Here is a 112,453-nt window from a genome sequence, read left to right on the forward strand (position 1 = left end):
GTCCACGTCCGGGAATCGTTCCTTGACGGCGGGGAGGAACCGTTCCCAGAAGGCACGCGACCGACCGACGTGGTTCTCCCAGATGCGGGACTGCGATTCGTGAACCGTCAGGTCGCGGTGGGTACCGAGCGGCGTCCCGTAATGTTCGTCAGGCAGTCCCTGCGTGTACGTCGCGTGCCCGAACTCGTGGATGGTGCTCATCTGCGCGCCGAGGAGGTCTTCCTCGTCGAAGCGCGTCGTGACACGGGCGTCGAACGTCGTCCCGCTAGAGAACGGATGCGGGGCGGTGTCGAGGCGGCCTCGGTCCCAGTCGTAACCGAGCGTGTCGAGCACGTCACGCGATAGTTCTTCTTGCGTTTCGGTGTCGTAGGTGCCGTCGAACGGCGTGGCGAGTTCGACGTCGCTCTCACGAATCGCCTCGATGAGCGGAACGAGTTCGTCGCGGAGTCGGGCCAGCATCTCCGCTGCGGTTTCGATACCGAGGTAGGGTTCGTATTCCTCGAACAGCACCTCGTAGGGGTCTTTGTCGGGGTCGATATGTTCGGCATACTCGCGTTTCTGCTCGACGAGTTTCTCCAGCGTCGGTGCGAAGATGGAGAAGTCGTCTTCGGCCTTCGCCTCTTTCCACTTCGGTAGTGCTTCGGACGTGGTTCGGGAGATGTCCTCGACCAGTTCGCCGGGGACGCGCGTCGCACGCACGTACTCGCGGCGAACCTCACGGACGGAGGCTGCCTGTTCGTTGGTCAATTCCTGTGATTCGAGCTCGTCCAGGAGTTCACCCATCTCGTCGTCGGTGAGCAGTTCGTGTGCGATCGCCGACAGGGCGGAACGTTGCTGTGACCGGGCTGGCGTCCCACCTTCGGGCATCATCACTTCCTGATCCCAGCCGAGGAGCATCGCAGAACTCCGCACGTTCGAGATTCGCTTCACTTTCTGGAGGAACTCCTCGTACGTGGCGTTCTCTGTGGCGGCTTCGGTTGCCATCGCTTGGTGTTTGGTGTCACCGACCATCAATGAATGGGTTTCGGAACGAAACGTTCACAATCGCTCTGCTGCGTTCCGGTAGGTTCGATAACAACGCTCCAACACCTCGATATCGACGCTCTCGTCTTTCGTGTGTGCTTCGCCGGGTTCGGATGCACCACAGACGACGCAGGTCGCCCCGGCCTGCGAGAGCCACCCGGCGTCGGTCGCGTGGGGTTTCGTGACGTGTTCCGGGTCGCCATCCTGTGATTCGCGGGCGGCGATGAGCACCACCTCGGCGAACGTCTCGTCGTCGCACTCCATCGGTGGCAAGTCCTGTTCGACCGACCACTCGACGCCCTCGATCTCCTCGACGGCCCCCAGGTCGGCGCGTTCGTCGGGGACGGTTCGTTCGTCCACCGTCACCTCGCATGTGTCCGGGATGACGTTCCACCCGCTTCCGCCGTCGATCTCGGTGACGACGACGCTCCCGGAAACGTCGTGGCCGAGCACGGAGACCGTGGCAACCTCGCAGTCGCGTACGACATCGACCGCGTCGCACGCCCGATAGATGGCGTTCTTTCCGGCTTCCGGTTCGCTGGCGTGGGCCGCCGTCCCGTGGGCCGTGACGGTGCTCGCGCGCCTGCCCCGGTGTGCGACGACGACGTCGGTGACGCCCTGCTTCGAGTAGTTCGTCGAGCCTTCGCCGACGATGGCGTACTCCGGTGAGAAACCGTGACCGATGGCGTGGCGGACGCCAGTGCCACCGATTTCCTCGCCCACGAAACTGGCGAAGACGAGTTCGCAGGTCGGGTCTGCATCCCGAAACGCGAGCATCGACGCGACGACGGAGCCTTTCATGTCCGCAGTTCCCCTGCCGTAGAGTCGTCCATCGCGCTCTTCGACGACGTACCCGCCACTTTCGACCTGCGAGTCGTCCGGCGACACCACGTCGTGGTGCCCCACCAGCGCGAGCGAGGTTCCCTCGCCTCGACGAGCGATGACGTTCCCTACCCCGTCACGAGTCACCTCGGCATCGGTTTCCGCCCGAAGCCACTCCTCGATGTATTCGCCTGCCGCCGTCTCGTCCTCGTGGCTCGGGATCGACACGAGGTCGCGGGTCGTCTCCACCAGTTCGTCCATGCAACTTCCCTGTCCGCCCAGCGGCTTAATCTTCCGCCCTCGGCGACGATGCGATGCTGGACTAGGCGTACTGTTCGCGGAGGGAGTCCACGATATCGTCGCTCTCGCTCTTCGACCCGAATCTCCGTCAGCGTTGTTGCTCGTCGCTCCGCATCGATGCCGCGAGCGACCACGCAACCCGCATCGGTCGTGCGCGACTCCACGCGACGACGACGACACCCCCGAGTAGGTTGAACGTCAGGTCGTAGATGATGTCCTGCATTCCGAATTGGATGAGCACCTCCGAACGGCCCGCGGCCTTCGCCAAGATACCGGACGTGAATTCGAGGACTTCCCAAAGCACGCCGAACGCCATGACGAATACGAGCACGAACAGAAACCGGAGTTGTTGGGGGAGTTCCACTCGCTCCGAGTGCAGTTCGACCGCTCGGAAGAAGGCGTAACTGACGCCAGCCACGACGCTGGCCGAAAGCGCGTGAGCGACCGAATCGTACCAGGGGTACCGTTGGTACGGCCCGAGAATGCCGACGGCGTGGACGAAGACGGCCGCCGTGACCCAGAGCACGAACCCGGCGCTCATCACCACGCCTCGGTCACGCTGGAGGAGGGCGGGAACGAACGTCACGAGCAGGGCGCCGCCGCCGTTGACGGCGATTCCGGCGTTGCCTCGATAGACACCGTATGCCGTGAGAACGAGGAGACCGCCCTGAAGGAGACGAACGAGATGACGCTTGTACCGCTCCGGAACGTCCATCAGTCGCCACCTCCGAGCAGGTCGATGTTCGTGTCCACAGCCGAGAGGTCGAAGTACAGTTGCGAGAGGATACCGGCACCGACGCCGACGCCTGTTGCGGCTACGAAATCCCAGTTGAGGGCGTTCTTCGACCCGAGAAGCTGCGTCCCGAAGTAGCGGTCGACGTAGAACTGAACGACGGCCCACCCGCCGACGATGGCCATCGTCGTGAGCGCGACCAGCATCACCGCGAACCACGGCACGAGTTTCGCCGACGTGAACGACACCAGTTCCAGAACGAGCATGAGCGCGATAGCCGAGACGGCGAGGGAGAGTGCGACACCGTCCACGGTCGGTGGCCCGAGTGTCCGGACGAGTATCGGACAGAGAGCGAATGCTACCGTCTCCCAGGGAAGCATCACGGACGGGTCGCGGGTGGCAATCGGTGGAACGATGGCAACGGCGACGAGGATGGCGGCGAACCCGGCCCAAAACGGGGTTTCGGTGACGACTACTACCGGAATCGATAGCGCCGCCACCGCGACGAGCATCCACGTGATGCTCGCGTCCCGCTTCGCCACGAGCGTATCGAGCGAGCGCATGTGGGCGCGTACGCTCGGCATCGAATTCAAAATGACGTTCGGTTCATCGAGTCCGAACTGTTTGCTCTTCGAGACAGCGATTCAGCAAGCCGTCTACTATCTCGTTCCCCCGATAGCGAACGGCTCCGGTTCGTGCATCGTAATCGATGATCGCCGCCGCGTCGAGCTGTGGAAGGTAGATGTGCCGGAGGCGAGTTTCAGCAGCCGGGTCGTTGAGCACGACCGCGAGTTCTTCGACTGTCCTGGGGGTGTCCGGCGAGTTCACCAGATGAGAAAGAAGTTGACGACGATGTGAGTCTGACAGAACCGCGAATGCTGTGTCGAGTGTCGTTGACTCTGCGGAGAGCATTGGTCTCGATAGACTGGACATCGACCTAACAGCTCCGCTTGCAAGTGCAGGGGTGGTCGCTATATCGCACAGTCGTCGACGAACTCGTACCCTTCGTATCGGTCGAGTTTTCGATCGATGGCGTCGACGACCCACTCGTCTATCGTCTCGTCCGCGCAGTCGGCTTCGATCCGTTCGCGGGTTTCGGCGTCGATGGTGAGTACCAGATGGGCGTGTCGCATCGACCGAGGTACGTGATGGAGTCCCAAAAGCGTGACTCCCACGCTGAAACCCTTATCAGGCTACCGTCCGAATCAGAACCCATGAACGTAGTGCCGGATACGAGCGCCGTCGTCGACGGGCGAATCTCGCAGAAAGTCGATGATGGCGACTTTGCCGGGGCGACGGTACTCATTCCCGAGGCCGTCGTCAGTGAACTCGAATCGCAAGCGAACCGAGGCGAAGAGAGCGGTTGGAACGGGCTGTCGGAACTGCAGCGACTCGCGGATCTCGCCGATGCGGGCGACATCGACCTCGAATACGTGGGGATGCGACCCAAACCCGAAGAACAGGGGTACGCCCACCGAGGCGAGATCGACGCCCTCATCCGCGAACTCGCGGACGAACACGACGCCACCTTCGTCACCAGCGACCTCGTCCAGAGCGAGGTGGCGCAAGCCAAGGGCCTCGACGTGGAGTACATCGCGCCGAAGACCCACGACGTAGGACGACTGAGCATCGAAGATTACTTCGACGAACAGACGATGAGTGTCCACCTCCGGGCGGATATGCCCGCGATGGCGAAACGCGGGGAGGTCGGCGACATGCACTATCAGGAGATTCGCGACGAAGCCTCCACTCAGAACCAGTTGAAAGAGTACGCCCAGGAGATCATCCAGAGTGCGAAACAGAGCAACGAGGGATTCATCGAGATCGACGAACCGGGGATGACCATCGTGCAGTTCCGCGACTACCGTATCGCCATCGCGGAACCACCGTTCGCCGACGCATGGGAGATCACGGCCGTTCGCCCCATCGTCAAGACGAACATGGAAGATTACGAGTTCGCCGATGAGCTCAAAGGTCGGCTGCTCAAACGCCAGCGTGGCGTCCTCATCTCTGGGGCACCGGGTGCCGGGAAATCCACCTTCGCGCAGGCGGTCGCGGAGTTCCTGGCGAACAACGACTTCGCGGTGAAGACGATGGAGAAACCCCGCGACTTGCAGGTCGGGCCGGAGGTCACGCAGTACACCGCGCTGGCCGGGGAGATGGAGAAGACCGCCGACTCCCTGCTGATGGTGCGCCCCGACTACACCATCTACGACGAGGTGCGGAAGACGGACGACTTCGAGGTGTTCGCGGACATGCGCCTCGCGGGCGTCGGCATGGTCGGCGTCGTCCACGCCACTCGCCCCATCGACGCGCTCCAGCGCCTCATCGGACGGGTCGAACTCGGGATGATTCCACAGATCGTCGACACCGTCGTCTACATCGAGGCCGGGCAGATCGAGAAGGTGTACGACGTGCGAACCGAGGTCAAGGTGCCAGCGGGGATGACCGAAGAAGACCTCGCTCGTCCGGTCATCCTCGTCGAGGAGTTCGAAACGGGCACGCCGGAGTACGAGATCTACACGTTCAACCGGCAGGTCGTCACCGTCCCGCTGGAGGACGCCGAACGTGACGAGACGGGTGTCTCGCGCCTCGCCCGCCAGGAGATCGAACGCGAGATCCAGTCGGTCTCGCGCGGGCACGTCGACGTGGAACTGCAGGGTCAGAACAAGGCCGTCGTCTACGTAGACGAGAGCGACATCTCCTACGTCATCGGGAAAGGCGGTGGTCGGATCGACGACATCGAGAACCGCCTCGGTATCGACATCGACGTTCGTACACACGAAGAGAAGCCGTCCTCGGTCGGCAACGGCGGCGGAGCACCCACCCCGGCTGGTGAGGTCGTCGTCCCCGAGATCACCTCGCGGCACGTCGTCATCCCGCTGGACGGTCACGCCGGAGAGACGGTCGAGGTGCAAGCAGACGGCGAGTATCTCTTCACCGCGACGGTCGGACGCGGCGGTGACATTCAAGTCTCGCGGGGGAGCGCCATCGCAGAAGAACTGGAGCGCGCCATCGACCGCGAACGACAGATCACGGTCGTGACGGCGTAGTCACGATTCGACGGGTAGAATTTCCCATCGGAAGCCGCGAGAAATGACGAATTGTAGAAGAGAAGAGAATCGAGAAAGAGTGTCGACTATTCAGCGCACTGAGCGTCTGCACACTGCTCGGCATCGACTTCGGTCGGAACGTTGATCTCGTAGAGATTCTGGCGAGCGTCCGCGAAGTAGATGTCTTCGTCGACAACACCGATGTCCTCCAGTCGTTCGAGTGCGTACCGAACCGTCCGCGCCGATAACATCGACTCGTCGACGATCTGTTTCTGCGTCAGCGACCCCTTGTATTCGAGAACTTTGAAAACGAGTTTCGCGCTCGGGGGGAGGTCGTCTATCTGTTCCCGTTCTGATTGGGACATCATCATTACGAATCGAAACACCCCAGCGGCATAAAACTATTGAGAATGGATGACACGGTAACCGCTGGCTCAGGTCGAAGAAACTCAGTACATTTCAGTAGAAAGCAGTACAAATCAGTACGTCCGCTCGAATCCGGATTTCAGTCGTCGTCGTGGTCGTGGTGGGCGGAGTTGTCCTGCGGGTCGTAACCCAGCACCTCGCACGCCCGGTCGATGGAGTAGTACTTCCGGTCGTTGTCGGAGATGCCGTAGACGATCTCGTAGCCGTAGTCGGCCTGGAGACAGCGGTCGAACAAGTGGGCGCAGTCCCGATAGGAGAGCCACATCGCCTGGCCTCGCTCGTAGTTCTTCGGCGGATGGCCTTCGGTGAGGTTACCGATCCGAACACAGGCCACGCTGAGGTCGAACTCGTCGTGGTAGTAGCGCCCGAGTATCTCGCCCGACGCCTTGCTCACGCCGTACAGGTTGCTCGGGCGGGGGAGTTCGGTGCCGTCGAGGCGGAACTCGTCGTGTTCTCGGTAGAGGTCGGGCGTTCGATCTTCGGTCTCGTAGGAACCGACCGCGTGGTTCGACGAGGCGAAGACGAACTTCTCGACGCTGCCGGAATCGACTGCGGCCTGGAGAATCGTGTGTGTTCCGTCGATGTTGTTCGAGAGAACGCTGTTCCACGGCGCTTCCGGTCGTGGGTCACCCGCGAGGTGGATGATCGCACCTGCTCCATCGACGGCTTCGTACACCGCGTCGTAGTCAGTGATGTCCGCGACGAAGAACTCGTGGTTCGGTTCTTTTGCCGGCGGTTCACGGTCGAGCAATCGCCAGTCGTATTTCGATTCGAGGTCGCCGAGAATCGCCGACCCGACGCGGCCCTCGGAACCCGTGAGCAGAACGGGGTCGTCCATTCAGTCGGCTAGAGGCACAACGGTGATAAGAACCATACGATTTTGCGACGTTACGCCAGTACGCGACCGAGGACTTTCTCACGAGCGAGCATGAGACCGCCGACGAGCGCGACCGTTCCCATGAGGAACAACCAGAGTGCCAGCACGCTGTCGCCTGACATCGCGCTCTGGATTCCGTCGTACTCCGCCAGCAAGCCGAGCGCCGTCAGCAGTCCCGACCCGAGAAGGTAGACGAGAAACGTTCCGATCTCGAGGAGTGGTTCGTACATACACACTCCTCAGAACGTAGCGTGCAAGAACCTTTCGCTGGCGTCCTCGCTACTCGACGGAACGTTTTTTGTGTCCTGTCGCGGAACCAATGCTATGGGACGATACGGCGACCTCGACTATCCAAAACTCACGAAGACGGGCTTTTTCCTCGGTGTTGCACTCCTCACCATCGGTGCCCTCGGGGAGATCGTCGGAACTGCACTCTACGGCTCGCTCCCCGGTTGGGAGAACACGCTCTTTACCGACCTGGAGATCCTCGGCATCCTGCTCGGACTACTCTCACCGTTCGTATTCGGCATCTTCCTGCCGCTGACCGAGTGAAAAAAGGATGGGAAAGATCGAGTGAAGACAGAGATGGGAAAATTCGGAGAGATTATGCGATACGGGAGAACGCGAGATTTCCGCGGACGTTCTCGATGTAGACGGTGACGACCTGCCCTTCCTGTGCGCCGGGGACGAAGATCGTGTACTTGCCGCGCTCTGCGACACCGTCACCCTTGCGCCCGGTGCCCGTGATCTTGACTTCGTAGGTCCGGCCTTCTTCCACCGCGTTCTGCTGGTGGGTTCGGCTCGTCGAACTCCGTTTCGTCACGGGGCGGAACGCACCACAGGCGTCACAGCGAAGCATGAGGTTGCGGTCTTCGCGCACGAGGCGCGTGTCCGGCAGGCCACATTCCGAGCAGATGACGAACTCTTCGACGTACTCGTCCAGTGCCGCCTCGAAATCCGAGGGCGAGAACGACCCGCTGTATCGGGCCTGTCCAGACTCGTACTTCCCGCTCGTCCCGAGTTCGCGCTGAACCGCGCTGTGGACGTGCTCGCCGTCACGCGAGAGGGCGTCCGCGATGTCGTCCAGATTTGTCAGCCGTGTGAATGACCCGTCTTTTTGTACCGCCGGGTCGGGAAAACTGAACCGCTCGTCGCTCGTTTCGAGGTCAGGAACCGCGTCCATGCCTCTGTCGAGTGCTGAATCGTAATCCATACTCGTGCGAGGTGGTGGACACATAAATGCTCTCCGTGTCGCATGTCATCACGAATTTTAACCCCTGGCCCCTCTCGGCAGGCATGGAACCGACCACGCGAGACGCCGCCTGCTTCGAGGCAGGCATCAAGTTCGGCGCGCTCTACCACCAGTTCGCCGGAACCCCCGTCAATCCCGAGAGTGCACCGAGCCTCGAACGCGCCATCGAGGAGAGCATCGAAAATCAACCCTTCTGCGAATCGGTTACGGTGGATATCCTGACCGACGAACTCGCCGAGGAGATAGAGCACGGGTACACCGAGTTGACGGGCCGGTTCATGGAAGTCGAAATCGTCGTCGAACACGAGGGGTGCGAAGTCGTCACCCGGATGGCGATGGAAGACGGCTATCCGTTGATGAAGATCGAGTCGGTTCGAGAGGAGTGACGGGGGAGGTGTGACCGACGACCACCGGAATACAGTATACGATTAGCGACCATCGGACGCGGGAGGCTGTCCGGATTTTGCGGGAAGGCTAGCGATCGCACCGCGAGCGACGAGTGAAACGAGGAGCGAGCGGGCCGACGACCGACTGCAGGGAGGGAGGAGTGCTTTTGGTCCACCTTTTACAGGGAGACGGCGAGCGTCCGGGCTAACTTGCCCCGGACGCTTGCTCTCGACCGTCGTAAAAGGTGGAGTTTCACTTTCGGTTTCGGGTCACCGTTTAAATGCAATCCCGCCGAATCGGTTGACATGAGCCAATCGACATTCGACGACGAACTGTTCGGTGAGGCAGCGAACGAGATGCGCGAGGATGTCGAAGAACACCTCGCCGCCGCGCGGGAGGAACTCCCGCCCGTCGAAGCCGTCTGGGAGACCGAGGCCGAGAACACGCTGGGGGCGCTCAACGCGCTGCGCTCCGCGCTCGACGTCGGCGACGCCGCAGACCACCTCCACGATGCGAAGAAGTGGTACGCGATGGGCGAGCGTGCCGACGCCTTCGAGGATGCAGACGACCTCGAAGCCGAGATCGAGACCCTCGATTCGGCCATCAGCGACATCGAAGACGCCCGCGAGCAGGTGGGCCAACTGGCGAGCACGATTCCCAGTCTGAAGGGCGCGCTCGAAGACCTGCACGCTGCTGACGAGGAAGCCGAATCGGAAGACGAGGACGCGGAAGCCGAATCGGAAGACGAGGACGCGGAAGCCGAAGACGAAGAGGCGGAAGCCGACGGTGGCGAAGCAGATGCCGCGGATGCGGACGACGGCGCGGAAGAGGCGGAAGCCGAGTAAGCGAGACGCGGTGCAGACAGGGCGTCTCAGCAGCTACCGGTGCTTGGGACGACTTACGTCCCGCTCGGCCACCGCTTCGAGCAGCTTCACCAGCGATTGCGCCGCCAGTTCGAGTAGTTCCTCCCCCCGTTCTTCGTCTCCGTCTGCCGGGTCGCCGACGACGCCGTTCTCCGTGAACTCCGCGCTGTCGAACGCGAGGTTGGTGTAGGACACCCACTCACCCCAGCCGTCGCTCACGCCCTCGCGGGCCTCGTCGATGCGGTCTTCCCGGACGAGTTCGGGGTGGACGTGCCGCAAGAGTGCGGTCTCCAGCGGCCCGGCGTGACCCATGTCGCTTCGGTGGTCGCCAACTGCTTCGAACCACGTGAAGGGAACGGCGTAGGAATCGTCGTGGCGCGTTATCTGCCCCGCCACTTCGCGGAGTGCGGCGACGTTGCCGCCGTGGCCGTTGACGAGAACGACCCGATTCCAGCCGTGGTGTGCGAGGCTGGCGACCGTCTCGCGGACATACTGCCGGAAGGTCTCCTCGGTGACCCACAGCGTTCCGGTGAACTGGCGGTGTTCTTCGCTGACCCCAACCGAGATGGGCGGCGCGACGACCACGTCGCCGTCGTACGCCTCCGAGCCAGCGTGCGCGACCGTTTCGGCGTTCAGCCAGTCGGTTCCGAGCGGTGCGTGCGGGCCGTGCTGTTCCGTGCTTCCGACGGGGAGGAGTGCGAGATCCGTCTCCACCGCGTCTGCCTCGGTCCACGTCGCGTCAGAGAGATGCATACTCGTCTCGTGCGCGGGAACTACCTTGTAGCCGACGGAGTCTCCCCTGCATCCGATGAAGTAGCTCCCCCCTTCTCCCGCCGAACTAGCCAGAAGGTCTTACTCGGTGACGGCCATCCCTTCTGACATGGCTGACGAAGACCGCGAAATGGGCGTCGAACTCGGCGAACTGAGCGATGAACTCGACAGCTACGATTACCCCGCGAGCGCGGACGAGCTGGTCGAGGAGTACGGCGACTACGAGATCCAGTACGAGAACGGTTCAGAGACGCTCGAAGAAGTGCTCGGGCCGATGAACGACACCTTCGAGGACTCGGACGGTGTCCGCCAGTCCATCATGACCATGGTCGATAGCGGTGCGGTCGGTCGGCAACGCTACAGCGACCGTGGCGCAGGGGGCGAGCAAACGGAGGGTGGTGACCCCGACCAGGAATCGTTCTGAAGCGGGAAACGACGCATTTCTTTCGTCATCTTCGGATTACCGTACCGGTACGTCGTCACTAACTCCGTTCATTCCGGCGAACACATCTGAACGGACGACTGCCTTATTCCGCGCAGTCAGCAACCACCGATGTACCTGATGAGAGGTGAGTACAGACTTGCAGGTCTCCGAACGGCCTGCAGACGACGTCATGACGGGTGAACCACCGACAGCGGAGGCGATCTCGTCTCTGCTCGACGACCACGAATTGGTCATCGCTTCCAACCGCCAACCGTACAGTCACGAGTACGGCGGCGGCGAAAATGGCGACCGCGACGTCGTCGTGCAACGACCCGCAGGCGGTCTCACGTCGGCGCTCGACCCGGTCGTTCAGTCTGCTGGCGGAACGTGGGTGGCGTGGGCGAGCGGCGATGCAGACCACGAAGTGACCGACGAAGACGGGCGCGTCGGCGTCCCGCCGGAGTCGCCAGCGTACGACCTGCGGCGTGTCAGGCTCTCCGACGAGCAAGTCCAGGGCTACTACTACGGCTACAGCAACCAGGTGCTCTGGCCGATCTGCCACGTCGACCCATCGAAGATGAACGCAGAGTCGGCGTTCTGGACGCAGTATCGCTCGGCGAACCGGAAGTTCGCCAACGCGATCGCCGAGGAGGCGGTGGAAGCGGTCGAGATGAGTGGGAGTGCCGGAAAATCGGAAGGGGAGCCGGTGGTCTGGTTACAGGATTACCATCTCGCACTGGCGCCGCGGATGGTACGTGAGAAGGCACAAGACGTGTTCTGCATGCAGTTCTGGCACATCCCGTGGCCCGCGTGGGACGCCTTCCAGATGTGCCCACAGTACGAGCAACTGCTCGATGGACTTCTCGGGAACGATCTCCTCGGATTCCACACTGACCGCTACTGCCAGAACTTTCTCGACTGCGCAGCCATGATATCCGATACGATGGTCGACCGCGCGACCCGGAGTGTGGTCTACGAGGGACACCGGACGTTCGTTCGGTCGTTTCCGCTCGGCATCGACGCAGATCGCCGTCGGGAACTCGCCAACTCCGCCGACGCGACCGCGTTCTGGCAGCAGTTCCGACACCAGCACGACCTGGGAGAGACGCTGGCGGTCGGTGTCGAACGACTCGACTACACCAAGGGTATCCCGGAGCGACTGGCCGCGCTGGAGGAGTTCTGGGAGACGCGCCCCGAGTGGCGCGAGCGGTTCACCTACATCCAGAAGGCGAGCGAGAGCAGGAGCCAGATACCCGAGTACCAGGAACTCCAGAGGGAAGTCGAGTCCGAGATCCGGCGACTCAACGATCGGTTCGGCACGGACGACTGGACGCCCATCGTCTACCTGAACGAGTTCCTCTCGCCGGACGACCTCGCAGCACTCTACCGCGAGGCGGACCTCGGTATCGTCAGTCCGCGGCGCGATGGGATGAACCTCGTCGTCAAGGAGTTCGTCGCATCGCAGGTGGACGACCCGGGCGTACTCGTGCTCAGCGAGTTGACGGGTGCGAGTGAAGAACTCGGCGACGAGGCAGTGACGATACATCCACACGATACGCCGGGGTTCGCAGACGCCATCGAACACGCGCTGTCGCTTCCAGAGTCCGAGCGTGCGCGTCGTATGCGCGACCTCGAACGACAGGTGCGCTCGAACGACGTGTACGCGTGGATGACTACGCAGTTCCGAACGGTCGAAGCGATCCAGCGCGGACGCGACGTTGCCGCCAGATCGATGCAACGACGAGGACACCGATAATCGAGGCGACTCTCGAGAATGACCAACGAACTACCCGACCCTCTCGACGAACACCTCTACGCACTGGTGAATCGACTGCTAGACGCCGACGGGCTGCTCGCCATGTTCGACTTTGACGGCTCGCTCGCACCGATCGAAGACCACCCCGACGACGTGACGCTCCCGCCAGCGACTCGGACCGTCCTGAAAGACCTCCGAGATTCCCGCGACGTCCAGGTCGGTATCGTCAGTGGCCGCGGACTCACAGACCTCCGGAGCCGTGTCGATATCGACGGTATCGCGTACGCCGGAAATCATGGACTGGAACTGCACGCCGGTGACGAACAACAGATTCATCCGGCCGCCGAGAATGCACGAGACGACATCGACGACCTCTGTGACGACCTCGAATCGTGCCTCGCTCCCGTGGATGGCGCGTTCGTCGAAGACAAAGGCGTCTCCGCGTCGATTCACTATCGACTCGTGAACGACGACCGCGTCCCGGCGGTCGAACAGGTGGTAAAGGAGGCTGTTCGAGACGTGCCAGACGTTCGCGTCACGTCCGGCAAGCAAGTACTCGAACTGCGCCCCGACGTGGACTGGCACAAAGGACGGGCGATCCGATGGCTGTACGACCACCACGTCCCCGACGAGGAGACGTGGCTCCCGCTCTACGTCGGTGACGACCGAACGGATGAGGATGCGTTCGACGTGCTCCCCGACACGGGACTCGCAGTCAAGGTCGGACGCACTCCACCGACGGTTGCGGGCTACCGCGTCGCCGACCCGACCGCAGTTCGGGCGGTGGCCGAGTGGCTGTCCGAGTACGGCGTCGAGTTCCTCCAGGTGGACGGAGACGCACAGCCCATCGCTCCGATGAACTGACGCAATCCACCGTTACAGTTCCGAAACACGCCGAAGAAAGGGGCGAACTGTCTGAACGGTCACGTCGGTTTATTCGCTGATTGCGAGTATCTCGTTGGCGAGAACCATGGCGACAGACGAACACGAAACCGACCGAAACGAGCGCGAGGAATCGACAGACGACACCGAGAACGAACGACAACAGGAATTCTCACGCGGTGCCGACCCGTCACGATACGAAGGCCAGCGACGACCAGAACGAACTTCTCGACGACCAGAGTCCCACCGACCAGAGCCGTCGGGTCGCGTCCAGCATCGACGCGAGATGCGAGAGCGCGCGGCGAGAGCGTCGCGTCCCCGCCAAAGCGAACGTCGTCGCGAGTCGGAATCGAGTGAGGAAAGACCGGAGGAATCGACCGAAGAAGAGGTACGGGAACCGACGGACGTACCGAAGTACGGCGGGCCGCGCGATCCGGACTGGGAACGACGGCGAATGCACCGACGACAGGAAGGACGAGACGCCGACGTTCGACGGCGAGAAGCGGATACTCGATCACACGACGCCGAGATTCGGCAGTACGAACGCCGGGCGAGCGCCGCGCTTGCCCGGCAGCGTGACTTGCAACGAGACAAGAGTGGACGGCGATATCACCGTGGACGGCGTGGATAAGAGTGGACGGCGTAGATACCGTCGCAGACCCTATTTTCAGCAGGACGGGTGCAGATAGCGTTCGTGGACGATATTTTCAGGAAGGGCGCTTCGAGACCGGTTCTCGGATCGAATCAGTCGTCCGCGTCAGTTCGTGCCGTTCTGCGGGCTGCACGGTCGATGAACTCCTGTGGCAGTTCGTCGATCTCTCCGGCCTGCACGCCCCAGAGGTGTGCGTAGAGACCGTCGTTTTCGAGGAGTTCGTCGTGTGAACCGCGCTCCACGATCTTCCCGTCTTCGAGGACGACGATCTTGTCCGCGTCCCTGATGGTCGAGAGCCGGTGTGCGATGGCGAACGTCGTGCGGTCTTCGGTGAGTCGGTCGAGACTGCGCTGGATGAGCATCTCTGTCTCGGTGTCCACGTCGCTGGTCGCCTCGTCTAAGATGAGGATCTCGGGATCTTTCAGGATGGCACGAGCGATGCTGATTCGCTGACGCTGCCCGCCCGAGAGTTTCACGCCGCGCTCGCCGACCTTCGTGTCGTAGCCGTCCGGCAAGTTCTCGATGAACTCGTGGGCTTCGGCGGCCTTGGCGGCCTCGACGATCTCCTCGTCACTCGCACCGAACGTGCCGTACTCGATGTTCTCTTTCACCGTCCCGTAGAACAGGAAGGTGTTCTGGCTGACGTAGCCGATCGCCTGCCGGATGCTCGGCAGGCTCACGTCGCGCAGGTCGGTGCCGTCGATGCGGATGGCACCCTCGTTCACGTCGTACATCCGGAGCAGGAGTTTGAGCACCGTGGACTTGCCTGCACCCGTAGGACCGACGAGTGCGAGCGTGTTGCCGCCCTCGACCTCGAACGAGATGTCCTCGACGATGACCTCCTCGTCGTAGCCGAAGGTCACGTCGTCGTAGACGACTTCGCCGTCTTCGACAACGAGATCATCTGCGTCGGGATCTTCTTCGATTCGGCTCGGTTCGTCCATCAGCCCGAAGATGCGGGCGCTGGATGCGTACGCACGCTGGTACATGTTGATGATGGAGCCGAACTGCGCCATCGGCCAGATGAACCGCTGCGTGAGCAGCATGAACGTGACGAACTCACCGGCTTTGAGTTCTCCTGTAAAGAACCACGGCCCCTGGCCGTTGAACACCCACAGCCCGCCGACGATAAATGTCAAGGCGAATCCGAGTCCCGAGAGGATCTGAAGCGACGGGAAGAACTTGATACGTGTGATGATAGCGTCCCAGTTCGCACCGAAGTAGTCGTTCGATACGTCTTCCACGCGGTCGGATTCGAAGGTTTCCGTGTTGCTCGTCTTGATGACCTGAATCCCGCCGAGGTTGTTCTCCAGCCGTGAGTTCACCTTGCCGACCGACGAGCGCACGTCGGCGTATTTCGGCTGGATGATCTGGACGAACTTGTAGGTGAACACTGCGATAAGCGGCACCGGCACCATCGCAACGATGGCGAGTTGCCAGTTGATGGTGAACAGGATGACTGCGATGGCGACCACCATCACACCCAGTCGGAACGCCGAGTTCATCCCATCGTTGAGGAAGCGTTCGAGGCGGTTCACGTCGTTCGAGAGGATGGACATCATCTCCCCGGTCTGCTTGTCCGAGAAGAACTCCATATCCAGTCGCTGCATCTTGTCGTAGGTGTCGGTACGAACCGAGTGCTGGATGTTCTGGGCGAACGAGTTCCACCCCCAGTTCCGTGTCCAGTGGAAGGCCGCACCGAGGCCGAACGCGAAGGCGATAACGGCGACGGAGAACCAGAACTGGTCGGTTTGGGCCGCAGGAACGAAACTGGCTGCCATGCTCGTGGAGACGAATGGAAGTTGGCCACCGAGGGCTTCTGGATAGGGAACCCTGCCTTCGGGCGTGAAGAGAGCGTCGACGGCGACACCGAGGATTATGGGTGGGAGGAGATTCAGCACCCGAGCGAAGATACTCGATACGACCCCGACGACGAAGGCAAATCTGTTCTTGCCTCCGTATTCGAGGAACAGTCGGCGCATCGGATTCTCGGCCTTCTCCCGTTGTTCCTCGAACGGGTCGTCTTCGTCTGTGTGTACACTCATTACTCCCACAAATGGGACACTGTATTGATAAGAGTTTCCTACGAACCGAAACACCGAATCACGGTAAAATTTTCACCTGTTCTAAAGCCATGCTGTGGTATCGATAGTTACAGGTTTCGGTCTTCGATCTCGGGGTCGATTCCCGCTTCGGCCAAATCCTGTCGCACGCGGTCGCGCAGGGGCGCGGGAACCGTGTTGCGTCCGACCGGAACGGCCATCTCGCCGTCGCCTTTGACCTTCCAGTAGAGCACGCACTGACTGGGTTGGTAGAACTCGATGCTGTAGTAGTCGTCCGCGCCGCGATAGTGGACTCTGGCAGCGAACTCGTCTACCTTCCAGCCGTCCTGCTCGCTGAGCGCGGAGAGCGAGTCGTCCATACCTGCGGATTGCTAGCGATGATGGTAGTCGTTACGAAAACGAGAAAGTAACAGTTATTCCCCCGGAGTTATTTTTCCCGGATACGGGTTCGTGGTCTAGTTGGTTATGACGCGGCCTTTACAAGGCCGAGATCGATGGTTCGAATCCGTCCGAACCCATCTGAAATAAAATTATAAATCGTCTTATTACGTCCGAAATACCCGGAGATTCTGTTTCTGGATGCGGGCAGGGGATCGATCTGTGTTCAACTCGTTTATGACAGCTTCGACAAAGCAGAACGAGATTGTATAGCGTGTTCGAGTGTTCTACCACCTCAAATTCAGTTCGAGGAACGATGTGGTGTACATCGAGCATGTGGTTCGACCCGTCTTCGCAGCAGACTTGACACACTTCGTCTCGTTCTCGAACCTGTTCACGGAGACGGAACCAATTTGAGCCAAATTCCGTGTATGTTCCACCGTTCCAACTGGGATTGTTCTCGCCGACGATGTTTCTACTTCGCCATTCGCCCATGCATTCCTCATCGCAAAAGTGGTTCTCGTAGGTGGCTACCTCGTATGGCGATCGTTCGACCTCGGTATCACACCAGGAACATGCGATGAGCTGGCGACTGGAGTGGTCGTGTCTGTGAGCGTCCTTGCAGGTACGACTGCAGAACCGTGTCGTCTCGGACCTCAATGTCGTATCTGGTACGTCTCACCGCATTGTTCACAAGCGTTCGTGATACGTCGTTTCTGGGCTTCTGTCTGGCACATCCTTGAGCAGTATTTCGTCTGCTGGACTTTGCAGGGTTTTACGCGATACGACTTTCCACATTGGGTACACTCGACTGATTCCATCGAACATTCACCGTTGCAGGTACGAGATGTCCGTTCGCGCCCACCCATCGGGTGCGATAAAAACGGTCTTGCACTGAGTCAAAACCAATTGCTCGAAGGACTGCAACTACGTATTCACGACAAATCAACTCAGGAGTAAAGAGTGTACTCCAGCCCGAGATGCATCGATGAAGATATCACGTCGAACAGAAGGCACACCCCATTTCTTCCCCCCTTCATCGGCGAGTGCCGCGTGTCCCGCTCGAAAACGACGGTGTACAGATCGACTGTACTCCGGGAATTCACCGTACAATAGGGGGTGTAGACCGTCGTTTTCGAAATTACATCTGGCCCGCTTACGCGGTGGTAGATGGCTATCGACCTAGTCAAGTTATGTTTCGATATCTCTTGGGAGAGGCTCTACATCGCTGTTTCAGAACAACGTGTGATCGTCGCGTCACGGACTGATGGGAGTTGATCTCGTCCCGAAAAACAGAATTCGACGGTACACCTCCGGTTTCTTCGGTCATATCGGGTGTTTCAGCATTTTCGATGCCGTGGTTCGTCGAGTGTTCCGATTTCCAGAAGATCTGCTTTTCGGCGTGTCTTTCCTGCGAAATCAACCGAATTTCGGGCTGATGCCCGCAACGGCTTCGAACGTGCTTCGTGAATTCAAGCTGATTTAATAACGGTACAAATCGGTTCTATCACTTGATTGTGGGGTATTGTGTGGATCACTACACTCTGACATTTATTAATCATGATTCGGTCGATAGACGGCCTCTACTCCATGAGTAGTGGTTTGGCCGTCCTCTCGACCTCGTCGCTTTCGGTGATCCTTCTGTTTCGAATGTACACTCTGCTTTTGTAGCTCCTCTCTCGGTCGACTACTGCGGTGTAGACTTTGACAAGAGTTTCGAGTGCATCTCTTGTGGCTTCCTAAGCGCCGATTCGGAAAATCATGGTGGTGTAGATTATCTCTATTCGATCGCACCTCTCCCGTCGCTATTCCCTCCAGGTATCAAATCCATCCACTCCTCAAAATGAATGCAGTCGACTGGCTCGTTTAGAAGTAGCCCTCGTTCGAGGCCCACTCGACCAGTGCGGCGAGTTCGATGACGACGAACAGGACGATTGCGAACTTGACGCTTTTGACCAGTTTTTGACGCATACCTATCCGTACGGTCTCGTTTCCGAAATCACTGTCGGAGTCGGTCGTTTCGACCGGCGGTCGATTTCGGCACCATTCGCTGTTTGGGGTGGGGAGCGTGTCGCTATCTGTTGGAGGAGGGTGCGGACGGCCTTACGCTTTCCATACGAGCTCGACGCCGGTATTGGACCAGATCCACGCGTCTTCGTTGTCTGGGTCGTACAGCTCGACGCCACCGTCGGTCTCGCGTTCCAGGCAGTCAGCACAATGCTCTGTGTTCTCTTGCACCATCGGGTACGACCGGACTGCAGAACCGTGTCGCAATAAGCTTTCCCCCCACCGCGGTATTCACCGGTTACCATTCGATAAATAGTGACGTACTACCTGTAACGTGGATTTCTCGATGAAAAACGGAGGGCGATGCGCTGCGATTACTCCGCGGGTTTTTCTCGTGCGGGTGCGGGCGGGTGCAGTTCGATCCCTACGTCGTCCGGTGTGATGACGCTCGGGAGCTTGCCCTCTCGGTCACCCGTAATGTCGCCGAGGATCTCTTTCAGATAGGCGTTGAACAGTTCGGGGTGCTCGCTCATCGGGAAGTGACCGATCTCCGCCATCTCGACTGCAGTTGCTCCCTCGCCGACGCCTTTCGCCGTCTCTCTGCCGTCTTCCGGCGTGGTAAGGTAGTCGTACTCGCCGTTGACGATGTACAGTGGGCACTCTTCAGCGTTCACTTCGTCGAGTTTGTCGCGGTAGTCGTGGTCGACGGAGTAGTAGTACAGGTCGCCTTTGAACACGCCGTTCGCCCCCTGCTCGTAGAGGTACATCGTCTCTCGGCGTGCCTGCTCCGGACTCTGTGGTGCCATCAAACCCCAACAGGAGTAAGCGTTCACCTCGGTCGTGTTGACGTGCGGGTGGTCTAACCAGTCGATGTAGAACCCTGGGCTGTACGCGCCACACTCCAATCCGATGAGCGCCCGGAACCGATCCGGATACCAGTCGGCGAGTTCGAGCGTGATGTTTCCACCCATCGACGACCCCATGTAGATCGGGTCGTCCAGTTCGAGTGCGTCGGCGAGAGCGACGAGCGTCTCGGCGAACTGCTTGCCCGTCATCTTGTAATCTTCTTCCCACCACGACTGGGTGGTCGGCGGCACCGATTTACCGTGATACGGCAGGTCGTGGGCGATGACGCGGAACTCGTCGGTGATCTCCTCGTCGGTGAGGACGTGCCGCCACTCTTGACAGTTGTTGCCAGCCGTGTGCTGGCAGAGGAGTGGAATGCCGTCTTCGGGGCCGTTCTCCTCGAAGTAGATCCGGTGGTCTACCCCACCGACTTCTGCGTGGACGTACTTTCCGGTGATCGGTTCGATGGTTCCTGGCTCGGCCATATTAGCTCCCTCCGTTGTTGTGTGCGACCCGCATCAGGTCGAGTGCGCGCTGGAACGGTCGCAGGTTCTGGAAGATCTTCTTGTTGTCGCCGGTCATCATGAGATGCCCCTCTTCGTTCCGAACCGCACTTCGATAGTGCGAGGCGATAATCTCGTGGTTGAACGCGGGCGGCGTCTCCTGGACGAACTCCTCCCACGCCTCGCGGTCGCCTTCGACGCCGAACGTCCAGCGATCGTTCAGCACCGGGTTCGGTGTCACCTCTCGCACCGTGCCGCCATCCATCTCGATGAGGAATCGCTCGTCACCGATCTCGACGTAGAAGTTGTCATCGAACTTGTCGTGCCCCCGAACCTGCATCTCGGGGTCGCTGTTCACCGTCTCTTTGTAGTGTTCCCACCACTCGTGACTAGCGAGGTCTGTGTCGTTCATGACTTCCCCCCGAAGCCAGGGACAACGGGGACAGTGATAAAAAATAGCATAATCAATCCGTTTGGTCTGCCTCGAAAACAGCGACCGGTTAGGCCCGGCTTACTCGTCGTCGGAAAGCGACGCCCCGCAGTCGGGGCACTCGTCGTCTACCATCGTCACTTGCGCGTCGCACACAGGACAGAACTCGAGATAGCAGGCCGGATCGCCCATGTTACGAACTATCACGACTGGCGATAAATGGCTTGTGTCTGCTGACTGTGGGGGTATGGGGCGAATTTCCGCCGACCGCACGCCCTCCGGCGCATTTCGAAATCCTTTTTTGTCCCATGCGCTTCCTTCCGAGTGCGCCGCCTTAGCTCAGACTGGGAGAGCACTCGACTGAAGATCGAGCTGTCCCCGGTTCAAATCCGGGAGGCGGCACTTTTCGGAATTCGACACGACGAGCGATAGCGAGGAGGCTGAATTCCGAACCGTGGAACTATCCGCGATATGCCCGTCTCCGACCTCCCGTCCGAACTCCGAGGGTGTCTCGACCATCCGGACGTGCAGGATGTCGTTTCGTAAAGACGGCTTTCGCGTTCGAAGTGGCGAGAGAATCCTCCACCCCGAGTTCGAAACCTGACGTTCGAGAACGGTGATAGCGTTTCATTATCTACCGGGTCGAAGAAGCCTGTATGGATGAAATGGGGGAGGTAACGTACGAGCACGTGTTGGTACCGACGGACGGGAGCAAAGCAGCGAAACGCGCGGTCGAACAGGCGGTCGAACTCGTGAGAGAGCGCGGTGGGACGGTACACGCGCTCTACGTGATGGACATGGGCGATGCGGGTTTCGTCGCGACGCCGAGCGACATCAAGGAAACTCGACAGCGACTGGAGAAGAAGGGAAAAGCATTCGTGAACGAGGTGAAAGAACGAGCAGACGAAAGCGGTGTCGAGTGTGTCACGGTCGTGAAATCGGGCATCCCGGAAAACGAGATTATCGAGTACGTCCACGACCACGACGTCGATCTGGTGGTGATGGGACGGCGGGGACGGTCTGACCCAGACAAGCCGCTCGTCGGCTCGACGACGAAGCGCGTTCTCGGCCACTCCGACATCCCTGTCCGTGTGGTTTGAAACCAGAGAATGTTCGAGCGGACGAGATGGGCGCCAGCAGCATCGTCGAGTGGTCGAACCCAGAACCCTCACTCGACCGGATCGAGCGGGGCGCTTCCGAAGGGCGTCGAGAACCGATCACACCAGATTGCAACCCCGTCGTATCGCGCCGGGTCGAGATCCGCTGGCAATCGCTGCGTGAAGGTTCCTTCTTTCGTACTTTCGCCACCCTCCGCACCGCCGTCGATCAGCACCTTCTGTCCGGCTCGAATCTCGGCGTTCGTGTCGGGGTCGCTCGCTTCGGTCAGGTAGACGTAAACGTCCGGCCCCTGTGTCTGCTGGTAGTTCTCGAACCGAAGGTAGTAGCCGTCTGCATCTTGGTGTAATGAGACCGTTCCCGACACCTGATGCCCGGCCTTTCCGGAGAACGAGCCCTGTTTGAGCACCTGTGCAGATCCGTCCGAGGCCGCAGGTTCATCGACGATGGTAGACTGTTCTGGCAGGAAGTATCCCGAGACGGCGTAGCCGACCGCCAGCACGCCGATGACCGTCAAGCCAACGAGGAGCAGTGAACGTCGTTTCATGGAGAGAGGGACGTCACCGGGGAAGATATTCGTTTTTTAGAATGTGTACCAAATCCGTTCCAATTCTTCCATCGAACTGGGGAGAATCGTGGCGGAAATTTTTGTCCCTTGGCTACGTTCCACCGATATGGAGACCCGTCCACTCGGCACCACTGGTCACGACAGTTCCATCCTCACGTTCGGTGCGATCGCACTCGATTTCCTCCCGCAGTCGGCAGCGAACGAGATGGTCGAAGATGTGCTCGCAGCGGGCGTCAACCACTTCGACGTCGCCCCGACCTATGGCGATGCGGAGCTGAAACTCGCGCCGAAACTCGGCGAACACCGCGACGACATCTTCCTCGGCTGTAAGTCCCAGGAACGAACCTACAACGGTGCGTGGGGCGAACTTCACAGATCGTTGGAGCGCCTCGACACCGGCCACATCGATCTCTACCAGTTTCACGCGGTGACGCGATACGACGAACTCGAAACCATCGTCGGCGAAGGGCAGGGCGCGAACGGCGACGACCCCGGTGCGCTGGCCGCGTTCGAGGACGCCAAACAGGACGGTCTCATCGATCACATCGGTCTGACGAGCCACGGCGACCCGAGCGTCATCCGGACGGCGATGAAACGCATCGATGGCCTGGAGACGGTGATGTTCCCGATGAACTATACCCTACTGAGCAAGGATGGGCCGGAGTACGACTACGAGGCGGTACGCGATTTCGCCGAGGAACGCGACATCGGCACCCTGGGTATCAAAGCCTTTGCAAAGGGGCCGTGGCCGGACGACCTCGACGCTGACGACCGCCCGTACAACACGTGGTACGAACCCTACGACGAGACAGAATCACTCATTGCCTGCTTGCGATTTGCCCTCTCGCAGGGGATGACCACCATCACGAACGCAGGCGACCCGGAACTCGTTCCGGCGATCCTCGACGCCGCATCTGACTACGAACCACTGAGTGCGGACGAACAGGAGTCGCTCGTCGAAGCTGCACGGGAGCGCGATTCCCCGGTTCCGAGTCCGTAAGTTACGCTGTCGAAGCCCCGACCTTTCGAATCGACGGTCACTGGCGGCGACGTGACCGACGGTGGCCCGATAGCGACATCGTGTTTTCGGCGGTCAGAGTAGGCTTATGCTGAACGCTGTCGTCTCTACTCTTGGAGACGGGGAAAGGGTGGACGGGATATAGGGGGCGGTCTGTGTCGTCCCGTCCGACCCGACCCGGAGAGTACTATGCACATCGTACGCACGACACAGGAGTTCATCTTTCGTCGACGATACTGGGGTGTCGTCGTGGCCACCTACCTGCTCGCGCTCCTCGCGTGGGTTGCGCTCGTCGACCGCTGGCTTCCGATGGCGGGAACGCACGAGGGGGCGACGGCGGGAACTCACACTGCGATGACGATGTCAGCGCCGGGGGTACCGGAAGCGATGGCGCTGTCGAGCGGTCTGCGTGGGATAGCGCTCTATCTTCTCCTCTGGGGGACGATGATGGTCGCCATGATGTTCCCCTCGTCGGCGCCAGCGTTCCAGGCGTATTATCGCACGATTCGAGACGCGACGACGCCCGTGAAGATAGCGAGGATGACCGTCGTGATGGGGACGTTCGTGCTCGTGTGGGCGCTCACGGGTGTCGTCTCGCTCGCCGTCAATCTCGCGTTCCCCATCGTCTCCCTCGGGACTGCGAGTAGTGTGCTTCTCTTCGGTAGTGCGCTGGTGTTGCTGGCCGCGTACCAGCTCTCGCCGTACAAATGCCGCTATCTGCGACACTGCCGAGCACCGGACAGCGTCGTCGAAGGCGTCCATCCCGGTGTCTCCGGCGCCCTGCGTTCTGGTTGGCGATTCGGCGTTGCCAGTATCGGCTGTTGCTGGGCACTGATGGGTCTCATGGTCGTCGTCGGATCGATGAACATCCTCTGGATGGCTGGCATCACGGTCGTCGTATCCACCGAACTGCTGGCACCGAATGGTGAGCGACTGGCGGAACTTGTCGGAGTAGTCTCCGGAGTCGGTGGGCTAGCAGTGCTGATCATCGGAGCCCTATAATAGATCCGACACTGCACAAATCCCTCACTTGTGGAAGGGGATAGGTGGTGATCGCCGACTTTCGGTTCGATTATCGAATATCGAGTTTCTTTAAAATAGGAGTTAATGATTAACCATGCTTTTTTGATTCTTGCCGGTGAGTATAGTCGATGGTCGCACGACCGTGTGACCGAGAGAGTATCACGATACCATGTCCGTATCTGCCCGACGCGGACGACGACGAGCACACCGATTCGGATCTCGAGGATGACGACCAGTCGCAGCACAGAAATTCAGAGATCGATATCCAGACTGCGATTCAGATACTGACCGACCTCGTAAACGAACTCACGGACACAGAAGAACAGCAGACGTCATCCGGCCAGGACAGTCGACAATCGACGGCGCACGGGAGCGAAACGGATCGATCGGCAAGATTGGACGAGTATCACGTACACACGTATCGCTCCGAGGACGAACTGCGAGTCGTCGCGGACCTCCCTGGAGTCGGTGAAGACGAACTGTTCGTCGGAATCGACCGGGAACTCCCTGCGCTCATCGTCGTCGTGAACGAGACCATCGTCGATCACGTTTCGCTCCCCGAGAACGCTGTCGACATCAGAGAGGCGACGTTGAAAAACGGTGTTCTCTTCGTTCGAATCCGATTACTCGACCACGTGACCGCGGCGTAGCTACTGTGTCGGGTGATTTCGACGCTTGAACACGTATCTTTTACCGCAACCCGCATGGTACCGTCCCTCTCGGAAGTCTTATCCGTCACCCCGCACTTTGTTCAAAAGCAATGGCGAAAGGAAAAGTTGATTTCTTCAACGACACTGGCGGTTACGGTTTCATCTCGACGGACGACGCGGACGACGACGTGTTTTTCCACATGGAAGACGTTGGCGGCGACGATCTCGAAGAGGGGCAGGAAATCGAGTTCGACATCGAGCAGGCACCGAAAGGTCCCCGCGCGACGAACGTTACCCGCCTGTAAGTAGACCGAATCACTTGCTGCTTCGGCAGTAGTGTACCGAATCAATTTTACTTAGAACTACTCGCGAGCGCACAGCTCGTGGCTTCGATCCCGAATCCTCCGCTCACCAGCACGGTCGCTCCCTCTCGAACCACACCAGTTTTCACATTTCCGCGCAAAACTGCCTCCACGAACCACGGGGGTACCCCCGGTGTGACCCATGAGTGACCAACCAGACCCCGAGACGACGACCCCGGACGCAGAGATCGGTCGAGGCCTGTTCGAGGAGAGTATGGGTCCGAGTTCGGCGCTCGCACACCTCTACCGTGGCGAGATCCACCGGATGAAGTTCTGGCGCGAGCGGCTCGACCGGACGAGCAACTGGGCGATCACGCTGATGGCGGCCATCCTGACGTGGGCGTTTTCGAGTCCGAACAATCCACACTACATCGTCCTGCTTGCGATCGTCATGGTGAGCATCTTCCTGCTCATCGAGGCACGGCGCTACCGTACCTACGACATGTGGCGGTCACGGGTACGGATGCTCCAGCAGAACGTGTTCGCGCTGGCGCTGGACGACTCAGAGGGCGTGGTGGACGACGACTGGCGACAGAAGCTGAGCCGGGATTATCGGACGCCGAAGATGAAGGTCTCGCTGGAGGAGGCGATGGCCCACCGCCTGCGTCGGGTGTACTTCTACCTCTTTCTCGTCCTGCTCGCCGCATGGCTGTTCCATCTGACGGCGTACTCCTCCACGGCGAACTGGCCCCAGAACGCGGCTATCGAGTGGGTTCCGGGAACCGTCGTCGTGGCCGCTGTCCTCGCCTTCTACGTCTGCCTCGTCGTCGTCGCGTACCGACCGCGAACGTGGCACATCAACGGCGAGATAATCCCGAACGATTTGACCGGCTGGGATTACTCGGAGGAGTGATCTCCCGTTCCAGCAACTTTCCGTCTCGTAACTCTCTGCTTCTCTTCTCCCCTTTTACTCTGACCCGCTTCGCTTCAATCGTGCGACGAGCGTCTCGATGGTTCCGGAGAGTGCGCCGCTTCCGAAGAGCGCGACGAGGATCGCACCTGCGGCGTCGAAGATGAGATCGACGATGGTGTCCTCGAGACCGTACTGGATGAGCACTGGTTTCATTCCGGCTGCCCGTGCGAACTCGCGGGCGACGAACTCCAGCACTTCCCAGACGACGCCGAACGCGAGCGTGAACAGGAGAACGTAGACGAAGATGAATCGCGGTGGGAAGTAGACCGCGTCTGAGTGCTCGTCGAACGCCCGCGCGGTCGCGTAACCCACACCCGCGACGAGCGTGGCCGAGAGCGTGTGCGTGAGGTGGTCCCACCACCAGACCACGTCGTAGAGACCGAGCATCCCGATCGCGTGGAGGAAGACGGCAGCGGTGATCCACAACGTCAGCGCAGGGCCGAGAGAGATACGATAGTCGCGTCTCAGCACTGCGGGAAGGAAGGTCACCCCGAGCGCGAAGACGCCGTTCACCAGCACGCCGACGTTCCGGCTGGCGACGCCGATAGCGATGACGCACACGATGGCGAGTTGCATCCCTCGGACCAGCATTTGTGGACGGCCGCTCGCAATCTCCATCTCGACTGGATGTAGAACCCGAGAGGAAAAAACGGTGGCTCTGTCTCCGAGTTTCTTCGTCATTTGGTACCGTTGTGCAAGCCCCGACAAGCGTTTATATCGACATCACGTATCGATTGGCACAATGATGGCAACAACGCACGCCCTCGTCGGCGTGCTCCTCGGAAGTGCGGCGCTGTTCGTCGCACCGGAGTTCGCGCCTGTCGCGGTCTCGGCGGGACTCGTCGGCGGCCTGTTCCCGGACTTCGACCTCTATTTCGGCCATCGAAAGACGCTCCACTTCCCCGTCTACTACTCGGTGGCTGCGGTAGCGGTGCTCGCGGTCGCAGCACTCGCGCCGACTGCGTGGACGGTCGCACTCGGGGTCTTTCTCCTCGCTGCGGCGGTTCACTCCGCGTCGGACGCCCTCGGCGGTGGATTGGAGTTGAAGCCGTGGCTCGGTCAGTCCGAGCGGGCGGTGTACGACCACTTCCGGGGACGGTGGATTCGCCCTCGACGGTGGGTTCGGTACGACGGCGCACCGGAGGATTTCGCGCTGGGGGTCTTCCTCGCACTCCCGAGTCTGGCGCTCCACGACGGCACGATACAGACGTTCGTCGTCGCTGCGGTTCTCGTCTCGGGCGTCTACGCCCTGTTCCGCAAACGATTCGTGATCGTGGCGGAGTGGCTCGTCGGTCGGGTTCCCGATCCGATGCTGGCCTACGTTCCCGACCGATTCGTCGCCGATTTCGTCCAGTAAGCGGCGAACGCGCTTCGAAGGGTTTATTCACAGCCTGACCATCAGACTTCAGTAGTAACCATGTCCGACAAACCTGCCTCGATGTACCGGGCAATCAACAAGCCCGCGTACACGCGACGCGAGTACATCACGGGTATTCCCGGTTCGAAGATCGCACAGCACAAGATGGGTAACGTGGACAGCGACGAGGACGATTACCCCGTCCAGATCTCGCTCGTCCTCGAAGAGGAGTGCCAGATCCGCCACGGTGCGCTGGAGGCCTCCCGCCTGTCCGCCAACCGTTTCCTGCTCAAGCAGCTCGGGCAGGAGAACTACAAGATGATCCTGCGTAAGTTCCCCCACCACGTCCTGCGCGAGAACAAGCAGGCGACGGGTGCGGGTGCAGACCGTGTTTCCGACGGGATGCGACAGGCGTTCGGAAAGCCGGTCGGCACCGCAGCACGGATCCAATCCGGCGAGCGACTGTTCACCGCGTGGTGTGAAGTCGACGACGCGGCGACGGTCAAGGACGCCTTCCGCCGTGCGTACAACAAGATCTCCCCGCCGTGCAAGATCGTCGTCGAGCGCGGTGAGGAAAAGCTGGTCGCATAAATCGACTCATCTTTCGGTTCGGCACGCTCGGTAGCCTGCGGTTCGTCACGATCACGTTTCGATGGAAGCCCTTCTTCCGATACGAAATCCTCACCAGTCCAAAGCCGGAGGTCGCGCCAGCGACCCGAGCGTTTTTGTTTTCTCACACGAATCCTCGTCCGATGCTGGATCTCGCGGTCGCGTACCGAGAGGAGACGTTCGAGCGCATGCGAGGCCCCCTCGCCGAGCGGGACATCCGTGTCCATCACGTCCCGAGCGAGGCCCGAACCTTCGACCTTGCCGACCCACCGTGGAACCCCGACGAGTTCGACATGGGATTCGTCTACCCCTCCCGAGCGATGGAGGGTGGCGTCGTGGACGCCCTGCTCTCCGTACCCTGGGTGAACGACCGCGAGGCGGTGCTCACCTCGCGGAACAAGGGTGGTGTCGTCGCCAAACTCGGGCAAGCGGGACTTCCGGTACCGAAGACGGTCGTCGTCTCGAATCCGGTCGAGGACCGCGATCTCCGCGACGTGTTCGCACAGTTCGACCCACCGGTCGTCGTCAAACCTAACTCGACCACGCGCGGGACGGGGATCGCCAAGGTCGGCGACCTCGATTCCTTTCTCGGCGTCGTGGACTACCTGAACCTCGTCCACGACTACCGCGCTACGGGTGACAAATCGTTTCTCGTACAGGAGTTTCTCCCCGGCGCGACCGACTACCGTGCGATGGTCGTGGATGGCGAGTACGTCGGCGCGGTCGAACGACGGCTGCCCGAGGATGCACTCGCGTCCGGTCGGTGGAAACACAACGTCCATCGGGGGGCGACCGCCCGCGGAGTCAGTCTGCCGGACGAACACAGAGAGATCGCGGAGCGAACGGCGAACGTGCTCGATATCTCGTATTGCGGGGTCGATTTGCTCGATACCGGCGACCGCATCGTCGTCGGTGAAACAAACGCTCGGCCGACTATCGACGCGGAGACGAAATACGAAAACGGGTTTTACGACCGTCTCGCAGGGCTGATTCGAGCGACTGGTCGGTAACGGTTGTCCTGACGGTTCGGCGGCGGCAGCTATTCGACGCTGATGTTCGCCGATTCGTCGGTCTTTTCGAGGGTGACTTCGAGGACGCCGTTGTTGTATGTCGCTTTCGCGGACCGTTCATCGACACGTGCCGGAAGCGAGATGCGTTCGTCGTATTCGCGGTGGTCACTGACGGCGCTGATGGTCATCATCTCGCCGTCGCATTTGAGGTTGATGTCTTGTTTTTCGACGCCGGGAAGATCGGCGATGACGCGGACGTACTCGTCATCCTCGTGGATGTCGACGTGCGTGTCGGCCCCGAATCCCGACGCACCGGTATCGACCTGCATATCCACGTTTCCACCCATCATATCGTTCATCATACGTTCGATTTCGCGAAAGAGGTCGTCGAAGGGGTCGTCGCGGTCGTCTCGTCGCATACTCGATAGTAAGCCCCTCCCAAGCAAAAGGTTTTGGACATCCGCCGAATTCGTCGGTTCGGTGGCGACTGAACAGGTGGAGGGTTCGATAGCTGAATTCGTACCCTCCGTGCTCAGTCGGTTCCGCTGTAAGCATTCAAAAACTGCCTTCGATGTTCGATCTCAAAAAAATACCTCGTCGTTCGCTTGGCGTAATTCGTTAGTCTTCGGCTTCGTTCTCCTGCTCGTTGTCGTTCGCTTCCTGCTCTTGCTCGAGTTCGTTCTCAGCTTCCGCTATGCCGACCTGCGCGTTGGAGTTCGACTGCTCGGACTCCTGCTCGGCCTCAGCCTCGCCGTAGACCGCTATCGCACCGAACTGCTGCTGGTTGTTCCAGTTCTCTTGGTAGTTCCACTGCTCCTGCTCGACTTCAGCTTCGGCTTCCTGTTCTGCGTCTTGTTCTTGGTCGATCTCGTTTTCTTGCTCCTGTGCTACGACTGCGCCGCTGAAGCCAGCGGTGACGACCGTTGTGAGAACGGCCATCGCGACCAATACGCGAAGTGCTCTTTTCATGGTTGTATCTCTCCGGGCGGGAGAGACGCTGTGTCGAACGCACACGGCGACGCCGTCTCCGGTGACACCGTGCTGTTCGCCCCACCCGTCTCAGGCCATCGGTGGAGGAGTAAATGAACGGAGGGTATCGTTTGAGTCAGTTTACCTTTTCATGAATGGTGAAGCAGAACGAAACAGCGAGTAACGTAGAACGTGGATGCAGTGGCAATTTATGTTCGGATTAGACGACCAATTACCCTCAATCATCCCCTTTTTCGAACGGTCGAACTGAATGGCAGCAGTCAGTAATCACGGATGTCCTTGTTGATTGTTATCTTACACCTTTCTCAGAAACGTCGAATACTGCATGCATTCGGTACCGATATCGTTGTTACACCACACCGTAGGCGAAGCGAAACGGTACTCTCACGGATGAATCGATTCGGGAACCATGTCACCCCGAGTTAGCCGTTTGCCTTTTTCGAGGCTCGCCGTCACCGTAGAATTTCTCGGAGAACCGTCTGCCGTAATCGACGACTCGACTACTCGTACGTCCCAATGATGCAGACCACCATCGTGTTCGCGGTCGTGCCGTCCATCGAATCTAACCGTATACAACGAGTGTCGGACCCGTCGAGCGATGACCCCTTTTGTGGTAGGTTCGTGGGTGCGCCAACCGAGTCCGAGCGTCCACCGCTTTCGCGCTGTCGAGAATCACACTGTGCGTGACCCCACTTGCACCGCCATCAAGCCCGTTTTTCGTGCCGGATGAGATACGCTGTTCCGACCCCTCGTCATCGTTCCGGCCGAACCGTCTTCGTCTGTCACCCTCGCTTGCCCGTTCTTCTGGCGTCGATTCCCGCTCGAATCTTTGCCGCTGATTTCGACGACTCCACTCACCCGGGCTCTCACCTGTGTTTGCGTGAGTGATTCCCCGGTAGTATGAGGACGATGCGCGCTTGAGACGAGTCTCGTCAGCGAACGACTCGGCTATGACGGCCCGACTGCTTCGAGGTCACAATAACAGATTGATGCGGACGTCAAACAGGCACTGGGATGCGTTTTCAACCCGAACGAAACTAGCGGTCTGTCAGACTGTAATCGCGACAGAACAGTTTCCGTACTCCGTCGTTTGCTGCTCGACCGGTGAAAAACAATGACTCTCTGTATGCGCTACGTGTTTAGAGGAACAGGCTGTCGTATTCGATTTCGCGAAAGAGGTCGTCGAAGGGGTCGTCGCGGTCGTCTCGTCGCATACTCGATAGTAAGCCCCTCCCAAGCAAAAGGTTTTGGACATCCGCCGAATTCGTCGGTTCGGTGGCGACTGAACAGGTGGAGGGTTCGATAGCTGAATTCGTACCCTCCGTGCTCAGTCGGTTCCGCTGTAAGCATTCAAAAACTGCCTTCGATGTTCGATCTCAAAAAAATACCTCGTCGTTCGCTTGGCGTAATTCGTTAGTCTTCGACTTCGTTCTCCTGCTCGTTGTCGTTCGCTTCCTGCTCTTGTTCGAGTTCGTTCTCAGCTTCCGCTTCGCCGTACTGCACGTTGAAGTTCGACTGCTCGGACTCCTGCTCGGCCTCAGCCTCGCCGTAGACCGCTATCGCACCGAACTGCTGCTGGTTGTTCCAGTTCGCCTGGTAGTTCCACTGCTCCTGCTCGACTTCAGCTTCGGCTTCCTGTTCTGCGTCTTGTTCTTGGTCGATCTCGTTTTCTTGGTCCTGTGCTGCGACTGCGCCGCTGAAGCCAGCGGTGACGACCGTTGCGAGAACGGCCATCGCGATCATAACGCGAAGTGCTCTTTTCATGGTTTATTTCTCCGGGCGGGAGAGACACTGCTGGTGCTGGACACATAGCAACGTGTGCTGCTGGACATACAACAGCGTGTGCGTCCTCCTCAACCCAGTTGACTGCATCGAGGGGGGTGTAAATGAACTGGTAGTATCGTTTGAATCCGTTCACTCATTCTGTGAATCGTGTCCTCCAGACCTACTGGAGAGTAACCGAAAATGTGGGTGTAGACCGCCAATTGCGTCCGAACGTGGCGACGCCATTTTCTCCATTACCCTCCTTTTCGACCGGCCTGACTGAGTGCCCGTAGCTAGTAACAGGTGATTTATGTGCTGACTGCTACCACTTAACAAGCTTTAATACGTCGAATACAGATTCGCTCGCCACCGTTATCGTTATCACACGAAGTGAGGGCGACAACCGCAACGATGTATCGGTATTGCTACTCTGTTCGGAGAACGTATCCTCGTTTGAAAACTACTCGTACTGTATTTCGTACTCGGTTGATGGCAAAAGATTGTAACTCACTGCGTACACGTTCCGGTTTAGAGGAACAGGTTGTCGTCTTCGACTTCGTTCTCCTGCTCGTTGTCGTTCGCTTCCTGCTCTTGCTCGAGTTCGTTCTCAGCTTCCGCTTCGCCGTACTGCACGTTGAAGTTCGACTGCTCGGACTCCTGCTCGGCCTCAGCCTCGCCGCCGAACGCAATCGCACCGAACTGCTGCTGGTTGTTCCAGTTCGCCTGGTAGTTCCACTGCTCCTGCTCGACTTCAGCTTCGGCTTCCTGTTCTGCGTCTTGTTCTTGGTCGATCTCGTTTTCTTGGTCCTGTGCTGCGACTGCGCCGCTGAAGCCAGCGGTGACGACCGTTGTGAGAACGGCCATCGCGATCATAACGCGAAGTGCTCTTTTCATTGGTTGTATCTCTCCAGGCAGGAAGCTGCCGGACATACAGCGACGTGTACGTCCGCCCCACCCGGATCAGCACTGTCGGGTGAGGTCTAAATGAATGGTCGGCACCGTTGAGTCCGTTCGCTCGATTTACGAACGATCGAATTTCTCCCTAACCGGTAGTAACGAATGAAATACCCGAAACGCACCGGCCTCTGCAACATGCGACGACGTTGGCGGCCCCATTATCACTTCATTCGGTTATCACCGCTTTCGAACGGTTGAACTGACCGCTATATAGCCGTAATGGAAAATGCGAATGTGGTGTGTCACTATCACTCACTACCGAAACCGACGAATACCGACACCGACTGCGAATCTATCGTTGATACTCGACCAGCTCATGGACGACGTGGAGTTTCCGAACCAGCCTAAAAAAGTGACTCCGAATTAGAAGCCGATGTCGAGCGCGTCGTTGGTCATTTCGATGCTTTCTTTCGCGTCCGCGCTGTTCGTCACTGCGCGAATCGCATCGACGTTTTCCGGTACCACGTCGCTCTCTTGGTGGATGGCTTGGAAGAGATAGAGGTCGTTGCCTTCCATCGAAACCGACTCGCCCCAGAGGCAGTTCTCCCAGACGTCGGCGCGCGGGCGGTCTCTGTCCATGGCGTACTCTTTGAGTTTGCCAGCACCGTCAATGTCCATTCGTTCCGGAATGACGAAGATGCGCGACTGGCGTTCGAGCAGTTCACGAACCTCTTCAGCGTCCGGTTCGGCTTCGAGCGAGACGTTGATGCTGTGCATGTGCATCAACGTCGCCGGAACCTTCAGTCCGAGCGTGTCGATGGCGAGATCCGGGAAGATGGTCTTCACGTCCGGCCCGTGGTGAGAGGGCAGCGTGATCGGGTTCGGCAGGATGTCGTTGATGGGACCGCGACCGGTCTGGGCCGGGTCGCCACCGCGTCGAACGAGGGTCGCACGAACCTTCTCGACGCCGTACTCCTCGCGGAGTGGTGCGACGAGCCGCGAGAGCCCGGTCGTGTTACACGAGACGACGCGGACGTGTTGGGCGCCCACCGCTTCCTCGAAGTTGGCGCGAGCGTTGAAGCTCACGTCGGCCACGTCTGCGGATTCCCCGCCCTGATACAGCGCGGGCGTATCGTACTCGTCGTACAGCGATTTGTTCTCCGCGCCGATTCCGGAGGGGCAGGCGTCGACGACGACGTCCGCCTGTTCGACCATCTCCTCTACCATCCCGGCGAGTTCGATTCCCGCGTCGCCGAACTGCTCCGCTCGCTCCTCGATGGCGGCGTAGAGCGGATAGCCGTTCTCGATGGCTCCCTCGGCCTCGAAGTTGGGCCGGGTCTTCGCGACACCGACGACCTCCATGTCCGGTTGCGCGCGGACAGCGTCAGCGACTCGCTTCCCGATAGTCCCGTACCCGTTGATGCCGACCTGTAGCATGTACGTCTGGCGCTCCGACGCCCGCGACTAAAACGGTTTCGAGCCACAACGATGGAAAACAACTCGACCGTGAGTAAGTCAAGAAAGGGAACACCTAACCACGCCGACTACGACCCACCACCTATGAGTTTGGACGACGCGGCGCGAACCGCCGTCGAGCAGTGTATGGGGCTTCGACCCGACGAGAGCTGCGCGGTCATCACCGACGACAAACGCCGGAAAATCGGGGAAGCGCTGTACGACGCCGCCCACGAGATAACGGACGACGTCGTCGTCGCGCGCTATCCGGTCGGCAGCCAACACGGTGAGGAACCGCCTGCTCCCGTCGCTGCCGCGATGGCCGGGGCCGACGTAGTGCTCGCCCCGACGACCAAGAGTCTAAGCCACACCCGCGCACGCGGAAAGGCGAACGAAGCGGGCACGCGAGCCGCGACCCTTCCCGGAATCACGGAGGAAGTGATGGTCACCGGTCTCGACGCCGATTACGAGACCATCGACCGGCACTGCCAGGATGTCCTCGCGCAGGTCGAAGGCGCAGCCGAGATCCGCGTCACGACCGAGAAAGGCACCGACATCACCTTCGAACCCGGCGACCGCAAGTGGTTCGACGACACCGGCCTCTGCCACGAACCGGGTGACTTCACCAATCTCCCCGCAGGAGAGGTGTTCGTCAGCCCCGAGAACGTGAACGGTCGCTACGTCGTGGACGGAACGATGCGACCCCACGGCCTGCTCGAAGACGGCCAGACTCTCGAATTCGAGGTCGAAGACGGCTACGTCACGGAGATCAGCGACGACGATATCCGTGACCAGGTTGAGACCGCGGCAGAAGAAGTCGGCCACGACGCCTACAACCTCGCCGAACTCGGCATCGGCACGAACGTCGCCGTCGCCGAACTCGTCGGCTCCGTCCTGTTGGACGAGAAGGCAGGCGGCACCGTCCACATCGCCATCGGCGACGACGCGGGAATCGGCGGCGACACCGACGCGCCGCTCCACCTCGACGGCATCATCCGCGAACCCACCGTCTATGCAGACGGGGAAGTCGTAGACCTCCCGATGGTGGAGCGGTGAACCCGCGGAACAGTGAAGAAATCGAACTGCCACAGCCCTAATCACGGTATCAATCCCCTCAATGCCGACCATCCACGGAACCGACGTTCACGGCGTCGACGTTGACCACGAAACGCGCTGTTCGCACTACGACACCGAACGCGACGTGATCGCTATCCGGTTTCCGTGTTGCGACGAATTCTATCCCTGCTACCGGTGTCACGATGCCGTCGCCGACCATCCTCGCGAAGTGTGGCCCGAACCGAAACGGGATGCGGAGGCGGTGCTGTGCGGTGCCTGCGGTGCCAAACTGACGATCGCCGAATATCTCTCTTGCGGCTCGCGGTGTCCCGAATGCGACGTGGAGTTCAATCCGGGCTGTGCGAACCACTACCACCTGTACTTCGAGGGCTGACTCGCACTCCGCGCACTTTTACGCCCCGAGTCCATACCACGATGATATGAGCGATACTGCGGAGCGCGTGGCAGTCGTCTGCCCGTCGTGTTCCCCCGAGTTCGAGACCGTCCACGAGGTGCTGAAACCGGGTGGACAGGCGACGGTACGCTGTACCGAGTGCGGTCACGTCCACAAGACGAAGATCGAAGAAGAACAGACCGAAGAGATAGACGTCATCGTCTCGCAGGAAGGCGAGTCGTTCACCGCGACGGCGGACGTACCGATCGAGGAAACGCTGGCGGTCGGTGAGGAGTTCGTCCTCGAAACCGAGGAGGCCATCTTCGTCGTCCGGATCACGAGCCTCGAACAGGACGCGAATCGTCGCGTGGAGGAATCTGCCGCCGAGGACGTCGAAACCATCTGGACACGGGCCGTGGACAACGTCTCGGTCAACGTCACCATCCACCCGAAAGACGGGCGCAGGGACGACTCGCGCGGTATCAAGGTGAACATTCCGGGCGACTACGAGTTCGTCGTCGGCGAGACCGAAGAACTCGCCGACGAGGAGTTCACCATCGACGGCATCCTCGTCACCGACGACGCGACCGGTTACAACTTCGACCGACTCGACCACGACGGCGACTCCGTCGTTGCAAAGGACGTGAAACGCATCTACGCCGACGACGAAAGTTCGACCGCCTGGTCGGCCTGGTAGCATGTTTGGCCGCGGTAACGGTGGTTTCGAGGACGAACGAGGAGCCCTCGTCCAGCAGCTTGCCGACCGCGACCGGATCCAGAGCGAGGCGACGCTAAACGCACTCCGGGCCGTCCCGAGACACGAGTTCGTCCCCGAAAACCGGCGAGGAGAAGCGTACACCGACCAACCGCTCCCCATCGGCGAAGGGCAGACCATCAGCGCGCCACATATGGTCGCCATCATGACCGACCTCCTCGCCCTCTCGCCCGGTGACCAAGTGCTCGAAATCGGAACGGGGTGTGGGTACCACGCTGCCGTGACTGCGGAAGTCGTCGGAAGCGAGAACGTCTACAGCGTCGAATACCACGAATCGCTAGCCGAGGAGACTCGAACCCGATTCGACGACCTCGGCTACGACGAGATCTCGATCCGCGTCGGTGACGGCCACGCTGGCTGGCCGAAACACGCATTCTACGACGCTGCTTACCTGACCTGTGCTGCGTCCGACTTCCCGCCCAAAGTCGTCGAACAGATACGCCCCGGTGGTTACTTGCTGGCACCACTCGGAACCCGGACGCAACGACTCGTTCTCGCCACGAAGCGCGAGGATGGCTCGCTCGAACGCGAACAGCACGGCGGAGTTCGGTTCGTCCCGATGCAAGGAGAGTAGCTTTTTTCGGCTCGCACCCGAGCGGTCGGTATGGACTATCGTGAACTCTGTCTGTTATGGGCCGCCCGCGAGACGGGAATCGTCGACGCCGTCATGTTCGATGCCGGAACGCCAGCAGAAGTCGCCGCTGAGACCGGCGTCACCAGGCGTGCCGCACGAATCACGCTCGAAGCGATGGTCGAGATGGGCTTTCTCGAACAGGTCGGCGACGAGTACGAAGCGACGAACCGGGCGCTGGGACTGTTCGCCAAGACGGACGTGCGCTCGATCGGAAGCGTGCCCCACCAACTCGACTGCCTCGACCGATGGCTGGCGCTCCCCGAGACCATGCGAACCGGTTCACCCCCCGAAACGCCCGACGAGTGGACCACGAACTTCGTGGGTGCGATGGCGACCGTAGACGAGACGGCGGTTCGGGCCTGTGTCACCGAAGCAGTCCACGAGCACCCAGACGCGGAGCGAGTTCTTGATGTCGGCGGTGGTCCTGGCGTCTTCGCCAAGGAATTCGTCCGCCGCGGTTTCGAGGTGACGCTCGTCGACAAACCGGAAGTCATCGACATCGACCGGCGCTTCCTCGAACGCGAACCCATCGAACTCGTCGTCGGGGACATCACCGACGACCTGCCGACGGGGTTCGACCTCGTCTTCTGCTCTCGGGTCGCCCATGCACTCGGCCCCGACGAGAATCGGAACCTCCTTCGAAACGCCTTCGATGCACTCGACCCTGGCGGTGTCGCGGTTTTCACCGATCTCGTGCGTGGGCACGCGGACGGCGCAGCACGCATGGGGGCGCACATGCTCGCACAGACCGAGAACGGCGATACGTACACTGCCGAGCAGTTTTCGGAGTGGTTCGAGGACGCCGGATTCGAGGTGTTCGAAATCCGTGATATCCCGGGAACGGAACAGCAGGCGATCGTCGGACGCAGGCCGCACGATTGAAGAACGTTCGAACCTAACGCGAGTTTATGGAATCGGCGGTGTTGCGTGACGACATGGTGGCCAGTCTCGAACACGAGACCAAAGGGGTCGTTCGAAGCGACCACGTCGGTCTCGCGCTTCGGACGGTGCCGCGCCAGGAGTTCGTCCCGGTCGATGCCGACCAGGGGGCGTACACGGATCAGTCGTTCGACCACCGTGGAACTCGGATACTGTCCCCGAGTACCGTTGCTCGATTACTGGAGGCACTCGACGTAGACGAGGACGACTCCGTTCTCGTCGTCGGGGCGGGCGTGGGCTACACCGCAGCGGTGCTGGCGGAGATCGTCGGCGACTGCAACGTCCACGCCGTCGATATCACGCGCACCATGGTCTACGAAGCCCGACAGAACCTCGACTCGGCAGGCTACGGCGGCGTGTTCGTCGACTGCCGCGATGGGGCTGACGGTCTCCCTGAATACGCGCCGTTCGACCGCATCCTCGTCGAGGCCGCGGCTATCGAACCGCCACGTGCACTCGTCGAACAGCTCGCTTCGGAGGGACGGTTGGTCGTTCCGCTCGGCGGCGGCACCCAGCGGTTGACTGCCATCGAACGGTCGACGACGGGGGGTGCCGAAACCGTCCAGCAGTTCGGAAATGTCGCACTCGCACCGCTCCTCGTGGACGGTGAACAGTCCGACACGCTCGAACGGAATCGCACTGCTCGGGAAGACCGCGAGCTCGCGGAACGCCACGAACAGACGCGGCGTGGATGGGAACACGAGTGGATCGACTGGGACGGGTACGTCTAGGGCGGATACTATCTTTCTGCGAGGAGAGAATCCCGCCGTTTACGGTGGGAGTGAATCCGATAACTCCCACACAAATCACCGTCGATAGCAGGAAGGATATTCAACGTGAACCATACTGTCAAGTAATTTATCTAGATAGGCTATGTATGGCGATTGTGGTCACCCGCACCTACGTTGGTTCCATCAAGAACCATCGACAGGTCTGCGATGGCCTCGATTCGCTCGGAGATTCAGCCTCGAAAATCTGGAACGTCGCACGATGGACAGCAGGCCGCATATGGGACATAACCGGCGAAATCCCAAATGAAGGCTCACTCAAATCGTATATGAAGACCCGCGAGTGCTGGAAAGATTTGAACGCGCAATCCAGTCAGAAAGTCATTGAAGAACTTTCCGACGCTTTCCAGTCATGGTTCGGCCTGCGACAGAAAGACGAGACGGCGAATCCTCCCGGCTACCGCAAATACGGCGATACGCGCCCTCGCAGTACAGTTACGTTCAAAGCAGACGGCTTCAAACACGACCCTGAGAACAACCGAGTCAGACTCTCGAAAGGTTCGAATCTGAAAGAGTATTGGTCGGACTTCATCCTCTGCGAGTACGAAACCCGCCCCGACGTTGACCTCACCGAGGTCAACAAGGTACAGAACGTTCGCGCCGTCTGGAATGGTGACGAGTGGGAACTGCACTTCGTCTGCAAAGTCGAACTTGAAACCAACAACTCAGCAGACGACGGAGTAGCAGGTATCGACCTCGGTATCACGAACATCGCCACGGTCGCGTTCCCTGACGAATACGTCCTGTACCCCGGCAACTCCCTCAAACAGGACAAGCACTACTTCAAGCGTGCCGAGTACGAGACAGAGGATGAGAATGGGCCGTCAGAGCAGTCGATGTGGGCACGGCAGAAACTCACAGAGCGTGAAACGCACTTTTATCATGTCCTCACAGACACCATCATCACCGAGTGTGTCGAACGCGGTGTTGGTACGCTCGCGGTGAGTTGGCCTGAAGACGTTCGTGAGTCCGATTGGGGTGCAACTGGGAACAAGAAGCTGCACACGTGGGCGTTCGACCGTATCTACCAGTACCTCGAATACAAAGGCGAAGAACGGAGCATTGAGGTGTTGAAAGAGAACGAGTGGGATACGTCGAAGACCTGCTCACGATGCGGTGACGATACGAAATCGAATCGTGTTGAGCGTGGCCTGTACGTCTGTTCGTCGTGTGAGTTGGTCGCCAACGCAGATTGTAACGGGGCAGAGAATATGCGGCAAAAGATAACTCTGAGTCCTCATGGTGAGGATAGGAGTAACGGCTGTGTGGCACAGCCCTCGACATACTTGTTCGACCGCGAGAGCGGGATGTTTTCCACGAGAGAACTGGTCGTGTCGTAGACCGGCAAATATCCCACCTGCGGGACGGGAAGCCCCGGCGTGAACGCCGGGGAGGATGTCACGGAAAGTCGTACACGCTCGGCGTGCTGGTCGAAGAACTCGCCGACATGAAGGGAGTCACCCCGGTCGTCGCCGACCCGATGGGTGCATTCACCACGTTTGCCGAGGTGTCTGGCTTCGAAGTCGTCGATACGCCTCGCGTGTCCGCGAACTCGCTCACACCGCGTGCGTGGTGTAACCTCCTTGGACTCGACCACGAGAGTCCGACCGGATCGGTGGTCTGGTGGGCCGCGCTCGAATCTGAAACGCTCGCGGCGATGGACGAGTACGTCTCGAACGCGGACGTGACGCAGGCAACCCGGCGGTCGGCGGAGAATCATCTCGCACTGGCCGGCTCGTGGGACGTGTTCTCGCCCGATGGACTCACTGCGGCAGACTGTGCAGAATCCGAATCCGGAATCGTGCTCGACTGCTCCGGGTTCGATGCTGCACCGATGAACGCGGTGGTGCGAGCGATGGCGGACGACCTCTATCGTGCTCGAATCACCGGCTCGGTGGAGACGCTTCCGTGGCTGGTCGTGGACGAAGCGCACGCTTTCTTCGACGGCATCGCAGCCCCAGCACTCCGAACCATCGTGACGCGGGGACGGCGTCCCGGCGTCAGTTTGGTCGCAGCGACACAGCGTCCTGCCGCACTCCCCGACGTCGCGATATCGCAATCGGACGTGCTGGTCGCCCATCGATTAACGTCGCGCTCCGACCGCGATGCATTGGCCCGTGCGCGGCCTACGTACATGACGGGGTCGTTCGCCGACCGGATGCCGGAGACGCCCGGTGCGGCAGTCGTGGTGGACGACGCAACCGAGAGCGTTCACGCCGTTCAGATTCGAGAGCGACGAGTCGCACACGGCGGCGAGAGTCCGAGCGCGAGCGAACTCCGAAAGGGATAGGTTTCGGTGCTGACTGCACTCGAACACGAGCGATGGGTCTCCCGACCGCGTCGGGAACCACCCACTGGGCTGAGAGGCGCTCCGAAGAAACGATGTCGGTACAGGATACGCACGCACTCAAGCAGTTCGAACCGATCCTCCTCATCGCCGTTGGAGGGTTCGCAGGCGCGGCACTTCGCCACGTGACGAGCGCCGCCCTTCCCGGTAGCTTTCCATGGGGGACGCTGGCGGTCAACGTCGCCGGAAGTTTCGCGCTCGGCGTCCTCCTCTACGAGGCGCATCTGGCGGACTTGCTCGCACCCGAAACCCGGCTGGTCGTCGGAACCGGCTTCCTCTCGTCGTTCACGACCTACAGCACCTTCGCGGTTCAAACCGCGAGTCTCTCGCCGACGTTCGCCGCCGTGAACGTCGTTGCGAACTACGCACTGGGCATCCTCGCCGTCCTGCTCGGTCGCCGGGTGGTGGGAGGTGTCGTCTCGTGAACCCGGTTTTCCTCGTCGGTATCGGCGGGATGCTCGGCGCGCTGAGTCGGTACTTCGTGGGACGATCGCTTCCGAGCCAGCGCCGAGCCACGCTGGTAGTGAACGTCCTCGGGAGTTTTGCACTCGGTGCGTTGACCGCAAGTCTGACGGACGACCCTGCGATGTTGGTGCTGTTCGGGACTGGGTTCTGTGGCGCGTTCACCACCTTCTCCAGTTTCGCGTTCGAGACGGTTCGGCTGTACGAACGGGGGAAACGCCGTCGGGCGGTCAGCAACGCCACGATGCATCTGGTGGGTGCGCTGGTGGCCGTCGCACTCGGGAGTGCGATGACGACTGCTCTCCTGGGTTGACGGATTACGACGCACTTTTCCACGCGGCTCGCTCCGAGACCCTCACCCACGCGACGATGACTGCGGGCGTCACGAACAACGCGGCGAGGTACGAGTAGAAGATACTCAGAGCGATCACGAGACCGAACTGGCCGATCACCGGCGTGATCGCGAGGACGAGTATCCCGGTTCCCGCTATCGTCGTGAGCATGCTGCCGGTCAGTGCACCTCCGGTTCCACGCACGGTTCGCGTGAGTGCGTCGATCACGTCGGGAGACCCCTCACCCCCCTGTTCGCCATCCTCTTTCCCCTCGTACTCGTCACTGAATCGCTGGACGACGTGAGCAGAGTAGTCGATTCCCAGCCCGAGCGCGATGGCGAGAACGGTCGCGGTGAGTGCGTTGAACGGGATTCCGAGCAATCGCATCGTCCCGGCCAGTAGCGCGACCGAGACGACGATGGGGACGAGATTGATGATTCCGAACACGGCCCGCCCGACGAGAACGCGATAGATGAAGGTGAGAAAGACCGCGGTGGCGAACAGTGCCACGACGAGACTTCGAACCGCCGACGTGAAGATGAGTGATGCGATGGATTGGAAGACGACGATCTGGCCGGTCGCGGTGGCGTCAAATCGGTAGCGGTCTGCGAGCACGCGCGCATCGCGTGTGATGGCTTCCTGAGACGCACTGCCTTTCATCGAGTAGACGAGCTGTGTGCTTCGTCGGTCTTCGGCGAGATACTGCAACGCCCGTTCGCGGACTGGCGAGGAGAGCAACCGGTCGTAGATCACGTCGAGATCGTCGTCGGGGACGCCATCGTCGTCGATGTCGTTTCGCTGGACGAGTTGGCGAAACTCCTCGGACTGGGCGCTGTAATCTCGAATGACGCTGATGATACTCTCCGCATCCGCCTGTCGCTGGGTGACGAGGAACGATTCCGGGGGGTTTCGATTGGCCTGCTGTATCGATTCGAGTGCGAAATCCTCCCGGAGCGGCCCCTCGACGAAGATGGTCACCGTGTCGTCCTCTGCAGTGGCGAAGTTCTCGTCGAGAAAGTTGATGCTCTCCGTGACGGTGTACGTCTCGGGTGCGAAGGGTTCCGGAAGCGATTCGAGATACGCTGGCGTCTCTTCAGGTGGCAGGAAATCCTCGTTCGAGAACGACGTGTCGATGCCCGTCGCGTAGGTTCCGGACGCGACCGTCAACAGGAGCGCGACGACGAGAACCGTTGTCGCGCTCCTGCGGGCGAGTCCGACGCTGATCTGTAATGCTCGCCCCAGAAACGACCCTTCTTCGCCGAGCGGACGACGACCGAACGTAGGGAGTTCGAGTCGAACCCGCAGGCGGTCTGCCGTGACCTTCGCGGTCGGAAGAAAGATGCCGAAGATGAGGAAGGTGAAGACGATGCCGATCGCGGCGATGATTCCGAACTCCTGGATCGGTTGCAGGCGGCTCGTTGCGTTCGACGAGAAGCCCAGCACCGTCGTTCCGGTGACGATGAAGAACGCGACGAGTAGTTGGTCGGTCGCCCGCCGCATCGAACGTCCGACCACGTCCTCGACCATCCGTTCTTCGCGGTAGCGGTTTATCACGTGGATTCCGTAATCGATACCCACCGCGAGCAACAGCGGCGGTACGGCGACGAGCAGCTGTGTGAAAGGGATGCCAACGAGACCGGTGAATCCCAGAGTCCAGACGATTGCCATCACCAGCGAGGCGACCCCGAGCATGAGGTCGATGGGGTCACGGTAGGCGAACAGTAGGAAGACGAAGATCAGTATCGCGGCGGCGGGGATGACGATGATGAGCGAATCGAAGGTGACGTTCGATAGCTCCTCCGAGATGATTCCGCTCCCGAAGACGACGATGTCGCTATCGACGGTTGCGACGATCGCTTGCGACCGACTCTGAATCTCGGCGATGGGGTCTTCGCCGCTCGCTTCCGCACCCGCTTGCTGGGAGACGCCGCGAGGAATCCCATGCTCGACGATGCCGATGGTCGCCGACGCGGAGGCCGCACGGCGATTGAAGTCGTCGCTCAGGAGTCTTCCGAACGCGGGATTCCTGGCTGCTCGCCGAACTGCAGTATCTACTTCTGTCGGCGTCGCTCGCTCTACGGTTCGAATCTGTGCTTCGAGTGTCGTCGCGTTCGGGTCGAGCGTCTGTGCGACGATGCTCGCCGCACTCGCCGTCGATTCGACGCGCAATCCTTCTCTTCGCTCGAGGCGATATTGCGCTTCCAACATCGCCAACAGTTCGGGTTTCGAGAGGACGTTTCGACCGGACTGGATGAGCTGCGTACTCCCGTTTTCCGCAGCGAACGCTGGCGAAAACTCTCTATCGACGGCGTCGAACGCCTCCTGAGCCGGAGTATCTTCGGTGAACTGACTCGTTCCGGCCTCGGTCGAGATGCGGGCCCAGCCGACGCCGAATCCGGCGGTCAGGACGAGGAATGCGAGTAAGACCACCCGCGACCGCTCGACGATCCAGTCGTCGATCGTTTCGATGATGGCTCGATACGTGGCCACTCATCGCCACCTCCGGATCGCGCCGATTCCGGCGATACCGAGCAAGACGCCGATAGCGATGACGAGCGGAAGTCTGAGACCGAAACCGGTCGAAAACGGAAACAAGCCGTCTCCTTCCGGTTCTGTGACTCGAATCGGTATCTCGTAGGTGTCCGAGAGCGTCGTCTCGCCATCGGGTTTTTCGTACTGGAAATCGAGCGACATCGGGTACGTTCCGGCCAGCGTTCCGCTTTCCGCGCCGACCGTGAACCGAATCGTGGCCGACTCGTTCGGCGCGAGTTGGGTGATGAACGCATCGTTGTCGTCGATGGTCAGGGGGCTATCGACGAACGCCCGCGCGTCGATGTTCCGGAGCGTCCTGTCGTCGTTGTTCGTGATCTGGAGGACAATGGTTCCGCTCGAACCGGCGTCGACCGATGCTTCCTGCGGGGTGACGACGAATTCGTCTCGCCGGGGTGAGACGAGCACTCGGGCCTTCAGCGGTTTGCTCTGCCGAGGGTCGTCGTCTTGATTTTGGTATCTGACGCGGAACGAGAGCTGTCGCGGCCCGCGGTCTGCGCTGTCGCTCACGTCGATTCGATACCGAAAGGACTCGGACTCACCCGAATTGAGGGTGCCCAGTGCGTATTCTGTTTCCCGTGGAAAGACGTTCTCTCGCTGAGACTGGAGAACGAGAACCGCGTTCGCCGCCGCTTGTGGTCCCTCGTTCGTCACTGTACCAGTAACCACGCCCTCGTCGCCGACGCGAAGCGTGCTGTTCACGTCGGTGAGCGAAAACTCCTGCTCCGGCGCGGGGATAACGCCGATGACCTCCGACATGGTTTGGTTTCGCCTTCCGTCTTCCCGATACGACACCGAGATGCTGAACGGATAACTGCCGCCGACGGTGTCGTTGCTCGCTGTCACTTGATATTCGACGGTCACGTCCTCGTCGGTCGCCCATTCGCTGACGAACTGACTGGCGTTCCGTGACCTCCCGAGTCGGAGTTGGTCGTTCCGTGATTGCAGGGTGATGATGGCGTCGCTCACGTCGCGTCCCGTGTTTTCGAGCGTCAGAGAGATGGTTCCCGTATCGCCCGACTGTACGTTCGAGGAGATATCTGTCACCTCGAATCGTTCCAACCGAATCTGTTCGGCGGGCCGAACAGTGAAGATGTACGGCCCGGCCTGTCTCCGAGAACCGTTCGCTGTCGTGTACGAAATGACCGCCTGAAACGGGTAGTTTCGAATCTCCGCGAACTCCTCTGCCAGAAGCCTGTACGTGACGGTTCGCTGTTCGTCCGTCGACCAGCTGCCAACCGACTTGCTGGCGTTCTGTGATCGACCGAACCGGACGCTTTCGTTCGGTGATTGTACCAGTATGCTCGCGTTAGAGACGTCTACTCCGGTGTTCTCGAACGTCAGTGAGAGATTACCTGTTCCATCGACCGGTACGTTCGAGGAGACCGAAACGAGTTCGAAGTCGCCGGTCGTTCGGTTGGTGGTCGTAGTCGTCCCTTCTGCAGTGGTCGTCGTTCGTTCTGTCGTCGTGGTCGTCTGTTCGACGAGCGAACCGTTCTCCGCGACGACGTGGCTGCCGCCCTGCGAAACCAACAGGAGTGCGACGATGATGGAAACGAGTCCCTCCCGATTCATGCGTCGAGTCCCGTGCGAGTCTCTCCACTGTCCCCGATCGGCGTCATTTCTCTCCCCCCTGTCTTGTCACGTGGCGGTGATTCGTATAGGTTTGCCCCTCGCTTTGGCCACCGTTCCCACGAATCGCTATCGTTCCAGCTATTCAGAAAAACGTCCAGGGCGGGATTCGACAGTTCCTGCTCACTACGTTGCGCGGATACGCCGCTGGTCGGCTTCAATTCCATTTTGTATCGTTTTCTGCTTCCGGCGTTCGCTCGACGCAAACGCTTCGCTCGCGAGTTGGAAGCAGAAAAACGCCCGAGGCGGGATTTGAACCCGCGTCACGACCGTGACAGGGTCGTATGATGGGCCACTACACCACCCGGGCCTGAGAACGCAGCTACACCTACTCCGTGCCCTTATTAAGGGGTGTCGATTTCGTCATCCCTTGGGAGAGAATGGCAGGGGGAAGACACTTCCACGCATTTCGATTTCCAGCGGTCATCCAAACGTCCTCGAAATCCGGTATTCGCTAGCCCAGTTGATCTTCGATATCGGTGCTTTCGGATGGGGGTCGTCCACTCGCAGCCGCATCTCGCCGTTTCCGGTGTCTTCGATGGGTATCCAGTAGACTTCGTCCGTTCTCCGTGAGTACACCGCATATACGTCGATATCGTCCGCAGTGTAGTCCGAATCGAAGCGCCCTCCGAATTTACGGTGGAGGTGTAGAGATTGAAGCGAATCGCGCCGTTCACCCAGCTTCCGGTTTTACACTGCACCCGATAGAGACATCGACCATCATCGACGACGAGATCGTATCTATCGCTGTCTCCGAACGGAACCGAAACCGACAACCCCAGTTCCATGAGTCTGCTCAGAATCGCTGCTTCCGTTTCGTCACCTTTTCTTGACGTGTTCATCGCTGAGGGTACAACTATCTGTGATTCGTCTTCCTGTTTGAACATACGTCTCGCTCGTGAGTCGAGTTCGTCAAAAGCGCCCGAGGCGGGATTTGAACCCGCGTCACGACCGTGACAGGGTCGTATGATGGGCCACTACACCACCCGGGCTTCGAGACGCATTCACTCCTTTCTGGCTTGTAGGCTTAAGGCTTTCCAAACGGAAGCAGTATGCGGATTCGTACCGAGTGACTACTGCACACCCAGCCAGCCCAAATCATTTATACCAGAACGAAGTACGTACTGGTGATAGAGAACTGCCCGCACACTGGTGCGGGGTACGATAGCCGGGCGTGTGCGCTCTAGTTAGCAAGCCTTAAATGAGTGCCGCCAGTAATACCCTGTAGTATCTCGTGATAGCCATTTCTCCCGCTGGCCAGAAAATCGCGCACACATGGTAGACGTAAGCAAACACAAACTGGTTCCGGAGCACTCCGTCGTCGATGAGGGCGAACTGGACGAAGTGCTTGAGGAATACGACATCAAGAGTACCGACTTACCAAAGATAAAGCGGGCCGACCCCGCGTTGCCGGACGATGCAGAGATCGGCGACGTGGTCAAGATCGTCCGCGACTCACGAACGACTGATCGAGCAGTCGTTTACCGACTTGTGGTGGAATAATGCAACGGGAAGACCGACGCGCACTATCGAAAGAGTATTTTTCGAAAGAACGACTCGCAGAGCATCACTACCGCTCGTTCAACTCCTTCCTGAATCGCGGCATGCAGGAAGTGGTGACCGAGAAGGAGACCATCGACACCGACATCGGAGACAAAGAGGGCGAAGAACCGGTGTACGTCGAGCTGGGTGACATTCGAGTTGTCACTCCGCGCGTACGTGAGGCGGACGGGAGCGAAGAGCTCCTCTACCCGCAGGAGGCTCGCCTCCGTAACATCACCTACGCCGCGCCCGTGTTTATGGAGATGACCATCGTGAAGGGCGAAGGCGACGACAAACGGGTCGTCGACACGACCGAGACGAAGGTCGGTCGGATGCCGATCATGGTCGGCTCCGAGAAGTGTAACATCTCGAACTTCGAGAAAGAGGATCTGGTCGAGATCGGTGAAGACCCTGCCGACCCCGGTGGCTACTTCATCGTCAACGGTTCGGAGCGCGTGCTGATGACCTCCGAAGACCTCGCACCGAACAAGATCCTCGCCGAGTACGACACGAAGTACGGCGACGAGATCCAGGTCGCGAAGACGTTCAGCCAGCGCCGAGGCTACCGTGCCCTGGTGCTCGTCGAACGGACGCGAGACGGCCTCCTCGAAGTGTCGTTCCCCTCGGTTTCGGGGAGCGTGAACTTCGTCACGCTCGTTCGCGCACTGGGCCTGGAATCCGACGAGGAGATCGTTCACCGCGTCTCCGACGACCCGGAGATCGTGAAGTTCATGCTCGAAAACCTGGAGGCTGCCGAGGTGCAGACCCAGGAAGAGGCGATCGAAGCACTCGGGAAACGGGTCGCCTCCGGACAGGGCAAGAACTACCAGCTGAAACGCGCCAACTACGTCATCGACCGATATCTCCTGCCGCACCTCCACGAGGAGGGTGTCGAGGAGGAGGAAGTTCGCATCAACAAAGCGTACTACCTCGCCCGGATGGCCGAGGCGTGTTTCGAACTCGCACTGGGTCGCCGCGAGGCGGACGACAAAGACCACTACGCCAACAAGCGCCTGAAGGTGTCGGGCAACTTGATGAAAGACCTGTTCCGCACGGCGCTGAACAAGCTGGCACGCGACGTGAAATACCAGCTCGAACGGGCGAACATGCGTAACCGGCAGCTGTCGGTGAACACCGTGGTTCGCTCCGACGTGCTCACGGAGCGCCTCGAACACCCGATCGCGACCGGGAACTGGGTCGGTGGACGCTCCGGCGTCTCACAGCTGGTCGACCGAACGGACTTCATGGGTGTCCTGTCACACCTTCGCCGTCTGCGAAGTCCGCTCTCGCGGAGTCAGCCGCACTTCGAAGCACGTGACCTGCACGCGACCCAGTGGGGTCGCATCTGCCCCTCGGAGACTCCGGAAGGGCCGAACTGTGGGCTGGTGAAGAACTTCGCGCAGGCGATGGAACTCAGCCAGAACATCGAGGACGAACAGGAGCTCAAACAGGAACTGGCGTCGATGGGGGTCGAGGGCATCCCCGGAATCGAGAGCATCGAAGGGAGCGCAGACTAACATGAGTCAGGGACGAGAAGCGAAAGTATACGTCAACGGCAGTTTGGTCGGAACACATCCCGACCCCGAACAGCTCGCAAATCAGGTACGAGAGGCACGCCGACGCGGCGACGTCAGCGAGATGGTGAACGTCTCGGTCAAGGACCGAACCCGTGAGGTCATCATCAACGCAGACGCCGGACGCGCTCGCCGACCACTCCTCGTCATCGAGGACGGCGAACCACTCATCACGGAAGAAGAGATGGAAGCACTCAAGCAGGGCGACTTCTCGTTCGAGGAACTCGTCCAGCGCGGCAAGATCGAGTTCATCGACGCCGAGGAAGAAGAGGACATCTACGTCGCCGTCAACGAAGAAGACTTAAACGAAGACCACACCCACCTCGAAGTCGACCCACAGCTCATCTTCGGTATCGGTGCCGGGATGATCCCGTATCCGGAGCACAACGCCAGCCCGCGCATCACGATGGGTGCAGGGATGATGAAACAATCGCTCGGTATCCCGGCGGCGAACTACCGTATCCGCCCCGACACGCGCCAGCATCTCTTCCACTATCCGCAGTTGTCGATGGTGAAGACGCAGACGACCGAGCAGATCGGCTACGACGACCGCCCTGCGGCACAGAACTTCACCGTCGCCGTGATGAGCTACGAAGGGTTCAACATCGAGGACGCGCTCGTGCTCAACGGCGGTTCGGTCGACCGCGCGCTCGCTCGCTCGCACTTCTTCCGCACCTACGAGGGTGAGGAACGACGCTATCCCGGTGGGCAGGAAGACCGCTTTGAGATCCCGAGCGACGACGTTCGCGGTGCTCGCGGTGAGGATGCCTACACCCATCTGGACGAGGACGGACTGGTCAATCCCGAGACGCGCGTCGACGAGAACAGCGTCCTGCTCGGCAAGACGAGTCCCCCGCGATTCCTCGAAGAGCCGGACGACATGGGTGGCCTCTCACCCCAGAAACGCCGCGAGACGAGCGTGACGATGCGCTCTGGTGAATCCGGCGTCGTTGACACCGTCACCCTGATGGAGGGTGAAGACGGCTCGAAGCTCTCGAAGGTGTCGGTGCGTGACGAGCGAATCCCCGAACTCGGTGATAAGTTCGCATCGCGGCACGGGCAGAAAGGTGTCGTCGGCCACATCGCACCACAGGAGGACATGCCCTTCACGCAGGAGGGCGTCGTCCCCGACCTCATCGTCAACCCGCACGCGCTCCCGTCACGCATGACGGTCGGCCACGTGCTGGAGATGATCGGTGGCAAAGTCGGTGCGCTGGAAGGTCGGCGCGTCGACGGAACCGCGTTCACCGGCGAAGACCAGGAAGAACTCCGCTCGGCGCTTGAAGAGCGCGGCTACAAATCGTCCGGCAAGGAGATCATGTACTCCGGCGTGACCGGCGAGAAGATCGAGGCGGAGATCTTCGTCGGCACCATCCTGTACCACAAGCTCTACCACATGGTGTCGAACAAGCTCCACGCCCGCTCGCGCGGGCCGGTACAGGTGCTTACGCGCCAGCCGACCGAAGGTCGTGCCCGCGAGGGTGGCCTGCGTGTCGGCGAGATGGAGCGTGAGGTGCTCATCGGACACGGTGCGGCACTGGCGCTCAAAGAACGATTGCTCGACTCCTCTGACCGCGAATGGATCTACGTCTGTGGTCAGTGTGGGATGAGCGCAGTCGAGAACATCGACCAGAACCGGGTGTACTGTCCGAACTGCGAAGAGGAGACGGACATCCACGAGATCGAGATGAGCTACGCGTTCAAGCTCCTGCTTGACGAGATGAAGGCGCTCGGAATCGCCCCGCGACTCGAACTGGAGGACGCAGTCTAACATGGTAACCAATCAAACTCCCAAGGAGATCGGCTCTATCAGCTTCGGGCTGATGGATCCCGAGGAGTACCGCGAGATGTCGGCGACGAAGATCATCACAGCCGACACGTACGACGACGACGGTTTCCCCATCGATATGGGGCTGATGGATCCACGACTGGGTGTCATCGACCCCGGTCTGGAGTGTAAGACCTGCGGGCAACACTCCGGGTCGTGTAACGGCCACTTCGGCCACATCGAACTCGCCGCACCGGTCATCCACGTCGGCTTCACGAAGCTCATCCGCAGATTGCTTCGCGGCACCTGCCGGAACTGCTCGCGGCTCCTTCTCACGGAGGACGAGAAAGAGAAGTATCGCAACATGCTCGTCCGGACGAAGGAGCTCGGCAACGACATCAACGATGTGACGAAGGCCGCCATCCGGGAAGCACGCAAGAAAGATCGCTGTCCACACTGTGGTGAAGTCCAGTACGACATCAACCACGAGAAGCCGACCACCTACTACGAGGTTCAGCAGGTGCTCACGAGCGAGTACTCGGAGCGCATCGCCACCGCGATGCAGGGTCGCACCGAAGACGGCGAAGAAGACGAAGAACGTGAACCGATAGCGCCGCCGGATCTGGCCGAGGAGACCGGTATCGACCTCTCCCGCGTCAACCAGATCATGTCAGGCGAGTTCCGCCCGCGCGAGGAAGACCGCAAGGCCCTCGAAAAGGCACTCGACATCGACCTCACCACCGAGGACATGAACAAGCTGATGCCCTCGGACATCCGCGACTGGTTCGAGGACATCCCGGACGAGGACGTGCGAGCACTCGGTATCGATGCCGACCGCTCGCGTCCCGAGTGGATGATCTTGACCGTCCTTCCGGTACCGCCGGTGACGGCCCGTCCGTCCATCACGCTGGACAACGGCCAGCGGTCGGAGGACGACCTGACCCACAAACTGGTGGACATCATCCGCATCAACCAGCGGTTCATGGAGAACCGCGAGGCCGGTGCGCCACAGCTCATCATCGAGGACCTGTGGGAGCTGCTCCAGTACCACGTCACGACGTTCATGGACAACGAGATCTCGGGCACGCCACCCGCCCGTCACCGTTCCGGGCGTCCACTCAAGACGCTCAGTCAGCGGTTGAAGGGCAAGGAAGGGCGATTCCGAGGCTCGCTGTCCGGGAAACGTGTGAACTTCTCGGCGCGTACCGTCATCTCACCCGATCCGACGCTCTCGCTGAACGAGGTCGGTGTTCCCCGACGTGTCGCCCGCGAGATGACTCAGACGATGAACGTCACGCCGCGGAACATCGAGGAAGCCCAGCGGTACGTCCGTAATGGACCGGAAGGCCACCCCGGCGCGAACTACGTCAAGCGTCCGGACGGACGACGACTGAAGGTCACCGAGAAGAACTGCGAAGAACTCTCGGAGAAGGTCGAAGCCGGATGGGAGGTCAACCGCCACCTCATCGACGGTGACATCGTCATCTTCAACCGACAGCCGTCGCTCCACCGGATGTCCATCATGGCTCACGAAGTGGTCGTGATGCCGTACAAGACGTTCCGCCTGAACACGGTTGTCTGTCCGCCGTACAACGCCGACTTCGACGGGGACGAGATGAACATGCACGCCCTCCAGAACGAGGAGGCTCGCGCGGAGGCGCGCGTACTCATGCGTGTACAAGAACAGATCCTGTCCCCGCGCTTCGGTGAGAACATCATCGGCGCGATCCAGGACCACATCTCCGGAACGTACCTCCTGACCCACGAGAACCCGCACTTCAACGAGACGCAGGCGTTAGACCTACTCCGGGCGACTCGTATCGACGAACTGCCGGAACCAGATGGGGAGGACGATGGCAAACCGTACTGGACGGGTCGGACGCTGTTCTCGGAACTCCTGCCCGACGGACTGGAACTGGAGTTCACGAGTTCGGCTGGCGACACCGTCGTCATCGAGAACGGCCAACACGTCTCCGGCACCATCGACGAGGACGCAGTGGGTGCGTTCGGCGGGGAGATCGTCGACACCATCTGCAAGGTGTACGGCGAAACCCGCGCCCGCCACTTCATCAACGAAGTTGCGACGCTGGCGATGCGCGCCATCATGCACTTCGGATTCTCCATCGGGATCGACGACGAGACGATTCCGATGGCGGCCCAGGAGCAGATCGACGAAACCATCGAGAACGCCTACGACCGCGTCGAAGAACTCATCAAGACGTACGAGAACGGCGAACTCGAATCCCTGCCTGGCCGCACCGTGGACGAGACGCTGGAGATGAAGATCATGCAGACGCTCAGCAACGCCCGTGACTCCGCCGGTGACATCGCGGAAGACCACTTCGCTGGCGACAACCCGGCGGTCATCATGGCCGAGTCCGGTGCCCGTGGGTCGCTGCTCAACCTGACCCAGATGGCTGGCTGTGTCGGCCAGCAGGCAGTTCGGGGCGAGCGCATCAACCGAGGGTACGAAGACCGCACCCTCAGCCACTTCCAGGCGAACGACCTCTCCGCAGACGCCCACGGCTTCGTGGAACACTCCTACACTGGCGGTCTGACGCCGCTGGAGTTCTTCTTCCACGCGATGGGTGGCCGCGAAGGGCTGGTGGACACGGCAGTCCGTACCTCCAAATCCGGTTACCTCCAGCGTCGCCTCATCAACGCACTGTCCGAACTCGAAACGCAGTACGACGGCACGGTGCGCGACACCAGCGACACCATCGTCCAGTTCGAGTTCGGCGAGGACGGCACCTCGCCGGTTCGGGTATCCTCGGACGAGGAGAACCCGATCGACGTCGAGGGCATCGCAGACCGAATCATCGACGAGGAGTTCGACAGCGAGAAACGCAAACTGGAGTTCCTCGGCGAGCAGCGCCCGCCGACGAACCTCTCCGAACACGCCGACGCACGGCAGGTGGAATCCGATGACTGAGATAACCGACGAAATGGAAGCCGTCGTCGAGGACACTGAACTCCCTCGACGACTCAAAGACGAAGTGTACGAGACCATCGAATCGCGAGACGGTGTCACCGTCGAGCAGGCCGACGAGATCGCTCGTGCGGTCGAGACTCGCTACTTCAACACGCGAGTCGACCCGCTCGACCCCGTCGGGACGGTGAGCGCCCAGTCCATCGGTGAGCCGGGAACGCAGATGACGATGAACACGTTCCACTACGCAGGTGTGGCGGAGATCGACGTGACCCAGGGACTGCCACGACTCATCGAACTCGTGGACGCCCGCAAGACGCCGGACACGCCGATGATGACGGTTCATCTGGACGAGGAACACGCCGACGACCGGGAGAAGGCACACGAGGTCGTCTGGCAGATCGAGGCGACGAAGATCCTGGCGCTCGGTGACATCTCGACCAACGTCGCCGACATGATCGTCTCCATCAACCTGAACGAGGATACGCTCGAAGAGCGGATGATCACACCCGAGGAGGTCGCGAGCATCATCGAGGATAGCCTCGGCGTGCAGACGACACAGCAGGGGACGGTCATCGAGTTCGGCCCCGACCAGCCGAGCTACCGCAAGCTGTTGCAGCTGGTCGAGGAACTCCGCGAGATCGTCTTCAAAGGGATCGAGGACATCTCTCGCGTCGTCATCCGCAAAGAACAGATCGACGACGACGATGAGGAGTTCGTCCTCTACACCGAAGGGTCGGCGTTCGGCGACGTCATCGAGATCGACGGTGTGGACGCTTCGCGCACCACCTCGAACAACATCCACGAGATCTACCGCAACCTCGGTGTCGAGGCGGCCCGCGAGGCCATCATCGAAGAGACGATGGACACGCTGGAAGAGCAGGGTCTCGACGACGTGAACGTCCGCCACCTGATGCTCGTCTCGGACATCATGACTAACCGGGGCACGATCGAATCCATCGGTCGCCACGGTATCTCCGGCAGTAAGGAGTCCGTCCTCGCGCGGGCAGCGTTCGAGGTGACGGTGAACCACCTGCTGGACGCCGCCATCCACGGCGAGATCGACGACCTGAACGGTGTCATCGAGAACGTCATCGTCGGCAAGCCGATCAAACTCGGCACTGGCGACGTGAACCTCCGCATGGGTTCGGTCAGTCGCAGTGCTGAGCCTTCCGACTGATGACGGTCACGCTCTCCGATGCGGCGCGCCAGTACATCGCTCTCTTCGAGGACGAGACGGGCGCGACGGCCCGCGACTGTGTCGTGCTGGACGGTGACGATGGTGACGACGGCGACGAAAAACGCATCATCTTCGTCGTCAAACCGGGTGACATGGGTCGAGCCATCGGGCCGGGCGGGAAGAACGTCCAGAACGTCCAGGATCGACTCGACGCGAACGTGGAACTGGTCGAATACGCGGACACGGCGGCGGCGTTCGTCGCCAACGCGCTCGCCCCCGCAGAGGTGTACCACGTCACCATCAGCGAGAACGACGACACGGTGGCCTACGCCGAGGTCGCACAGGAAGACACTGGCGTCGCCATCGGAGCAGGCGGTCGCAACATCGAGACGGCGAAGATGCTCGTTGGGCGTCACTTCGACGTGGACGACATCCAGCTGACGTAGGCGGTACGCTTTTTTCGAGACCACCTTCGAGCCGGAGTGGCTCGACCGGGCGAAAACGGAGACGCAGTAACGATGGCCAACGAACCCGTTGGCGCGGCTTAGAATCGATGAAACGGTCTCAAATCGCTTTATCGGCCCCTTTCGAGCGACCTGCGGGCGTTTCGCCGGCTGCAAAAGGGGACGCTTAAGTAGCTCCGTCGGATAGTCCCGGACATATGGCGAACGGTAAGTACGCAGCTCGTAAGCTGAAGAAAGACCGCCAGAATCATCGGTGGTCTGACTCCGATTACGCCCGACGCGAGCGCGGTCTCGGGGAGAAATCCGATCCCCTCGAAGGCGCGCCGCAGGGCCGAGGTATCGTGCTGGAGAAAGTGGGCATCGAAGCGAAACAGCCCAACTCCGCGATTCGAAAGTGTGTTCGTGTCCAGCTGATCAAGAACGGCAAACAGGTCACGGCGTTCTGCCCGGGCGACGGTGCGATCTCGTTCATCGACGAACACGACGAGGTCACCATCGCGGGTATCGGCGGTGCGAAGGGTCGCGCGATGGGTGACCTTTCCGGCGTGAACTACAAGGTAGAGAAAGTCAACGGCGTGAGCCTGCAAGAACTGGTTCGCGGTAACGCAGAGAAACCGGTGCGATAACCATGTCGGCAGACGAAGAACAACCGGAACCCGACTCCCACGTCGGTACGGAAGACGAAGATAGCGCAGCCGCGAAGCTGTTCGGCACGTGGGACGTGACGAACGTCGAGTACAACGACCCGAGTACCGAGCGGTACATCTCGGTCACGCCCGTCGCACACACGATGGGTCGTCACGCTGGCAAGCAGTTCCAGAAGAGCGAGGTCAGCATCGTCGAGCGTCTCATCAACCGTCTCATGCAGACGGAAGAGAACACGGGCAAGAAACAGCAGACGATGAAGATCGTCCGCGCCGCGTTCGAGATCATTCACGAGCGCACCGAGGAGAACCCGATCCAGGTGCTCGTCCGCGCAGTCGAGAACGCTGCCCCGCGTGAGGAGACCGTTCGCCTGAAGTACGGTGGCATCTCCGTCCCGAAGGCAGTCGACGTCGCACCGCAGCGCCGCGTCGACCAGTCGCTCAAGTTCATCGCGGAGGGTGCCTACGGTGCCTCGTTCAAGACCGCGACCGACGCCGAGGAGGCGCTGGCACAGCAGCTCATCGGCGCGGCGGACTACGACGTCCAGACCTACGCGATCAACCAGAAAGAAGAGAAAGAGCGCGTCGCGGCTGCGGCACGCTAACGAGTCGGGTTCTCTCTGGATTTCTCGGTTTTCGAATTCGCGGAGAGCGATCGGTTTGAGAGCCATTTTTAGTAGGATTCGGGCAGTACATTTCAGTACAATCTAGTACATTTGATCGAGTGAGTCTTCTCGAACGGTTTCTGTTTTCTCTGATGCTTTTTTCGCGATGGGCTAGCTACCGCAGTGGCATTGGCCTCGAAAACTCCCGGTCGCTCGCCCCGCCAGGCCTCGCTGCGCTCCTTACCTCACTCCCGCTAGTCGCTCGGTTTGCGGTGGTTGGCTGGCGAGAGCTTCGCTCTCGCGTGACGTGCGAGCCTAGCCCGCGAGGGCTTTCTGGGACGACGCCACTGCGGTAGCTAGCTCGCCTCGAAGAGATCGCCAGAAATCATCCGAAGACTGCTAGTCCGCCGCTTGCTCCTCAGTTGAATTTGACCCGCTGAGGACGTATTCGCGCGAGGCGTCGACCAGTTCCTTCCGGTACTCGCTCTCGCCGGGGTCGTCGACGAGCGAGAGGAAACGGTATTTGAACCCCTGCACGTCCACGTCGGGTGCATCACGGGAGGCGGTTCGCGCGAGGTCGTAGAGGCGGTGGTCGCGCTCCACGAGGTCGTGGCGCTCGACCAGCGCGAGGGCGAAGGCGGCGTTGACGGCGGTCATCTCCGGGTCTGCGGTGGCGGTCATCCGCCGACCGCGGGAGTAGGCCGGTCGGTCTGCGATTGCGGCGGCGAGTTCGGATTCGAGGAAGGCGACGAGTTTGTCGGTCGGCCCGACGCGAAGGGTGATGTCGTCGGCGTAGATGTCCTTCATGTGGTTGGCGATCTGGTAGCAGTGCGTGAGCTTTCGGCGCTCGACCGACCGCCCGGAAAACGCAAGGAACAGCGCCTCGGCTGTCGACTGCGTGTGTGAGGGGTGGGCCTGCTCGTGGCGAGCCATATGCGAATACTCGTGGAGTGCGAGTTCGCGGGCCATCGCACTGGTTGCGGCCTGTTCGGAGATGTTGAGGACGTGGTAGTCGTCGGGGTGGGCTGTCCACGTGCGCTCGTCTGGGTCGGAGCGCACGCGTACGCGCACGGGACGATTTAAGTCGTGTTCGGTTTCGAAGAGGTCGGAGGCGCTGAGAAACGGTGTGGTCGGTGCAGCGCCTTGCACACGTATGTCCATGCGTGATGTTGACACGTGTTGAAGCAGTATTAGGTTGCCGGTCGAAACGATGGTCAGAGACTCGCCAGTTCGGAGACTCACTCGACGGTTCACGATTCTTGTGCTCAATGTGACCGTTTCGCAGGGAAACGGGCCGTTTATGGCCCGTTTGCAGGCCGACAAAACACTACGCTTTTCAACCTCGTACAGGTAGGGATACCCATATATGGGTAGACGAAAGAAGATCGTCGAACAGTGCGAGCGGCTCATGGACAAACCGGAGCAGATCCGGAACATCGCCATAGCCGCCCACGTCGACCACGGTAAAACGACACTGACGGACAACCTCCTCGCTGGTGCGGGTATGATCGCCGACCAAGGCGAAGCCACCCAGTTGATGATGGACACCGAGGAGGACGAACAGGAGCGCGGTATCACCATCGACGCGGCCAACGTCTCGATGACCCACGAACACGAAGGTGAAGGCCACCTTATCAACCTCATCGACACGCCGGGCCACGTGGACTTCGGTGGCGACGTGACTCGTGCGATGCGTGCCGTCGACGGTGCGCTCGTCGTCGTTGACGCCGTCGAAGGCGCAATGCCGCAGACGGAGACCGTCGTCCGACAGGCACTCCGTGAGGGCGTTAAGCCAGCTCTGTTCATCAACAAGGTGGATCGGCTCATCTCGGAACTCCAAGAGGGTCCCGAGGAGATGCAACGCCGCCTGCTCAACGTCATCGACGACGTGAACGAGCTGATTCGCGGCATGACCGACGACATGGACGACGTGGACGACTGGACCGTCTCCGTCGAAGACGGAACCGTCGGGTTCGGGTCGGCACTCTACAAGTGGGGTGTCTCCATGCCGTCGATGCAAGCGACGGGCATGGACTTCGGGGACATCATGGAACTCGAACGAAACGACAAGCGTCAAGAGCTTCACGAGAAGACGCCGCTGTCGGACGTTATTCTCGACATGGTCTGTGAACACTTTCCGGATCCCATCGAGGCTCAGCCCCGCCGTATCCCCCGCGTCTGGCGTGGTGACGACGAATCAGAACTTGCCGAACAGATGCGGCTCGTGGATCCGGACGGCGAAGTCGTCCTGATGGTCACCGATATCGGTATCGACCCGCACGCTGGCGAAATCGCCTCGGGACGTGTCTTCTCCGGTACGCTGGAGAAGGGTCAAGACCTCTACGTCTCCGGCACCGTCGGCACCAACCGAGTGCAGAGCGTCGGTATCTACATGGGTGGCGAACGCGAAGAAGTAGAGCGCGTCCCCGCCGGGAACATCGCGGCCGTCACCGGTCTGAAAGACGCCATCGCCGGTTCGACGGTGTCGAGCGTGGAGATGACGCCGTTCGAGTCCATCGAACACATCAGCGAACCCGTCATCACGAAATCCGTCGAGGCAAAGAACATGGACGACCTGCCGAAACTCATCGAGACGCTTCGACAGGTCTCCAAAGAAGATCCGACCATCCAAATCGATATCAACGAGGACACGGGGGAACACCTCATCAGCGGACAGGGTGAACTCCACCTCGAAGTCATCACTCAGCGTATCGAGCGTAACCAGGGTATCCCGGTGACGACTGGTGAGCCTATCGTCGTCTTCCGTGAGAAGGTTCAGGGGGCAACCACCGAAGTCGAAGGTATCTCCCCGAACCGCCACAACCGGTTCTACATCACGGTCGAACCGCTGTCGGACGAAATCGTCGAGAAGTTAAAACTCGGGGACATCTCGATAGACATGCCCGAACAGGATCGCCGTGAGGCGCTCCAAGAGACCGGCATGGACAAGGATACCAGCCAGAACGTGGAACACATCCACGGGACGAACATCCTCATCGACGACACGAAGGGTATCCAGCACCTGAACGAGACGATGGAACTCGTCATCGAAGGTCTCACAGAGGCACTTGACGACGGCCCGCTCGCTGGCGAACCCGTCGAGGGGACGCTCATCAGGCTCCACGACGCGCGCCTCCACGAGGACACCATCCACCGTGGTCCGGCGCAGGTCATCCCTGCGGTTCGACAGGCAGTCCACAACGCGCTCATCCACGGTCACGTGAAGCTCCTCGAACCGATTCAGAACGTCCGTATCGACGTGCCGAACGAACACATGGGCGCGGCGTCCGGCGAGATTCAGGGTCGCCGTGGCCGCGTCGACGACATGTATCAGGAGGGCGACCTCATGGTCGTCGAAGGTATCGCGCCAGTTGACGAGATGATCGGGTTCTCCTCGGACATCCGCAGTGCGACGGAAGGTCGTGCGTCGTGGAACACGGAGAACGCCGGATTCCGCGTCATGGCGGACAACCTCCAACCCGAGACCATCATGGAAATCCGAGAGCGCAAGGGTATGAAGCAGGAACTGCCGCCGGGCGTGGACTACTTCTAATCGACGCTGATCGCTTTTTGATGTTTTTGTCGAACTCTCGTGACTGACTCACGAGTCTCTCGTTCACCGAGCGCAGACGAAAAGTACCTGCTGTCGTGACTGTTCCTGCCGTCGCGACTGTGATGCAGTTATCGTTCTCCTCGAACGACGATCTTCGCGTCGCACACCGGGCACACCCGCTCTTGGCTGTCGAAAGCAGTCTGGCAGAACGCACAGACGTGGTTCGTTTCCGCACTGGCATCCCCTGCACCGACCGCATCTGTAAATTGCATCTGTTTCACCTGACTCTCGGGTTTCACTTCCAGTGGTATTACTACGCGCTCGTTAACGCCCCGTATAATGGCTGACTAACTCGCGTTGCACTCCGTTCAGTCGTCGTTGTAACGCGGTGCCGTCACGGGAACGGAGAATTTTGCGACCGTCTGAAGGTTTATTGTCGCCCGTACCCGAATCCTGCTATCATGACCGACCACGGCGACGACCGGGTGCAAGCGTACACGGTTCGGCTGGAGCTTGCGGACGAACCGGGTGAACTGCTCCGCGCCCTCGAACCTATCGCCGACTCCGGCGGGAACTTGCTCAGTGTCTTCCACGAGCGCGGGTCGCTCACGCCACGCGGCCACATCCCGGTCGAGGTGGACCTGGAGTGTCCACCAGACCGATTCGACGCTATCGTCTCCGCCCTCCGAGAGGGGAGCGTGAACGTCGTTCGCGCCGGGGCAGAGCGATACGACGAAGAGATAACCGTTATCCTCACCGGCCACATCATCGACACCGACGTGTCCGATACCCTCTCGCGGATCACGACCGAATCGAACACTTCAGTCGTGGACATCTCGCTTTCGGCTCCCGAAGGGACGAGCGACGTGTCCAGCGCACGACTCAGGCTCGCCACCGACTCGGCAGAGACCGGTGACGTCCTCGACACCGTCTCCGCTATCGCCGACGAGAAAGGGCTGACCGTCATCGAGCCACTGACCGACGGGGAGGGTGGCATATGAGACTCGCGGTGCTCGGTGCGGGGGCGGTCGGTCACTCCGTCGTCGAACTGGCGGGCGAGTATGGCCACACGGTGACGGCGTTCGCCGACTCGAAGAGCGCGGTGGTCGAGTCGGATGGAATCGACGTGGAAGCTGCGCTCGACCGGAAGGACGACGACGGTCGTGTCGGAACACAGGATCCACAGATCGCACTCGAAAGCGACTACGACGCGTTGGTCGAAGCGACGCCGACGACGCTCGGCGATGCACAACCGGGCTTCGGTCACGCGCGTGACGCACTCCGTGCCGACCGGCACGTCGTGCTGGCAAACAAAGGACCGGTCGCCGAACGCTACGACGAGTTGCGCGCGCTCGAACGGGAGAGCGCCGGTCGCGTGCAGTTCGAAGCGACCGTCGGCGGTGCGATCCCCGTCCTCTCGACCATCACGGATCTCGGCGCGAAGAACGTCACCGCAGTTCGCGGTATCCTGAACGGGACGGCGAATTTCGTCCTCTCGCGGATGGCTGCGGAAGGATTGAGTTACGAGCACGTCCTGGCAGAAGCCCAGGATCTCGGCGTCGCGGAGGCAGATCCATCGTTCGACGTCGATGGAACCGACGCCGCACTGAAGTGTGTCATCCTCGCCAACGTGCTTTTCGACGGTGATTACACGCTCGCCGACGCCGAGGTCGCTGGCATCCGTGACCTTCCTGGGAGTGCGCTCGAACTGGCCGCTGAAGACGGTCGAACCATCCGACTCGTGGGTGAGGTCGCGCCCGAGGGTGTCCGGGTCGGGCCGCGTCTCGTTCCCGAGCACGGGACGCTCGCGGTGTCCGGCACGCGGAACATCGTCCAGTTTGAGACGGAACACGCTGGTCGACTCAATATTAGCGGTCGCGGTGCGGGTGGCCCCGAAACCGCGACCGCTGTACTGTCGGACGTCACCCGGCTACAGCGAGAGCAATAGTCACTGTCAGGACACTCTCTATCGTGTCACATGTTGCCACTAACCGCCAGACGGCGGCGACATAGCCTGCATAGCGTATCGAAATGGTTTTAACCGCTTCTGCCAAATCATTCCGACAGAGCGCGTCTGCGCGTGAGATAACAATGAGCGACAAACCACACCAAAACTTGGCCGTTATCGGCCACGTCGACCACGGTAAGAGCACGATGGTCGGGCGACTCCTCTTCGAGACGGGGAGCGTACCCGAGCACGTCATCGAACAGCACCGCGAAGAAGCAGAAGAGAAGGGCAAGGGCGGCTTCGAGTTCGCCTACGTGATGGACAACCTCGCCGAAGAGCGAGAGCGTGGTGTCACGATCGACATCGCCCACCAGGAGTTCGACACCGACGAGTACTACTTCACTATCGTCGACTGTCCGGGTCACCGTGACTTCGTGAAGAACATGATCACGGGTGCCTCGCAGGCAGACAACGCGGTTCTCGTCGTCGCAGCCGACGACGGTGTCGCACCCCAGACCCAGGAGCACGTCTTCCTCTCGAAGACGCTGGGTATCAACGAGCTCATCATCGCCATCAACAAGATGGACGTCGTCGACTACGACGAGGGCAAGTACTCCGACGTGAAAGACCAGGTCTCGAAGCTCCTGAAGCAGGTCAACTTCAAGTCCGACGACGCGACGTTCGTCCCCACCTCGGCGTTCGAGGGTGACAACGTCTCCGAGCAATCGGACAACACGCCTTGGTACGACGGCCCGACGCTGCTCCAGGCACTCAACGCACTCGAGGCACCTGAACCGCCAACGGACGCAGACCTCCGTCTACCCATCCAGGACGTCTACACGATCTCCGGTATCGGTACGGTACCGGTCGGACGTATCGAGACGGGTACCCTGAACACGGGCGACAACGTCTCGTTCCAGCCGAGCGACGTCGGTGGCGAGGTCAAGACCATCGAGATGCACCACGAAGAGGTGCCCAAGGCAGAACCCGGTGACAACGTTGGTTTCAACGTGCGCGGAATCGGTAAGGACGACATCCGTCGCGGTGACGTCTGTGGTCCCGCCGACGACCCACCGAAAGTCGCCGAGACGTTCACGGCTCGCATCGTCGTGATGCAGCACCCGAGCGTCATCACGGCTGGCTACACGCCGGTCTTCCACGCCCACACGGCACAGGTCGCCTGTACCATCGAGTCCATCGACGCGAAGATCAACCCGTCCACCGGTGAGATCGCCGAGGAGAACCCGGACTTCATCAAGTCCGGCGACGCCGCGAAGGTTACGGTGCGACCACAGAAGCCACTCAGCATCGAGCCAGCGGGCGAGATTCCGGAGCTCGGCTCCTTCGCTATCCGTGACATGGGCCAGACCGTCGCAGCCGGTCAAGTCCTCGAAGTCAACGAGAAGTAAACGATGCAGCAAGCACGAGTCCGACTCGCAGGAGCCAATCCCGGTGACCTCGACGACATCTGCGACGATGTCCGCGAGATCGCCGAGAAGACCGGCGTCTCACTGAGCGGCCCGATTCCGCTCCCGACGAAGACGCTGGAGATTCCCACCCGCAAGTCGCCCGACGGAGAGGGCACCGCGACGTGGGAACACTGGGAGATGCGCGTCCACAAGCGCCTCATCGACCTCGACGCAGACGAACGGGCGCTTCGTCAGCTGATGCGTATCCAGGTTCCGAACGACGTGAGCATCGAGATCGTTCTCGAGGACTGAGCGACCTACGACGTCGCTGAAAACGAGCGACACCCGCGTCCTCGACCCCCTAATCTTCCTACGTTTTCTCGTCTCGACGAGCACCAGCAGTGGCAGGTCGTTTTTTGTAGTTCCGGTGACTATAACACGTATGCGATTCTCGCGCTCGCCGACGGTACAGACGCTCGTCGTCTTCCTCGTCGTCTTCGCCTTCCAGTCCGCGATCCGGTTCGTCAGTCCCGTCGCGGCGGTCGGGCTGTTCGCGCTCGCGCCCCCGGTCGCGGTGCGCCCGTGGACGCTCCCGCTCAGCGTGTACGCGCACGCCAACCTGGCACATCTCGTCTCGAATGCCATCGCACTGCTGTTCGCAGGGCTGCTGGTCGAGCGCGTGACGACCAGCCTGCGCTTTCACGCCTACTTCCTGTCGGTAGGGATGCTGGCGGCTGTGATGCAGATCTGGGTGGACGGTCTCGTCGGCCCGGCCAATCCCGTTCTGGGAGCCAGCGGCGCGGTGTTCGGTCTGTTCGGCTACCTGCTCGCGGGTAATCCGGTTGCCGACGCGGTGCTCGGTCGGCTTCGCCTCTCTCGCCGCGCCCAGATCGCCGTGGTGCTCGTCCTCGCCGTTGTCGCAACCCTGACCACTGCCGCACCCGGCGTGGCGCTCGTCGCGCATTTCACGGGCTTCGCCGTCGGCATGGTTGCGGGACGGCTTCACATTCTCCGTGTCGAAACACAAGCTACTAATAACGCTCGTCCGGTATGAAATCGTGAGGGCTCGTAGATCAGTGGCAGATCGCTTCCTTCGCAAGGAAGAGGCCCCGGGTTCAAATCCCGGCGAGTCCATTACAACCTTTTACGACGGTCGCATGCAGGAGTGACGACCACGGTGGTCGTCACTCCTGCTGGCTCCCTGTAAAAGGTTGATCAAAAGCACTCCTCCTTCGCTTCACTTCGTTCCGCTCAGTCGTCGGCCCGCTCACTTCGTTCGCGAGAAGTGAAGTCGAACCCTGGCGGTTGATTCATTTGCCTATCGCTCACGTCGTTCGCTACTATCCCTATTGATAGGGTGACTAGTTCACTTTCACTCCGATACGGAGGTTGATGATATAATCTATGAATGATCATCACTATGGGTGACGAAAGTTCGAGCCAGACCGATCTCAGGGAGTGCGGCTGCACCAGCCACTCGACGGATGCGATCAAATCGATCGTAGTCCTCTTCGGTCTACTCGGAATCGCGCTTGCCGTCTCCTTCCGTTAGCGTTGAAGCCAGCATCCTCTTGTGATCTCTTGAAATCGAATTTGCATCATCTTTCAGACTACAACCTGGAAGTTGTTTCCTATCTCCGCTACCGTTTCATACCCGGATTTCGCGTTTTACGTCCTCGTACTATCGGAATTCGACCGACCCGGTTCGACCGACTCGAACGACCGTTTCAGACAGTTGGCCCACAGGTTTCACCTGCTTAGCCGGGTTATAATAAAGCAGGTATGGGTGTTCTATCGAAGTACGCCCGGAGCCCGGGTGTGACAGAAGCGGTCGTGTTCGGCGGTGCCGGAGGCTCTGGTGGCGAGCTGGCCTCTCGCCGTGTTTCGGCCACGCCTCCCACGAAAGTTTGTCGTCGCGGACACGCACCGGCTTTTTCAGATGAACCGAAGCATCGAATAACGACCACCAACGCAACGAATTACGATACCGAAGCGCCGAATAGCGATTTCGATACACGATACGAGCCATGACTGAAGAAACACTCGACGACGTTGACCGAGGAATTCTGCACCTGCTCCAGCAGGACGCTCGCAATATGACGACGACCGAAATGGGCACGGAAGTCGGTGTCTCCGCCAGCACGGTCGGGAACCGACTCCAACGACTGGAAAACGCGGGGATCATCAAGGGGTACCATCCACAGATCGACTACCACGAAGCAGGCTTTCCACTCCGTATCCTCTTCATCTGCACAGCCCCGATTCCGAACCGCGAAGAACTCGCGAAGCAGGCACTCAAAGCCCAGGGCGTAGTGAACGTCAAAGAGACGATAGTCGGTGTCGAGAACCTCCACGTCGAAGCGGTAGCGACGAACCGCGACGACGTGACCGACATCGGGAAGGTGCTCGACGAGATCGGCCTGGAAGTGGTCAACGAAGTGCTCGTCAAGAACGAACACATCCAACCGTTCGACCACTTCGGAGACGGTGAAGTCGACTGATCGGCGACGACCGGTATGTCCGAATCTCTTCAAAATTGGGAAAATACTAGGTTTAAAATCTGATTCGGACAGATTTATCCGGCATATTTATCAATTGTCGAATCCACTACTTCGATATCGGAATGGAACGTACTTCGTACTGTTTACAAGAGGGAGACACCCCGAGTATCGCCGTCGTCAATGCGATAGCGGAACACGAAGGGGCATCGTCCGAGGAGATCGGACAGCAGTTGTACGATGTCATCGACCCGGATGCGCTGGATGCACTCTTCCGACCGCGAGCAGACGGCGAATCTCGGGGGAGTGGCAAGGCGGTGTTCACCTATCGCGGCTATCGAATCACGTACGAAAGCGATGGGTGGATCTACGTCCGTGACGATACTTCCAGTACAGGTTCGTCCACGAAAAGTCCCGCAGACGAGTGATATGCGAACTTCCTGTTGCCGATCGATCACACGAGTCTCGTGAGTTCTGCATCGATCGTCGCAACGTATTCGGTTCTGTCGTAGCCAAGACGCTTCCGCCAGACGTTCTCGTAGGATGGATGTAACAGTGGCAGCACTGTCACGCCCAGTCGGTCACAGTCGATCGGTGAGAGCACTGCTTCGAGAAAGCTATCCAGCGGAATCGATTCGAACTCGAAGAGGATTTTCGTGGCGTGTTTCCCAGTCGGGACGACGACGGCGGGTTCAACCTGTGCGATCTCCGTCCGGAGATGAGCGAAACACCGTTCGAGTTCGGCGTTCCGGGGCTCTCGATTCGACCCATCCTCTCCTTCTGGAAAGCACTTCACCGCATTCGTGAAATACGCGTCGTATCCGAGTTCCTCGAAGAGGACGCGGATCTTTCGCCCCGAGTGACGCGACGTATACGCCATCCCCGTCCAGTTGCCGCCCTGCCATCGCTCTGCGTCGGGCGTTCCAGCACCGGGGGCCTCTCCGATGACCATCACGTCTGCATCCAGTGGCCCGTTCCCCCACGAGATACGGTTTCGACACGCCGCGAGTTCGGCACAGCGTGAGCAGTTCGGTTCGAGGACGTTCTGCGAATCAGCGGCTGGAAAGTCGGGCACGGTCGGAGTAGACGCGGGACCTCCGTCAATCGCTCGGGAGACGTTCGACGACAGATGTCGACTGGGGGAGAAACGATTGGCTAAGGGGGATGGCAGACTGGAGGAGAGATGACTGATCGAGGAAGGATGGCAGGCTGTAGGAGAGACGATTAGCTGTGGCTTCGAAGATGCACTTCGACGCGGAGACCACCCATCTCGCTGTCGGTGGCTCGAACCAACCAGCCGTGGGATTCTGCGATGTCTTTGATGATGCGAAGCCCGAGTTCGGTTCCCGTCTCGCTCGTCGTGTAGCCCCGTTCGAATAGACGGTCGTGGTCACCGTCGACACCCGTGCCATCGTCTTCGACGTAGAATCCGTGGAAGGACTCACCTATACCGACGTTCACGATGATGCCGTCGCCGCTCCCGTCAGTCGAGAGCCGACCGTTCGTCGAGTCGTACTCCGCGACGTCTGGCGAATCCCGGTCGGCGGTCGAACCGTGCTCCACTGCATTGCGAAAGAGGTTCTCGAACAACCGCAAGACCCGTGAGCGGTCGCCCGACACCTTCTCGGGGAGGCTGCCGAGCGCGAGCGACGCATCTCTGGTCTCGACCATCTGCCATGCCTCCTCGACGACTGTCGAGAGACACATCGGTTCGGGCTTCCAGACAGTTCGGCCCTGTTCGGCCAGTTCGACCGTCTCACTGACTCGTTCTTCGACGCGGTCGAGCGCTTTTCGAAGCGGTTCGATGTGGTCGCTGTCACACGTCTCTTGGAGCAGTCGAGCGCGCCCATCGGCCACTTCGAGCGGATTCCGGAGGTCGTGGCTGAGAACGCTCACGAACTCGTCCAATCGCTCGTTCTGGTGCTGGAGTTCTCGCTCACGGCGTTTTTGCTGCGTGATGTCGGTGTAGATGACGAATCCGTCGGCATCCTCGTTCGGTGCCTGAACAGTATGAAGCAAGAAATCCCGCGTTCCGTCTGCGGTGTAGCGCCGCACCTCCTGGCCGGACACGTGCTTGCCATCACGCATCTGCTCGTTGATGGCTCTCGCTTCGTCCGTCGCGTCCTGTGGGACGATGAGGTCATCGATGGATTCGCCGGTGATCTCGTCGGCTTTCCAGCCGAAGACGGATTCGAACGTCGGATTCGCTTCGTGGATGATGGGGTCGATGTCCCTAAACTTCCCGACGCCGATGGCGTGGGGGATGTTCCGGAACAGCGCGGCGAACTTATCGCGCTCGTCGCGTAGCTCCTCCTCGGAACCGATCCGGTCGAGCGCCGCCGCAACGTGCGCCAACAGGAGTTCGGCGAGTTCGCGGTCGCGTTCGTCGAACCCGTCGAGTTCCCGAGAGACGGCCTGAAACACGCCGTGATCGTCGATAGGGATGGTCAACGACGAGCGGTAGTCGCTCTCCGCCGGGACGGCCTCGCAACTCTGCAGGTCGTTGATGTGCATGGTCTCTCCCTCACGGAACGCTCGTGCTGCGAGATTATCCTCGGCATAGACGGGTGTCGCACGGTAGTAGCCGTCCTCGGATGTTCCTTCCGAGACGGCCTTCGGGACGAGTTCCGCCCCCTCACAGAGGCTCAGGTCACAGATATCGAACGCGAGGATCTCCTCGGCTGCCTCGACCGCCAACTCACAGAGCGTCGTTCGGTCGCTACAAGTTGCTGCGCGGGCCGCCGTCTGATGAAGTGCCTCTATCTTGTTGCCTGTCTCGCGGAGTTCGACCAGCGCCTCTGTCTGTGAGATCGCGTTCTCGATGCGATTCGCTAGCACCTCGTAGTGGTCGGTGCCGCGCTCTTTCTGGAGATAGTCGGTGACACCGGCAGAGATGGCTTCGCTCGCGATCTCCTCGCTCCCTCTCCCGGTGTAGAGGATGAACGGCAGGTCTTCGTATATCCCCCGCACAGCTTCGAACAGTTCCAACCCATCCATCGAGGGCATGTTGTAGTCGGAGACGATACAGTCGAACTCGGTATCGCCGTCCTTGACGAGTGACAGTCCCTCTGGTGCCGCCGTAACGGTTTGTATCTCGAAATCCTCGTTGATGCGACGAAGGTACTCGGCGGCGACGTCCGCCAGCCCCGGCTCGTCGTCGATCATGAGGATCCGTTTCACACCTATCATCTATCCCTCTCATAACAGCTATCAGGTATAAATCCCACGAGAGTTTGTTTACCTCCGTTCGACAAGAAATTATTTCGCCACATTTCCGGAGGATATATGTCGCCCCGAGAAGGATCGGGGTGATTAATTAACGTTCTTAAAATCGCATCACTCTTCGACCACTTCGATACCGCGGTTATTCACCGCGTTCGGATCGAGACCCACCTCTTCGAGGAACTGTTTGTACTCGCGTTCGCACGCTTCGGCGTCTGCTTGTTTGTCGCTGGCGCGGTCACAAAGCGCCACGAGATCTTCCGGCACGTCGTTCGTGTAAACTATCCAATGGTTTATGAGGTCAGAGAGTCGTCGGATCGGACTGGTGAAGTGGCCGTAGATCTCGAAGTTCAGTGCGTGGTGGCCACCGAATGGGTCGCTCATATACCGAGCACGGGGCATCACCTTCATCACGGCCCACTGGATCTTGTCGAGTTGACGCGGTGGTGCTTCCTCTAGCGTCGCGTTGACCGCCTTTCGCGGGTCGTCCCACGTGCTTCCCGGGATCGAGACGCCGTCTAAATCCTGTATCTCTTGAAGAGCCTCGCTCCACTCGTCGGGCGTCGGTTGCGGGTGGACGCGGTACATCGCCTCGACGCCGCGACCCCACATCAGTTCGTGCGTGACCGCCTTGTTCGCTTTCAGCATCGACTCCTCGATGATAGTGTGCGCGCGGTCGCGTCGGGGGTTCAATACGAGACTGCCGTCTTCCTTGCGCTGTTCGTGCATCTGGTCTGCGAGCTTGAAAGAGAGCTTACACTCCTCGTGTAGCGGCGCCTCCTCGTCGTCGATCCGGTTTTCCGCCTGCGAGTAGGTGAGTCGCTCGTCGCTCTGGATGACGGATTTGTAGATGTCGATGGTCTCGTACGAGAGCGTCTCTTTGTCCAGATGCATCTCGACGGTGTGCGCGAGGCGGTCTTCGTTCGGGACGAGCGAACAGACCGTCTCGGCCAGCATCGGCGGGAGCATGTGGATGGTGTAAGCAGGCAGATACACCGTGTTCCCCCGCTTGACTGCCTCTTCCCACATGTTCGACTCGGGATGGACGTAGTGGGTTACGTCGGCGATGTGAACCCAGAGGACGTACTCGTCGTCGCGCTCTTCGATGGAGATGGCGTCGTCGAAGTCCTGTGCATCGACGGGGTCGGTGGTCCACGTCGTCATGTCGCGCAGGTCTTCTCGTTCGTCGACTTCGTCCTGTATCTCCTGTTGGATGCCCTCGGTTCGTTTCTCCGCCTCGGTCATCACGGCCTTCGGAAACCCGTCTCGAATCTCGAACTTCTCGAACAACTGTTCGCGCTTGTCATCGAGTCGTTGGGCGAGTTCGGGCGAGATTTCGACCGGCCCTTGGCCTTCAGCCGTCCCGGCCTCGGCCTGTGCGTCGCTCGTCATGGCCGCCTCTAAGGGAGTCGGCAAGTTAGTCGTATCGACTGGTCAGCCTTCTCGCTCTTCCAACGGTCCGTAGCGGTCGCGGACGGCGGTTTCGTACCGGGCGAAAAATTCGTCCTGATCGACAGTTCCGGCGTCGATCTCTACGAGGATGGTCTCCAGTTCGTCGCGCGGTTGGTGACAGAGGTCGCGGTGACACGCCTTACAGAGGTGTTCGAACGTCTTTCCGTTTCGTTCCCACCGATTTCCCTCCTTGTCGTACTCGCGGGCCGCAGTGCGTTCGACGGCGTCGCCACACGCGATGCAGACGACCGACTTCTTCTCCCGGTTCCGCCGGGAACCCCACATATCATCCCCTTCGACCCCCTCCCACTTCGCCCTTTCCCTGGTGTGGCGACTCCGCCGAGAGACCCTCTCGAGAGACCTCCTCCGGATGACTTTCCAGAGAGAATACACCGCGAGACTACACCGTGAACTCGTACAGGTCGTCGCCGACGAAGTGGATCGATTCGACGACCTTCCCCGAGTCACCGACCATGTCATCACCGGTCGTCTTCGCACGTCCGATGGCGAGCACTTTCCCGTGGGTCTCTTCCGCGATGGCGACGAGGTCACCGGACTCGATATCGTCGTCGGCCTCGACGATACCGGGGCGCATCACGTCTGCCCCGTCGCTGACGAACGACACGGCCCCCGCGTCCACTGTGACGATCCGACTCGTCGGCGGGTATTCGTTCGCTCCCTGTACCGTGAGAAACGGGTCGTCGTCGACGTAGACGACGACCGGGTCACCATCGACGAGCACGAGGTCGAATTCGGTACCCTCCAACTCGACGAGTTCGTAGGTGTCTGCATCGAGTTCGACCCCGAGGGAGTTTGCGAGTGCGTCTTCTATCTCTCTGACCCCGTCGCTTCGAAGGTGGTGACGAGATTTGACTTGCATACCCGCAGGTGTGTCGTTTTCAGCCATAAACCCACCCGTTTTCGGCGACCCTTCGTCCCGTCGTGAGGTCAGTCGTCCCCGCTCTCGTCAACGTTCTCGTCGCCGTTTTTGGCTTCGTTCCCGTCGCTGGTCTCGCCGTTTCCTTCACCGTAGCGTTCGACGGCCATCTCGAACCCTTCGCGGGCGAGTTCGTAGGTCGTCCGGAGATCGTCGATGGGCGTCTCGGTCGCATCGACCCGGAGGTCGTCGTAGTACGGTTCCATCTCACGGTCTTCCGTCGTCTCGACCAACAGGGCGGCACTCTGGACGTGGAGTTCCTCTCGCTTGTCGCCTCCCTCCGCCTGTCCTGCTGCCAACGCGTCGATGAGTCGTTCCGCGAGTGGCGCGTCCCTGTCGCCGTTCTCGTACGCGCTGGCGGTTTCGTCGATGACGGACTCGCCAGCCAGCAGATTCCCTGCGACGGTGTAGTTCTCCCCTTCGGCGTGTCCGAACCACCCGTTGGACTCCTCGCCGGAGAACGTGAACGTTCCGTCAGCATCCACGCCGTGGAGTTGGCGCTGTTCTGCGCCATCGTCGGCGTTGAGGAGTGATTGCAGGGCGTCGTCCACTGCGAGGCCGTCGTCCAGATACTCGACACCTTTGCGTCCCAGTTCGACGTTGACGAGGCTCTGGGTGGCGACCGCACCGTTCTCGCTTGCGAACGGACACAGCGTCCCGACCGCCGCCAGTCGCGTCGTGACGGCGACACCGAACCGATGTTGGTCGGTTCCGTCTTCGTCGACGTACGCCTCTCTGACACAGATACTGAACGTCATGTATCGGAACAGGGAGTGTGCCGGCAAAAAAGTCTGTTTCGCGGCGAACTACTTTCGAATTCCGAACGTCTGACGTAAGAACTATACTCGTTCGATGGCCCCATCTTTCTATGGGTTTCATGAGTAAGATTCTCGGCGACGGCCCATCCGGAAGCGTCGAGGATTACGTCGAACTCGACCTGGATGACTTCGAGACTGCCACAGATGAAGCGACGACGAGTGTCCACATCGCCGAAGTCGGCGGCCAACAGGACGTTATCGCTATCAAGGACGCCGTCTACGATGGTGATCTCGTCATCGCCGACATCACACGTCTCCGAACCGAAGATACGACTGTCGAGCGGATCATCGACGAACTACAACAGGTCGCCCGCGAGGTGGATGGCGACATCGTTCAAAAAGGCGACGACCAACTCATCGTGACGCCATCGGGCGTCCACATCAGTCGACAGAAACTCGGACGGAATTAGACGTTGTCCGGCGTGTCGGCCTTATCCTCGACAGTTCGCTTCAGCGAGTCACGACGCGCTTTGGCATCGCGTCCGGTCGCTTCGAGAAGGAACTCGTTCTTCTTGCTGACCGCGTCCGCTGCCGCATCAGCGTTCCCTTCCGCGATGACGTCCTCGGCAGGGCGCTCTTCGAAGTGAACGGCGAGTTTGTCCTTCTTGCCGCTGTACGACGCTGCACCTGCGATGATGCGCTCGAACACGGGGTTGTCGGGTTCTTCGACCACGTACAGTTCGTGACCGTTGAACTCCTCCGTGCCCGACACTGTCCCGAAATAGTCTTCGATACTCGCTTTCAGGTCTGGCATTCGGTCTTCGAGGTGCTCGCCGCGTCGCATCTTGTATTCTTTCATGGGTTGGCACCAGATTGGAGGGGTGGATGTTTACCCTTTTCGCGTCACGATTACTCTCGTTCGCTGAGATAGCCGCGACGACATTCCGGACAGATGTCTCCTGCGCGGAGTGACGACCCCGCTGCTTCGCTAAGCTGTCCACACTCGGGGCAGACGAGTTCGGCACTCGGATTCGAATGGGATGCCTGATCGGGACTGGGCGCTTCTCGCGCGCGGGTGAAACCAGTGTCCGTCTGCGGCTCCGATCGTGTCGTCCTGACGAATCCCGTCTCTTCCTGAGGTTCTGCTTCCACGTACTCGGTTTCGTCGTCTACCTCGGGTGCGCTTTCCGGGGTCAGACTGCCGCCGAAACTCACGTCGGCTTCGCCGCCGTCGCCCGGTTCGGCGCTGAATCCTTCGTCTTCCTTGCCCGTATCCGGCCACTCGGTCGACCCGCGAGCGGTGTCGTCGACGTTCGTGTCGTCCGGGTCGGGCCACTCGCCGTGCTCCCGGTTAGCGGCGTCCTCGTCGTCATCGTCGTCTTCGAGGATGATTCCGTCGTCTTCTTCCGCGCTCTCCGGCGGTTCGAAGCTATCGTCGTTGAAGCCGACCGGTTCCGGTTCCTGCTGTTCGACCGGTTCGGGCGTCGGTTCTCTCTCGTCCGGTTCTCGACTCTCGATCGGTTCGGGTGTCGGTTCCGGTTCCTCCAGTGCGGTCACTTCCTTGTTCTCGCTGACGACCTGCTGGTCGCCACAGCGCGCACACTCTTGGAACTCCCGAACCGTCACCACTACTTCGTTGCCTTGTTCTTCTCGCTCGCGCTCGATTTCGGACTCGCCGTAATCGTGCCCCAGCAGCGAACACCTGAGACCCATTGAGTGTGGGTTATTTTCACGGGATGATAAAAGGGTACTGCTTTTTCACGGCGTCAGCCGAAATTTTCCATCTTCGCCGTGTCGGGGTTGTGACCAGTCGCTGACAGCACGTTGCTCGCTTCGTCGATGAAATCGGCGAAGCCGTAGACGAACACCTGCCCCTTCGCGTCCGAAAGCAGTTCGCGTACCTCGTCGTTGTCTCCGAGCGATTCGGCGGTGACGAGCACGGTCGTACCCTCGGATTCGAGTTCGCGGAGACGGTCTTCGTGGGCCGGTTCGTCGTCCCGGTAGACGACGATTGCCTCACCGCCATCCGCGACCGCGCGCTCTGCGATGCCGACTGCGGGGCCGATACCCGGCCCCCCCGCGAGCACGACGACGCGAGACTCCCCTTCGTAGTAGGAGCGTCCGAACGGCCCGGCCACCTCCACGGCGTCTCCCTGGTCGCGCGCGGCGAGCCACGGGCTGAGATCTCCCTCCGGGTCGATGCCGACCGTCATCTCGAACGTCTCCGCCGTGTCGGGTGACGAGAGCGTGTAATGGCGGGAAATCTCCTCGCCATCGACGGTGCCGGTCACCTTCAGGAACTGCCCCGGTTGGGCGTCGAACTCCGGCGGCGATTCGAAGACGAGGGCGACCGTGTCCGGGCCGACCGTCCGTACCGCTCGCACTGCGACCTCGGTGTTATCCATGCGGGTCTGTTTGGCTGTCCGGCACAAATCCCTTCTTGTCTCGCCTCGTTTCGGGCGGTCTCACTGGAACTGCTTCAGAAGGCTTTTGATTTGCCACCGGGTAGCCTAGCAACGATGCAAGACCTGAACTGGGCCATCGGCGGGGAAGCCGGCGATGGAATCGATTCGACCGGGAAAATCTTCGCAACGGCCCTTTCCCGCGCGGGGCGACACGTCTTCACGTCGAAGGACTTCGCCTCTCGCATCCGGGGTGGGTACACTGCGTACAAGATCCGGTCGTCTACCGACCGAGTCGAGAGCGTCGTCGACCGACTGGATATACTCGTTGCGCTGACACAGCGAACCATCGACGAGAATCTCGATGAGCTGCACGAGGACAGCGTCATCATCTACGACGGGGAGCGCACGGAGATGGAGGACGTTGACATCCCCGACGAGATGACCGGGCTGTCCGTTCCACTTCGCCGACTCGCCGAGGACGCGGGTGGCGCGATCATGCAGAACATCGTCGCGCTCGGCGCGGCCTGTGAAGTGACGAACTTCCCGATCGAGAATCTCGACAGCGCACTCGACAAGAAGTTCGGCGCGAAAGGTGAAGCGATCGTCGAAAACAACAAGGAGGCCGCGCGCTTCGGACAGGAGTTCGTCCAGGAGGAGTACGACCACGACTTCGCCTACGACATCGACACCACGGACAACGACTACGTCCTGCTCAACGGCGACGAAGCCATCGGCATGGGCGCCATCGCCGCTGGCTGTCGCTTCTACTCCGGTTACCCCATCACGCCCGCGACCAACGTGATGGAGTATCTGACGGGCCGCATCGACCACTTCGGTGGTACCGTGATGCAGGCAGAAGACGAACTGTCCGCCATCAACATGGCGCTCGGCGCAGCGCGTGCGGGCGCACGCTCAATGACGGCGACGTCCGGTCCGGGTATCGATCTGATGACCGAGACGTTCGGTCTCGTCGCACAGAGCGAGACGCCGCTCGTCATCGTGGACGTGATGCGCTCCGGTCCCTCGACCGGGATGCCGACCAAGCAAGAACAGGGCGACCTGAACATGACGCTGTACGGCGGTCACGGCGAGATTCCGCGGTTCGTCGTCGCGCCGACGACCATCTCGGAGTGTTTCCACAAGACCATCGAGGCGTTCAACTTCGCCGAGAAGTACCAGACGCCCGTCTTCCTGCTCGCCGATCTCGCCATGGCGGTCACCGAACAGACGTTCGTGCCCGAGGAGTTCGACATGGACGCCGTCGAGATCGACCGCGGGAAGGTCGTCGACGAAGACGAGATCGAAGCGTGGACGGACGAACAAGATCGCTTCCAGCCACACTTCCCGACCGCCGACGGGGTCAGCCCCCGAGCATTCCCCGGCACGACGGGTGGCGCACACATGTCGACCGGTCTCGAACACAACGCGCTCGGTCGTCGGACGGAAGACACCGAGATCCGCGTCGAGCAGGTGGACAAGCGAAACCGCAAGGTCGAGACGGCACGCGAGGAAGAAGACTGGAGTCCGCGCGAGTTCGGCGATTCGGACGCGGACACGCTCGTCATCACGTGGGGTTCGAACGAAGGTGCGCTGCGCGAGGCGAACAACTACCTCGAAGCGGACGACGTCAGCGTTCGATTCCTCTCGGTTCCCTACATCTTCCCACGCCCCGACCTGAGCGAGGACATTGAGGCTGCGGAGAAGACCATCGTGGTCGAATGTAACGCGACGGGCCAGTTCGCAGACCTCATCGAACACGACACGCTTACGCGCGTCGACCGGATCAACAAGTACAACGGTGTCAGGTTCAAGGCGGATGAACTGGCAGACGAAATCAAAGCGAAACTCGAAGAGGAGGTAACAGCATGAGCTCGGACGTTCGATTCACCGACTTCAAGTCGGACAAGCAACCCACGTGGTGCCCCGGTTGCGGGGACTTCGGGACGATGAACGGGATGATGAAGGCACTCGCCGAAACCGGCAACAGCCCCGACGACACGTTCGTCGTCGCCGGTATCGGCTGTTCCGGTAAGATCGGGACGTTCATGCACTCGTACGCCATCCACGGCGTTCACGGGCGCGCGCTCCCGGTCGGTACGGGCGTCAAACTTGCCAACCCCGACCTCGAAGTGATGGTCGCGGGTGGCGACGGTGACGGCTACTCCATCGGTGTCGGTCACTTCATCCACGCAGTTCGCCGGAACGTGGACATGTCCTACGTCGTCATGGACAACCGTATCTACGGGCTGACGAAGGGACAGGCCTCGCCGACCAGCCGCGAGGACTTCGAGACGAGCACGACGCCGGAAGGCCCGAAACAGCCCCCCGTCAACCCGCTCGCGCTCGCGCTGTCGGCTGGCGCGACGTTCATCGCCCAGTCGTTCTCGACCGACGCACAGCGTCACGCCGAGATCGTCCAGAAGGCCATCGAACACGACGGCTTCGGCTTCGTGAACGTCTTCTCACCCTGTGTCACGTTCAACGACGTGGACACCTACGACTACTTCCGCGACTCCATCGTCGATCTGGCGGACGAAGACCACGACTCGTCGGATTACGACTCGGCCAAGGACAAGATCTTAGACGCCAGCAAGGAGTATCAGGGCGTCATCTACCAGGACGAAGATAGCGTCCCGTACCACGAACTCCACGGTATCGAGGGTAACATGTCCGAGATTCCGGACGGCGCGCCCGAGGGCGCGATGGATCTCGTGCGCGAGTTCTACTGAGACGCGAAGATCTTCGTTTCGTTTTCTTTCGGTCGGTGCGATTCGTCAGCGTCGCGTCTGCGAAGATTCGATGGTCAGCGTCGCGGTTACGGACGATGCGCTGTAGAGTAACCGACGCTGCCGAGAATGTGGAGAGCAGTTCGTCGGGTCACCCGCACAGGTGTCTCGGACTACTCTGGAGATCGACAAGATATCTTATTTTCACAGTATGAAACACGGTCACAGATGAACTTTCTCTCGACATGTCGCCTTCGTGTATCGAAATCGCCGTATCGAACAATTTCTGACCCACTCCTTACGACGAAAATCCGTCGCTCAGCGCGTTTGCGCCTGTTTTTTATGATATGACCAGTAACACCGTGTAGAGATGACTGCGGACACACGTGACATCGTCGTTGTCGGTGGCATGGGGTGCCAGTTTGCCCCGCTGATTGTCTTCCGTGAATGCCACGACACTGACGACATCCGTGAAACCACTAACGACGGTTCGGTCGCCGACCATCCGGTTCGAGTTCCCGAAACAGAAGAACTGCCCCCGTCTTTCGACTGCGAGGCCGCACTATGACCGACCACTACGACGTTATCGTCGCTGGTGCCGGTCCGGCAGGCGCACAGTGTGCGCGAGACATCGCCCAGCGTGGGCACGATGTTCTCGTCCTCGAAGCCGAGTCCGAAGACGAGTTCCCACGCCAGAGCAACAAATCCACGGCAGGGACGTTCGCGTCGATGATGGCGGCGTTCGGGATTCCCGACGAGGTCGTGATGAACTACACCGACAACGTCGTCCTCGAATCGCCCAACGACTACTACCCACAGGCGCAACCAGGTGCCGTCCTCGAATTCGCCGATTTCAAGCGGTATCTGGTTGCAGACGGTCGAGAGGAGGGTGCCGAGTACTGGTTCGACGCGCGCGTCTCGAAACCCGTGATGGAGGGGGGCGAGATCGTCGGCGTTAGATACGGCGGGAACCAGGAAGTGTACGGTGACATCATCATCGACGCGACCGGGCCGAGCGCACCACTGGCAAAGAGTCTCGACGTGAGCGACCTCAAGCGGGAGAACCAGGCCATCGGTATCGAGTACGAGATGGAGGGAATCGATATCGACCACGAGGGGTACGCCGACCTCACCGACGCGATGATGCTCCGCCTGGATCACGACATCGCTCCGGGTGGTTACTCGTGGATCTTCCACACCGGCGGGGACACCGCGAAGGTCGGTCTCTGCTACATCCAGAACGAGAGCCATCACGAGTTCGCGAAGGATGGGATGAGTATCGACGACTATCTCCAGTACTGGCTCGACAGCGACCCCCGGTTCGAGAACGCAGAACGCATCGCTGGGAAACAGCACCGTGGCTCCGCGCACATCCAGATGCCCGGTGATCTGAGTACGGACAACTTCATGGCCATCGGCGATACCGTGCCGACCATCGACCCGCTCTGGGGCGAGGGTATCCACGTCGGGATGAAATCCGGTCGCGCCGCGGCGATAACGGCCGATCGGTGTCTCATGTCCGAAGAGAGCGATACGTCCGCGGAGAACATGGCCATCTACGACGATCTCTGGCACGAGGACGTCGCTCCCAACATGCGGGCGCGGCTGTGGATGACTCGATTGTTGTATCTCGCCACGAACGACCGCTACGACACCCTGATGCGGGACTTGAAACGACTGGACGGTGGAACACTGAGTAACGCGAACGCCGGAGACCTTCAGGAACTCTCGAAGCTATTCCATCTGAACGACATCCCCCTTCTGACGCGGTTCGCCAGAGAACGGCTCGGCTGGTAGCGGTTTTCGTCGCTAGTACGTTCCAGTACAAATCAGTATATTCAGTACATTTCAGAGCAGGCAGGACAACGAGTACAACACAGTAGCTATCGTGGCGTTCCAGTAGACGCTACAGCGGCAGTGCGATGACTCCGGCACCCAGTCCCAGGGTGAGCAACAACCGGCCGACGCTCCCCGTGAACGTGGCCGCGGCGAACTTCAGGTAGTCTTCTTCGAGGATAGAGAAGGCGTAGATGGAAATCGTATCCGGGAAGAACGGAACACAGAGCGCCAGCGCCAGTCCGAGGTATCCCCACTTCCGGGCGAGCGAGACGGTCTTTTTCTCCGACCATTCGACGACGTCGAACCGCGAGCGACGGAGTGCCCGGATGACCGGCCCGGACTGTTTCGCTTCCTGTCCGATGTGGAACGCGAAGACGCTTCCAGCGGCTTTGCCGAGACCGCTGACGAGGATGATGAGCGAGTACTCTCCGATAGCACCGAGACCGATGTCGAGGGGGGCGAGTAACACGACCTCACTGGGGAGCGGGAGGATGAAGGAGATGAGAAACGAGTAGATGGCGATTATCAGGAGTCCGACCCAGCCGGTGGCATTCTCGACGGCTTCCGCCAACCATCCGAACGAACTGAGGACGACACCGTCCGTGGCGAGGTCGGCGAGGGGAACGAGCGAGACGAAAATCTCGGACACAAACGTTGTTCGGGTGTAGACCGATGTAAACTTTAACATCCCAGAACCTGTCTACACGAATTACTATCGGCCATCTGAACAATTTTCTACCGGCTGTCCTGAGAAATTTATCGGCGGCAAACAGACTCATACGCGGTCAGTCCGAACGACTACGGTGTGAACTCGGATAGCGAATACCGCGTCGCCGTTCACCCGAACCTTCGAGCACGGCTCGCCTACGACGCCGACGACGGTGCGGTGCGTCTCACCCTCGACTACCGGCGAGACGGGAAGTGGGAGGAACCGTCGAACGGTCTCGAACTCCAGGGACGGCGGATCAGCGTCACGTCCGATGGTGAATCGCTGTTAGAACGTGAGGTGTCGCTCGAACTGCTCGAACGCTACGGGACGACCATCGCCGGTTTCGCCCGCAAACTCACCGACCGAACCGGAGCGGCAGAACCCGAATCGTGGCCTATCGCAGTCGCACAGAGCGACGGTAGCGTCGTCGAAGCACTTCGCCCGCCTACGCAGGCGACCTTCGAAGTGTTCGAAGACGACGCTGGCGAGTGGCGTTGGCGACTCCGCCACAGAAACGGGAACATCATCGCCGACAGCGGCGAAGGCTACTCCTCGAAACGGGCGGCGAAGAAAGGTATCGAGAGCGTCAAACGAAACGCGCTCGGCGCACCCGTCGAAGATCTATAACGAATCGAGATCAGCGACGAACTCCTCCAGCATCAATCGCGTGACGTGTGGCATACAGACGATGCGGAGTTCGCCCGACCCCGTGGGTGAGACTCGCCACCCTTTCGTCTGAAGCGCCTCGACCGTCTCCCGAGGGACGTCGGCTGCGACCAGTGGCAGGACGGGGTCGACCACGTCGTAGCCACTCGATTCGAAGGCGTCCGCGATCCACTCAGCGTTCGCTTGTGAACGCTCGAACTGCTCGCGGTAGCCGTCCGGCCAGAGCGTGTCCATCGCGGCCCACGCGCTGGCGACCCCCGCACCGCTTCGCGTTCCGGTCAAGGTCGCCTGCGACGTCGATTCGAGATACGGCGTCTCGACCGCCAGCGCGTCTAGTACCCGTTTTTCGCGCGCTAGAAACCCACCCGCCGGAACCGCCGCCTGTCCCATCTTGTGCGGGTCGATGGTCATGGTGTCCACGTCCGCGTGTCCGAAGTGCCAGTCGCGGTCGGTGAACGGGAGGACGAACCCACCCCACGCCGCGTCGACGTGGAACAGCGCATCGACCTCGTGGGCGATCTCGGCGAGCGTCGACATCGGGTCGACGCGCCCGTACTCGGTCGTCCCCGCGATACCGATAATGAGGACGGTGTCGTCATCCACCAGTTCGGCCATCGCCTCCGGGTCGGCACGGTGGTCGGCGTCGGTGGCCGCGAGCCGAAGTTCGACATCGAGCACTTCGGCGGCCTTCTGGAAACTGAAGTGGGCGCTCTCGGGTGCGACGACGTTCGGTGTGTCCGTCTCCGCGAGATTTCGCGCTGCTCGAACGGCCTGAATGTTCGCTTCCGTCCCGCCACTGGCGACGTACCCTTGTGGCTCCCGAAGTCCGGTGATGTCGCCCAGCAGTGCTACTGCTTCGTCTTCGAGTGCTGAGACGGTGGGATACGTCGTCGGATCACCTGGATTCGACGCCAGAAATCGTTCGGCAGCGTCACGGGCCGCCGGATGCGGTTCGGTACACATCGAGGAGAGCACCCGGCGAAACGACTGCGGCGCGGCCACCTGCATATCCGGGAATTCGCCGCTTCAGGTATATCGGTTCCGTTCTCGGGCGAATCCGTCCGGAATAACCGTTCTCACACTACCGAAATATCCTTCCGTACTCACACGTCAGTTGTCATATGGACGACCATATCGCGTCGGTTCTCGACCGTTCGTTCCCGGATCGTGACGTCGAGGAGGTCGGGCCGACCGGCCCCTCCTGGAACGACAAGAATCGAACGGTCAGGATCGATTTCGCCGATGGGCAGACGATATTCCTGAAGGTCGCTATCGACGGGGATGGTTCCCGGATCGCCCGCGAGCGGGCGGTGATCTCCCACGTCGGCGCGAACTGCGAGGTTCCCGTCCCGACAGTGGTGGCGAGTGACACCGACTGGGACGTTCCCTACTTCGCTACCGCACCGATGTCCGGCCAGAGCTTCATCGCTTCGTGGTCTGACGCGAGCATGGACGAACGGGCCGCACTGGCTCGGCAGGTCGGAACCGCGCTGGCAGCCGTCCACACGCTTCGTTTCGAGGAGCACGGACACATCACCGGTGGGGACGAAGAGGGTCTCGAACTCGAAACGGGGCCGTGGACCGACATCCTCATCGAGAAGATCGAAGAGGCGAGAAGCTTCGCCTCCTCCGACCGGTTCGACCACCACTTCGACGAGGTGATCGCGGCCGTCGAGGCGAACCGAGAGCTGTTGGACGAAGCGCCCGCCGCGTTACTCCACGGCGACCCTGCTCAGCCGAACTGCTATGATACCGAAACTGGAATCGGCTTTCTCGACTGGGAGATCGCTCACGTCGGCGACCCGGTGCGAGACATCTACCGCACGCAGAGCCAGCAGTTCGACTCCCTTCGCTCCGAGGGCCCAGAGCCGATCGTGACCTCGTTCTACGACGGCTATCGTGAACGAGCAGGCGGACTTCCAGACGGATTCGAAGACCGCCGCCCTGTCTACGAAGCCGTCAGGTTCCTTGGCAATTCCGGCTACGTCGACAAATTGGCGGAGTACGTCGACGAGCCGCCCGAGGAACTGGCGGAGTGGATTCAGACGGAGATGACCCGACTGCTCGCCGAGATTCGGTGAGAAATCGCAGTTGCCTCGACCGCGCGAAGAAAGAAATCGAACTTAGCGAACCGAATCGAGCATGAGTTTCTGCTCGACGCGCTTCACTTCGTGTTGGACATCGCGGACTGCGTCGATGTTCGCCGAGATGGACGAGATGCCGCGATTGACGAGGAAGCGAACCATCTCCGGTTTCGACCCGGCCTGTCCACAGATGCTGGTGTTGATGTCGTGTTCACGACAGCAGTCGATCGTCTGGCCGATGAGTTGGAGCACAGCGGGATGGAGTTCGTCGAACCGCCCGGCGACGTGCTCGTTGTTTCGGTCGACAGCGAGCGTGTACTGCGTGAGATCGTTGGTTCCGAAGCTAGCGAACTTGATGCCCGCGTCGGCCATCTCCTCGATCTGCAGTGCGCTGGCGGGCGTTTCGATCATCACACCCCACGATCGTTTGTCGGGGTCGATACCCGTCTCGGTCATCAGGCGACGAGCGCGGAACACGTCCTCCGCGTCGTTGACGAGCGGGAACATGATCTCGACGTTGTCGTAGCCCATCCCGTACAGTTCTTTGAAGGCGTCGAGTTCGTACTGGAACACGTCCTGCTTGTCGAGACTGCGACGGATGCCCCGCCAGCCGAGCATCGGATTGTGTTCGTTCGGCTCGTTCTCGCCGCCCTGCAACTGCCGGAACTCGTCCGTGGGCGCGTCGAGCGTGCGCACGCGCACGGGGCGGGGGTAGAATTCCTCTGCGACGCCGCGGATGCCTTCGACGATCTCCTCCACGTAGGCATCGACGCCGTGGTCTTCGATGTACTTCTCCGGCGTCTTGTTGGTCGAGAGGATCATGTGCTCCATCCGGAGCAGTCCGACGCCGTCGGCACCTGTCGCGGCGGCGCGCTCTGCGGCCTCCGGGATGGAGACGTTCACCTTGACCTCCGTCGCGGTCATCGGTTTGACGGGGGTCTTCGGGCGAGCCTCCTCGATGGGTTCGCGTTCCTGTTCCCGCTCGGTCTTCCCCTCGCGGACGGTGCCTTTGTCGCCGTCGAGAGTGATGATCTGGTCGTCTTCAAGCGAGTCGGTGGCGTTGCTACAGCCGACGACTGCCGGGACACCGAGTTCACGCGAGACGATAGCGGCGTGACTGGTCATGCCACCTTCGTCCGTGATGATGCCCGCTGCGCGCTTCATCGCGGGCACCATGTCGGGCGTCGTCATCTCGGTGACGATGATGTCTCCCTCGCCGACCTTGTCGAGCTGGTCGAGCTTCGATACGATCCGGACTGCGCCGCTCGCGATGCCCGGACTCGCACCCAGGCCACTCACGAGGATATCACGACTGCCTTTGGAGGCGGTTTCGACCGCGCCGCTTCCATCGGCGACGCCTTCGGTCGTTTCCGCTGCGATGTCGCTACTCTCCTTGATGGTCGTGATGGGCCGCGATTGGAGCATGTAGACCTCACCGTCGAGGATGGCCCACTCCACGTCCTGTGGCGTTTCGTAGTGGTCTTCGACCTCCTCGCCGAGTTCGACGAGTCGGGCGATGTCGTCCTCGGAGAGGACGCGAGCGTTTCGCCTGTCCTCCGGAACTGCTTGCTCGACGGTCTCACCCGTCTCGGTGTCTTTCGTGTGCATCACCTTCTTGTCGGCGATGGTGATATCCTCCGTCGCACCGGACGAGCGGTCGACGACGTAGTTGTCGGGTGACACCGACCCCGAGACGACCGCCTCGCCGAGACCCCACGCCGCCTCGATGATGATCTTCTTCTCGCCAGTGGAGGGGTGGCTCGTGAACATGACACCGCTTTTCTCGGCGTCCACCATGCGCTGGACGACGACCGCGATGTCCACTTTCTCGTGGTCGAAGCCCTTCTCCTGTCGATAGTAGATAGCTCTCTGTGTGAAAAGCGAGGCCCAACACTCTTTCACTCGCTCGACGAGGTCGTCGCGGGTGATGTTGAGGAACGTCTCCTGTTGACCCGCGAAGGAGGCGTCAGGAAGGTCTTCTGCCGTTGCAGACGAGCGAACTGCGACGAATGCTTTCCCGTCGTCTAGACCATCGTAGGCTTCGAGGATTCCGTCTTTGATATCTTCGGGAATCTCGGTTCCGAGGATGAGTTCTTCCGCCCGCGACTCGGCTTCTGCGAGTGCTGCGGAGTCCTCGGTATCAACGTCGACGGCCTCGAACAGTTCATCTGCGATGCCGGTCTCCTCGATGAACCGCCGATAGCTCTGAGCGGTCACGACGAATCCCGGCGGGACGGGGAGGTCCGCGCCGGTGAGTTCACCGAGCGACGCACCCTTGCCACCGACCAGTTCGAGGTCGTCTGCACTGATTTCTTCCAGCCAGAGTACAACCATGTGCGTATGGGGGGAAACAAGCAGGCACATAAAGAAGGTTCCGACCAACACGCCGAGAATCGTTAACTCAGAACCGAATACCCATCGATAGGGGTCGATGAGGGGCCGATGCTTCGAGGCGAAAGTGGGTCGTTAGACTTCGATGATACCGTCGTCTTCGTCGTCGGGGACGACCAACTGGCCATCGAACGCGGTGGTCGCCTGCCCGCCCACGTGGACGTGGTCGTCCACGCGAACGCGCACGTGCCCCGGCCTATCCATGAAGTGACCCTGCTCGAATCGCATCTCGTCCGGGGAATCATCGAACGCTTCGGAATCGTGGAGATAGGCTCCGACCGCCCCGCTGGCGGTTCCGGTCACGGGGTCTTCGGGTACGCCGGCGAGAGGCGCGAACATCCGCCCGTGGAGCGTCGAATCGGCGTCGATAGCGTCGAAGCTGAAGATGTAGACGCCGACCGCATCCACCTCGTCGCACAACGTTTCGATGGCTGCCATGTCCGGCGCTGCGCCGCCGACGTGTTCGAGGAAGTTGACGGGCACGACGAGGAATGGGAGTCCCGTGGAGGCGACCGCGAGCGGGAGATCGGCACCCACGTCGCGGAGCGCGGCCGAGTCGATACCGAGGGCGTCGCCCACGCGGTCGTAGTCCAGTTCGACGGTTTCGATCTCGGGGTCGTCCTGCGTCATCCAGACCGTGCCGTCGTCGCCTACGTCGGTGTCCAGCACGCCGACGTTCGTTTCGAGGGAGTGCGTCCCCGGTTCGACCACGCCGTCTTCGAGCAGGTGGACGTGTGATGCGATTGTCGCGTGTCCACAGAGATCTACCTCGGTCGTCGGCGTGAAGTAGCGTACTCGGCGGTCTGCCTCCTCGCTGGCCTGCAAGAAGGCTGTCTCGCTCACGGAGAGTTCGCGGGCGATGGCCTGCATCTGGTCGTCGGTCAGGTCGTCTGCCTCGGGGACGACGCCCGCCGCGTTTCCGGTCAGCGGTTCGTCGGTGAACGCGTCCACGAGCAGGGTACGGACGGTGTGCATATTTGGGATGTGGTTCGGGAATGGGTTTAATTCTCGGTTCTCCGTCGGGATCGAGTTTTGTAGTTTTCTTTCATGTCACGTGGTGACCTTGGCAGCAAGATTGCTGTGTCTTCGAAGGTCTCTGGGTTCTCGTTGCGATGAGTTACCGCAGTGATGGGGTCTCAGAAAGCCCTCGTGTGCTCGACTCGCGCGCCCCGCGCTGCGCTCCTCGGGTGGGCGCTCCGCTCCCACCCTGTGGTGCTTGCGGGGTCGTGCTTCGTCGACCCCACTCACGGTATCACCGTTCGTACTCGAGGCGCGTTTCGTCTCGCACCCCTCGCCCTTTCAGTTCACCGTCAGAGCACGCTCTGACGAGCCCTCGTGAGCAACGCGAGCGAGGACACCAGGGAATTGCTTGGACGGGACGGGCGCTTTTCGTATCTGGTGGTTGTAGCGTTCGGCGGCTGTTCGGCCTACGTGCGGTGGCTGTTGCGGAGCGGTTGCGGTCGTCTGGGAGGACTGAAAAGGGCCGGTCGGTCGCTCCTGCCCGGACGACGTTCCCGCGAGCGAACGGACGTGAGCGAGTGGGAAGCAGCGAGAGCGCAACTCTCGCCAGCCAAGCACCGCAAACCGACTGGGCGGAGTTCTCGTGAGTGACCAGTGGGAGCGAACACCGAGGGCGTTCGAAGACAACTCCACCGCGGTAACTCAGCTATTTCGAAGAGAACGACACCGACAGGACGGATGTACTGAAACGTACTGAAATGTACTATCCGAACCAATCCAAAACGGTGATTCTCCATCACTCACAAAAAATCGAAAGCCACCCAAACGCCGTCTACGCCGAGTCGGTGACGTAGCCGCCTTCGAGGTGAACGTCGAACGAGTCGCCGGGCGATTCCGGTACGGTGATCGTCACCGCCACGTCGCGGACGTACTGTTCGCCGCGAGCGTGCTTCTCGGTCAACTCGAAGGTGGTGCGCTCGTCGTCCACCTCCAGCCAGCCGGTTCCGGTGGCGGTGCCGGACACCGTCGCCGTGGCCTCGATCTTCGCACCCGGTTCGGGCGTGCCCTGCACGGAGAACGATTCCAGCGACAGTTTCGGTCCCGACATCGAGACGGTGACCGTCGTGTCGAACGTCTCCTGATACGTTGGTGATCGACCACCGCCGCCATCACCATCACCGCCACCGCCGCCATCATCGCCATCACCGCCACCGGGTTCTTTGGTCAGCAGTTCGACCCCCAACTCCGATTCGACGTTGCCGATCTTGTTGAGGATGGTCTGGCGTTTCGACCCGGCGAAGAGCAGCCCGACGAGCTCACCGGACGAATCGGCGAAGACGGGCGACCCGCTGTCGCCGCCTTTCGACAGCGCACCTGCGATGAGCTGGTCGCGGAGTTTGAGCGTCCCCGCCTCGCCGAAGTTCACGCGCACGCTCGCGCCGACGGCCTTTATCGTGCTCTGTGTGACGCCGGTCGTTCGACCCGTCTTCGTGACCGTCTTTCCCTTGAGCGACTTGTACTCCTTCCGTCGGATGGCCGTCGGCCAAGAGTCGTCCAGTTCGTGGTACTCCGGCGATTCCCGTTCGGGGTCGACAGACCGCGCCGCCACGTCTACCAGCGCGCCGTCATCGACGGTGACGTACCCCCGGAGTTCGCCGGTCTTGTCGTCCGGAAGACTACCGCCGTCGCGGGGGGAGGGCTGGATGATGGGTTCGCCGAATTCGGCCTTGTTCACCCGCGCGTAGACATGGTTGTTCGAGAGGCGCACGAGGTCGCCCTTCGAGGCTGCGTCGCTCCAGTTAGCTTTCGAGGTGTCGGTCACGCGAGCGGGGTACGGCCCGGCGGTCGCCGCGGTCGATTTCGCGTTGATCTCGCTGACGCCGCCGACGACGGGGCGATGGCGTTCCTTTCGGTCTGCCTTCGCGTCGGGCATCGGCTCCACGAGCGAGAGGGCGTCGAACCCATCGCGCTCTTCGCCGTAGCCTGCGTCTTCGACTTCGAGGTTGACGCCGGAGACGCGCTTTTTCACGTTGTCCTCGTCGGAGAGTTCGCTGTCGGGGAGTTTCTGCGAGACGAAGACTCGGAGCGTGTTCGTCTCTTCGTCGTACTCGACGCCGAGGACGTTCTTACAGTCGAGGAGGTCTTCGAAGTCTTGTGTGTGAGTCATAGCTGTGGGAGGGACGGTCGTTTCACGACCTTGTCCGTGGATATTAATGCCCGACGATAATAGTGCTACTGGTTAGCACAGAATATTGAGCTATCATTTCTGTCACAGGTAGCGGCGGTATCACACTTTTCCAGCGTGACGCCTACCTGTAAACCGTTAAGTGCCACGGCGCGCGATTCTCGGGTTGGTATGAGCGACCTCCCGGACGATTTCAAATGTACGCTGACCAACTGGGACTACATCTACGGTCTCTGTCGGGACGTGAGCGACCAGGTGAAAGAATCGGATTTCGAGCCAGATGTCATCGTCGCGCTCGCGCGCGGGGGGTGGTTCGCCGGGCGCTGTGTCTGTGACTTCCTCGGCCTGGACGACCTCACGAGTCTCAAGATGGAACACTACGTCGGCACGGCCCAGAAGTCGGGCGAACCCGAAGTCCGCTACCCGATGCCCGAAGGTAGCGTCGAAGGTAAAGACGTCCTCATCATCGACGACATCGCCGACACTGGCGGTTCAATCAAGCACGCCCACGAGTACGTGGACGACCGCGAGGCCGGAGAGGTCAGGACGGCGACGCTCCAACTGCTCCAGACGAGTGAGTTCGACCCCGACTACATCGGCGAACGCCTCGAAGAGTGGGCGTGGATCGTCTACCCCTGGAACTTCATCGAGGACATGATCGACATCACCAGCGGCGCGATGGACAGGGCCAAGAAAAACGTGTTCTCGGAGGAGGATATCCGCCACTACCTGAACGAGTACCACGACGTAGAGCGCATCCAGATGGAGATCGCACAACCCGATCGGCTCGACGAAGTGCTCGCCGAGATGGAACGCCGGGACGTGCTCGCCCGCGAGGGCGACGGGTGGCGACTCCTCGAAAACGCGACGGGCGTGCAGTAGCGAGACGAACAATGGACACCATCGATGCCCTCGCCGAGGCGTTCACGCTGAAGGACGAACGCAGAACCGGCTGGCAACTCCGGAACGTTTCCGACCCGGAATCGGTCGCCGGTCACACGTGGGGCGTCGCACTTCTCTCTCTACAGTACGGCGACGAAGCGGGAATCGACACCGACAGAGCACTCAGGCTGGCGGTCGTCCACGACCTCGCGGAAGCCAAGACCGGTGACGTCCCCACCCGAGCAGACGACGCCGACCAGCACATTTCTGCCGACGAGAAACGCCGGGACGAGCGAGTCGCGATGGACGAACTCGCCGAACCGCTCGAAGGCGAAGTGCGCGAACTCTGGGACGAATACGAGGCCAAAGAAACGCCGGAAGCGACGTTCGTCAAGGACATGGACTTGGTCGAGATGTGCTTGCAGGCGCTCGTCTACGAACGCGAAAAGCGATACGACGGCGAAAGCGACCACTTCGAGGAGTACGAAAATCTGGACGAGTTCTTTGCCACGGCAGAACCCCGTCTCCGAACGGAGGTCGGACGACGACTGTTCCACGAGATAGAGACACGATACGAAGCTACCCGCGACGAACCCGATTCTACCGAGTGATCGATCCGTAGGTGTGGAGTGACCAGGCCGCGGGCGTCGAACGATCAGTCCGCGAGCGTCGAATCGGTCTCCGAAACCACTGTCTCTTTCCACGTCCCGCGGAGGAACCACGCGACCGCCGCGATCGCGCCGACGATGTCTCCGAGCGCGACGCCGACCCAGATTCCGGTCGGCCCCCAGTCTTCGACGAAGATGAGGTAGTAGGTCGCGGGGACGCGAGCGACCCACAACGTTACCATCGAGAACGCCAGTGCCGTCTTCGTGTTGCCCGCGCCGCGGAACGCACCGAGGACGACCTGCAAGACGCCCATGAAGACGAACATGATGGCCATGGTTCTGAGATAGTTGCTCCCGTGTTCGATGGTCTCGGCCACGCGGGCTGTGTCGGCACTGAGGAAGACCGATACCAGCGGCTCTGGGAACAGGAAGGCGACGAGCGAGACGACGACCATCACTCCTGCGACCAGCGCGCTCGCCAGTCGAACCGAACGCTCCGCGCGGTCTGGTCGGTCAGCACCGATATTCTGCCCGACCATCGTGTTCGTCGCCTGACCGAGTCCCATCGCAGGGAGGAAGACGAGCGACGAAAGTCGGTTGCCGAGACCGTAGGCCGCGACGACCGCGGGAGGGAACGTCGCCACCATCCCGGTGAGGACGACCATCGCCAGCGAACTCGTGGACTGCTCGGCTGCTGCAGGGACGCCCAGTCGGACGATCTCTTTGATTCGGCCCAGGTCGGGCGTGAGGTGGTGGCGTCGCACCTGCGGGCCTGCGTCGGTACCGAAGATGACGTACAGTCCCAGGGCCGTGGCGACCGCCCGCGAGAGCACGGTGGCGATCGCCGCGCCCTGGATCTCCATCCCTTCGATCGGCCCCCAACCGAAGATGAGTATCGGGTCGAGCACGACGTTGACGGCGACGCTGACGAACATGATCCGCATCGGTGTGCGGGTGTTGCCGTAGCCGCGCATCAGCGAGACGAAGATGAAGAAGCCGAAGAGGAACGGCGAGCCGAGGAAGAACACTCGCATGTAGTTGGCTGCCATCGGAACGATGATCGCCGCGGTTCGCTCGTCGGCCGGGAGGAGACCCAGCATCGGCTCGACGAGTGCGAACCCGAGGAGACCGATGACGACTGCGACGATGGAGACGAACGAGAGCGTCTGACCGGCCACTGCGCTCGCTTCGTCCTCGCTCCCTGCGCCCGTGTACTGGGCGACGAGGATGCTCCCTGCTGCGGTGAACCCGCCACCGATGGAGATGAGGAAGAAGATGAGCGGGAACGCCAGCGAGAGCGCACCGACCGCGTCCGAGGAGAGCGCGCCGAGCCAGAACGTGTCGGCGACGTTGTACGCGACCTGCAAGAGCTGGATGACGACGATAGGCCACGCTAAACGAACCATCGGACCGACGAGCGGCCCTTCCGTGAGTTCACTGTCGTGACGGGGGGAGGGCATGCAACGTAGTGAAACGTTGATGGTATTTCAATTCTCGTAAGGTGTGGTGTCATCCGACACGAAACGAACCCGTGTCGTTTAGGTGACCGCCCACCGGATTTCCTGCCATGATCGGCTTCATCGGCGGAAGCGGTATCTACGAGGCACTGCCTCTCGAAAACACCCGCGAAGAGCACGTGACGACCCCGTTCGGCGACCCGAGCGCGCCGGTCACCATCGGCAAGTTGGCCGGCAAGGAGGTCGCGTTCATGCCTCGCCACGGGCCAGACCACCAGCACACGCCCACGGAAGCGCCGTACCGGGCGAACATCTACGCGCTGAAGGAACTCGGTGTGGAGCGAATCCTGGCGAGCAACGCGGTCGGCAGCCTCCGCGAAGAGCTACCGCCGCAGACGCTCGTGATCCCCGACCAGATCTTCGACCGAACCAAACACCGGACGCCGACGTTCTTCGGCGACGGCATGGTCGTCCACATGCCCTTCGCGGACCCCTACTGCCCGCACATGGTCTCGCATCTCTCGGCGGCCAGCGACGAGGCGACCGACGCGAACCACGAATCTGGCGGCACCTACGTCTGCATCGAGGGACCGCAGTACTCGACGCGCGCCGAAAGCGAGTTCTACCGCGCTCAGGGCTTCGAGATAATCGGCATGACGGCCATCCCGGAAGCGAAGCTCGCCCGCGAAGCCGAGATGTGTTACGCGACCGTGGCAGGCGTCACCGACTACGACGTGTGGAAAGCGGACAGCGAGGTCACCCTGAAGGAAGTGCTCGAAAACGCCGCGAAGAACGAAGAGTCCATCAAAGAAGTGGTCGAGCACGCGATCCGAACGATGCCCGACGAGCGCGAGTGCGACTGCGGGCACGCGCTGGAGGGCACCATCAACACGCCGACGGAGGCCATCTCGGACGAAACGCGCGAGAAGGTCGAACTTCTGGCTGGCGAGTATCTCTAAGCTCGTTCGAGCCACCCGCGGACGAGCGCGTCGGTTTCTGCGTCCGTTTTCAGCGTGCCAGCAAACGACACGATTTTTCGACATCCGTCCCGTAGCCAGTACATTTCAGTACGTTTCAGTGGATCTCAGTACATCTGCGTCAGTACACCTGAGTTCACGGCTCACTGGCGTTCGCCGTTCGTTTTCCGACCATCCTCCTGTCTCGCCGTTCGAATCACTCCAGCGCAGGGTTTTAGCCCCAGTCACGAGAGCTACGTATCATGGACGAAACGCTCACGATGACGCCGGGACCGACCGCGGTTCCGGACGACGTACGAGAGGCGATGGCCGACCGCGCCGTCAATCCGGACGTAGATCCGACGTTCGCGTCGTACTACGAAACCCTGCTCGACAAACTGGGCCGCGTCTACGACACCGACGACGAGATGGTGATCCTCGGCGGCGAGGGGATCCTCGGACTTGAAACCGCCGTGGAGTCACTCGTCGCCCCCGGTGAGAAGGTGCTCTGTCTCGCCAACGGGCTGTACGGCGACGGCTTCGCGGACTTCGTGGAGATGGCCGGCGGCGAAGCGGTCACCCACAGCACGGAATACACCGAGGGATTCGACGCAGACGAGGTGGCGTCACTGGTCGAAGCGGAGGAGTTCACCGCCGCGACGATGGTTCACTGCGAGACGCCGACCGGCCTGCTGAACGACTTCGAGCAGATCCTGCCGACGTTGCAGGAGGCGGGCGTTCTCACCATCGTCGATGCCGTCTCGTCGCTCGGCGGGACGCCGGTTCCGGTCGAGCACATCGACGTGTGTCTCGGTGCTTCCCAGAAGTGTTTCAGTTCGCCGCCCGGCCTGACGACGCTGTCGGTGAGCGATTCGGCGTGGGAGAAGGTCGAGGCGACCGAGCAGGATTCGTTCTACACCAGTCTGGAACCGTGGCACGAGCCGGACTTCTCCTTTCTCCCCTACACCCATCTCGTCTCGAACCTGTACTCGCTGGAAGCCTCCCTCGACCGGATTCTGGACGAAGGACTGCAGTCGGTGTTCGACCGCCACGAGGAGACGGCAAAGCTTTGCCGGGAGCGTGGCCGCGAGTTGGGACTGGAACCGTTCCCCGGAACCGAATCGCTCTGTTCGCCGACCGTCACGGCCTTCGAGATGGAGGGAAGCGCGAAAGAAGCTCAGCAGCGACTCCACGACGACCACGACATCCTCGTCGCAACCGGACTCGGCGAGAAGACCGACGACATCCTGCGAGTCGGGCACATGGGCTACAATGCACAAACGGAGCGCGTCGAGAAGACGATGGACGCGCTGGAGAAGGTCGTCGAGTAGCCGACTGGAGTGAACTATCCCGCCCTACTTAGCGATTGGCGTCGCTTCCTTGAGGGCGGGGCTTCCCGTTTCAACGACACGATTTGCATCCACGACGATGGACGAAGAATCGCCACCATCGGTGGACACAGCGGTCGCAGTCTCCACGGGCGTGTCTTCGGAGTGAACCACTCCTAGCTTTGAGAGGCCTCGACTGAGGACGTTCAACGACGCATTCCAATCCCTATCCAATTCAAACCCACACGAGGGACACGAATGCTCGCGTACCCAGATGGGTTTCCACGTCGAAACGCCGCAGGACGCACACTCCTTGGTCGTCCCCTCGGGTTCAACGTCCACGATATGACAGCCGTTCTTCTCACCGTGGTGTTCGAGGATGGTGATGAAGTCGTGCCAGCCGACCTCTGCTTTGTTCCGCGCGTTCTCGGAGGATTCGAGCATCCCTTTGACATTCAGGTTCTCGACGAACACGGCGTCGTACTCGGTGGTGTAGAAGTGCGCGAGCTTGTGCTTGAAGTCCCGCTTCTTATTCGACATCCGCACGTGAACTTCTGCGACGCGACGCCGTTGTGTCTTCCAGTTGTTCGACTCGTAGTCCTTTCGGGAGAGCGAGCGTTGCTCGCGTTCGAGTCGTTCGCGGTCGTCAGTGAGGTCAAGGCTCCCTATCGAACGCCCGTCCGAGTCGTGGACGAAGTTGAGGACGCCGAGGTCGAGGCCCACCGCATCCCCGGGGTTAATGTCTTCGACGGCAGGTTTTTTCGGCGTCTCGATTTCGATACAGAACGAGGCGTACCACGCGCCAGTGGGGTCTTTCTTGACCGTGACCTCTTTGATTGTCTCGTGGTTTGGGAGGTCTCGGTGAAGGCGAATCGGGATTTCGCGGGTTTCGCCCTTGAGTTTCTTGAGTACGAGGAGTCCGCGACCATTCGGGCCACTCTTGGTGTCGAGTTCGAAGCCCGATTGTCGGTACGTGAAACTCCGGTATTCGCGCGGTTTCTTCCAATTCAACGAGCCAACGTCGTATCCTTTGGCTTTGAGCTTCCCGAGATTCTCGATGTTGTCGCGGATACGCTCGACGGCTTTCTGGAGGACGGTTGAGTAGACCTGTTTGAGGTCTGTCCACCAGTCTTTGAGTGCGGGGAGCGTGTCTCGAACCATCCAGACGCGTTGTCGGAGCGTTCCTGCGGCTTTGGGAATTTGCTCGAATTCGTTGAGTGCGTGGTTGTAGAGTTGTCGCACGGTATTTCGTTGCCAGTCCATCGCTTCGCGTTGCTCATCGGTGGGCAACAAGCGGAAGCGCGGGCTGTAATTCATGCGACGTGTCAATTCGTACGAAGTGCGGTGTATTAATCGTGCTGATTGGCGTGTTCGTGACTCGTGGGGGTGCTGTATCCCCTCCCTACTCGCTCCCGCTGGTCGCTCCTTGAGGAAGGGGGCTTAGCGCCCTCTCTTTCAGCTAATCCGCAAGTAGCTCCGCCGGTTCTTCTTCCGTTTCCGCACCACGAGCGTCCTGCACCCAGAGGTCGCCGAACAGGTCGTCCTGGTCGAGGGTGAGGAAGCCGCGGTGCGCGAGAAACAGCAGTGCAAGGTAGGTTTCGACCCGCGTCGGGCCGACGCTGTCGATCTCGGCGTACAGCACTTCGGTTCGACCCGCCTCGTACTGCGTGACGAGCGCGGTCTGCACGTCGTCGATGACTGCCTCGATGTCCTCGTCGTGGGTCGTGCCGGTCACCTCGGACTCGGTCGGTTCGTCGTCGAATCGCATGTCGTCGCCCGAGTGATAATCCAGGGTCTGTGTCCCCCGGCGGAACCCCTTCGGCGAATCGCTCGTGTCGTACGTTCTGGACTCCTTCCACCACGACCCGCGCTCGCGCTCGCGCAGGTCACGAACGAGTTCGTCCAGCGTCTCGGGATTTCCACGAGCGTGTTTGCGATCCAGTCGGCGCTCCATCTCGTCTTCGAGCGAGGACACGGGGTCGAAGCCACCCTCGTCGTCCATGGCCATCGGGGTTTCCCACGGCGCGAACTCCTCTTCTTCTTCGGGTTCGTCGTCCGCGAGGAGTGCGTCGCTTTTCATCCGCAGGAGGACGCTGGCGTAGAACAGCGCGCGCCCCGACGTACGGAGGTCGGCCTCGTCCAATCGGGCGAGGAACTTGTCCGTCACCTCCACGATGTCGATATCCCACGGTTCGATCTCGCCCTCCTCCGCGAGTTGGACGAGCAGTTCGACCGGTTCCACTTCGTCGTCGTCGGTTTCCTCGGGTCGATTCTCGGGAGTGATTCCATCAATCATCGGCAGGCACCTCCTGTTCGCCGTCTAACCGAATCCCCGTCACGCTGCTCACGTTGTCGCCCTGCATCGTCACGCCGATGGCTCGCTCGGAACGGTCGAGCATGGCCGAGCGATGCGAGACGACGACGAACTGGGCGTCGCCCGCGAGTTCGTCCACCATCTCGCCGACGCGCTCCGCGTTCACCGCGTCGAGGAAGGCGTCCACCTCGTCCAGCGCGTAGAACGGCGCGGGGTTGAATCGTTGGATGGCGAAGATAAACGCGAGCGCGGTCAGCGACTTCTCGCCACCGCTCATCGCGTCGAGCCGCTGGACTGGTTTGTCGCCGGGCTGGGCTTTCATCGTCAGGCCGCCGTCGAATGGGTCGTCGTCGTCGTTTTCGAGGAACAGTTCGCCCGACCCCGCCGAGAGGCGCGTGAAGATGTCCTGGAAGTGGTCGTCGATGGCGTCGAAGGCGTCCATGAACGTCGATTTCTTCTGGGCCTCGTAGGAGTCGATACGTTCTCGGATGCCGTCGCGCTCTTCGACCAACGTCGCCTTGCGCTCTTTCAGATCGTCCAGATCGCTCTCGACGTCGTCGTACTCGTCGATGGCGAGCATGTTGACGGGTTCGAGTGCCTCCATCTGACGTTCGAGGCGGTCGATGTTCTCGCGCACTTCGTCGTGGTCGGGAACCTCCTCGGGGTCGTACTCGCCGACCTCTTCGCGGAGTTCGGCGACGTCGGCTTCGAGACGGTTTGCGCTTCGCTTCAGGCTCTCCAGTCTGTTCTCGACCGTTTCGACCTTCTGCTGTTGGTCGTCGCGTTTCGCCCTCGCGTCCTGAAGCGTCTCTTTCAGTTCGCCGCGTTCGTCTTTGAGTTCCGCGAGTTCGTCTTCCAGTTCCTCGACCGCCCCGCGTTTTTCTTCGAGCGTTTCTTCGCGGTCTTCGACCTTCGATTCGAGTTCCTCGATGCGTTCTTCCTGCTCGGCTTTCCGATTCTGTGCGGATTCGATGTCGTCGTGGAGGTCGTCGATGGCGTCTTTCGCGTACTGCTTTTCGAGTTGCAGTTCGTTCAACCGACCGTCCAACTCGTCCATCCGGTCTTCGAGCGCGTCGATCTCGGATTCGACCTCGTCGGCCTGGCTCGACAACTCGGGTATCTTCGAATCCGCGAGTTCGGCTTCGAGTTCCGCGATGTCCTGCTCGATGTCCGCGATGGTCTCGTCGTGCGCCGCGATCTCGGAATCGAGTTCCTGCATCCGCTCGTCGACCGACTCGCGCTCGGATTGCAGTTCTTCGATCTCTTCTTGAAGGGTGTCGATCCCGTTCTCGACGGATTCGAGTTCGTCCTCCTTGCGCTCGATGTCGTTCTCGATGGAGCGCACCTGGTCTGCGGCGTCACTCTGGCGGTCGCGGGCGTCGTCCAGTCGGTCTTCGACGCCCCGGATGGACTCTCGAACCGACTGGCGTTCGTCTTCCAACTCGTTTATCTGCCGCGCGACGCGCTCCAGTTGTCCTTTGCCGGACGCCGAGAAGGAGTAGCGCGACCCGCTGGTCGAACCGCCGGTCATCGCGCCGCTCTTCTCGACCAGTTCGCCCGACAGCGTGACGAGGCGGAAATCGCCCATCAGTTCGCGGGCCGTCTCCATGTCCTCGACGACGAGCGTGTCGCCGACGATGTAGGAGAACACCGCCGAGTACTCCGAATCGAAGTCGATGAGATTGTACGCGAAATCGACCACGCCCGGCATGTTCGGCGCGGATGGGAGGCCGCGGTCGCGCATCTTCGTGATGGGTAGGAAGGTCGCACGACCCGCGTTCCGCCGTTTCAGGTATTCGATACACTGCTGGCCGACGTTGTCGTCGTCCACGACGACGTGGGGCATCCGGCCACCTGCTGCTGTCTCACAGGCGGTCGCGTACTGCTGATCGACGCTACCGATCTGGGCGACCGTTCCGTGGACGCCGCCCATCTCCGCGTTCAGGATGGTCGAGACGGCCCGTCCGTAGGAGGAATCTCCACTCTCTTGTGCTCGCGCGTCGAGTTCGGCGTACTCCTGTTGTTTCGACTGGAGTCGGTCTTCGATGGAGTCGAGGTCGGACTGGAGTTCCTGCTTCTCGGCCTTGAGGTCGGCGACGACGTCCTCTATCTGCTCGGCGTTCCGCTCCGCCTTCAGCAGTTCGTCCGCGAGATCCTGGAGTTCGGTTTCGAGTTCGGGGATGCGCTCGCGAGCCGACGCGAGTTCGTTTTGCTTCTCGTTCACCGCGTTCGAGCGCCGCCGCGACTCGTCCAGCAGCCGGTCTTTCTCGCGCTGGCGCTCGTTCTTCTCGCTCTTTTCCGCTTCGAGCGCCTCTTTCCGCTCGGCGAGGTCGGCTTTCACCTCGTCGTACTCGGTGTCGACGCTCTCGATCTCCTCTTGGATACTGGCGAGTTCGGCTTCTTTCGTCCCGATCTCGCCTTTGACGGAGGCTTTCTCGATCTTGATGTCGCGGATGTCGCCGTCTAACTCGTCGACCGTCTCCTGCTTGCGGTCGATCTCGACGAACGCCTGTCTCCGGCGATTTTCCGCGTCTTGTATCTTCTCTTCGGCGGACTCGATCTTGTCTTCCAGACGGGAGATCTCACCCTTGACCTCCTCGATCTCGCTTTTGATGGCGAGCTGTTCGTCCTCGCCTTTACGCTCGATCTCGGTGTTGAGTTCCTCCAACTGGTCTTCGAGGCGGACGACGCGACCCTGTCGTTCGTCCAACTCACGCTGGAGGGAGGTGAGTTCCTCCTTGCGATTCTCGATGTCGTTTCGGGTCGCCTCCAGGTCGGCTCGCTTCTCTTCGAGTTCCGCTGCCTTCAGGTAACCTTCGTACTCCTGTTTCTCGTCGCGGAGGCCCTGATATTCGAGCGCCGTCTCGCGCTCGTCGCGCAGTTGGTCGAGGCGGTCTTCTTTCTCCTCGATGCGGAGTTCGGCCTCTTCGACGCGGTCTTTGACGACTTCGAGTTCTTCCAGTGCGTCTTCTTTCTTCGCGTCGAACTCGGCGACCCCTGCGATCTCGTCGATGATCTCGCGGCGCTCGTACGGCGTCATGTTGATGATACCGGTCACGTCACCCTGCATGACGACGTTGTAGCCTTCCGGAGTCACGCCCGCCTGCGCGAGCAGATCCTGGATGTCGGAGAGATTGACCGAACGACCGTTCAGGTAGTAATAGGAGTAGTAGTTGTCTTCGGTCTCCTTGACCCGGCGCTTGATCGTGATCTCGTCCACGCCGCCGATGTTGTCCGTTCCGGCGGCGTTGACGACCTGTGACCGGTCGAGTGTCCCATCGGAGTTGTCCAGCACGACCTCGACGGAGGCTTCGAGCGGGCCGGTTCGCTCCGCCTCGCCTTCGTCGTAGCCGGGGTTGTAGATGAGGTCGGTTAGCTTCTCGGCGCGGATGCCTCGCGTTCGAGCGAGACCGAGCGCGAAGAGGACGCTGTCGATGATGTTGCTCTTCCCGGAGCCGTTGGGGCCAGTAACGACGGTGAAGTCCTCGTAGAATGGAATCTCGGTCTTCCGGCCGAAGCTCTTGAACTTGTCGAGGACGAGCTTTTTGATGTGCATGGGTTGCTCGTGGGGAGGGCGAACCTACGCCACGATGATGTCGTCGCTGAGGTCCGATTCACCCTCGTCGTCTTCTATTTTCTCCTTGGACTCGTCGGTTTTAGCCTCTTCGGCCTGCATCGTTTCCTGTTCGGACTCCAACTCTCGAAGTCGCTGGTTTGCGTCCACCAGTTCTTCCGTCAGGCCGCGAATCGTCGCTTCGAGTTCCTCGACTCGTGATTCGAGCGTCTCGATTCGGTCGCGTTGGCTCGTCATATCACGTATGCGTCACGGTTTCCTCATAAAGGTGCGTCAGACGCTCGGCAGACAATGGTCGCCGACCGACGAAGCCAACCGTTCGTTCGAGACAGGAACGGCCAACGATCGGGCCGAACGGCCCATCCGTAGGCTTTTAACGCATACCGCCCCAATCAGTGACCAATGACTGCTCAGGCTGTCCAGGAGGGCGAACACGTGGCCGTCATCGGCCTCGAGATCCACGTCCAACTGGAGACGGACACGAAGATCTTCTGCGGCTGTTCGACGGACCAAGACGACGCGGAGCCGAACACCTACACCTGTCCGGTCTGTCTCGGACTTCCCGGTGCACTGCCGGTGCTGAACGAGGCAGCCGTCGAGTACGCCGTCAAAGTCGGGAAGGCGATCGACGCCGACATCCCCGAGGAGACGCGTTTCCACCGGAAGAACTACTTCTACCCCGACCTGCCGAAAGGGTTCCAGATCACCCAGTACGACGCTCCCATCTGTCAGGATGGCGAACTGGAGTTCCGACACGAGGGCGAGACGCGAACCGTCGGCATCCACCGCGCACACCTCGAAGAAGACCCCGGTAGCCTCCGCCACGTCCGGAATGGAAGCGGCGACATCGAAACCCGAACGGTCGGTATCGACCGGGCGGATTACACCCTCGTCAACTACAACCGCGCCGGAACGCCCCTGATGGAGATCGTCACGGAACCCGACTTCCGCGAACCCGGCGAAGCGGTCTCCTTCCTCGAAAAACTGGAGGAGGTGTTGGAGTACCTCGGCGCGTTCGACTCGACGCGGGACGGGAGCCTGCGGGTGGACGCGAACCTCTCGCTCGTGCCCGCCGAAGACGTGAACGAGGACGGCTCTATCTCGGACGACGTGCTCGCCGACGCGAACCGAACCGAAGTAAAGAACATCTCCAGTCACAAGGGTGCAGAGAGCGCGCTCGCCTACGAGGAGAGTCGCCAACGAAACCTCATCCGACGTGGAAAGGCGGTCCAGCAGGAGACGCGCCACTTCAACGAGACGCACGGTTCGACCGTATCGATGCGCTCGAAAGAGGAGGAGAAAGACTACCGCTACTTCGGCGAGGCCGACCTCCCGCCTTTGCAGGTCAGCGACTGGAAGGAGAAACTGGCGATCCCCGAACTGCCGGACGCCCGAAGGGAACGCTTCCGCGAGGAGTACGGCCTGAGCAGGGAAGCGGCGAGCAAACTCACGTCGAGTAAGCAGGTCGCGGACTTCTACGAGAGCGTGGCCGAGGAGTTCGACCCCGACCTCGCGGCGACGTGGGTGGCCGACAACCTGCTCGGCGAACTCAACTACCGCGACATGGAGATCACGGACGTCGAAGGGCGACTAGACGAGTTCACGACCCTCATCCGCCTCGTCGCCGAGGACGAGATAACGGTCAAGAACGCCGAAGAGACCGTCCTCCGCGAGATGTTAGACGAGGGCGACGACCCCGTGACGGTCATCGACCGCGAAGGACTCGGCAAGGCCGACACGGGCGAAGTGGAGCAAGCCGTGCAGGACGCCATCGACGAGAATCCGGACACGGTCGAAGACTACCACGCCGGGGAGGACGGTGCCATCAACTTCCTCGTCGGGCAGGTCATGCAGAAGACCGGTGGGAGCGCAGACCCCGGTAGCGTGAACGGGATGCTCCGAGAACGACTGGACGAGTAGCCGAGTCGTTCTAATCCGCCGTCGTCGGTTTTCGTTCTTCTATCACGCCTTGCCGCCAGTGGCCGAGGCTGAACCAGAGCACGCCCGCGACGAACGATCCGAGGGCCGATATCGACCACGCCCACCAGAGGCCACCGACACCCCACGCCAGACCCGAGACGACGACCGGGCCGAGTTGGATCGTCCACTGGTAGGCGAGCAGGAGTGCGATCGGGATGCGGAGCATCCAGCGCGAGAGGAACGAAAGTGCCATCGCAACCCGCGTGTCCCCTGCTCCACGGAATCCGCCCTGGATCACCATCAGGCCGCCGAAGAAGGCTAGAAACGGCCCGATGACGTAGAGGAAGTCGACGCCTTCGGCGACCACGTCGGGGTCGGTCGTGAACACTCGCATCCAGAGACCGGGGAACGCGACCATCAACCCGCCAGCGGCGAAGAGGACGCCCAGCGTTCCGATGGTCGCTTTCCACGTCACCTCGGCAGCTCTGTCGGGTGTTTTCGCGCCGAGGTTCTGGCCGACGCCCGTCGCGGCAGCCTGCCCGACCGCTCCCGAGATGGTCCACGAGACGGACATCATCCGGACGCCGATACCGTACGCGGCGGTGGGAACCGGGCCGAATCGGGCGACCAGCGCAGCCATCGCCACGGCGGCGAAACTCCGGGCGGCACCGTCGATGGTCGCCGGATACCCGACGGTAACGAGTTTCTTCAACACCGGCCAGTCGGGGCGCAGGTCGTCCAGTCGAAGCTGGATGCCCCAGTCGCCGCGCAGGAGTACGTACACGCCGACGGCCGCGGCGAACACGCGAGCGATGAGCGTGGCGACCGCCGCACCACGAGTGCCCATCTCGGGGAAGATGCCGTATCCGAGGATGAGGAGGGGGTCGAGAACGACGTTCAGCCCCGCCGAGAGCACCATCAACCACATCGCGGTTCTGGTGTCGCCAGCGCCACGCAAGACGGCGCGAAAGACGAAGAAGAGGAAGGTGAACGGGATGGAGAAAAAGAGCACTTCGATGTACTGGAGCGCCTCGACGTACACCGCACCCTCAGCGCCGACGAGCGTGAGGAGTGGTTTTCTGAACGCGTAGCCAAGCGATGCGAGGACGATACCGAGGACGACGGTGAGTAGCGTCGTCTGTGCGACGACGTTGTCCGCGGCACGGTCGTCGCCAGCACCCACGTGTTGTGAGACCAGTGCGACCGACGACGCGGTCAGCCCCATGGCTAGTGAGACGAACAGCCACGATGTCGGAAACATGAGCGAGACGGCGGCAACGGCCGCGGTACCGACCCGTCCGACCCAGAACATATCTGCGAGGTTGTAGAACGTCTGCAGGAGGTTCCCGACGACCAGCGGCCAGGCGAGGCTCATCAGCTTCGGTGTGATGGAACCGTCGGTCATATCGACACGGCTCTCGGCACGTCGGGACACGTATGTAACGTCCCATTGGTCGAACAACTCTTAAACGCACGTGTTCCGTCCTCACTCTGCCGGATTATCGACCGAAAATAGAGACCCGGTGCGGCAGTCGTGATTGTATTCGAGAGCGAAGATGTCGTCGTCACCCGATCTCGCGGAGAACGTGCTGGAACTCGCGGTGGTCGCTCAGATCGACGAACCCGTCCAGCGTGCTACGAACTGCTTCGATTTCGGATTCGAGAGCGGAGAATTCGTCGCTCTGACGCAGTTCCACGCGCGGTCGCTCGGCAACGAGACTCGCGTGAGTTGCGACGAGAGAGTAGTAGTGTGCGAGTTGGTCTGCGTATTCAGCGCGGTTGTGCAGTGACCACACGGTTCTTCGGAGCGTATCGCCATCGACGGGTTTCGTGACGTACTCGTCGAACTGCATGTCGATGATATCGTAGTTCGGTGCGATCGCCGTGATCATGGCGACCTGGCAGTCGTAGTTACAGTCGTTGATAACTTCGAGAGCGCCCTCACCACTCAACCCCGGCATCTTCCGGTCGAGCAGTACGATGTCGAGTTCCTCTCCGAATTCATCGAGTTTTCTGATCGCTCTACGCCCATCGTTTACGGCATGCGTTCGGAATTCCGAGAGCCACTGTCGATACAGTTCTGTGACTTCGGGTTCGTCGTCAACGATGAGTACACCGATATCATCTGATTCGGTCATTTGACCTGCCGTCCTTGTTAGATAAAGACAAACAACCTTAATATATTTTCTTATTTAGTTCTATTTCAAAAATGAATTCTATAGATCTCATCCATTTTTAATATCTGGGGTTGCTGTAGGAAAAGTGAGGATCGCTACTACGCCGCGAGTGTCCGTATCTTCGAACCAGACGTTGCCGCCGAACTGTTCCATCATGACGTGGACGAAATATAGCCCGAATCCGATAGACCCTGACGTCTCGGACGTGACGTGTTGGTCGAACATCTGCGATTTCATCTCGTCTGGGATTCCCGGCCCATCGTCTTCGATCTCGACGCGCACCTCGCCGTCCGAGTGACATGCGCGAACCGCAAGCGAGGGTACGTCCCTGTCGTTGTGCTCGATAGCGTTCAACAGGACATTTTCCAGCACTTCACCGAGCAGTTCGTTGGCGGAAACACGCAAGCCATCCTCGATATCTGTCTGTAGATTGATGTCTGGATAGGTGTGCTGGATCTTCTTCGTCTTCTTTGCAAGGGTCTTCGACAACGAACGGTTCGTCAGCATGACCGATTCCGAATCCGTCACGGTCTGACTGACGGATCGGACTTTCTGCGTCAACTGCCCGATATCCTCGCTCCAACTTTGAACGGTTTCGAGGAGTGGTTGGCCCTCTTCGTCGACGTGGTCGCCGAGGAGTTCGAGGTTTCCGTTGATGACGGTCATCCCATTCAGGATGTCGTGACGCAGGACGCCGTTGAAGAACTCGATCTGCTCCGTTCGTTCTTCGACCGTCCTCTGACTCATGCGTAACTCGGCCTCCCGTTGTGCTCGATCGAGAGCCGTCTCGGTCGTGGTCGCCAAGATGTTGGCGAATCGCCTGTTGTCGGCGTCGAACGCCCGTTTCTCTTCGTCACTTCCGACACCGAGAACGCCGTGCTCGCCCAGCGGAACCAACAACAGACAGCCGATCGGGAGTTTTGCGTATCGAACGTCTGTCAGCTCGGAGATAGATTCGTGGATACCCGGTTCGCCGGAATCGAACACCTCCCACATCGGCCCTGGTTTTCGCGGAAAGACCATGTCGCCCCGGATTCTGCGAGCGATACTGTCCGTCAGGGCTGCTGATCGAAGTACCGTCCCGTCGTCTTCGGGAAAGACGACGAGCGAATGTGGATGGTCGAGCACTTCGTCGGCAGTTTCGACGGCGATCTCGGCGATCTCTTCCCGGTGTTCGGCGTCCATGAACCGCTGTGTCGCAGACTGAAGTGCGCGGAGCGTCTCCTCTCGACGTTTCTGGACGGTTATCTCCCGGAGGACGTAAATCTCGCCACGAGAGATTCCGTGATGGTCGCGTATCGACGTTCGCTGTGGGTCGTACACGGGGGTTTCCCTGACTGCGCCACCGTCAGTTCGAACGAGAGAACGATTCGTTCGCAGAGACCGCTTCGAGGAGTCCGGGGACGACCGTTTCGAGTTCACAGCCGATAACGTTCGACGACTCGAACAGCGTCGCTGCGGCCTCGTTGAAATCGAGGACTCGCTGGTTATCGACGACGATGACTGGGTCGTCCATCTCGTCCAGCACGACCTCAGCGGCGAGAGGAATGACGTCGAGGAAATCGTACCGGAACAGCGCGAGACCGACGAGCACACCGCCCCCTGCAAAGAAGACCGGCGTCACGCCGAGCACGAAATCGGGGAAGGCGAACGAGAAAGAGACCGTCCCGACGAGTGGAAGCAGTCCCGCAAAGAGGATAGCGGTCGTCTGTTTTCGATAGAGTCGGTCGACTTGCATCAGGAACACGAGGAGAAACGCGAACCCCGTCAGGACGACGACGAACAGATAGACGAGATGAAAGTAAAACGATGGTGTGTGGGAAACCGAGACGACCGTCAATCCCCCTATTGATGATACCCGGGCGCTCTCGTTCGTGAACCCATATCCCAGATCGACGAGCGTGAAAAGGATGTAGGCGACTGGTTCCGCCCAGATGAGCGGAAGCGTCTTGCTGGTCAACCAGTTACTTCGTCCAGTGTATTCGAGGACGAAGGTCAACCAGAAGAAGGGAACGAGAGTGACACAGAGACCGACGAGTGTCGCCCAGGAGATGGCGCGCGAGTGGTTCGAACTCGTGACGAGGAGCAGCGAGAAGAGACACCATCCGGTGATGGCGAGCATGAGCGACGAAAACGACCTCGCACCGGGTACCTCCTTGTTCGCCCATGCCTGCCGGGCGAGTACGAATCCACCAATTCCCCCAATCATCGTTCCGATCAGCACGATACTCATCGGGAATGTGATGGTGTCAGCCATGTCGGATTATTGTTCGATAGGCTTGGTCAAGATATATCAGTTTCCTTCATTATCAACCGAGATAATCGATAAACGGTGGCGTCGTACTTCGAAATCTACCGGCGACGGTCTTCGATGGCGGATGGTCTTCGCTGGCGAAACGTTTACCAGCGAGATGTCCGTAGCCGAGGGCGATGATCGACGCGAACCGGGGTGATGGGTAAGTGGAACTCATCATCACCGAGAAGGACAACGCCGCACGCCGAATCGCCGACATCCTTTCCGGCGGGAGCGCCGACGCCGACCGACAGAACGGCGTCAACGTCTACAAGTGGGGCGGCAAGCGGTGTATCGGCCTATCAGGTCACGTCGTCGGGGTGGATTTCCCCCCGGAGTACAACGACTGGCGTGACGTCGAACCGGTCGAACTCATCGATGCCGACATCGAGAAACAACCGACCAAAGAGAACATCGTTCGCACCTTACGGCTGCTCGCGCGCAAAGCGACGCTCGTGACCATCGCGACTGACTACGACCGCGAGGGCGAACTCATCGGGAAAGAAGCGTGGGAACTCGTCCGCGAAGTGAACGAGGACGTTCCGGTCAATCGAGTGCGATTCTCCTCGATCACGGAAAACGAGGTCGTCTCCGCGTTCGAGAACCCCGACGAACTCGATTTCGACCTCGCGGCGGCGGGCGAAGCACGCCAGATAATCGACCTCATCTGGGGTGCCGCACTGACTCGCTTCCTCTCGCTTTCGGCGCGACAACTCGGCAACGATTTCATCAGCGTCGGGCGAGTGCAGAGTCCGACGCTGAAACTCATCGTCGACCGCGAACGCGAGATCCAGGCGTTCGACCCCGAAGATTACTGGGAACTGTTCGCCGACCTCCGGAAAGCGAAAGAGGAGTTCGAAGCGCAGTATTTCTACCGCGACGAAGACGACAACGAAGCCGAGCGCGTCTGGGACGAAGCTACCGCCGAAAAAGCGTACGAGACGCTCCGCGAGGCGACACAGGCAATCGTCGAGCGCGTCTCGCGCCGGACGCGAACCGACGACCCGCCAGCGCCGTTCAACACGACACAGTTCATCCGCGCGGCAGGCAGTCTCGGCTACTCCGCCCAGCGGGCGATGAGCATCGCAGAAGATCTCTACACTGCCGGATACATCACCTATCCGCGTACCGACAACACGGTGTATCCCGACGACCTGGACCCCGAGGAACTGCTCGACACCTTCGTCGGAGACTACCACTTCGGCGACGACGCCGAGAGTCTCCTGGAGCGAGACGACATCGAACCGACCGAAGGCGACGAGGAGACCACCGACCACCCGCCGATCCACCCGACCGAGGACATCCCGACGAAAGGTGAGTTGAGCGACGACGAGTGGGAGGTCTACGAACTCGTCGTTCGACGCTTCTTTGCTACCGTCGCCGAGAGCGCGAAGTGGGAACACCTCAAGGTGGTCGCCACGGTGTCCGACCTATCGCTTAAGGCGAACGGGAAGCGACTCCTGAAAGAGGGCTACCACGCGGTCTATCCCTACTTCAACACCAGCGAGAACTACGTGCCGAACGTCGAAGAGGGCGAGACGCTCGACGTGACCGACACGCGAATCGAGGAGAAGCAGACCCAACCGCCCCGGCGATACGGCCAGTCGCGGCTCATCGAGACGATGGAGAAGATGGGCATCGGGACGAAATCGACCCGACACAACACCATCCAGAAGCTCTACGACCGGGGCTACCTCGAAAGCGACCCGCCGCGTCCGACCCGACTCGCGCAGGCGGTCGTGGAGGCCGCCGAGGATTACGCCGACCTCGTCGTGAGTGAGACGATGACCCGCGAACTCGAAGAAGATATGACCGCCATCGCCGAGGGCGATGCGGATCTGGACGAGGTGGCGGACGAATCCCGGACGATGCTGGCGAAGGTGTTCGACGACCTGGAGGACTCGCGCGAGGAGATCGGAAAGCACCTCCAGCAGTCGTTGAAAGAGGACAAGACGCTCGGCCCGTGCCCCGACTGTGGCGAGAACCTGCTCGTCCGCCAGAGCAGACGGGGCTCGTACTTCGTCGGCTGTGACGGCTACCCAGACTGCACGTACACGCTTCCGCTCCCGAACAAAGGCAAGCCACTTCTCCTGGACGAGACGTGCGAAAAACACGACCTGCGCGATGTGAAGATGCTCGCGGGACGCGGAACCTTCGTCCACGGCTGTCCGCTCTGCAAGGCAGAAGAAGCGGAGGAGGAAGAAGACCGGGTCATCGGAGACTGTCCAGAATGTGGTGAGGAGCACGGCGGCGAACTCGCGATCAAGCGCCTCCAGACCGGCTCGCGGCTCGTCGGCTGTACGCGCTATCCCGACTGTAACTACTCGCTTCCGCTTCCGCGACGCGGAGAGATCGAGGTGACGGACGAACGTTGTGACGAACACGATCTGCCCGAACTCGTCGTCCACGGTGGTGACGAGCCGTGGGAACTCGGCTGTCCCATCTGCAACTACCGGGAGTTCAAAGAGCGCGAATCGAAGAGCGGACTCGAAGTCATCGAGGGGATCGGCTCGAAAACTGCCGAGAAACTCGCCGAAGCCGGTATCCAGGACATCGACGACCTGAAGAACGCGGAAGTCGAGTCCGTGGCGGCGCAGGTCAGCGGCGTGAGCGAAGACCGCTTACGGAGTTGGCAGGCGAAAGCGGACTGACTCACTCGGCTACGTCTTCGGCTGGCGCGCTTTCTCTGGAAGTTCCCCAGTCGCACCCATCGAGGATCGGCACGCTACCTGATCGTCAAAACAGGAGCGATGTTCCGGAATCACGACACAGCAGGAATCGCCAGGGTAAACTACCGCACGCTCAGTGCCCACCCCGCGTCCTGAAAGCGGCTGGTCGACTAGCCACCGCGCTCTGGCAGGTGACACAACCACGGGGAATCCGCAGGTGACACACCCGCCAGAAACCACCCGGTGACACAACTGCCAGCGGCCAGCACACTCACCGCGACCGAGAAGCGAAAGCGACGAGTGAGCGGGCCGACGACCGAGCGGAATTCTCGTGAGCGACCGGAGGGAGTGACCGAGATCCCCGAAAATCTCCGATTTTCGGGATGTAACGAACGCTTCGCGTTCGTAACCAGCACGGAAGAGCAAGCTCTTCCGGAACACAGTGGAGCGAGGGAGGAGTGTCTTCGTGAGCGACGCGAGCGAATGGCTCGGAAGTCGCACGCCCGCGGAGCGTCAGCGAGCAGGAACGTCCACAAGAGCGACGCTCTTGTGTGCCAATCAGAAATCTTCGATTTCTGATGACGTCTTCCGCTGCTTTTGGTCGAGCTTTCACAGGGAGACGGGGCCCGGTCGCGCGCGACGGCACGCGCCCACTCGACCGTCGTAAAAGGTCGTGGTGGTCGTTTCGAAGCTGTTTTAGCCCACAATTTTGAAAAGGGGCCTATGACTGCGCCGTGGGCTGACTGGAACCACATCACCAAAATCGACCCGGACAAGACTCTCGCTGGCGACGACACCTTCGCCGACGTGTGTGCGACGGGGACGGACGCCCTCGAGATCGGCGGCACGCTCGACATGACTCAGGAGAAGATGCAATCGGTCATCGACGCCTGTGCGAAGTACGACGTGGCGCTGTACCAGGAACCGAGCAACCCGGCGGTCGTCGTGGACGACGACGCGCTCGATGGTTATCTCGTGCCGATCGTCCTCAACGCGGGGGATATCGCGTGGATGACCGGCTTCCAGAAGGAGTGGGTGAAGATGAGCGACGTCGATTGGGACAGGACGACCACCGAGGCGTACATCGTCATGAACCCGGAGGCGAGTGTCGCCGACCTCACTGACGCCGACTGTGACCAATCTCCCGAGGACGTGGCTGCCTACGCCGAGATCGCAGAACAGATGTTCGGTCAGGAGATCGTCTACGTCGAATACTCCGGCATGTTCGGCGACCCGGAAGTCGTCGAGGCGGCACAGGAGGCACTGGACGAGACGACGCTGTTCTACGGTGGTGGCATCCACGACTACGACTCCGCGCACACGATGGCCCAGCACGCAGACACCATCATCGTCGGCAATCTCGTTCACGACGAAGGTGCCGATGCCGTCCGCGAGACGGTCGAAGGGGCACGAGACGCGAAGCAAGCGCCCGCCGAGTCGATTTAACGAGTTTCTTCTTCGTTCGTCAGTCCGGCCAGTGGCAACGTCGTGATTCTGCTCGTCGTGATTCCCCTCATCGTGATTCCGATAGGAGAGCGACTGAGTCGGGCTGTTTCGCGGTTCAAAAATATATGAACGATATATTCATATATTCATAACTCCGATATTCAGATGAGAGACTCATGTCGACTATCGAGATTCACGGCCTCACGAAATATTACGGCGAGACTCGAGGGATCGAAGACCTCAATCTCACCGTCGAGGAAGGCGAAGTGTTCGGCTTCCTCGGACCGAACGGGGCCGGAAAGACGACGACGATTCGGACCTTGCTCGGCTTCATCAAGCCGACCGACGGGGATGCAACGGTGCTCGGCCACGACGTACGTGATGAGCAGGCACTCATCGAAGCCAAGCGCCACATCGGTTACTTGCCGAGCGACCCCGGCTTCGACGAGGATACGACCGGAGAGACGTTCCTCGACTATCAGGCGTCACTGAAAGGCGACGCGCGGCGCGACGAACTGCTCGACCTGTTCGACGCGCCTATCGACCGGAAGATCGGTGCGTTCTCTCGCGGGAACAAGCAGAAACTCGCCATCGTGCAGGCGTTCATGCACGACCCCGACCTGGTCATCATGGACGAACCGACCTCGGGGCTCGACCCGCTGATGCAAGAACGTTTCTACGACTTCATCGAAGCCGAACAGGCGCGTGGGACGACGTTCTTCTTCTCCAGTCACATCCTGAGCGAGGTTCGAAAGGTGTGTGACCGCGTCGGCATCATCCGCGATGGGCGACTCGTCACGACCGAGGACGTGGAGGTGTTACTCGACAGGAGCGGGAAGCGCGTCAGAGTAAACGTCGATGAACCGGTCGAATCCGGCGACTTCGACATCACGGGCGTCCACGACCTTTCGCTGGACGGCGAAGTACGATTCACGTTCACGGGGGAGTACGACGCACTCATCGATCATCTATCGGCGTTCCACATCGTCGATCTGGACGTCGAGGAGGCACCACTGGACGAGGTGTTCATGCGGTTCTACGGAGGTGAGGCTCATGCTTGAGATCGTCCGTTACGAAGCGTCTCGGCGGTATAAAGGTGCAATCGTCCTCGCCGTGCTACTCGGAGCGATGTCGATCTTGATGGTCGCCCTGTTCCCGTCCATCGAATCCTCCGGCGCGGATCTCGATGCTTACTGGGACAGCCTACCGCCCGCGATGAAAGCAGCGTTCGGTGCGTCAGGTGGTGGCTTCTCGCTGACGACGATGGAAGGATTCCTCGCGGTCGAGATCTACCAGTTCTTCTGGCTCCTCCTGCTCGGCATCTACATGGCGTACGTCGCTGGTGGATTCATCGCGGGCGACGTCGAACGCGACCGACTGGACATCCTGCTCGCCGCGCCCATCTCGCGCTCGAAGGTGCTGGTCGAGAAGTTCGTCTCGCTGCTGCCGACGATACTCGTCCTCAACGTCGTCGTCGGAGCGGTCGTGTACGGGAGCATCGTGGCCGTCGGCGAATCGGTGTCGGCTGCCGACGTGGCGATGGTTCATCTACTGTCGGTTCCGTACTTGCTCGCCTGTGGCGCTATCGGACTGCTGCTCTCGGTGGTGTTCGACCGAGCAGACATCGCTCAGCGCGGTGGACTCGGCGCAGTGTTCGGGTTGTTCTTGCTCGATTCGGTCGCCGAGTCGGCGGGTGTCGAATGGCTGGGCGCCCTCAGTCCGATGCGCTACTACGACCCTACCGCGATCCTCGTCGCCGGAGAGTACGACTGGATGGGGGCCGTAATCCTGCTCGCCGGAACCGCCGTGCTGGTGCTCGTCAGCAGGGCACTCTTCGACAGGAAGGACATCGCGTGAGGGAGCTCGGATGAAAGGAGATTCACGGATGAAGGGGGACAGCGTATGAGGGGATTCGACGAGAACGAACGCGAACGAATTCGACGGGAGTTGATAGCGACGGGGCGCGACCTGTTCGCGCAGTACGGGCTACAGAAGACGACCATCGCGGATCTCACCGATCCAGTCGGAATCGCCAGTGGAACGTTCTACCAGTTCTTCGACTCGAAAGAGGCGCTGTATTTCGAGGTGATGCAGGCGGAGGGTCACGAACTCGCAGAGAAACTAGTCGAAAACTCGCTGGCGGCGGAAGACGATCCCGGACGGGCGATTCGGGCGTTCCTCCACTTGCTGGTCGAGTCCATCGAGGAGAACGTCTTGATCCAGCGACTGCTCGTGGACGACGAACTGTGGCGCGTGATGCAAGTGGTGGGCGACCTCTCGGAGGAAGAACTC

113 protein-coding genes, 5 tRNA genes and 1 pseudogene (2 of these 119 cut by a window edge) are annotated in these 112,453 nt (G+C 60.6%); 65 read left to right on the forward strand and 54 right to left on the reverse strand.

What is annotated here, in order from left to right:
- The 6 genes from ACR3FE_RS10330 to ACR3FE_RS10355 form a co-directional block, all read right to left on the reverse strand.
- Positions 1-984, reverse strand: partial view of a carboxypeptidase M32 gene (locus tag ACR3FE_RS10330; RefSeq protein WP_458207028.1) — the 5' portion only. It extends 528 nt beyond the left edge of the window; only the first 984 of its 1,512 coding nucleotides appear in the window; the start codon lies at positions 982-984; its stop codon lies beyond the left edge, outside the window.
- A 54-nt stretch (positions 985-1,038) separates the two neighbouring features.
- Positions 1,039-2,106, reverse strand: coding sequence for a M20 family metallopeptidase (locus ACR3FE_RS10335; RefSeq protein ID WP_458207029.1), 1,068 nt, complete (start codon positions 2,104-2,106; stop codon positions 1,039-1,041).
- 127 nt (positions 2,107-2,233) lie between these two features.
- Entirely contained in the window at positions 2,234-2,860 is a 627-nt protein-coding gene (locus ACR3FE_RS10340; RefSeq protein WP_458207030.1) for a DUF2238 domain-containing protein, read from the reverse strand.
- Entirely contained in the window at positions 2,860-3,462 is a 603-nt protein-coding gene (locus ACR3FE_RS10345; RefSeq protein ID WP_458207031.1) for a hypothetical protein, read from the reverse strand. Before ACR3FE_RS10345 ends, ACR3FE_RS10340 begins: the two co-directional genes overlap by 1 nt.
- A gap of 22 nt (positions 3,463-3,484) precedes the next feature.
- The gene (locus ACR3FE_RS10350; RefSeq protein WP_458207032.1) at positions 3,485-3,706 is read right to left on the reverse strand and encodes a hypothetical protein; all 222 of its coding nucleotides are present in this window, start codon (positions 3,704-3,706) and stop codon (positions 3,485-3,487) included.
- Between the two features lie 143 nt (positions 3,707-3,849).
- Complete coding sequence (locus ACR3FE_RS10355) at positions 3,850-4,011, reverse strand: hypothetical protein (protein WP_458207033.1); 162 nt, start codon at positions 4,009-4,011, stop codon at positions 3,850-3,852.
- A gap of 81 nt (positions 4,012-4,092) precedes the next feature.
- On the opposite strand from ACR3FE_RS10355, the gene ACR3FE_RS10360 reads away from it, so the two are divergent.
- The gene (locus ACR3FE_RS10360; RefSeq protein ID WP_458207034.1) at positions 4,093-5,931 is read left to right on the forward strand and encodes a PINc/VapC family ATPase; all 1,839 of its coding nucleotides are present in this window, start codon (positions 4,093-4,095) and stop codon (positions 5,929-5,931) included.
- Positions 5,932-6,017: 86 nt separating this feature from the next.
- Here ACR3FE_RS10360 and ACR3FE_RS10365 read toward each other — a convergent pair whose 3' ends face one another.
- From ACR3FE_RS10365 to ACR3FE_RS10375, 3 genes are all read right to left on the reverse strand, one after another.
- On the reverse strand, positions 6,018-6,296 hold the full coding sequence (locus tag ACR3FE_RS10365; RefSeq protein WP_458207192.1) for a winged helix-turn-helix transcriptional regulator: 279 nt from the start codon (positions 6,294-6,296) through the stop codon (positions 6,018-6,020).
- A gap of 140 nt (positions 6,297-6,436) precedes the next feature.
- Positions 6,437-7,195 carry an NAD-dependent glucose-6-phosphate dehydrogenase Azf gene (gene azf / locus ACR3FE_RS10370; protein ID WP_458207035.1) on the reverse strand — a complete coding sequence of 253 codons (759 nt, stop codon included), beginning with the start codon at positions 7,193-7,195 and terminating at the stop codon, positions 6,437-6,439.
- 50 nt (positions 7,196-7,245) lie between these two features.
- Positions 7,246-7,464, reverse strand: coding sequence for a DUF8151 family protein (locus ACR3FE_RS10375; protein WP_458207036.1), 219 nt, complete (start codon positions 7,462-7,464; stop codon positions 7,246-7,248).
- Positions 7,465-7,558: 94 nt separating this feature from the next.
- Here ACR3FE_RS10375 and ACR3FE_RS10380 point away from each other — a divergent pair, with 94 nt between their 5' ends.
- The gene (locus ACR3FE_RS10380; protein ID WP_458207037.1) at positions 7,559-7,786 is read left to right on the forward strand and encodes a DUF7860 family protein; all 228 of its coding nucleotides are present in this window, start codon (positions 7,559-7,561) and stop codon (positions 7,784-7,786) included.
- 52 nt (positions 7,787-7,838) lie between these two features.
- Here ACR3FE_RS10380 and ACR3FE_RS10385 read toward each other — a convergent pair whose 3' ends face one another.
- A complete protein-coding gene (locus ACR3FE_RS10385) occupies positions 7,839-8,447 on the reverse strand; it encodes a translation initiation factor IF-2 subunit beta (RefSeq protein ID WP_458207038.1) in 609 nt (202 codons plus the stop codon).
- A gap of 83 nt (positions 8,448-8,530) precedes the next feature.
- On the opposite strand from ACR3FE_RS10385, the gene ACR3FE_RS10390 reads away from it, so the two are divergent.
- Complete coding sequence (locus ACR3FE_RS10390) at positions 8,531-8,872, forward strand: dihydroneopterin aldolase family protein (protein ID WP_458207039.1); 342 nt, start codon at positions 8,531-8,533, stop codon at positions 8,870-8,872.
- Positions 8,873-9,178: 306 nt separating this feature from the next.
- Entirely contained in the window at positions 9,179-9,718 is a 540-nt protein-coding gene (locus ACR3FE_RS10395; RefSeq protein ID WP_458207040.1) for a DUF5790 family protein, read from the forward strand.
- 33 nt (positions 9,719-9,751) lie between these two features.
- Here ACR3FE_RS10395 and ACR3FE_RS10400 read toward each other — a convergent pair whose 3' ends face one another.
- The gene (locus ACR3FE_RS10400; RefSeq protein WP_458207041.1) at positions 9,752-10,489 is read right to left on the reverse strand and encodes a creatininase family protein; all 738 of its coding nucleotides are present in this window, start codon (positions 10,487-10,489) and stop codon (positions 9,752-9,754) included.
- Between the two features lie 127 nt (positions 10,490-10,616).
- On the opposite strand from ACR3FE_RS10400, the gene ACR3FE_RS10405 reads away from it, so the two are divergent.
- The 4 genes from ACR3FE_RS10405 to ACR3FE_RS10420 all read left to right on the forward strand — a co-directional run bounded on the left by ACR3FE_RS10405 (position 10,617) and on the right by ACR3FE_RS10420 (position 14,200).
- Positions 10,617-10,931 (forward strand): DUF5789 family protein, encoded by a 315-nt coding sequence (locus tag ACR3FE_RS10405; RefSeq protein ID WP_458207043.1) that lies wholly within the window; start codon positions 10,617-10,619, stop codon positions 10,929-10,931.
- 190 nt (positions 10,932-11,121) lie between these two features.
- Positions 11,122-12,687 (forward strand): alpha,alpha-trehalose-phosphate synthase (UDP-forming), encoded by a 1,566-nt coding sequence (locus ACR3FE_RS10410; protein WP_458207193.1) that lies wholly within the window; start codon positions 11,122-11,124, stop codon positions 12,685-12,687.
- A gap of 18 nt (positions 12,688-12,705) precedes the next feature.
- Entirely contained in the window at positions 12,706-13,551 is an 846-nt protein-coding gene (gene otsB / locus ACR3FE_RS10415) for a trehalose-phosphatase (protein WP_458207044.1), read from the forward strand.
- 106 nt (positions 13,552-13,657) lie between these two features.
- A complete protein-coding gene (locus tag ACR3FE_RS10420) occupies positions 13,658-14,200 on the forward strand; it encodes a hypothetical protein (protein WP_458207045.1) in 543 nt (180 codons plus the stop codon).
- A 113-nt stretch (positions 14,201-14,313) separates the two neighbouring features.
- Here ACR3FE_RS10420 and ACR3FE_RS10425 read toward each other — a convergent pair whose 3' ends face one another.
- Both ACR3FE_RS10425 and ACR3FE_RS10430 read right to left on the reverse strand, forming a co-directional pair.
- Positions 14,314-16,266 carry an ABC transporter ATP-binding protein gene (locus ACR3FE_RS10425; RefSeq protein WP_458207046.1) on the reverse strand — a complete coding sequence of 651 codons (1,953 nt, stop codon included), beginning with the start codon at positions 16,264-16,266 and terminating at the stop codon, positions 14,314-14,316.
- A gap of 107 nt (positions 16,267-16,373) precedes the next feature.
- Complete coding sequence (locus tag ACR3FE_RS10430) at positions 16,374-16,643, reverse strand: DUF7538 family protein (RefSeq protein ID WP_458207047.1); 270 nt, start codon at positions 16,641-16,643, stop codon at positions 16,374-16,376.
- A gap of 85 nt (positions 16,644-16,728) precedes the next feature.
- On the opposite strand from ACR3FE_RS10430, the gene ACR3FE_RS10435 reads away from it, so the two are divergent.
- A tRNA-Val gene (locus ACR3FE_RS10435) sits at positions 16,729-16,802 on the forward strand.
- On the opposite strand, the gene ACR3FE_RS10440 is transcribed toward ACR3FE_RS10435, so the two are convergent.
- The 3 genes from ACR3FE_RS10440 to ACR3FE_RS10450 all read right to left on the reverse strand — a co-directional run bounded on the left by ACR3FE_RS10440 (position 16,762) and on the right by ACR3FE_RS10450 (position 20,430).
- Positions 16,762-17,157 (reverse strand): HNH endonuclease, encoded by a 396-nt coding sequence (locus tag ACR3FE_RS10440; protein WP_458207194.1) that lies wholly within the window; start codon positions 17,155-17,157, stop codon positions 16,762-16,764. The genes ACR3FE_RS10435 and ACR3FE_RS10440 overlap by 41 nt on opposite strands.
- A 1,886-nt stretch (positions 17,158-19,043) precedes the next feature.
- Positions 19,044-20,000 (reverse strand): alpha/beta fold hydrolase, encoded by a 957-nt coding sequence (locus tag ACR3FE_RS10445; RefSeq protein ID WP_458207048.1) that lies wholly within the window; start codon positions 19,998-20,000, stop codon positions 19,044-19,046.
- Between the two features lies 1 nt (position 20,001).
- Positions 20,002-20,430 (reverse strand): hypothetical protein, encoded by a 429-nt coding sequence (locus ACR3FE_RS10450; RefSeq protein ID WP_458207049.1) that lies wholly within the window; start codon positions 20,428-20,430, stop codon positions 20,002-20,004.
- Between the two features lie 346 nt (positions 20,431-20,776).
- On the opposite strand from ACR3FE_RS10450, the gene ACR3FE_RS10455 reads away from it, so the two are divergent.
- Positions 20,777-20,850: transfer RNA gene (locus ACR3FE_RS10455), tRNA-Phe, on the forward strand.
- Between the two features lie 254 nt (positions 20,851-21,104).
- Entirely contained in the window at positions 21,105-21,548 is a 444-nt protein-coding gene (locus ACR3FE_RS10460) for a universal stress protein (protein WP_458207050.1), read from the forward strand.
- A gap of 68 nt (positions 21,549-21,616) precedes the next feature.
- Here the strand turns inward: ACR3FE_RS10460 and ACR3FE_RS10465 are convergent, their stop codons facing one another.
- Entirely contained in the window at positions 21,617-22,111 is a 495-nt protein-coding gene (locus ACR3FE_RS10465; protein WP_458207051.1) for a DM13 domain-containing protein, read from the reverse strand.
- A gap of 127 nt (positions 22,112-22,238) precedes the next feature.
- On the opposite strand from ACR3FE_RS10465, the gene ACR3FE_RS10470 reads away from it, so the two are divergent.
- The 5 genes from ACR3FE_RS10470 to ACR3FE_RS10490 all read left to right on the forward strand — a co-directional run bounded on the left by ACR3FE_RS10470 (position 22,239) and on the right by ACR3FE_RS10490 (position 26,038).
- The gene (locus tag ACR3FE_RS10470; protein WP_458207052.1) at positions 22,239-23,132 is read left to right on the forward strand and encodes an aldo/keto reductase; all 894 of its coding nucleotides are present in this window, start codon (positions 22,239-22,241) and stop codon (positions 23,130-23,132) included.
- Positions 23,133-23,339: 207 nt separating this feature from the next.
- A complete protein-coding gene (locus tag ACR3FE_RS10475; RefSeq protein WP_458207053.1) occupies positions 23,340-24,152 on the forward strand; it encodes a DUF2182 domain-containing protein in 813 nt (270 codons plus the stop codon).
- A gap of 149 nt (positions 24,153-24,301) precedes the next feature.
- Positions 24,302-24,823, forward strand: a complete 522-nt coding sequence (gvpH, locus tag ACR3FE_RS10480; protein ID WP_458207054.1) for a gas vesicle protein GvpH — start codon at positions 24,302-24,304, stop codon at positions 24,821-24,823.
- Between the two features lie 110 nt (positions 24,824-24,933).
- Positions 24,934-25,128 (forward strand): cold-shock protein, encoded by a 195-nt coding sequence (locus tag ACR3FE_RS10485; protein WP_227375513.1) that lies wholly within the window; start codon positions 24,934-24,936, stop codon positions 25,126-25,128.
- Positions 25,129-25,327: 199 nt separating this feature from the next.
- The gene (locus ACR3FE_RS10490) at positions 25,328-26,038 is read left to right on the forward strand and encodes a DUF2270 domain-containing protein (protein WP_458207055.1); all 711 of its coding nucleotides are present in this window, start codon (positions 25,328-25,330) and stop codon (positions 26,036-26,038) included.
- Between the two features lie 54 nt (positions 26,039-26,092).
- On the opposite strand, the gene ACR3FE_RS10495 is transcribed toward ACR3FE_RS10490, so the two are convergent.
- Positions 26,093-26,716 (reverse strand): DUF2238 domain-containing protein, encoded by a 624-nt coding sequence (locus tag ACR3FE_RS10495; RefSeq protein ID WP_458207056.1) that lies wholly within the window; start codon positions 26,714-26,716, stop codon positions 26,093-26,095.
- A 124-nt stretch (positions 26,717-26,840) separates the two neighbouring features.
- On the opposite strand from ACR3FE_RS10495, the gene ACR3FE_RS10500 reads away from it, so the two are divergent.
- The 3 genes from ACR3FE_RS10500 (at position 26,841) to ACR3FE_RS10510 (ending at position 29,074) form a co-directional block, all read left to right on the forward strand.
- Complete coding sequence (locus ACR3FE_RS10500; RefSeq protein ID WP_458207057.1) at positions 26,841-27,455, forward strand: metal-dependent hydrolase; 615 nt, start codon at positions 26,841-26,843, stop codon at positions 27,453-27,455.
- 60 nt (positions 27,456-27,515) lie between these two features.
- Positions 27,516-28,046: a 50S ribosomal protein L16 gene (locus ACR3FE_RS10505; RefSeq protein ID WP_458207058.1), complete on the forward strand. Its 531-nt coding sequence runs from the start codon at positions 27,516-27,518 to the stop codon at positions 28,044-28,046.
- A 161-nt stretch (positions 28,047-28,207) separates the two neighbouring features.
- The gene (locus tag ACR3FE_RS10510; RefSeq protein WP_458207059.1) at positions 28,208-29,074 is read left to right on the forward strand and encodes an ATP-grasp domain-containing protein; all 867 of its coding nucleotides are present in this window, start codon (positions 28,208-28,210) and stop codon (positions 29,072-29,074) included.
- A 29-nt stretch (positions 29,075-29,103) separates the two neighbouring features.
- Here the strand turns inward: ACR3FE_RS10510 and ACR3FE_RS10515 are convergent, their stop codons facing one another.
- From ACR3FE_RS10515 to ACR3FE_RS10535, 5 genes are all read right to left on the reverse strand, one after another.
- Positions 29,104-29,493, reverse strand: a complete 390-nt coding sequence (locus ACR3FE_RS10515) for an Hsp20/alpha crystallin family protein (protein WP_458207060.1) — start codon at positions 29,491-29,493, stop codon at positions 29,104-29,106.
- A 199-nt stretch (positions 29,494-29,692) separates the two neighbouring features.
- The gene (locus ACR3FE_RS10520; protein ID WP_458207061.1) at positions 29,693-30,013 is read right to left on the reverse strand and encodes a toxin transporter; all 321 of its coding nucleotides are present in this window, start codon (positions 30,011-30,013) and stop codon (positions 29,693-29,695) included.
- A 1,464-nt stretch (positions 30,014-31,477) separates the two neighbouring features.
- The gene (locus ACR3FE_RS10525; RefSeq protein WP_458207062.1) at positions 31,478-31,798 is read right to left on the reverse strand and encodes a toxin transporter; all 321 of its coding nucleotides are present in this window, start codon (positions 31,796-31,798) and stop codon (positions 31,478-31,480) included.
- A gap of 558 nt (positions 31,799-32,356) precedes the next feature.
- Entirely contained in the window at positions 32,357-32,692 is a 336-nt protein-coding gene (locus ACR3FE_RS10530; RefSeq protein ID WP_458207063.1) for a toxin transporter, read from the reverse strand.
- A gap of 456 nt (positions 32,693-33,148) precedes the next feature.
- On the reverse strand, positions 33,149-34,162 hold the full coding sequence (locus tag ACR3FE_RS10535) for a type II glyceraldehyde-3-phosphate dehydrogenase (RefSeq protein WP_458207064.1): 1,014 nt from the start codon (positions 34,160-34,162) through the stop codon (positions 33,149-33,151).
- Between the two features lie 123 nt (positions 34,163-34,285).
- Between ACR3FE_RS10535 and ACR3FE_RS10540 the strand changes: the two genes are divergently transcribed.
- The 10 genes from ACR3FE_RS10540 to crcB (ACR3FE_RS10585) all read left to right on the forward strand — a co-directional run bounded on the left by ACR3FE_RS10540 (position 34,286) and on the right by crcB (ACR3FE_RS10585) (position 41,888).
- A complete protein-coding gene (locus ACR3FE_RS10540; protein ID WP_458207065.1) occupies positions 34,286-35,236 on the forward strand; it encodes an aminopeptidase in 951 nt (316 codons plus the stop codon).
- Between the two features lie 61 nt (positions 35,237-35,297).
- Positions 35,298-35,630 carry a CHY zinc finger protein gene (locus tag ACR3FE_RS10545; RefSeq protein WP_458207066.1) on the forward strand — a complete coding sequence of 111 codons (333 nt, stop codon included), beginning with the start codon at positions 35,298-35,300 and terminating at the stop codon, positions 35,628-35,630.
- A 46-nt stretch (positions 35,631-35,676) separates the two neighbouring features.
- Positions 35,677-36,327, forward strand: coding sequence for an HVO_0476 family zinc finger protein (locus ACR3FE_RS10550; protein ID WP_458207067.1), 651 nt, complete (start codon positions 35,677-35,679; stop codon positions 36,325-36,327).
- A gap of 1 nt (position 36,328) precedes the next feature.
- Entirely contained in the window at positions 36,329-36,979 is a 651-nt protein-coding gene (locus ACR3FE_RS10555; RefSeq protein WP_458207068.1) for a protein-L-isoaspartate(D-aspartate) O-methyltransferase, read from the forward strand.
- Between the two features lie 30 nt (positions 36,980-37,009).
- Positions 37,010-37,921, forward strand: coding sequence for a class I SAM-dependent methyltransferase (locus tag ACR3FE_RS10560; protein WP_458207069.1), 912 nt, complete (start codon positions 37,010-37,012; stop codon positions 37,919-37,921).
- Between the two features lie 26 nt (positions 37,922-37,947).
- Positions 37,948-38,709, forward strand: coding sequence for a protein-L-isoaspartate O-methyltransferase family protein (locus tag ACR3FE_RS10565; RefSeq protein WP_458207070.1), 762 nt, complete (start codon positions 37,948-37,950; stop codon positions 38,707-38,709).
- 146 nt (positions 38,710-38,855) lie between these two features.
- Entirely contained in the window at positions 38,856-40,106 is a 1,251-nt protein-coding gene (locus ACR3FE_RS10570; RefSeq protein ID WP_458207071.1) for an RNA-guided endonuclease InsQ/TnpB family protein, read from the forward strand.
- A 17-nt stretch (positions 40,107-40,123) separates the two neighbouring features.
- Positions 40,124-41,056 carry an ATP-binding protein gene (locus tag ACR3FE_RS10575; protein WP_458207195.1) on the forward strand — a complete coding sequence of 311 codons (933 nt, stop codon included), beginning with the start codon at positions 40,124-40,126 and terminating at the stop codon, positions 41,054-41,056.
- Between the two features lie 92 nt (positions 41,057-41,148).
- The gene (gene crcB / locus ACR3FE_RS10580) at positions 41,149-41,538 is read left to right on the forward strand and encodes a fluoride efflux transporter CrcB (protein WP_458207197.1); all 390 of its coding nucleotides are present in this window, start codon (positions 41,149-41,151) and stop codon (positions 41,536-41,538) included.
- On the forward strand, positions 41,535-41,888 hold the full coding sequence (gene crcB / locus ACR3FE_RS10585; protein WP_458207072.1) for a fluoride efflux transporter CrcB: 354 nt from the start codon (positions 41,535-41,537) through the stop codon (positions 41,886-41,888). The genes crcB (ACR3FE_RS10580) and crcB (ACR3FE_RS10585) overlap by 4 nt, the downstream gene beginning before the upstream one ends.
- Positions 41,889-41,892: 4 nt before the next feature.
- Here the strand turns inward: crcB (ACR3FE_RS10585) and ACR3FE_RS10590 are convergent, their stop codons facing one another.
- From ACR3FE_RS10590 to ACR3FE_RS10610, 5 genes and pseudogenes are all read right to left on the reverse strand, one after another.
- Positions 41,893-44,397 carry an efflux RND transporter permease subunit gene (locus ACR3FE_RS10590; protein ID WP_458207073.1) on the reverse strand — a complete coding sequence of 835 codons (2,505 nt, stop codon included), beginning with the start codon at positions 44,395-44,397 and terminating at the stop codon, positions 41,893-41,895.
- On the reverse strand, positions 44,398-46,032 hold the full coding sequence (locus ACR3FE_RS10595; RefSeq protein ID WP_458207074.1) for a COG1361 S-layer family protein: 1,635 nt from the start codon (positions 46,030-46,032) through the stop codon (positions 44,398-44,400).
- A 294-nt stretch (positions 46,033-46,326) separates the two neighbouring features.
- Positions 46,327-46,399: transfer RNA gene (locus ACR3FE_RS10600), tRNA-Asp, on the reverse strand.
- Between the two features lie 113 nt (positions 46,400-46,512).
- A pseudogene (locus tag ACR3FE_RS10605) lies at positions 46,513-46,976 on the reverse strand (group I intron-associated PD-(D/E)XK endonuclease).
- Positions 46,977-47,008: 32 nt separating this feature from the next.
- Positions 47,009-47,081: transfer RNA gene (locus tag ACR3FE_RS10610), tRNA-Asp, on the reverse strand.
- Positions 47,082-47,364: 283 nt separating this feature from the next.
- On the opposite strand from ACR3FE_RS10610, the gene ACR3FE_RS10615 reads away from it, so the two are divergent.
- The 8 genes from ACR3FE_RS10615 to ACR3FE_RS10650 all read left to right on the forward strand — a co-directional run bounded on the left by ACR3FE_RS10615 (position 47,365) and on the right by ACR3FE_RS10650 (position 56,795).
- A complete protein-coding gene (locus ACR3FE_RS10615; protein WP_458207075.1) occupies positions 47,365-47,592 on the forward strand; it encodes a DNA-directed RNA polymerase subunit H in 228 nt (75 codons plus the stop codon).
- Positions 47,592-49,148: a DNA-directed RNA polymerase subunit B'' gene (locus ACR3FE_RS10620; RefSeq protein ID WP_458207076.1), complete on the forward strand. Its 1,557-nt coding sequence runs from the start codon at positions 47,592-47,594 to the stop codon at positions 49,146-49,148. Before ACR3FE_RS10615 ends, ACR3FE_RS10620 begins: the two co-directional genes overlap by 1 nt.
- A 1-nt stretch (position 49,149) precedes the next feature.
- On the forward strand, positions 49,150-50,976 hold the full coding sequence (gene rpoB / locus ACR3FE_RS10625) for a DNA-directed RNA polymerase subunit B (RefSeq protein ID WP_458207077.1): 1,827 nt from the start codon (positions 49,150-49,152) through the stop codon (positions 50,974-50,976).
- Position 50,977: 1 nt separating this feature from the next.
- Complete coding sequence (locus tag ACR3FE_RS10630; protein ID WP_458207078.1) at positions 50,978-53,905, forward strand: DNA-directed RNA polymerase subunit A'; 2,928 nt, start codon at positions 50,978-50,980, stop codon at positions 53,903-53,905.
- Entirely contained in the window at positions 53,898-55,082 is a 1,185-nt protein-coding gene (gene rpoA2 / locus ACR3FE_RS10635) for a DNA-directed RNA polymerase subunit A'' (RefSeq protein ID WP_458207079.1), read from the forward strand. The genes ACR3FE_RS10630 and rpoA2 overlap by 8 nt, the downstream gene beginning before the upstream one ends.
- Positions 55,082-55,528, forward strand: coding sequence for a NusA-like transcription termination signal-binding factor (locus tag ACR3FE_RS10640; RefSeq protein ID WP_458207080.1), 447 nt, complete (start codon positions 55,082-55,084; stop codon positions 55,526-55,528). Before rpoA2 ends, ACR3FE_RS10640 begins: the two co-directional genes overlap by 1 nt.
- Positions 55,529-55,743: 215 nt before the next feature.
- Positions 55,744-56,172 (forward strand): 30S ribosomal protein S12, encoded by a 429-nt coding sequence (locus ACR3FE_RS10645; RefSeq protein ID WP_458185332.1) that lies wholly within the window; start codon positions 55,744-55,746, stop codon positions 56,170-56,172.
- 2 nt (positions 56,173-56,174) lie between these two features.
- Positions 56,175-56,795, forward strand: a complete 621-nt coding sequence (locus tag ACR3FE_RS10650) for a 30S ribosomal protein S7 (RefSeq protein ID WP_458207081.1) — start codon at positions 56,175-56,177, stop codon at positions 56,793-56,795.
- 399 nt (positions 56,796-57,194) lie between these two features.
- On the opposite strand, the gene ACR3FE_RS10655 is transcribed toward ACR3FE_RS10650, so the two are convergent.
- Positions 57,195-57,956 (reverse strand): DUF5781 family protein, encoded by a 762-nt coding sequence (locus ACR3FE_RS10655; protein WP_458207082.1) that lies wholly within the window; start codon positions 57,954-57,956, stop codon positions 57,195-57,197.
- 205 nt (positions 57,957-58,161) lie between these two features.
- Here ACR3FE_RS10655 and ACR3FE_RS10660 point away from each other — a divergent pair, with 205 nt between their 5' ends.
- Positions 58,162-60,348, forward strand: a complete 2,187-nt coding sequence (locus tag ACR3FE_RS10660) for an elongation factor EF-2 (protein ID WP_458207083.1) — start codon at positions 58,162-58,164, stop codon at positions 60,346-60,348.
- Between the two features lie 128 nt (positions 60,349-60,476).
- Here the strand turns inward: ACR3FE_RS10660 and ACR3FE_RS10665 are convergent, their stop codons facing one another.
- Positions 60,477-60,620 (reverse strand): hypothetical protein, encoded by a 144-nt coding sequence (locus tag ACR3FE_RS10665; protein ID WP_458207084.1) that lies wholly within the window; start codon positions 60,618-60,620, stop codon positions 60,477-60,479.
- A 189-nt stretch (positions 60,621-60,809) separates the two neighbouring features.
- Between ACR3FE_RS10665 and ACR3FE_RS10670 the strand changes: the two genes are divergently transcribed.
- The 8 genes from ACR3FE_RS10670 (at position 60,810) to ACR3FE_RS10705 (ending at position 66,631) form a co-directional block, all read left to right on the forward strand.
- A complete protein-coding gene (locus ACR3FE_RS10670; RefSeq protein ID WP_458207085.1) occupies positions 60,810-61,349 on the forward strand; it encodes an amino acid-binding protein in 540 nt (179 codons plus the stop codon).
- Positions 61,346-62,296 carry a homoserine dehydrogenase gene (locus tag ACR3FE_RS10675; protein WP_458207086.1) on the forward strand — a complete coding sequence of 317 codons (951 nt, stop codon included), beginning with the start codon at positions 61,346-61,348 and terminating at the stop codon, positions 62,294-62,296. Before ACR3FE_RS10670 ends, ACR3FE_RS10675 begins: the two co-directional genes overlap by 4 nt.
- A 143-nt stretch (positions 62,297-62,439) precedes the next feature.
- A complete protein-coding gene (gene tuf, locus ACR3FE_RS10680) occupies positions 62,440-63,705 on the forward strand; it encodes a translation elongation factor EF-1 subunit alpha (RefSeq protein ID WP_458207087.1) in 1,266 nt (421 codons plus the stop codon).
- 3 nt (positions 63,706-63,708) lie between these two features.
- Positions 63,709-64,017, forward strand: a complete 309-nt coding sequence (gene rpsJ / locus ACR3FE_RS10685) for a 30S ribosomal protein S10 (RefSeq protein WP_227355580.1) — start codon at positions 63,709-63,711, stop codon at positions 64,015-64,017.
- A gap of 130 nt (positions 64,018-64,147) precedes the next feature.
- On the forward strand, positions 64,148-64,759 hold the full coding sequence (locus ACR3FE_RS10690; RefSeq protein WP_458207088.1) for a rhomboid family intramembrane serine protease: 612 nt from the start codon (positions 64,148-64,150) through the stop codon (positions 64,757-64,759).
- An 8-nt stretch (positions 64,760-64,767) separates the two neighbouring features.
- Positions 64,768-64,839: transfer RNA gene (locus tag ACR3FE_RS10695), tRNA-Ala, on the forward strand.
- An 893-nt stretch (positions 64,840-65,732) separates the two neighbouring features.
- Entirely contained in the window at positions 65,733-66,206 is a 474-nt protein-coding gene (locus ACR3FE_RS10700) for an Lrp/AsnC family transcriptional regulator (protein WP_458207089.1), read from the forward strand.
- Between the two features lie 122 nt (positions 66,207-66,328).
- A complete protein-coding gene (locus ACR3FE_RS10705; RefSeq protein ID WP_458207090.1) occupies positions 66,329-66,631 on the forward strand; it encodes a HalOD1 output domain-containing protein in 303 nt (100 codons plus the stop codon).
- A 26-nt stretch (positions 66,632-66,657) separates the two neighbouring features.
- Here ACR3FE_RS10705 and ACR3FE_RS10710 read toward each other — a convergent pair whose 3' ends face one another.
- The 6 genes from ACR3FE_RS10710 to ACR3FE_RS10735 all read right to left on the reverse strand — a co-directional run bounded on the left by ACR3FE_RS10710 (position 66,658) and on the right by ACR3FE_RS10735 (position 72,572).
- On the reverse strand, positions 66,658-67,278 hold the full coding sequence (locus tag ACR3FE_RS10710; protein ID WP_458207091.1) for a uracil-DNA glycosylase: 621 nt from the start codon (positions 67,276-67,278) through the stop codon (positions 66,658-66,660).
- Between the two features lie 149 nt (positions 67,279-67,427).
- Positions 67,428-69,392 (reverse strand): response regulator, encoded by a 1,965-nt coding sequence (locus tag ACR3FE_RS10715; RefSeq protein ID WP_458207092.1) that lies wholly within the window; start codon positions 69,390-69,392, stop codon positions 67,428-67,430.
- A 147-nt stretch (positions 69,393-69,539) separates the two neighbouring features.
- Positions 69,540-70,817 (reverse strand): ribonuclease catalytic domain-containing protein, encoded by a 1,278-nt coding sequence (locus ACR3FE_RS10720; RefSeq protein ID WP_458207093.1) that lies wholly within the window; start codon positions 70,815-70,817, stop codon positions 69,540-69,542.
- Between the two features lie 42 nt (positions 70,818-70,859).
- Positions 70,860-71,162 (reverse strand): DUF7562 family protein, encoded by a 303-nt coding sequence (locus tag ACR3FE_RS10725; protein ID WP_458207094.1) that lies wholly within the window; start codon positions 71,160-71,162, stop codon positions 70,860-70,862.
- Between the two features lie 115 nt (positions 71,163-71,277).
- Positions 71,278-71,757: an RNA-binding protein gene (locus ACR3FE_RS10730; RefSeq protein WP_458207096.1), complete on the reverse strand. Its 480-nt coding sequence runs from the start codon at positions 71,755-71,757 to the stop codon at positions 71,278-71,280.
- A gap of 68 nt (positions 71,758-71,825) precedes the next feature.
- Entirely contained in the window at positions 71,826-72,572 is a 747-nt protein-coding gene (locus tag ACR3FE_RS10735) for a DUF1028 domain-containing protein (protein ID WP_458207097.1), read from the reverse strand.
- A gap of 110 nt (positions 72,573-72,682) precedes the next feature.
- On the opposite strand from ACR3FE_RS10735, the gene ACR3FE_RS10740 reads away from it, so the two are divergent.
- A complete protein-coding gene (locus ACR3FE_RS10740; RefSeq protein WP_458207098.1) occupies positions 72,683-73,042 on the forward strand; it encodes a cell division protein SepF in 360 nt (119 codons plus the stop codon).
- On the opposite strand, the gene ACR3FE_RS10745 is transcribed toward ACR3FE_RS10740, so the two are convergent.
- The 3 genes from ACR3FE_RS10745 to ACR3FE_RS10755 are packed head-to-tail and all read right to left on the reverse strand — an operon-like array spanning position 73,039 to position 74,977.
- Positions 73,039-73,431 carry a DUF5611 family protein gene (locus tag ACR3FE_RS10745; protein WP_458207099.1) on the reverse strand — a complete coding sequence of 131 codons (393 nt, stop codon included), beginning with the start codon at positions 73,429-73,431 and terminating at the stop codon, positions 73,039-73,041. The two genes, ACR3FE_RS10740 and ACR3FE_RS10745, sit on opposite strands and share 4 nt — an antisense overlap.
- A 50-nt stretch (positions 73,432-73,481) precedes the next feature.
- On the reverse strand, positions 73,482-74,285 hold the full coding sequence (locus tag ACR3FE_RS10750; RefSeq protein ID WP_458207100.1) for a DUF7093 family protein: 804 nt from the start codon (positions 74,283-74,285) through the stop codon (positions 73,482-73,484).
- A gap of 53 nt (positions 74,286-74,338) precedes the next feature.
- Positions 74,339-74,977, reverse strand: coding sequence for an FAD-dependent oxidoreductase (locus ACR3FE_RS10755; RefSeq protein ID WP_458207101.1), 639 nt, complete (start codon positions 74,975-74,977; stop codon positions 74,339-74,341).
- Positions 74,978-75,091: 114 nt separating this feature from the next.
- Here ACR3FE_RS10755 and ACR3FE_RS10760 point away from each other — a divergent pair, with 114 nt between their 5' ends.
- The 4 genes from ACR3FE_RS10760 (at position 75,092) to ACR3FE_RS10775 (ending at position 79,500) form a co-directional block, all read left to right on the forward strand.
- Positions 75,092-76,846 (forward strand): 2-oxoacid:acceptor oxidoreductase subunit alpha, encoded by a 1,755-nt coding sequence (locus ACR3FE_RS10760; RefSeq protein ID WP_458207102.1) that lies wholly within the window; start codon positions 75,092-75,094, stop codon positions 76,844-76,846.
- On the forward strand, positions 76,843-77,706 hold the full coding sequence (locus tag ACR3FE_RS10765; protein ID WP_458185292.1) for a 2-oxoacid:ferredoxin oxidoreductase subunit beta: 864 nt from the start codon (positions 76,843-76,845) through the stop codon (positions 77,704-77,706). Before ACR3FE_RS10760 ends, ACR3FE_RS10765 begins: the two co-directional genes overlap by 4 nt.
- A 367-nt stretch (positions 77,707-78,073) precedes the next feature.
- The gene (locus tag ACR3FE_RS10770; protein ID WP_458207103.1) at positions 78,074-78,271 is read left to right on the forward strand and encodes a hypothetical protein; all 198 of its coding nucleotides are present in this window, start codon (positions 78,074-78,076) and stop codon (positions 78,269-78,271) included.
- A complete protein-coding gene (locus ACR3FE_RS10775; protein ID WP_458207104.1) occupies positions 78,268-79,500 on the forward strand; it encodes a digeranylgeranylglycerophospholipid reductase in 1,233 nt (410 codons plus the stop codon). Before ACR3FE_RS10770 ends, ACR3FE_RS10775 begins: the two co-directional genes overlap by 4 nt.
- A 109-nt stretch (positions 79,501-79,609) precedes the next feature.
- On the opposite strand, the gene ACR3FE_RS10780 is transcribed toward ACR3FE_RS10775, so the two are convergent.
- Positions 79,610-80,191, reverse strand: a complete 582-nt coding sequence (locus ACR3FE_RS10780; RefSeq protein WP_458207106.1) for a YqaA family protein — start codon at positions 80,189-80,191, stop codon at positions 79,610-79,612.
- A 156-nt stretch (positions 80,192-80,347) separates the two neighbouring features.
- Between ACR3FE_RS10780 and ACR3FE_RS10785 the strand changes: the two genes are divergently transcribed.
- Entirely contained in the window at positions 80,348-80,878 is a 531-nt protein-coding gene (locus tag ACR3FE_RS10785; RefSeq protein WP_458207108.1) for an HVO_2922 family protein, read from the forward strand.
- Here ACR3FE_RS10785 and mfnA read toward each other — a convergent pair.
- Positions 80,873-81,925 carry a tyrosine decarboxylase MfnA gene (gene mfnA / locus ACR3FE_RS10790; RefSeq protein ID WP_458207109.1) on the reverse strand — a complete coding sequence of 351 codons (1,053 nt, stop codon included), beginning with the start codon at positions 81,923-81,925 and terminating at the stop codon, positions 80,873-80,875. The two genes, ACR3FE_RS10785 and mfnA, sit on opposite strands and share 6 nt — an antisense overlap.
- Positions 81,926-82,038: 113 nt before the next feature.
- On the opposite strand from mfnA, the gene ACR3FE_RS10795 reads away from it, so the two are divergent.
- Positions 82,039-82,998: a phosphotransferase family protein gene (locus ACR3FE_RS10795; RefSeq protein ID WP_458207110.1), complete on the forward strand. Its 960-nt coding sequence runs from the start codon at positions 82,039-82,041 to the stop codon at positions 82,996-82,998.
- Positions 82,999-83,040: 42 nt separating this feature from the next.
- On the opposite strand, the gene ppsA is transcribed toward ACR3FE_RS10795, so the two are convergent.
- Positions 83,041-85,335 (reverse strand): phosphoenolpyruvate synthase, encoded by a 2,295-nt coding sequence (ppsA, locus tag ACR3FE_RS10800; RefSeq protein ID WP_458207111.1) that lies wholly within the window; start codon positions 85,333-85,335, stop codon positions 83,041-83,043.
- A gap of 132 nt (positions 85,336-85,467) precedes the next feature.
- Positions 85,468-86,367, reverse strand: coding sequence for a PhzF family phenazine biosynthesis protein (locus tag ACR3FE_RS10805; protein ID WP_458207112.1), 900 nt, complete (start codon positions 86,365-86,367; stop codon positions 85,468-85,470).
- Positions 86,368-86,727: 360 nt separating this feature from the next.
- Here ACR3FE_RS10805 and ACR3FE_RS10810 point away from each other — a divergent pair, with 360 nt between their 5' ends.
- On the forward strand, positions 86,728-87,003 hold the full coding sequence (locus ACR3FE_RS10810) for a hypothetical protein (protein WP_458207114.1): 276 nt from the start codon (positions 86,728-86,730) through the stop codon (positions 87,001-87,003).
- A 181-nt stretch (positions 87,004-87,184) separates the two neighbouring features.
- On the opposite strand, the gene ACR3FE_RS10815 is transcribed toward ACR3FE_RS10810, so the two are convergent.
- Complete coding sequence (locus tag ACR3FE_RS10815) at positions 87,185-88,519, reverse strand: chymotrypsin family serine protease (protein WP_458207115.1); 1,335 nt, start codon at positions 88,517-88,519, stop codon at positions 87,185-87,187.
- Positions 88,520-88,708: 189 nt separating this feature from the next.
- On the opposite strand from ACR3FE_RS10815, the gene ACR3FE_RS10820 reads away from it, so the two are divergent.
- Positions 88,709-89,419: a phosphoribosyltransferase gene (locus ACR3FE_RS10820; protein ID WP_458207116.1), complete on the forward strand. Its 711-nt coding sequence runs from the start codon at positions 88,709-88,711 to the stop codon at positions 89,417-89,419.
- A gap of 11 nt (positions 89,420-89,430) precedes the next feature.
- A complete protein-coding gene (locus ACR3FE_RS10825) occupies positions 89,431-90,030 on the forward strand; it encodes an HD domain-containing protein (RefSeq protein WP_458207117.1) in 600 nt (199 codons plus the stop codon).
- Between the two features lie 44 nt (positions 90,031-90,074).
- On the opposite strand, the gene ACR3FE_RS10830 is transcribed toward ACR3FE_RS10825, so the two are convergent.
- On the reverse strand, positions 90,075-91,487 hold the full coding sequence (locus tag ACR3FE_RS10830; RefSeq protein WP_458207118.1) for an MATE family efflux transporter: 1,413 nt from the start codon (positions 91,485-91,487) through the stop codon (positions 90,075-90,077).
- 107 nt (positions 91,488-91,594) lie between these two features.
- Between ACR3FE_RS10830 and mtnP the strand changes: the two genes are divergently transcribed.
- Positions 91,595-92,443: an S-methyl-5'-thioadenosine phosphorylase gene (mtnP, locus tag ACR3FE_RS10835; protein WP_458207119.1), complete on the forward strand. Its 849-nt coding sequence runs from the start codon at positions 91,595-91,597 to the stop codon at positions 92,441-92,443.
- 260 nt (positions 92,444-92,703) lie between these two features.
- Positions 92,704-93,771, forward strand: a complete 1,068-nt coding sequence (locus ACR3FE_RS10840) for a pyridoxal-phosphate-dependent aminotransferase family protein (protein WP_458207120.1) — start codon at positions 92,704-92,706, stop codon at positions 93,769-93,771.
- Between the two features lie 24 nt (positions 93,772-93,795).
- Here the strand turns inward: ACR3FE_RS10840 and ACR3FE_RS10845 are convergent, their stop codons facing one another.
- From ACR3FE_RS10845 to ACR3FE_RS10860, 4 genes are all read right to left on the reverse strand, one after another.
- Entirely contained in the window at positions 93,796-95,085 is a 1,290-nt protein-coding gene (locus ACR3FE_RS10845; protein WP_458207122.1) for an RNA-guided endonuclease InsQ/TnpB family protein, read from the reverse strand.
- Between the two features lie 142 nt (positions 95,086-95,227).
- Entirely contained in the window at positions 95,228-96,064 is an 837-nt protein-coding gene (locus ACR3FE_RS10850; protein ID WP_458207123.1) for a segregation/condensation protein A, read from the reverse strand.
- Positions 96,057-99,638, reverse strand: coding sequence for a chromosome segregation protein SMC (gene smc, locus ACR3FE_RS10855; protein WP_458207124.1), 3,582 nt, complete (start codon positions 99,636-99,638; stop codon positions 96,057-96,059). The genes ACR3FE_RS10850 and smc overlap by 8 nt, the downstream gene beginning before the upstream one ends.
- Positions 99,639-99,662: 24 nt before the next feature.
- The gene (locus ACR3FE_RS10860) at positions 99,663-99,893 is read right to left on the reverse strand and encodes a DUF7518 family protein (RefSeq protein ID WP_458207125.1); all 231 of its coding nucleotides are present in this window, start codon (positions 99,891-99,893) and stop codon (positions 99,663-99,665) included.
- 165 nt (positions 99,894-100,058) lie between these two features.
- Here ACR3FE_RS10860 and gatB point away from each other — a divergent pair, with 165 nt between their 5' ends.
- Complete coding sequence (gene gatB / locus ACR3FE_RS10865) at positions 100,059-101,576, forward strand: Asp-tRNA(Asn)/Glu-tRNA(Gln) amidotransferase subunit GatB (RefSeq protein ID WP_458207126.1); 1,518 nt, start codon at positions 100,059-100,061, stop codon at positions 101,574-101,576.
- Positions 101,577-101,586: 10 nt separating this feature from the next.
- Here gatB and ACR3FE_RS10870 read toward each other — a convergent pair whose 3' ends face one another.
- From ACR3FE_RS10870 to ACR3FE_RS10890, 5 genes are all read right to left on the reverse strand, one after another.
- The gene (locus tag ACR3FE_RS10870) at positions 101,587-102,981 is read right to left on the reverse strand and encodes an MATE family efflux transporter (protein ID WP_458207127.1); all 1,395 of its coding nucleotides are present in this window, start codon (positions 102,979-102,981) and stop codon (positions 101,587-101,589) included.
- A 160-nt stretch (positions 102,982-103,141) separates the two neighbouring features.
- Positions 103,142-103,714: a response regulator gene (locus tag ACR3FE_RS10875; RefSeq protein WP_458207129.1), complete on the reverse strand. Its 573-nt coding sequence runs from the start codon at positions 103,712-103,714 to the stop codon at positions 103,142-103,144.
- Positions 103,715-103,801: 87 nt separating this feature from the next.
- Positions 103,802-105,076 carry a sensor histidine kinase gene (locus tag ACR3FE_RS10880; RefSeq protein ID WP_458207130.1) on the reverse strand — a complete coding sequence of 425 codons (1,275 nt, stop codon included), beginning with the start codon at positions 105,074-105,076 and terminating at the stop codon, positions 103,802-103,804.
- A gap of 25 nt (positions 105,077-105,101) precedes the next feature.
- On the reverse strand, positions 105,102-106,010 hold the full coding sequence (locus tag ACR3FE_RS10885; protein WP_458207132.1) for a histidine kinase N-terminal 7TM domain-containing protein: 909 nt from the start codon (positions 106,008-106,010) through the stop codon (positions 105,102-105,104).
- Positions 106,011-106,062: 52 nt separating this feature from the next.
- Positions 106,063-106,227 (reverse strand): hypothetical protein, encoded by a 165-nt coding sequence (locus tag ACR3FE_RS10890; protein WP_458207133.1) that lies wholly within the window; start codon positions 106,225-106,227, stop codon positions 106,063-106,065.
- Between ACR3FE_RS10890 and ACR3FE_RS10895 the strand changes: the two genes are divergently transcribed.
- The 6 genes from ACR3FE_RS10895 to ACR3FE_RS10920 form a co-directional block, all read left to right on the forward strand.
- The gene (locus tag ACR3FE_RS10895; RefSeq protein ID WP_458207134.1) at positions 106,214-108,697 is read left to right on the forward strand and encodes a DNA topoisomerase I; all 2,484 of its coding nucleotides are present in this window, start codon (positions 106,214-106,216) and stop codon (positions 108,695-108,697) included. The two genes, ACR3FE_RS10890 and ACR3FE_RS10895, sit on opposite strands and share 14 nt — an antisense overlap.
- A gap of 261 nt (positions 108,698-108,958) precedes the next feature.
- Positions 108,959-109,294 carry a hypothetical protein gene (locus ACR3FE_RS10900; protein WP_458207135.1) on the forward strand — a complete coding sequence of 112 codons (336 nt, stop codon included), beginning with the start codon at positions 108,959-108,961 and terminating at the stop codon, positions 109,292-109,294.
- 144 nt (positions 109,295-109,438) lie between these two features.
- The gene (locus ACR3FE_RS10905; RefSeq protein WP_458207137.1) at positions 109,439-110,161 is read left to right on the forward strand and encodes a phosphoglycerol geranylgeranyltransferase; all 723 of its coding nucleotides are present in this window, start codon (positions 109,439-109,441) and stop codon (positions 110,159-110,161) included.
- Positions 110,162-110,337: 176 nt separating this feature from the next.
- Positions 110,338-111,222: an ABC transporter ATP-binding protein gene (locus tag ACR3FE_RS10910; RefSeq protein ID WP_458207138.1), complete on the forward strand. Its 885-nt coding sequence runs from the start codon at positions 110,338-110,340 to the stop codon at positions 111,220-111,222.
- Complete coding sequence (locus ACR3FE_RS10915; protein WP_458207139.1) at positions 111,215-112,018, forward strand: ABC transporter permease subunit; 804 nt, start codon at positions 111,215-111,217, stop codon at positions 112,016-112,018. The genes ACR3FE_RS10910 and ACR3FE_RS10915 overlap by 8 nt, the downstream gene beginning before the upstream one ends.
- Positions 112,019-112,063: 45 nt before the next feature.
- A protein-coding gene (locus tag ACR3FE_RS10920) for a TetR/AcrR family transcriptional regulator (RefSeq protein WP_458207141.1) crosses the window boundary here: on the forward strand, positions 112,064-112,453 show its 5' portion. The gene runs 240 nt beyond the window's last position; 390 of the gene's 630 nt are visible here — the first part of the coding sequence; its start codon is at positions 112,064-112,066; its stop codon lies off the right edge, out of view.

This window comes from Haladaptatus rarus, from assembly GCF_054177585.1.

Bases quoted from the DNA above. Each gene is read 5' to 3' on its own strand.
- ACR3FE_RS10335 (WP_458207029.1), bottom strand. From the start codon at position 2,106: ATGGACGAACTGGTGGAGACGACCCGCGACCTCGTGTCGATCCCGAGC.
- ACR3FE_RS10340 (WP_458207030.1), bottom strand. From the start codon at position 2,860: ATGGACGTTCCGGAGCGGTACAAGCGTCATCTCGTTCGTCTCCTTCAG.
- ACR3FE_RS10345 (WP_458207031.1), bottom strand. From the start codon at position 3,462: ATGCCGAGCGTACGCGCCCACATGCGCTCGCTCGATACGCTCGTGGCG.
- ACR3FE_RS10355 (WP_458207033.1), bottom strand. From the start codon at position 4,011: ATGCGACACGCCCATCTGGTACTCACCATCGACGCCGAAACCCGCGAA.
- ACR3FE_RS10360 (WP_458207034.1), top strand. From the start codon at position 4,093: ATGAACGTAGTGCCGGATACGAGCGCCGTCGTCGACGGGCGAATCTCG.
- ACR3FE_RS10365 (WP_458207192.1), bottom strand. From the start codon at position 6,296: ATGTCCCAATCAGAACGGGAACAGATAGACGACCTCCCCCCGAGCGCG.
- azf (WP_458207035.1), bottom strand. From the start codon at position 7,195: ATGGACGACCCCGTTCTGCTCACGGGTTCCGAGGGCCGCGTCGGGTCG.
- ACR3FE_RS10375 (WP_458207036.1), bottom strand. From the start codon at position 7,464: ATGTACGAACCACTCCTCGAGATCGGAACGTTTCTCGTCTACCTTCTC.
- ACR3FE_RS10380 (WP_458207037.1), top strand. From the start codon at position 7,559: ATGGGACGATACGGCGACCTCGACTATCCAAAACTCACGAAGACGGGC.
- ACR3FE_RS10385 (WP_458207038.1), bottom strand. From the start codon at position 8,447: ATGGATTACGATTCAGCACTCGACAGAGGCATGGACGCGGTTCCTGAC.
- ACR3FE_RS10390 (WP_458207039.1), top strand. From the start codon at position 8,531: ATGGAACCGACCACGCGAGACGCCGCCTGCTTCGAGGCAGGCATCAAG.
- ACR3FE_RS10395 (WP_458207040.1), top strand. From the start codon at position 9,179: ATGAGCCAATCGACATTCGACGACGAACTGTTCGGTGAGGCAGCGAAC.
- ACR3FE_RS10400 (WP_458207041.1), bottom strand. From the start codon at position 10,489: ATGCATCTCTCTGACGCGACGTGGACCGAGGCAGACGCGGTGGAGACG.
- ACR3FE_RS10405 (WP_458207043.1), top strand. From the start codon at position 10,617: ATGGCTGACGAAGACCGCGAAATGGGCGTCGAACTCGGCGAACTGAGC.
- ACR3FE_RS10410 (WP_458207193.1), top strand. From the start codon at position 11,122: ATGACGGGTGAACCACCGACAGCGGAGGCGATCTCGTCTCTGCTCGAC.
- otsB (WP_458207044.1), top strand. From the start codon at position 12,706: ATGACCAACGAACTACCCGACCCTCTCGACGAACACCTCTACGCACTG.
- ACR3FE_RS10420 (WP_458207045.1), top strand. From the start codon at position 13,658: ATGGCGACAGACGAACACGAAACCGACCGAAACGAGCGCGAGGAATCG.
- ACR3FE_RS10425 (WP_458207046.1), bottom strand. From the start codon at position 16,266: ATGAGTGTACACACAGACGAAGACGACCCGTTCGAGGAACAACGGGAG.
- ACR3FE_RS10430 (WP_458207047.1), bottom strand. From the start codon at position 16,643: ATGGACGACTCGCTCTCCGCGCTCAGCGAGCAGGACGGCTGGAAGGTA.
- ACR3FE_RS10440 (WP_458207194.1), bottom strand. From the start codon at position 17,157: ATGGGCGAATGGCGAAGTAGAAACATCGTCGGCGAGAACAATCCCAGT.
- ACR3FE_RS10445 (WP_458207048.1), bottom strand. From the start codon at position 20,000: ATGGCCGAGCCAGGAACCATCGAACCGATCACCGGAAAGTACGTCCAC.
- ACR3FE_RS10450 (WP_458207049.1), bottom strand. From the start codon at position 20,430: ATGAACGACACAGACCTCGCTAGTCACGAGTGGTGGGAACACTACAAA.
- ACR3FE_RS10460 (WP_458207050.1), top strand. From the start codon at position 21,105: ATGGATGAAATGGGGGAGGTAACGTACGAGCACGTGTTGGTACCGACG.
- ACR3FE_RS10465 (WP_458207051.1), bottom strand. From the start codon at position 22,111: ATGAAACGACGTTCACTGCTCCTCGTTGGCTTGACGGTCATCGGCGTG.
- ACR3FE_RS10470 (WP_458207052.1), top strand. From the start codon at position 22,239: ATGGAGACCCGTCCACTCGGCACCACTGGTCACGACAGTTCCATCCTC.
- ACR3FE_RS10475 (WP_458207053.1), top strand. From the start codon at position 23,340: ATGCACATCGTACGCACGACACAGGAGTTCATCTTTCGTCGACGATAC.
- gvpH (WP_458207054.1), top strand. From the start codon at position 24,302: ATGGTCGCACGACCGTGTGACCGAGAGAGTATCACGATACCATGTCCG.
- ACR3FE_RS10485 (WP_227375513.1), top strand. From the start codon at position 24,934: ATGGCGAAAGGAAAAGTTGATTTCTTCAACGACACTGGCGGTTACGGT.
- ACR3FE_RS10490 (WP_458207055.1), top strand. From the start codon at position 25,328: ATGAGTGACCAACCAGACCCCGAGACGACGACCCCGGACGCAGAGATC.
- ACR3FE_RS10495 (WP_458207056.1), bottom strand. From the start codon at position 26,716: ATGGAGATTGCGAGCGGCCGTCCACAAATGCTGGTCCGAGGGATGCAA.
- ACR3FE_RS10500 (WP_458207057.1), top strand. From the start codon at position 26,841: ATGATGGCAACAACGCACGCCCTCGTCGGCGTGCTCCTCGGAAGTGCG.
- ACR3FE_RS10505 (WP_458207058.1), top strand. From the start codon at position 27,516: ATGTCCGACAAACCTGCCTCGATGTACCGGGCAATCAACAAGCCCGCG.
- ACR3FE_RS10510 (WP_458207059.1), top strand. From the start codon at position 28,208: ATGCTGGATCTCGCGGTCGCGTACCGAGAGGAGACGTTCGAGCGCATG.
- ACR3FE_RS10515 (WP_458207060.1), bottom strand. From the start codon at position 29,493: ATGCGACGAGACGACCGCGACGACCCCTTCGACGACCTCTTTCGCGAA.
- ACR3FE_RS10520 (WP_458207061.1), bottom strand. From the start codon at position 30,013: ATGGCCGTTCTCACAACGGTCGTCACCGCTGGCTTCAGCGGCGCAGTC.
- ACR3FE_RS10525 (WP_458207062.1), bottom strand. From the start codon at position 31,798: ATGGCCGTTCTCGCAACGGTCGTCACCGCTGGCTTCAGCGGCGCAGTC.
- ACR3FE_RS10530 (WP_458207063.1), bottom strand. From the start codon at position 32,692: ATGGCCGTTCTCACAACGGTCGTCACCGCTGGCTTCAGCGGCGCAGTC.
- ACR3FE_RS10535 (WP_458207064.1), bottom strand. From the start codon at position 34,162: ATGCTACAGGTCGGCATCAACGGGTACGGGACTATCGGGAAGCGAGTC.
- ACR3FE_RS10540 (WP_458207065.1), top strand. From the start codon at position 34,286: ATGAGTTTGGACGACGCGGCGCGAACCGCCGTCGAGCAGTGTATGGGG.
- ACR3FE_RS10545 (WP_458207066.1), top strand. From the start codon at position 35,298: ATGCCGACCATCCACGGAACCGACGTTCACGGCGTCGACGTTGACCAC.
- ACR3FE_RS10550 (WP_458207067.1), top strand. From the start codon at position 35,677: ATGAGCGATACTGCGGAGCGCGTGGCAGTCGTCTGCCCGTCGTGTTCC.
- ACR3FE_RS10555 (WP_458207068.1), top strand. From the start codon at position 36,329: ATGTTTGGCCGCGGTAACGGTGGTTTCGAGGACGAACGAGGAGCCCTC.
- ACR3FE_RS10560 (WP_458207069.1), top strand. From the start codon at position 37,010: ATGGACTATCGTGAACTCTGTCTGTTATGGGCCGCCCGCGAGACGGGA.
- ACR3FE_RS10565 (WP_458207070.1), top strand. From the start codon at position 37,948: ATGGAATCGGCGGTGTTGCGTGACGACATGGTGGCCAGTCTCGAACAC.
- ACR3FE_RS10570 (WP_458207071.1), top strand. From the start codon at position 38,856: ATGGCGATTGTGGTCACCCGCACCTACGTTGGTTCCATCAAGAACCAT.
- crcB (WP_458207197.1), top strand. From the start codon at position 41,149: ATGTCGGTACAGGATACGCACGCACTCAAGCAGTTCGAACCGATCCTC.
- ACR3FE_RS10595 (WP_458207074.1), bottom strand. From the start codon at position 46,032: ATGAATCGGGAGGGACTCGTTTCCATCATCGTCGCACTCCTGTTGGTT.
- ACR3FE_RS10615 (WP_458207075.1), top strand. From the start codon at position 47,365: ATGGTAGACGTAAGCAAACACAAACTGGTTCCGGAGCACTCCGTCGTC.
- ACR3FE_RS10620 (WP_458207076.1), top strand. From the start codon at position 47,592: ATGCAACGGGAAGACCGACGCGCACTATCGAAAGAGTATTTTTCGAAA.
- rpoB (WP_458207077.1), top strand. From the start codon at position 49,150: ATGAGTCAGGGACGAGAAGCGAAAGTATACGTCAACGGCAGTTTGGTC.
- ACR3FE_RS10630 (WP_458207078.1), top strand. From the start codon at position 50,978: ATGGTAACCAATCAAACTCCCAAGGAGATCGGCTCTATCAGCTTCGGG.
- rpoA2 (WP_458207079.1), top strand. From the start codon at position 53,898: ATGACTGAGATAACCGACGAAATGGAAGCCGTCGTCGAGGACACTGAA.
- ACR3FE_RS10640 (WP_458207080.1), top strand. From the start codon at position 55,082: ATGACGGTCACGCTCTCCGATGCGGCGCGCCAGTACATCGCTCTCTTC.
- ACR3FE_RS10645 (WP_458185332.1), top strand. From the start codon at position 55,744: ATGGCGAACGGTAAGTACGCAGCTCGTAAGCTGAAGAAAGACCGCCAG.
- ACR3FE_RS10650 (WP_458207081.1), top strand. From the start codon at position 56,175: ATGTCGGCAGACGAAGAACAACCGGAACCCGACTCCCACGTCGGTACG.
- ACR3FE_RS10655 (WP_458207082.1), bottom strand. From the start codon at position 57,956: ATGGACATACGTGTGCAAGGCGCTGCACCGACCACACCGTTTCTCAGC.
- ACR3FE_RS10660 (WP_458207083.1), top strand. From the start codon at position 58,162: ATGGGTAGACGAAAGAAGATCGTCGAACAGTGCGAGCGGCTCATGGAC.
- ACR3FE_RS10665 (WP_458207084.1), bottom strand. From the start codon at position 60,620: ATGCAATTTACAGATGCGGTCGGTGCAGGGGATGCCAGTGCGGAAACG.
- ACR3FE_RS10670 (WP_458207085.1), top strand. From the start codon at position 60,810: ATGACCGACCACGGCGACGACCGGGTGCAAGCGTACACGGTTCGGCTG.
- ACR3FE_RS10675 (WP_458207086.1), top strand. From the start codon at position 61,346: ATGAGACTCGCGGTGCTCGGTGCGGGGGCGGTCGGTCACTCCGTCGTC.
- tuf (WP_458207087.1), top strand. From the start codon at position 62,440: ATGAGCGACAAACCACACCAAAACTTGGCCGTTATCGGCCACGTCGAC.
- rpsJ (WP_227355580.1), top strand. From the start codon at position 63,709: ATGCAGCAAGCACGAGTCCGACTCGCAGGAGCCAATCCCGGTGACCTC.
- ACR3FE_RS10690 (WP_458207088.1), top strand. From the start codon at position 64,148: ATGCGATTCTCGCGCTCGCCGACGGTACAGACGCTCGTCGTCTTCCTC.
- ACR3FE_RS10700 (WP_458207089.1), top strand. From the start codon at position 65,733: ATGACTGAAGAAACACTCGACGACGTTGACCGAGGAATTCTGCACCTG.
- ACR3FE_RS10705 (WP_458207090.1), top strand. From the start codon at position 66,329: ATGGAACGTACTTCGTACTGTTTACAAGAGGGAGACACCCCGAGTATC.
- ACR3FE_RS10715 (WP_458207092.1), bottom strand. From the start codon at position 69,392: ATGATAGGTGTGAAACGGATCCTCATGATCGACGACGAGCCGGGGCTG.
- ACR3FE_RS10720 (WP_458207093.1), bottom strand. From the start codon at position 70,817: ATGACGAGCGACGCACAGGCCGAGGCCGGGACGGCTGAAGGCCAAGGG.
- ACR3FE_RS10725 (WP_458207094.1), bottom strand. From the start codon at position 71,162: ATGTGGGGTTCCCGGCGGAACCGGGAGAAGAAGTCGGTCGTCTGCATC.
- ACR3FE_RS10730 (WP_458207096.1), bottom strand. From the start codon at position 71,757: ATGCAAGTCAAATCTCGTCACCACCTTCGAAGCGACGGGGTCAGAGAG.
- ACR3FE_RS10735 (WP_458207097.1), bottom strand. From the start codon at position 72,572: ATGACGTTCAGTATCTGTGTCAGAGAGGCGTACGTCGACGAAGACGGA.
- ACR3FE_RS10740 (WP_458207098.1), top strand. From the start codon at position 72,683: ATGGGTTTCATGAGTAAGATTCTCGGCGACGGCCCATCCGGAAGCGTC.
- ACR3FE_RS10745 (WP_458207099.1), bottom strand. From the start codon at position 73,431: ATGAAAGAATACAAGATGCGACGCGGCGAGCACCTCGAAGACCGAATG.
- ACR3FE_RS10750 (WP_458207100.1), bottom strand. From the start codon at position 74,285: ATGGGTCTCAGGTGTTCGCTGCTGGGGCACGATTACGGCGAGTCCGAA.
- ACR3FE_RS10755 (WP_458207101.1), bottom strand. From the start codon at position 74,977: ATGGATAACACCGAGGTCGCAGTGCGAGCGGTACGGACGGTCGGCCCG.
- ACR3FE_RS10760 (WP_458207102.1), top strand. From the start codon at position 75,092: ATGCAAGACCTGAACTGGGCCATCGGCGGGGAAGCCGGCGATGGAATC.
- ACR3FE_RS10765 (WP_458185292.1), top strand. From the start codon at position 76,843: ATGAGCTCGGACGTTCGATTCACCGACTTCAAGTCGGACAAGCAACCC.
- ACR3FE_RS10770 (WP_458207103.1), top strand. From the start codon at position 78,074: ATGACTGCGGACACACGTGACATCGTCGTTGTCGGTGGCATGGGGTGC.
- ACR3FE_RS10775 (WP_458207104.1), top strand. From the start codon at position 78,268: ATGACCGACCACTACGACGTTATCGTCGCTGGTGCCGGTCCGGCAGGC.
- mfnA (WP_458207109.1), bottom strand. From the start codon at position 81,925: ATGCAGGTGGCCGCGCCGCAGTCGTTTCGCCGGGTGCTCTCCTCGATG.
- ACR3FE_RS10795 (WP_458207110.1), top strand. From the start codon at position 82,039: ATGGACGACCATATCGCGTCGGTTCTCGACCGTTCGTTCCCGGATCGT.
- ppsA (WP_458207111.1), bottom strand. From the start codon at position 85,335: ATGGTTGTACTCTGGCTGGAAGAAATCAGTGCAGACGACCTCGAACTG.
- ACR3FE_RS10805 (WP_458207112.1), bottom strand. From the start codon at position 86,367: ATGCACACCGTCCGTACCCTGCTCGTGGACGCGTTCACCGACGAACCG.
- ACR3FE_RS10815 (WP_458207115.1), bottom strand. From the start codon at position 88,519: ATGACTCACACACAAGACTTCGAAGACCTCCTCGACTGTAAGAACGTC.
- ACR3FE_RS10820 (WP_458207116.1), top strand. From the start codon at position 88,709: ATGAGCGACCTCCCGGACGATTTCAAATGTACGCTGACCAACTGGGAC.
- ACR3FE_RS10825 (WP_458207117.1), top strand. From the start codon at position 89,431: ATGGACACCATCGATGCCCTCGCCGAGGCGTTCACGCTGAAGGACGAA.
- ACR3FE_RS10830 (WP_458207118.1), bottom strand. From the start codon at position 91,487: ATGCCCTCCCCCCGTCACGACAGTGAACTCACGGAAGGGCCGCTCGTC.
- mtnP (WP_458207119.1), top strand. From the start codon at position 91,595: ATGATCGGCTTCATCGGCGGAAGCGGTATCTACGAGGCACTGCCTCTC.
- ACR3FE_RS10840 (WP_458207120.1), top strand. From the start codon at position 92,704: ATGGACGAAACGCTCACGATGACGCCGGGACCGACCGCGGTTCCGGAC.
- ACR3FE_RS10845 (WP_458207122.1), bottom strand. From the start codon at position 95,085: ATGAATTACAGCCCGCGCTTCCGCTTGTTGCCCACCGATGAGCAACGC.
- ACR3FE_RS10850 (WP_458207123.1), bottom strand. From the start codon at position 96,064: ATGATTGATGGAATCACTCCCGAGAATCGACCCGAGGAAACCGACGAC.
- smc (WP_458207124.1), bottom strand. From the start codon at position 99,638: ATGCACATCAAAAAGCTCGTCCTCGACAAGTTCAAGAGCTTCGGCCGG.
- ACR3FE_RS10860 (WP_458207125.1), bottom strand. From the start codon at position 99,893: ATGACGAGCCAACGCGACCGAATCGAGACGCTCGAATCACGAGTCGAG.
- gatB (WP_458207126.1), top strand. From the start codon at position 100,059: ATGACTGCTCAGGCTGTCCAGGAGGGCGAACACGTGGCCGTCATCGGC.
- ACR3FE_RS10870 (WP_458207127.1), bottom strand. From the start codon at position 102,981: ATGACCGACGGTTCCATCACACCGAAGCTGATGAGCCTCGCCTGGCCG.
- ACR3FE_RS10875 (WP_458207129.1), bottom strand. From the start codon at position 103,714: ATGACCGAATCAGATGATATCGGTGTACTCATCGTTGACGACGAACCC.
- ACR3FE_RS10885 (WP_458207132.1), bottom strand. From the start codon at position 106,010: ATGGCTGACACCATCACATTCCCGATGAGTATCGTGCTGATCGGAACG.
- ACR3FE_RS10890 (WP_458207133.1), bottom strand. From the start codon at position 106,227: ATGATGAGTTCCACTTACCCATCACCCCGGTTCGCGTCGATCATCGCC.
- ACR3FE_RS10905 (WP_458207137.1), top strand. From the start codon at position 109,439: ATGACTGCGCCGTGGGCTGACTGGAACCACATCACCAAAATCGACCCG.
- ACR3FE_RS10910 (WP_458207138.1), top strand. From the start codon at position 110,338: ATGTCGACTATCGAGATTCACGGCCTCACGAAATATTACGGCGAGACT.
- ACR3FE_RS10915 (WP_458207139.1), top strand. From the start codon at position 111,215: ATGCTTGAGATCGTCCGTTACGAAGCGTCTCGGCGGTATAAAGGTGCA.